Source organism: Acetobacter sp. A11-2 (assembly GCF_040208445.1).
Taxonomy (GTDB): domain Bacteria; phylum Pseudomonadota; class Alphaproteobacteria; order Acetobacterales; family Acetobacteraceae; genus Acetobacter; species Acetobacter oryzoeni.
Genome location: NZ_CP157843.1, coordinates 1,223,228 through 1,338,570, shown reverse-complemented (window position 1 = coordinate 1,338,570; position 115,343 = coordinate 1,223,228). Strand labels below are relative to the sequence as shown.

The window sequence follows — 115,343 nt, the reverse complement described above, 5'->3', positions numbered from 1 at the left end:
TTTCCATTTCACGCAGGAACCAGGGCTCAAACTTGCAGGCTTCGTGAATGTCATCCACGGAAAGGCCCGCACGCAGCGCCTGTGCAGCCATAAGGATGCGTTCCGGCTTGGGCTGGGAAAGAGCCGCGCGGAAGGCATCTTCTCCACCATCGCCGGGCTGTTCCACTGGGTCCAGCCCGTGCAGGCCGGTTTCCATGGAGCGCAGGCCCTTCTGCAAGGCTTCGGGGAAGGAGCGGCCAATAGCCATGGCTTCCCCAACCGATTTCATGGAGGTGGAAAGCAGGGCCGGTGCGCCGGGGAACTTTTCAAACGTAAAGCGCGGAATCTTCACCACCACGTAGTCAATGGTGGGTTCGAAAGAGGCCGGGGTGGTGCGCGTGATGTCGTTTTTCAGCTCATCCAGCGTGTAGCCAACGGCCAGCTTGGCCGCCACTTTGGCAATAGGGAAGCCCGTAGCCTTGGAAGCCAGCGCAGAGGAGCGGGACACGCGGGGGTTCATTTCAATAACCACCATGCGGCCATCTTTGGGGTTCACCCCAAACTGCACGTTGGAACCACCCGTTTCCACGCCAATGGCCCGCAGGCAGGCAATGGAGGCATCACGCATGCGCTGATATTCTTTATCTGTCAGCGTGAGTGCCGGGGCAACGGTGATGGAATCACCCGTATGCACACCCATGGGGTCAATATTTTCAATGGAGCAGATGATAATGCAGTTGTCCGCCTTATCGCGCACAACTTCCATTTCATACTCTTTCCAGCCCAGAACGGATTCTTCCACCAGCACTTCCGTGGTGGGGGAGGCATCTAGCCCGGAAAGCACGATCTGGTCGAACTCTTCACGGTTATAGGCAATGCCACCGCCGGAACCACCCATGGTGAAGGATGGGCGGATAATGGAGGGAAAGCCAATCTGCTTAAGCGCATCGTGTGCTTCTGCCAGCGTATGGGCAATAAAGCTGCGCGGGCTTTCAATGCCAATGGCATCCATGGTTTCGCGGAACTTCTGGCGGTCTTCCGCCCGGTCAATCACCTCGGCGTCTGCGCCAATCAGTTCCACGTTGTGCTTGGTTAAAAAGCCCGAGGCATGCAGCGCCATGGCGGTGTTCAGCGCTGTCTGGCCACCCATGGTAGGCAGCACGGCATCTGGCTTTTCCTTAAGGATAATGCGTTCCACCACTTCCGGCGTAATGGGTTCCACATAGGTGGCGTCCGCAAGGCCGGGGTCTGTCATAATGGTGGCCGGGTTGGAGTTTACCAGAATAACCCGGTAGCCTTCTTCCCGCAGGGCCTTACAGGCCTGTGCGCCAGAGTAATCGAACTCGCACGCCTGCCCGATAACAATGGGGCCAGCGCCGATGATGAGGATGGAGCGGATGTCTGTCCGTTTGGGCATGATACGTTCGTTCCCGTTATTTCTTGGCGCTGTTAAGGTCGATCAGGGTGACAAAGCGTTTGAACAGATAAAAGCTGTCAGACGGGCCGGGGCTGGCTTCGGGGTGATACTGCACGGAAAACGCCGGATACTTGTCTGATGCCAAGCCTTCGTTTGATCCATCAAACAGGCTGACATGCGTCACATGGGCATCGGCAGGCAGGGTATCGGCATCCACGGCAAAACCGTGGTTCTGGCTGGTAATTTCCACCCGTTTGGTGGCCAGATCCTGCACCGGCTGGTTGGCCCCGCGGTGGCCGCGTTCCATCTTGTAGGTTTTTGCACCCAGCGCACGGGCCAGAAGCTGATGGCCAAGGCAGATGCCAAACAGTGGCACGCCAGCATCCAGCACAGCTTTAATGGCGGGCACAGCATATGTAGCTGTTGCTGCCGGATCCCCCGGGCCATTGGAAAGGAAGACGCCTTCAGGCTTAAGGGCCAGAATTTCTTCACCCGTGGTGGTGGCGGGCACAACGGTTACGTCGCATCCAGCGGCCACAAGGCAGCGCAGGATGTTACGTTTTGCGCCGTAATCTACAGCCACAACCTTGCGGCGGTTTGTGGGGGCTTCCTTGCTGCCTTTGGGCCATTCCCACACGCTTTCTGTCCACGCATATGGGGCGGCGCAGGTAACTTCCTTGGCAAGATCCATGCCTTCAAGGCCGAGCCATGCTTTGGCTTCTGCCAAAACGGCATCCAGATCAAACTTGCCATCCTGCGGGAAAACCAGCGCGGCCGTTTGCGCACCCTTGTCACGGATTTTCAGGGTGAGGGAGCGGGTATCCACACCGGCAATGCCGGAAACGCCGCGTTCCTTCAGCCACGTATCAAGGCTTTCTGTTGCGCGCCAGTTGGCCGGTGCCGTGGGGTCTTCCTTCACCACAAGGCCGCGGGCAAACACTTTTGCGGCTTCATCATCTTCGGCATTCGCGCCCACATTTCCGATATGGGGGAAGGTAAAGGTAATGATCTGCCCGGCAAAAGATGGGTCTGTCAGTGTTTCCTGATACCCGGTCATGCCGGTTGAAAAGCAGATTTCGCCAATGGAGGGTTTGGAGGTAAAAGCGCCAAAGCCTTTCCCCCACAATACGGTTCCATCTGCGAGAACAAGCGCGGCGGTGGCGCCTTCGGGGCGGGCGTCGGGCATGGATGATCCTGTCTTGCTATCTCCCGCATGGGGGGAGGGTCGGTCTGTCGGAATGGGCTGGAGGTCTTCCAGGGAAAGGCCGGTGGCCTGCGCAATAACTGGCCAGTGGCGGGGCGGAATAGCCTGCGCCTGCCGCCATTTGCGGATGGCTTCTGTGCCAACGCCTGTCAGCTTGGCTGTGGCATCTGGGCCGCCAATCCGGGCGATAATGGTATCTATGGACAAGGGCATGTGCGTGCTTGTGCCTCCCGAAGCCGTCTTTTAGCACTCGATTTCCAAGGTGGGAAGAAATTTCCCACCCGCAAGATGGGGTGATGGAAGGGGGTGGGAAGTTTTTTCCCGTAGTGTTGCATACGTGCCGCGCAGGAGGAGATGAGGCTCTTTATTTTTCGCCAGATGTTTTTTGTGAGTCTGGGTGATAAGGTGCGCCCGATTGCAGCACAGAAAGAGCGGAGCATATGGAAATGACATTACGTGAACGCCTGATGGCAGACCTGAAAACAGCCATGAAAGCAGGCGAAAGCGCCCGTGTGGCCACAATCCGGATGATTACGGCCAAGCTGAAAGATGTGGAAATTGCAGGACGCGCCAAAGGGCAGGAAGGCCTGAATGAAAACGAAGCCATTGCCGCCCTGCGTGGAATGGTAAAGTCCCGCACGGAATCTGCTGGCATGTACCGTGATGGCGGCCGCCCTGAACTGGCGGAAAAGGAAGAGGCAGAAATTAATGTCATCCGTGGTTATCTGCCGCCAGAAATGGATGAAGCTTCCCTGAAGGCTGCGGTGGATGAAGCCGTTGCTGCCGTAAAGGCCGAAAGCCTGAAGGATATGGGTAAGGTGATGGCTGAACTGAAAAACAAGTTCGGCGTGGCGCTGGATATGGGTAAAGCCAGTGCTGCTGTCAAAGCGCGTCTGGGCTAAGCGTTTTTTAAACGTCATATTGCAGAAATAAGTATCGGCCCGATCTGGGGTGGCTTTGTGCCGCTCGGTCGGGTCGCTTGATGAAACGGACAGTCAATGGCGATTGATTCAGCTTTTCTGGATGAATTGCGGGCCCGCACGCCCATTGCGTCCGTTATCGGGCGCAGGGTCAAGCTGGCCCGCTCCGGGCGGAACTGGAAGGGGTGCTGCCCCTTTCACGGTGAAAAAACGCCTTCCTTTTACGTGTATGATGATCACTTCCACTGCTTTGGCTGCGGCGTGCATGGAGATGTCATCTCCTTTGTCATGCAGATGGAAGGCAAGAACTTCCCTGAAGCTGTAGAGGAATTAGCCTCCAGCGCAGGCATGGAAGTGCCAAAGGATACGCGCCGCACGCAGGAAGAAGTGGCGCATGTGCGCTCGCTGGAAGATGTGCTGGCAGCTACGCAGGAAATTTGGTCCCGCGCTTTATACAAGCCGGAAGGGCGCGCTGGGCTGGATTACCTGCTGGGGCGCGGCCTCACGCGGGAAACGCTGGAAACCTTTGGTTTGGGTTGGGCGAGCGAGCGGCGGGGAGAACTGGTTTCTGCCCTCGCGCCCAAAGGTATTACGCCCGAGATGATGGCTGAAGCCGGCCTGATGCGGGTGGATGAGCACGGCCACCCCAAGGGCGAGTTGTTCTGGGGGCGTGTCACTTTCCCCATTCGGGATCGCAAAGGGCGGCTGGTTTCCTTTGGTGGGCGTATTCTGGGTGATGGGCAGCCCAAATATCTTAATGGGCCGGAAACCCCTGTTTTTTCCAAACGGCGGCTGTTGTTCGGGCTGGATCGTGCCCGCGCTGCTGTGCGTGCGCCGCGGCCCAAAGGTGTATTGGCGCCGGATCTGGTGGTGGTGGAAGGGTATATGGATGTTATTGCCCTGCATCAGGCCGGTTTTACGGGGGCTGTGGCCCCGCTGGGCACAGCGTTAACGCCTGAACAGCTAGAGGCGCTCTGGCAGGTCGATCGTGCACCCATTCTGTGTTTTGATGGGGATGCAGCCGGGCGCAGGGCCGCAGTTAAAGCGGCGGAAACCGGGCTGCCGCTGCTCAAGCAGGATTACTCCCTGCGCATTTGCCTCCTGCCAGATGGAGAAGATCCAGATAGTCTGGTGCGCACACGCGGGCGGCAGGCTGTGGCGGAGATGTTTGCTGCAGCGCAGCCTTTATCTGAGGTACTGTTCGATCTGCTGAGCGCAGGCATCAACAATCCGGGGCCGGAAGAGCGCGCAGCCCTGCGGCGTAGGCTCACGGAAGTTGCCGCCCTTATTCCAGATAAAATGCTGGCGTCTGAATATCGCTCCACATTGCTGGATCGGTTTTTTACAACCTTCCGGCGTGGCGGTGGTGGCAAATGGAACGGGCCGCAGGGGCGTAAAGCCAATGTGCCAGCCTCGGTGCCCGGTGCCGTGCCAGTTAACATGGATCAAGCGCGAGAGCGCCAGCGCCTGATGCTGGAGTTGCTGCTGTTTCATCCTGTATTGGTGCCGGAGGTGGAGGAAGCTCTGTGCCGGCTGGATTTGCCAGAAGAATTTGCCGAGGTGCGTGCCCTGTTGCTGGACCTTTCTGCCGAGGGTGAGTTGCCAGACAATGCTGCGGCATTATATGCATGGTTACAGGCGGAAGGGGCGGAGGAAACCATTCGCGCTGTCATGCGTGAAAGCTACTCTGCGATGTCGGAAAGTGATGCAGAAGACCCGGCACACACTGTTGCGGCAAGAACACAGTGGTGGCATTTTTATGGTTTGCTCTACGGGCCGCAATTTATTCAGGAAGTAAATCGTGAGATTGCGCGTTTTGTTGAAAAAGGCGGAGATTCCGCTGAATGGCAACGGTTACAGGCGCGGCTAGAGGCAATGGAGCGCCTGAAACGCGGCGGTGTGGACGACACCGAGCTATAAGACAACAAATGTGTTCAGGGCGTGTTCCCCTTGACTTCACGCGCAGGATATCCCACGTCCTGCCCGCCCTGAAAAGAGAGCAGTACATAGTAAACTGGTCGTTCTGCATTCTGTTCGGATGCGGGCGGGGAGGAGCAGGTCTGGCATGGCGACAAAAACGGCATCAACCAACGCAGCGCAGGAACAGGATGGTGATACCACCCTGCTTGATACGCGGTCTTCTGCAGTCAAAAAACTGATTGCCAAAGGGCGTGAGCGCGGGTGCATCACGTTTGATGAGCTCAATGCCGTTCTCCCGCAGGACAAAATGTCTTCTGAACAGATTGAAGACATTATGGCTGTGCTGTCTGAAATGGGTATTCAGGTTGTCGAAAACGAAGATAACGACAACGAAGAGGCTGAACCCAAAAAAGCCGCCGCTGAAAGCGAAGATGCAGAGGAAGAAGCTGAGACCGAAGCCGAAGCAGAATCCGAAAGCCCAACCGGCAACGTAAATGCCGAAAGCGTAGGCCGTACGGATGACCCCGTGCGTATGTATCTGCGCGAAATGGGCACAGTGGAACTGCTCTCCCGCGAGGGCGAAATTGCCATTGCCAAACGGATTGAGGCTGGCCGGGATGAAATGATTGGCGGCTTGTGTGAAAGCCCGCTGACATTCCGCGCCATCATCTCCTGGCATGAGATGATCCGTAACAATGAAATGCTGCTGCGTGACATTGTGGATCTGGAAGCCATGCAAAGTGGCGGCAACCCGTTGGAAGAAGGCGGAGACGGCACGTTTAGCGAAGCCGAAGCTGATTCTGATGCGGAAGAAGCAGAAGAACCCGAAAATGAGGGCGAAGGCGATATTGAAAGCGAAGGCAGCGGCCTTTCCCTTTCTGCGCTGGAAGAAAAGCTCAAGCCCGAAATTCTGGCACATTTTGATGAAATTGAGCCGCTTTATGCCGAACTGCGCAAGTTGCAGGTGCAGCGGATTGAAGCCCTGACATCTGGTGAAGATGTTGATGGCAATTTTGAAGAAAACTACGTTGCCCTGCGCGAAAAACTGGTGGGCAAGGTAGAGCAGGTTCACCTGCATAATAACCGGATTGAAGATCTGGTAGCCCAGCTTAAGCAGATGTTCCAGAAGCTGAACATGCTGGAAGGGCGTATGCTGCGTCTGGCAGAAAGCTGCCGTGTCTCGCGTGAAGATTTCTTGCTGAAATACCGTGGTCGTGAGCTTGATCCGGGCTGGATGGACATGGTTTCCGGCCTGTCTGGTCGTTCATGGAAGAACTTTGTGGCCAAGCACGCCAATACGGTGGTGGGGCTGCGTGATCAGGTTGCACAGCTGGCGCAGGAAACGGGGTTGCCGATTGGTGAATTCCGCCGTGTATATGCAACGGTAGCCCGTGGCGAGCGTGATTCTGCTCGTGCTAAAAAGGAAATGATTGAAGCCAACCTGCGGCTGGTTATTTCCATTGCCAAAAAATATACCAACCGCGGCCTTCAGTTCCTTGATCTGATTCAGGAAGGCAATATCGGCCTGATGAAGGCGGTGGATAAGTTTGAATACCGCCGTGGCTACAAGTTCTCCACCTATGCAACGTGGTGGATCAGGCAGGCTATTACGCGCTCCATTGCGGATCAGGCCCGTACAATCCGTATTCCGGTGCATATGATCGAAACGATCAACAAGCTGGTGCGTACTTCCCGCCAGATGCTGCATGAAATCGGGCGTGAACCGGCACCGGAAGAACTGGCTGAAAAGCTGGGTATGCCGCTGGAAAAAGTGCGCAAGGTACTGAAAATTGCCAAGGAGCCCATCTCCCTCGAAACCCCGATCGGGGATGAGGAAGATAGCCACCTGGGTGATTTCATCGAAGATAAAACAGCTATTATCCCGCTGGATGCCGCTATTCAGACCAACCTGCGTGAAGCCACAACCCGTGTTCTGGCTTCTCTTACCCCGCGTGAAGAACGCGTGCTGCGTATGCGCTTTGGTATTGGTATGAACACCGACCATACGCTGGAAGAAGTTGGCCAGCAGTTTAACGTAACGCGTGAACGTATCCGCCAGATTGAAGCCAAGGCCCTGCGTAAGCTCAAACATCCAAGCCGTAGCCGTAAGCTGCGTTCCTTCCTGGATGATAACTGATCTAAACTTTAACGCCGAATCCACAACGCGCATGAAGGTGGTTGTGACCTTCATGCGCATGTTTTCTCCGCCGCCGCACGCACCTCTGGCGTTGCCAGAAGGGTGGCATGTGCAGGAGCATCTTCGGCCCGATGTGGCTGGGTATCGGCTTTTGCAGGATCGGGTTGGGCGAGACTATTGCTGGTGGATGCGGCAGGCGGCGTCAGATGCCACTTTGGCGCGTTTTTTGGAAACAGCGCCTGTAAACATTGGCCTGTTGCGGCAAAAGCAGCAGATCCGGGGTTTTTTCGAACTGGATCTGGCAGACCCGCAATCTGTAAACCTTTCTTATTTTGGCCTTTTTCCTGAGGCGATTGGCCAAGGGGTGGGGCGCGCTTTTCTGGATAACGTGCTGCGTTTGGCATGGCAGGGTGGCCCGCAATCTGTGCGCGTCAACACCTGCACGGCAGATCATCCACGGGCGTTGGCTTTGTATCAGCAGGCAGGCTTCAAGATTATGCGGCGCGTGCAAGAGGTATGGGATGTGCCAGATCGGCTGGGCATTCCCGTTCCTCAGCATCTGCGTGTATGAATCTCTCTTGCTTTTGCTGCGTAAATATGATTGAGACTGCTCTTTCCCTGCCGGGTTCATGGCATTGGCCCGGCTATACCCGCAGCTTCAGATTTTAAAACTCTGTGGCACCGTAGGCCGGAAGGGTTCGGCACGGGTGGGTTGATTGTATCCGAAGGGAGTCAACATGCCACTTTATGAAACCGTGCTGATTGCGCGGAATGATATTTCCCAGCAGCAGGTGGATGCCATTCTTGATGGTATTGCCGCCCAGATCGAAGCCGATGGCGGTGCCGTGCGCAAGCGCGAGTACTGGGGCCTGCGCAGCCTTGCCTATCGTATCAAAAAGAACCGCAAGGGCCACTACGCTCTTCTGGGTCTGGAAGCACGTTCTGAACTGGTGAAAGAAATTGAACGCCAGCTCGCTCTGAACGAAGACGTTCTGCGTCTGCTGACACTGCGCGTTGAAGAAATCGACGAAACTCCGTCTCCGGTTCTGTCCCGCAAGGGTGATGACCGTGGTGACCGTGGCGGCTTCCGTGGTCCTAAGCAGGCCGGTGGTCGTTTCGAAAGTGGCCGTGGCCGTCGCAGCGGTGGTGAAGACCGCAGCAACGCTGAACAGCCAGCTGACAACGCAGCAGCGGAGTAATCCAGAATGTCTGATACAATGGAAGTAAACCCCGCCGCCCGTCGCCCGGCCGTGGGTGCGCGTCGTCCGTTCTACCGTCGTCGCAAGTCTTGCCCGTTCTCCGGCCCCAACGCGCCGAAGATCGATTATAAAGACGTGCGTCTGCTCAGCCGCTTCCTGTCCGAACGTGGCAAGATCGTGCCGAGCCGCATCACGGCGGTTTCCGCAAAGAAGCAGCGTGAACTGGCACAGGCTATCAAGCGTGCCCGCTTCCTGGCTCTGCTTCCCTACGTTGTAAGCTGAGGGAGCGATCAATGGCTGCTACAGAAGTAATCCTGCTTCAGCGCGTCGAACATCTGGGTCAGATGGGCGATGTGGTGAAGGTACGTCCGGGTTTTGCCCGTAATTATCTGCTGCCACAGGGCAAGGCTATTCGTGCAAACGATGCCAACCGTGCCCGTTTTGAGCGTGAACGCGCTCAGCTGGAAGCACAGAACATCAAGCGTCGTGAAGAAGCTGAACGTCTGTCCGAACGGATGGAAGGTCTGGCTGTCATCCTGATCCGTCAGGCTGGTGATAGCGGCAGCCTGTATGGTTCCGTCAGCACGCGTGACGTTGCGCAGGCTGTTACGGAAGCAGGCTTCACCATTTCCCGCCAGCAGGTTTTCCTTGCACACCCCATTAAGTCTCTGGGGCTGTACGAAGTGAAAATCGCGCTGCACCCAGAAGTGGTTGTGCCGGTTATCGTTAACGTGGCGCGTTCTGAAGAAGAAGCAGAACGTCAGGCACGTGGCGAAGCAGCTTCTCCTGAAGAAGAAGCTGAAAGTGCTGGTGATGATGCCGTTGTTGAAGGCGAACTCATTACCGACCCAGCAGAAATTGCTGAAGCAGAAGCTGCACCGGCAGAAGCTAACGCTTAATTTGCCGTTTGCATTTTCATGCGGAAGAAGCCCGGAAAAGAATTTTCCGGGCTTTTTTTTGCGCGTATGCTGCAATCAATTTTCTGAAGGAGACGCGGCATGAAGCAAGTTCTTGATCGCATTCTGCAACACTTTATCGCAGATGGTCAGTTGCAGGTGCGCTGGCCGGATGGCACCACAAGCTTTTATAAAGGGCGTAATCCCGGCCCTTCAGCCGGTGTGGTTCTGCATAATCAGGCGGCCGTGCGGGCAATGGTGATCAATCCGGGGCTGGGTTTTGGTGAAGCCTATATGGACTCTCACCTCGATCCGCTGGATTGCACACTCTACAATCTGCTGGATGTGCTGATGCTGAACGCCATGCGCCCCGGTGGCCATGTGGCAGAACGTCTGGCATCGGCTCTGCGGTATGTGCGCCGTGGGTGGATTCAGTTTAACCCAATCAAGCGTGCGCAGCAGAATGTGGCGCATCATTATGATTTGGATAACCGCCTGTATTCTTTGTTTTTGGATAAAGACTGGCAATACTCCTGCGCTTATTTCCGCCATGGCACAGAAACGCTGGATGAGGCGCAAGAGGCCAAAAAGCACCATATTGCGGCCAAGCTGCTGCTAGATCGGCCGGGTTTGGAGGTGCTGGATATTGGGTGTGGTTGGGGCGGTATGGCCCTTACGCTGGCCAAGGATTACGGTGCGATTGTTACCGGCATTACCCTTTCCCAAGAACAGTTGGCTTTTGCCCGCCAACGCGCCAAGGATGAAGGGCTGGAAGGGCGCGTGCGGTTTGAGCTGCTGGATTACCGCAACCTGCATCGGCGGTTTGATCGCATTGTCTCGGTAGGTATGTTCGAGCATGTGGGCGTTGGGCATTACCGGCAGTTCTTTGATGTTATCAAAAACGCACTTGTGGAAGATGGCGTGGCCCTTGTGCATTCCATTGGCCGCAGTGATGGGCCGGGCACAACAAACCCGTGGGTGAACAAATATATCTTCCCCGGTGGGTATTCTCCAGCACTGAGCGAGGTTTTTGCCGCAGTTGAGCCAACTGGCCTGTGGGTAACGGATTGTGAAATCCTGCGGCTGCATTACGCAAAAACCATTGCCATCTGGCGTGAGCGGTTTGAGGCCAAGCGTGCAGAAGCTGTTGCGCTGTATGATGAACGCTTTGCGCGGATGTTTGAATTTTACCTTAACGCCGCTGAACTGGCTTTCCGTGTGCAGGGGCACATGAACTTCCAGCTCCAGCTTTCACGTTCTATTTCTGCCGTGTCGTTTACGCGGGATTATATTGCCGCAGCCGAAAAAGAATAAGGCGCTTTATTGAGCCGATAGGGCAAAATGCGCGCGCGCCAAGCGGTCAAACTCTGCAACATCCAGAGTTTCCGCGCGGCGCGTGCCATCTATCTCTGCAGCTGCCAAAAGCTTATCACCGTTCAGGCCTTTTAAGGCGCCGCGCAGCATTTTGCGCCGCTGTCCAAAGGCTGCTGCCGTTACCCGTTCCATTGCTTTAAAAAGAGCAGGCTCAGGTTGCTGGGCATGAGGTGTAATGCTGGCAACGGCAGACCATACAGCTGGAGGGGGTGAAAACGCACCCGGCGGCAGCTTCATAACAATCGCACAATCTGCACACCATTGGGCCAGCACCGCAAGGCGCCCGTAATGTTGGCTGTTGGGGGTGGCGCAAATGCGTTCTGCCACTTCCAACTGAAACATCAGTGTCAGCCGTTCCCACGCATTACCTTGGCGCAGCCAGCCAATAAGCAATGGTGTGGCCACATTGTAAGGCAGGTTGGCAATAATCTGCCGTGGTGCGGGGCACAGTTCTGTAAGGTCGCACTTTAGGGCATCGGCTTCTACCACCTTGAGGCGGTTAGGGTAAAAGCCTGCCAGTTCCTGAATAACCAGCACTGCGCGGCTATCAAGCTCCACCGCCGTTACGGATTCCGCTGGGCCGTGCAGCAGGGCACGCGTCAGCCCGCCGGGGCCGGGGCCAACTTCTACAACGTGGCGGCCTTTCAGGTTGCCTGCCAGTGTTGCAATGCGTTCTGTTACACCCGGATCAAGCAGAAAGTGCTGGCCAAGGGCTTTGCGTGCATCCAGCCCGTGCCGATGGATAACATCGCGCAGGCTTTCCAGAGGGGCAGACAGGGCCTTATACCCCCTTCAGCTTGATGTGCTTGTCAATAATGGCGCGGCGGTGCAGGTCACTATCCAACTGGCGGGCGGCCTGTTCCACACGTTCATTCATCAACTGGTCAGCAATTTCGCTGGGTGAGCGGTTGGAAAAGTTCTTTTCCTTTTTGGTGCAGACCATCAACAGATCGATCCCATCGCGCGAGACCAGAGGGCGCGATACCTTGCCTTCGGGCAGATCAGCCAGCAGAGACTGCATTTGTGGGTTCAGGCGTTCCAGCGGCATTTCACCCGGATCTGTGGGGCGCTTTTCGCCTTCGGCCTTGTTAAGGGCCTCCATTTCCGTGCAGCTATGGGTGTTCTGGATAACCTGCATGGCCTTTTGCAGCGTAGATTCCTGCTGCGGCGTAATGTGCTGCGGGTCTAGCGGGGTATCAAAGGAAAGGAACACCTGCCGAATGGTGATCAGGTGGCCCATTTCGTGCCCGATAACACGCTTGCCATTAAGGGTGATGATAACATACCCGCCCGGCACCTTGATGGGGTTAGAAATAGCCCCAACGCCCACGGGCATCTGCCGCACCACCTGAACCACTGCGGGGTCAAGCTCATCTTCCTGCACCCAGCCCATGGACCCACCATCCAGCGCTGTCTGACTTTGAGAAAACTGAGCCGCCACAATGGGGAAGGGTGCGCCCTTACGCAGTTCCTGAATAACGGTGTTGGTGAAATCCAGCTCTTCCTGATCGTGCCGGGGATCTTCCACTTTTACAAAAATTTCGGCCAGTTCGTATTCCGTACGGCCTTCCTCACGCTTGAGCGCGGCCTGACGCTGGGCAATATCCTGCGCAGATACGCGTGAGCGCGCGCCCAGTTCCTGCCGGAGCACCTGAATCCAGCCAATCTGCACCCGGATCTGGTCGATCAACGTGGTGAGGGATACGCCATCTTGCGCCAGATGCTCACGCAATGTGCCTTCGGGCATGCCGTTGCGCCGCTCAATATTGGTAATGGCGCCCGCAATCTGTTCGGGCGGCACGTTGATATGGCGGCTGAGAATTTCCTGCGTGCGCAGGCGTTCATCAATAAGCTGGCGGATAATCTGGGGCCGCAGCCGTGCCATCAGATCAGGCGTAAGGGGCAGGCCGGTAGAAAGGGCAAACAGTTTGCCGCGGTTATCAACATCGCGCTTGGTCAGCGGAATACTGTTGATAACCGCCAGAATCATATCATCTGGTTCTGGCTGGGCCGGTGTTGCTGTTTGCTGCGTTGCCGCGCTGGAGGTGTGCCGTGTTGCTGCCTGCGCGTACGGTGCGCCAGCAATGGCGGGAACAGTAAGCGCGGCAAGGGAACAACAGGCCAGTGCAAGGGAACGCAGGCGCATACGGAACAGTCTTTCAGCTTTCTGCCAGATCGGGAACTCTGTTCCCTGATACCGGAGCGCGAGGCATTTTTGAAGCAGTTCTTACTTAAGGCCGAAAGACCCAAGCGTTTTCAGGCTAAGGGTGAACAGGAAGGTGGAGTTACGCTGCTGCCCACCAATGGTGGTGTACTGCTTGAGATACATGAAATCGAGCCCGAAGCAGTCATTCGTATATCCGATATCTCCACCCAGAGAGACAAATTCACGACGGGAGAGGCTACGGCGCGCAAAGCCGGAAAGATGCCAGTTATCCCAGTCGGAAGAGAAGCCGCCACTGATTTCGTTTGTGCGTACAGTGTATAGCTGGTTCGGGTTGTAGGAACGATAGTTGGTGGCGAAATAGTAATAGGGTGTTACCGGTTCATATACATATCCGCCACGGATACGGAAATGCGGCACCCCGGCGCTGAACAGGGCATCACCAAAGTTGAATTTGCCGGTGTAGGGGTCAAGCCGCATACGGGCGTTGAAGTCAAAATATTCGTTGGGTGAAACACGGGCGCGCGCCACAATATCCGAAATATGATGGTCTAGGCCAGAATAGGGCAGGCGATCATGTTCGATATGTTCCTGGAAGCTTTCACCGGCCAGCAGGTCCACTTCATGGCCATCCCATGTCCAGTTGGCATGTACCCCAATGTTACCGCGCAGGCCGCCATCCAGCCTGTCTGTGCCCTGATAGCGGTTGAGCGAGAACAGCGTTGAATCCGTAAATTCATAGGACATACTGTCTTCGTTCGGAATCATGTCCGTTGCGCCCATGCCGGTATTGGGGGCGTAAATGGCCTGCACAATAGGTTCGATCAGCTGCGTGCCACGGCCATGTTCAAAGCTGCGTACAAACGGCCAGTTTGTTTTCAATGCAATGGTTGGCAGTACCTGTCCGCTTACAATCGTGCGTGAAGTTTTATAGTAGTTGGGCTGCTGGTACAGCTTGCGGGCGCGGTAGACCATGGAATCAAGCCGCAATGTCAGCAGGAATTGCTGCCCTTGGCGGGAGCGCCACAGCCTATCCCAATTCAGCTGCAATTCACCGCGCTGATCGGCAGTCCCGTTTTCACGATACACGTAAAAATCGGTGGTGTTTACACTGGTGCGTCCGCCCAATGCATCGGGCTGACCAACAAAGCTATAGGTATAACGTGGGAGTGCCCACGGCAGATCGGTGTTGTGAATGACACCTTTGTTCAGGCCCTGATAGTACTGCCCATCAATACGAGAGTAAGAACCCGTGCCAAAGCCTTCAATATAGGCGTTGGAGTTCAGGGTATCAGACCCGTAGCCCTGCACACGATAATCACGCATATAGTCAGCAGAGGTGGCCAGATTGATGTTGGCCCCGGCGCGCCAGTGCTTGTCTATAGAAAACTGGCCGCGGGCAAACAGATAGCCCTGCACACCATGGTTGCCGCCACGGCCCACATCATCACCAAAGCCGTTGGTATAGCTGTTACTGCGGTGCGTATCGTAAGCCAGACCGCCCTGAATGTTGATCTTGCCGAAGTTGAAGAAGTTTCGGTACTGCGCGCTGATCTGTGGTCCTGTTTTGGTGGAGAACAGGCCCTGCACAGTCAGATCAGACTGATCATCAATCACCCAGTAATACGGGATGGTGAAATACGTGCCCAAGTAACGGTCATGCGGTGTGATGCCGGGCATGAGGAACCCGCTGTGCCGCTTGGCGGAGGGGTCTGTCATGGAGAAATAGGGCAGGTAGATGACTGGAATGCCCAGAATATCCAGATAGGCATCACGGAAGTCGATCTTCTGATGTTCCAGATCCTGCGTGGCGTCATAGGCGCGGAACTGCCAGAAGGGCGCACGGGTTTTGTCTTTTTCGCAAATTTCGCAGGCCGTATAAACGGCGCGGCTCATCACGTTAATCTTGCCTGCCGTGCGTCGCAGGCCGTTGGCTGCCAGTTTGGCGTTGTCCTGCATGGTGGCATTCACGTGCATCATGATGCCATCCTTCATGCCGCCCGAAAGTTCGGCATAATGGGTGTACAGCACGGAACCATCTGGCTGGATGGTGGCTACATTGCCGCGTGCAGCTATAACGCCGGTATCGCGGTCATACACAATGCGGTCTGCTCGCAGCACATGGTCGCCCTGCCAGACCTGGACGTTGCCAGTCCAGGTAACGGTGTGCTCAACATCGTTGTAGTCAACCTTGTCGGCCTGAAAGGTTGCCGGTTCATCGGGAGATGTCGGGCGGCCGGTATTCAGGTGCATCACCTGCGGGCGGAACTGCGCATGCGCATGTTTGGGCGGGCTGAAAAAAAGGCACGCGGCCATGCTCCCCAATGCGGTGGCCGCACTGAGGGTGGAACGACGGCGCAGCAAAGGGCTGCGGAAAGGCCGGCGGGCCACGGTCAATCAGCCATCCTCCAAATGAAGCAGCAACGAAACAGCCAGACACAACCCAGCCAGCGTAGGGGCCCATGCAGCCAGCATTGGAGGAAGTGCCCCCGAATTACCGAACTGCTCTGCAACCTTGGATACGGTGAAAAGCAGAAAACCAGCCGCAACGCCAGACCCGATCATGCGGGCAACGCCTCCGCGCCGTGATGGACGCATGGAAAAACCCGCCGCAACCAGTGCCATTGTGCCCGCCAGCATAGGCAATGCCAGCAGTGATTGAAAATGAATACGATGCCGAATAGACGAAAAACCAGAGCGATCAAGCAGGGAAATAAAGCCCGGCAGCGCCCAGACGGAAAGCGTTTCGGGGGAAGAAAAACTTTCCTGCACACGGTTGACCGTTAAATCTGTGGGCAAATCAATCTGGCCAACGGGGTGCAGCAAATCATTCGGCCGCACGACCGAGGCATCACTTAAAATCCATTTCAATGTTCCCAGATAGCCTTCAGGAGCTTCGATTCGCATCATCAGCTTGTCCTGATGATCAAGACGGAACACGCTCACATTACGGATACGGAGCAAGCCATCCTTAAGCTGCACGCCACGTGCATGCAGCATGGCAACGCCGTGCGGATCATACTGACTATCTGATTGCCGCAGCCATAAGGAGCCGCTGGAGAGGCTGAGTGGCCCACCGCCGGTACGCAGATATTGCTGGTCCAGTTCTTCCGCCCGGCGATACATGGATGAAGAGACCGGAGAAACCAGAGTGGTAAAAACAGCGCCAATCAGCATGGCGCAGGCAACCGGGGCGGTTAAAAACTGCCATGCAGAAATACCAGCCGCACGCGCCACAATCAGTTCGGAAGAACGGGTTAGCCGCCAGAAGCACACAATCCCGCCCAGCAGCATGCCAAAAGGCAGAATTTCCGTGGCAAAATAGGGAACGTGAAGCGCTGCAATTTCTGTTACCACATTGGTGGAAACATCTGGTTTGGTGGCCACGCGGCGCAGCAGGTCAATAAAGTCAAACAGGCAGACAATGCCGGTAAGAGAGGCAATCATTGCCACAACAGAAAACACAAACTGCCGCGCGATATAGCGGGAGAGGGTAACGGCAACAATCATCAGGCCGGAAGCCCCTTCAGTTTTGTGTCAGACGGGCAGAGGCGCGATCTGCCAGCATTTCCGGAATGAACAGTATGCCTGCGCATATCAGCCCCGGCAGTAATGCCACAAGCGGAATAAGCGGGATAAGGGCCATGTTTCGGCTGGCCAGATTTTGCAGCAACAGGTTGATAGCCAATAGCCCCACAACTGTCAGCACCGCAGCAAGGGGCCGCTTGATATTGCCGTAGCGGGAAAAAGCCCCGCGCAGCACGGCAACCAGCCCCACCATGGCAAAGGAAAAGCAGGTAAGGGGGGATGTCAGGCGGCGCCAGCCTTCTACCTTGAACTTGCCTGTATCGCGCTCAGAAACCTGTTGGGGGTCTGGGTGCAGCAGTTCCCCCAAAGACATTTCAGCAGCATCCCTAAACCGGGCGTCTTCCTGATGTGCGGAAGACAAATCCATGGAATCCTGCTTAAAAACCAGCATGTTCAGGCGGCCTGTCTTATGGTCGATCACCTGTCTGGAGCCATCGTACAGGATCACGCGCGGGGTATCATTCACGATCATCATGGACCCATGATTGGCCAGAATTGTGGCCTGATTACCCGGTTGCCGATCATCTTCCACCATAATGCCGTGCAGCGTGCCATCGTGGCTGCGGGAGCGGATATAAACCGTCATGGCATCCGAAACCTTGGTGAACACCCCCTCTTGCAGCATGAAGGCGGCCATCTTGTTGCGGATATCAAATTCGTATTGCCGGAAGGCATGGTAGGATGTGGGCACAATCCACAGGTTGAGCAAAAAGCCCATAATGGTGGCCATAAGCGCGCAGCCAAGCCCCGCCCTTGCCAGTGCGAACTGTGAAAGCCCAGCCGCCTGCATAACCGTAAGTTCACGGTCTCCCGCTAGCCGTTGATATACAAACAGGCTCACCACAAAAGTGGTAATCGGCAGCACCACAGCCACAAAGGAGGGAATGAGCAGGCTGGTGAGTTCAATGAACACACGCAGTGAAAGCCCTCTGTCCACGACCAGAGAGACAAAGCGCAAAGACTGCATAAGCCAGATGAGCGCGGCCAACCCCCCGGTGGTTGCCAGCAGTGCCACCATAAGCTGGTGGAACACATACCTGTCCAGCGTGAGGAAACGCGATTTCAGCCAAGACTGAAGTGAACGGACGGTCATACGTCTGTTATCTACTTCACCTGTGCGGGAGGCAACAGCCTTATCATGCATAAAGCAGGTGGAGGCATGTTGCTCTGGCGCGGTTTTTCTTAAAAACTGACAGTTTTATTGGCGCAAACTCTCAAAAATCTGCGTTTTCTTTTTTCGGTTTCCGCAGAATTTCTAGAATAGAAGAATCACACCACCAGCAGCTGTGTTGTCGCTTTCCTTGTAAGGGCCATGGGCGGCAGAAGATGTATGTGTGTATTCGCCCACCAGATTCAGCCAGTCTGTCAGCTTGTAAAAGACAGCGCCAACTTCAGACTGGTTGCGCCGTACAAGGGTGGGGCTGTTTTCGCCCGGAGCCTGATACAGATTACTCACGCCGTAACTGCCCACCAGCTTAAGCCTTTTGGTTACGTGGTAGGCGCCCTGCACGTAATACCCTTCGGATGCGCGTTTGCGGCCATTTTGCCCAACGCCATCAAAGAACAGCCCGGTCGTGCCCAGCCCGCTGCCGCGATAGTAATAGGCCACACCTTCAAGCGGCCCATAGGTGACCTTGGTGCCGATATCGCCAGCTTCTGCCATGGCGCCCTTGCGGCTGTCCGTATTCAGCAACGTGCTTTGTAGGCCCTGCTGATGCTGGATCAGGAAGCTGGCCCAGATACGCGTTTGCACCTCACCCACTTTGAAATCATACGTAACCTTGCCCTGCACCATGGGGGAGGAATGATGCTCGGAAGAGGCAGACAGATTGCTTCCGGCAAAATTGAATTCATCCAGCGGCTGGAAGATACCAACGGTGCCCTGAAAGCCGTGAATTGTAGGTGAGGCATAGGAAATTTGCGGGATCCAGTCTGCATACACATAGCCTACGCCAATACGGCCCAGAGATGTGTTGCCCGGAGCAGCATTGTTGCCAGAAGCCCCCACGCTCAGCAGCGTAGCATCGTTCAGGATGGCATCGGAGCCAAACAGTGCCAGATCACGCCCGACCTTGAATGTGCCGATATTCTTGTTGCCAAACGTGACGTAAACCTGACGAAGATCGATACCAGCAGTGCCAAGACCAACGGGGCTACCGCCCGTGTTGGCATTAAAGGCCCCGTTCTTGGCGTTATCAATGCCCGGATACATGCCCAGAACGGCAGAAATATCCATGCCGCGCTGCACGGTGCTAAGCTTGAGCACAAAGCCGGCAGGCAGCAGGCCGTTACGTACGGCAGAAGAATCAAACCCACTGGAACCGGTGGAAACACCACCAGCCACAGCTTGCCCACCAGCAGGGCTGTTATAGGTGTAAAACCCGTTTACAAAGCCGGAAAGGTTGATGTTGATGGGGCCTGCCATAAAGGTAAGGCCTTTGCCGGCCACGTATTTTGCCACGCGCACCACATCGTTGCCTTTAAGAGATTTGGCTGCTTCTTCAGCAGAGCGTGCGCTGGCTTCTGCACGTTCTGCAGCACTTTCGGCCCGCATGCCGGAATCTTCTGCGCCGGGGTCAAACTTGATGCCGGGTTCGTATTCATCACTGCCCGCACCGTGTCCGGCATGAGCCACCATGCGGTGCCGTGTGCCCGAAGCCGCTGCCGTGCGGCCAGAGCCAGAACCACCTCTGCCACCTGAAGATGCACGCTCGGTTTGTGCTGGGGCAGAGTGGCGCACATGTTTGGCAAGCAGCGTGTCGTATTCATGCTTGGTCAGGCTACCTTTGGCGCGCAGCACGTCCAGCAGATCGCTATAATCATCAGCCAGAGCAGCTTTTGGCAGCATGGCAGGCGAACCAGCAACCGATGCGGCCATAACCGTGGCAACCAGCGCCTTTTTTCCCGATGCCATAAAACTGTGCTCCCCTAAAAACCTGCTCTCTCTTACTGTGGATCAGACTTCCTGCCGTCAATACGGCGTAAAAAGGCAGCAGATGTGTGAGCTGTGGGGGTAACGATGCAGCAAAACCGAATGCATTGGTAGAAAATTTCCGGCCGTGCGCTGCTGCGTGAGTGGCAAAATGTATTGGTTCCATAACGGAATGGAATAAATAATAATTTTTAATATCAAGGAATTATAAGTTGATTCTCTGCGTTGGAAACAGAGCGGAAAACAGTATGAATTAAAAATGACGTAAGCAGTTTTGGCTATAAAATGCTATACACACAGCACAAAAAGTGAAGAAAAGTGCACGCACAAAAGTTCCCATCATCACGGAATTTTTATTGTTATAACAATAATTTACATGTCCTTCAGGCCCTGTTTGTAAGTGGTGGCGCAAAAGGGCGCAGGAATTCTTCCGTAATTGCAGTACCTTGCAACACGGTTTGCCATTATGCCGCCGTGTTCGCGCTGCACAGCACATTTTGGTGTCCTGAATTCAAACTTGGCCGGGCGGGGCGTGTTGTTCTGCCAAATCAGTAACGAAAGCAAACACAGTGTCGGCGGAAAAAGAAAAACACAGTCAGGCTTTGGCTCAAGGCGCTCAGCAGCAGGTTGTTTCTGCTCAGCCCGTCGTAACTGTGCCGGATGAAGAATTGCCACACTATGCTGGGCGGCCTGTAGCCTTTCTGCTGCGTTATATGCGGCACCGGCCTGTGGGGCATGCGTTGGTATTTGGCTCCGTAGGGCTGGCCATTGGCTGCATTGTGCTATCATCCAACGGTATTCGCCGCTTGGTGGACCTTATGACAGGCACATCCCCCACGGGAGATGTTATGGCTGTGTGGTCTGCCGTTGGGGTGCTGATCGGCCTGATTGTGGCAGACAATATCTCCTGGCGTATTGCCGGGTGGTTTGCGGCCCGCACTTTTGTGGCGGTTACAGGGGATATCCGGCAGGATCTGTTCCGTTTTCTCACTGGCCATTCTCCCGCTTATTTTGCAGACCGCATGCCCACATCTCTTGCCGCGCGTATTGCGACCGCTGGCAATGTCAGCTTCACCATAGAAAACCTATTGGCATGGAGCGTGTTGCCACCCAGCCTGAACGTTCTGCTTTCTGTTGCGCTGATGTTGTCTGTCAGCACCATTATGGGCAGCGTAACTGTGGTTTTGGCTGTTGGCCTGTGTTTTCTCATGTTCCGTCTGGCCGTAAGGGGCCGCAAACTGCACGGAGATTACGCAGCCGCAGCCGCCGGGCTGGAAGGTGAAACACTGGATGTGATGGGCAACATCGCGCTGGTGCGGGCCTTTGGCATGCGCAACCGTGAGCGCGAGCGGTTTAATGCCCTGACGCAACGGGAAATGGGCGAACGCCTGAAGTCTCTGCGCTATATGGAAAAGCTGCGCATGATCCATGCGTTGTTAACGGCTGTGCTTACCACGGGTTTGCTTATCTGGGCTGTGTTGCTGTGGCAATGGCAGCAGGCCACCGTAGGGCAGGTGGTCATGATTATCACGCTGGGCTTTGCCATTCTGCACGGCACGCGGGATCTGGCTTTATCTATGGTAGAAACCATCCAGCATAATGCCCGGCTTTCAGAAGTGCTTTCCTCGCTGCTGGTGCCGCATGATATGCCAGATGCCGAAAACGCCGTGCCGATGAAGGGCCCTGTGTTGGGTGATGTGCAGTTTCGGGATGTGGTGTTTGCGTATCCGGGTGGCGCTGCGGTGCTGGACCATTTTAACCTGCATATTCAGGCAGGCACCCGCGTGGGGCTGGTGGGGCGTTCTGGTTCTGGCAAAAGCACAGTGCTGGCTCTGTTGCAGCGTATGCGTTTTGTGCAGTCTGGCAGTGTGTTGATAGACGGGCAGGATATTCGTGATCTTACAGAAGATGCGCTGCGGGCCTGCCTTTCCATTGTGCCGCAGGATGTTTCTCTGCTGCATCGCTCTGTAATGGAAAACATCCGCTACGGCAGGCCTGATGCTACGGATGCAGAAGTGCGTGCTGCTGCCGCGGCTGCAGGATGTGCTGCATTTATTGAGGAACTGTCTGAAGGGTTTGATACCATTGTAGGGGACAGAGGCGTGAAGCTGTCTGGCGGGCAGCGCCAGCGTATTGCCATTGCGCGTGCCTTTTTACGCAATGCCCCTATTCTTATTTTGGATGAAGCCACCAGCGCGCTGGATACAGAAAGCGAGCAACATGTGCAGCAAGCGCTGGACAGGCTGATGGTTGGGCGCACGGTTATTGCTGTAGCGCACAGACTTTCCACCTTACAAAACTTTGACAGAATCGTTGTGATGCAGGAAGGCAGGATTATTGAGGATGGTTCTCCTGCACAACTTGAACAGCAGGATGGCCCGTACAGGCAGTTTCTTAACAGGCAGATGACACACGCATAATGATAACGACACAAACACCACAGGCGTGGAAAAACCTGCGACCCGAAGGGCGTGGTGAAGCACGAGGTGCTCTTGCAGCCTACGCTTACCAGCAGATACGCGACAGGCTGATTTACTGTCATTATCAAGGTGGTGAGCGCCTGGTTCTACGCCCGCTTGCAGCTTCATTGGAGTTAAGCCCGACCCCGGTGCGTGAAGCATTGTTGCGCTTGGTTTCAGAGCAGGCGCTGGAACTGGATGAACGCAATACGGCCCGTGTACCCACCACCACGCGTACTCTGTTTTTGGAAATTCATGGCGTGCGGGGCGATCTGGAAGGCCGCATAACCCGAGATCTGGCTGCGCATATTACTCCTGAACAAATTGCGGTGCTGCGTGAAAAGCATCGGGATTTTATTGTGGCCTATGAAAAAGCAGATCCACACGCCACGGCTGTGGCCAATGCCATTTTCCATAGTACTGCAGCAGGTTTTTCCCGCCTGTTGTTTACGGTAGGGATTATCCGCGGGTTATGGGCACGTATGGGGCCAATTTATGCGGCAGCTAACAGCTTGCCCACACTTAGCCCGGCAGACCCCAACCACCCGCATCTGCAAATTCTGGCTGCGTTTGAAAAGCGCGATGTGGATGCTGCAACAGACGCATTGCAGCGTGACTTTCTGCAAGCCAGAGAATGGCTGGAGCCTTTGCTGCCCGAAGAGCAGCCGGTAACAGTTTGAATATGAAGTAAAATATACAAGCCTGCCACACCATGAAGATGAGGCAGGCTTGTATATTTATGTGTGGGCAAACACCCCTACACCAAAGCTAGACAATCAGGCCGGTTTGGTTTTGCCACCAGCCGAAGGTTTGCCTGATGCAGCATTTTTGGCCTTGTTGTCTGCCTTGTCAGACAGACCCGGCACTTCCACATCAATTTCCAGCATGGAGCAATGCGCACCACGGTCCAGCTTGATCTGAACCTTGTCCTGATCAACAGCAACGTGCCGCTTGATAACTTCCATGATCTCGCGGTGCAGCTGAGCCAACAAGTCATCCTTGCCGTCACCCACACTGATGCGTTCATGCGCCAGCAAAATCTGCAACCGGTCCCGCGCAACGGGAGCGGAGGAGCGGCGCTTAAAGAGGTTGGAGAGGAAGGTCATGAGACTCTCCGTTTGAACAGCCAGTCAAACAGGCCTTTGCGTTCAGTTGGAATGGTAACTTCCACTTTTTCACCCAACAGGCGGCGCGCTGCTTCTGCATAGGCGCGGGCCGGGGCGCTTTCCGGTTCAGCAATGGTAACAGGGGCGCCCACGTTGGATGCTTTCAGAACATCCGGGCTTTCTGGAATAATGCCAAGCAGTGGAATGGAAAGAATTTCAAGCACGTCATCCGTAGCCAGCATGTCACCGCGTGCGGCGCGCTGGGGGTCGTAACGTGTCAGCAGCAGGTGCTTTTCAATTTTTTTGCCGCTTTTGGCTTTTTCCGTTGTGCTGTCCAGCATGCCGATCATGCGGTCACTGTCTCGCACAGAGGAAACTTCCGGGTTGGTGACAATAACAGCCATATCTGCATGGTGCATGGCCATTTGCGCGCCGCGTTCAATACCTGCGGGGCTATCACAGATCACCCAGTCAAACTTTTTGCGGAGTTCTTCAATAACCTTGGCAACGCCCTCTGTTGTCAAGGCATCTTTATCCCGCGTCTGGGAGGCCGGGAGAAGGGAGAGGGTATCAATCCGCTTATCCTTGATAAGCGCCTGTGCCAGATTGGCGTCACCCTGAATAACGTTAATCAGGTCAAACACCACGCGGCGTTCTGCCCCCATAACCAGATCAAGATTACGCAGCCCGACGTCAAAATCTACCAGCACAACTTTCTGGCCGGTTTTGGCCAGTGCGGCTCCCAAGGCTGCGGAGGTTGTGGTTTTACCCACACCACCTTTGCCTGACGTGACGACCAGAACCTTTGCCATCAGTATTCCTTTTTATATCTCTGCGGGATCATCTGGATTGAAGCCATGATGACCTTGTATGGCGATAACATGACAAGCTGCATCTAAAAAGAAAACTGCCAATGTCTATTTGGTGTTAGTTTTCTTTTTCTTTACGTTTTTTAGGGCAGCGGACGGAACAAAAGGGCTTCCCCCGAAAGTAAAACCTGTGCGGGTTTTTCTGTGCAGGCGGGGTCCATTTCCTCCGCCGTGGCATAGAATCCATCTATGGCGACAAGCTCGGCAGCCAGATTGCGGGTGTAAATGCGGGCATTGCCGTGCCCGCCAATGCCTGCAATGGCCCGCCCGCGCAGGGCACCATAAACATGGATAGACCCGCCGGCAGAAACTTCCGCCCCAGAGGCCACAGCGCCCAGAATAACCACATCACCATCTGGCCAGACAATGTGCTGGCCAGAGCGCACCGGGTCTTCTATCAGCAGGGTTGTGGGTTCTGGCGGGCCTTCGGGTTCTTCTTCCGGCGCGGTAATGGGGCCGGAGGAACGGCCACCGACCGGGCTTTCTGGCCATTCCCAATCAGCTACGGCTGGCCATGAGCGATCACCGTTTTCTATGCCCAGCACGCGTATGCCGCGTTCTTTGAGCGCTGGCAGCAAAAAGGCAAGGTTGGGGGTGTCGGCCTGCATCATGCTCAGATCAAGAATGACAGGCTTGCCAGCAAAAAAGCCAACAGACCGTGTGATCTGATGATCCAGCGCCACCAGCCAATCTTCCAGCGGGGCTTCTGGCGTGAGGGTGAGCGCCAGAAAAGAGCGCCCGGACATACGGATACGGGGGAGTGGGGGATGTGTGCCGGACAAGAACAGCCGCTCTCGAAATAAAGATCAGGAATAACAGATGCACAGGATAATGGCGTTATAGTGCAGTTGGGAAGTGTCTGTTACGCATTGGATGCATGAAGGCAAGGGGATGGTGGGAATTTGATGTGCTTTCATGCTGTTTTCCCTCTGGCGCTGGGGCAGGCAATGGCATAAATCATCGGGTATGCGTACCCTCTTTCATTTTCCCCTCTCTCCTGCCAGCCGTACTGTTCGGCTTGTACTGGCGGAAAAGCGCCTGCCGTTTGAGGCCATTATTGAACGGGCATGGGAACACCGGCCCGAATTTCTGGCCATGAACCCAGCAGGTGATGTGCCGGTTCTGGTGGAAGATAACGGGCTGATTGTGCCGGATTCGTATGTGATCTGCGAATATCTGGAAGAAGCATATTCCGATACGCCGCTGCTGGGGCGTACGCTGGCAGAACGTGTGGAAGTGCGCCGTGTGATGGCGTGGTTTGATACGCTGTTTGCGCGCGAAGTTTCTGGCCGGTTTATTGATGAACGGGTGATGAAGCGCCTGAGCGGCCGCGGTAACCCCGATGGCACCGCACTGCGTGAGGCCTATGCCGCCATGCGCCCGCTGATGAAATACGTGAACGATCTGGCAGAAAACCGGAACTGGCTTGCAGGTAATTTTCTGTCTCTGGCAGATTTTACGGCCGCCGGGCATCTGTCCTGCCTAGATTTTATTGGCGATATTGACTGGAGCAAGGTGCCTGCCGTGCGCGATTGGTACGCACGCATGAAGTCTCGCCCCTGTTTCCGTCCGCTTCTGGCCGATCGGGTTTCTGGCATAACGCCGCCTGAATATTACACCAACCTGGATTTCTGATCTTTTGAAACACCAAACGGCGTGGCACGCGCCAGATGTGCTGGTTATTGGCGGCGGTGCCGCAGGGCTTATGGCCGCCATAACGGCAGGCCAGCGCGGGTGCAGCGTTGTTGTGGTGGAACACGGGCCGGAGGTAGGGCGCAAAATCCTTATTTCCGGTGGTGGGCGTTGTAATTTCACCAATACGGAAATGCGGGCAGATCGGTTTTTGTCTGCCAACCGGCATTTCGTAAAATCAGCGCTCAGCCGCTATAAGCCAGAAGATTTTCTGGCGCTTTTGGCCAAACATTCCATTGCATGGCACGAAAAAAAGCTGGGCCAGCTTTTTTGCGATCATTCAGCGCGGGATATTGTGTCCATGCTGCTGGCAGAATGTGCTGCAGCGGGTGTGCGTATTCTTACAGATACACGTATTCGCCACGTCAGCCGCTCTGGTGATGCTTTTCGGGTCGAGAGTTCTGCAGGTGAGTTTCAGCCAAAGGCCGTTATTTTGGCCTCCGGTGGGCTTTCCATTCCCAAATTGGGGGCCAGCAGCTTTGCGTATGATGTGGCCCGGCAATTTGATGTGCCCGTTATCAAACCAGAACCCGCGCTTGTGCCACTGGTGTTTGATCAGCCTCAGGATGGCTGGCTGAAAACACTGGCGGGTGTTTCTCTGCCCGTGCGTGTAAGCTGTGGCAAAACAGCGTTTGATGAGGCCTTGCTGTTTACGCATCGGGGGCTTTCTGGCCCAGCCTTGTTGCAGATTTCCTCCTATTGGCAGGCAGGGCAGGCCGTAAAGGTGGATATGCTGCCGGGGCAGGATTTGGCAGCATTGCTGATGGGGCTGAAAAAAGCTGGCTCCAAAGCCAAGGCTCCTGCAGCTTTGGCCCGATGGTTGCCCCAGCGTTTGGCTGCGGCCTTGGCGGCGCAAAAGGCGTCTGACCGCCCTATGGCGGAATGGGCAGATAAAGATATTCAGGCCTTGGCGCAGCGGGCTCAGAACATGCAGCTTTTCCCCACAGGTACAGAAGGCTTTGCCAAAGCAGAGGTGACGCGTGGTGGAGTAGATACACGCGCCCTGTCTTCCCGCACCATGCAGGTAGAAGCTGTGCCCTGCCTGTTTATGGTGGGTGAGGCTGTGGACGTTACGGGCTGGCTGGGTGGCTATAACTTCCACTGGGCATGGGCCAGCGGCCACGCTGCGGGGGAAGCCGCAGCGCAGTTTCGCGCCGTATAGGTTTTAGCTTTTTGCAGCCTTAATTTCGGCAGCCAGTTCCAGAGCGCGTGTGTAAACAGTGCGCTTTGGCAAGCCCGCTGCCGTTGCCGCCAGTGCTGCGGCATCTTTAACAGAATGTGTTTCCAGCAGGCTGCGCAGGGTGGTGTCCAGATCATCTTCAGATGTCTGTTCCGGCTCGGCTGGGCCAAGCAATACGGTTATTTCTCCGCGCGGCGGGGTGGTGGCGTAAAAAGTAGCCAGCTCACCTACGGTATCACGCCGTACTTCTTCAAACTTCTTGGTCAATTCCCGCGCTACGGCACAGGGGCGTGTGGGGCCAAAAATTTCCGCCATATCGGCCAGAGTTTCAGCCAGCCTGTGCGGGGCTTCGTGCCAGATCAGGGTGGCGCTCAGGCCAGCACGTTCGGCCGCATGCAGCTTGGCAAAACTTTCCTTGCGGGCTGATGAGCGCGGGGGCGGAAAGCCAATAAACATGAACGGATGCGGCGGCAGGCCAGAAAGCACAAGCGCTGTAAGTGCTGCGTTAGGGCCGGGCACGACCGTAACCGGCACGTTGGCTTCTATGGCTGCCCGCACAAGGCGAAAGCCGGGGTCGGACAACAGAGGCATCCCTGCATCAGAAACCAGCGCAATATTGGCCCCATCCTGCAAGCGGGCAATCAGGCCGGGAATACGCTGGCGCTCATTGTGTTCATGCAGGGCTTCTGTGCGGGCAGAAATACTGCGTTCTGTCAGCAGCCGGGCTGTGGTGCGCGTATCTTCGCACAGAATCAGATCCGCACTTGCAAGAGCTTGAGCACCACGTGGGCTGAAGTCCCCCAGATTGCCAATGGGTGTGGCAACCAGCGTAAGGCCGGGGGAAGAAGGCGCATGACTTGGCGGCTTTCCTTCGCTATGCAGGGGGAAAGTCCGGTCGCGGTGTTCATCAGGCCGGTTGTTTGTGGAGGACGATCTTGATGATGACGCGTGCATGTTCGCTCCTGTCTGGACTTGCCAGCCAAGGTCTGGCGGGAAAACAGACATGGCGCAAGGCCGGTCTGGCTGCGTTGGGCATAACAGGCATGGCTTTGGCTGGCTGTGCAGACCAATCTCCCTCTGCTGGCGGTGGGGTTTCCAAGCCTGTTGCCAGCCATAAAATTGGGGTTTTGTTGCCTCTGAGCGGCCCAAATGCCGGGTTGGGGCATGAATTGCTGGCAGGCGCACAGCTTGCAGTCGGCACCACGGCCTCGACAGCTTCCACAGGTCTGCAGTTGGATGTGCATGACACAGCCGCAGCCGGTGGCGCATCTGGTGCAGCAACCGCCGCAGTAAGTGCTGGAGATGGCCTGCTGCTTGGCCCGCTCACCAGTGGTGATACCGCAGTGGCAGCACCGGCTGCACAATCTGCCGGTATTCCGGTGCTGGCTTTTACCAGTGATATTTCTCAGGCCCGTTCTGGTGTGTGGATTATGGGTATCACGCCGGAAGATCAGGTGCAGCGGCTGGTAGAACAGGCGCGGCAGGATGGGCGGCGCAAGTTTGCAGCTCTTCTGCCTAACAACCCGCTGGGTCACGCTTTGGGTAATGGGTTGCAGTCTGCTTGCCATGATCAAGGCCTGCCAGCGCCCACCATTGTGTATCACTCCGGTACGGCGGCCAGCATTTCGCAGAGCCTGCGTGATATTTCCAATTACGATACGCGCCTGCAGGCTGCTAAAGGCAGCAGCAGTGAGCCTGCTCCTTACACGCCAGAAGCTACCTCGGCAGATGCAGATGCTGCTAAAACGGCAGACAAACTGCCTTCTAATCTGGCGGCAGCATTGGGCACGGATGGCAATTCTGCTGCGCCAACAGATGCCCCCAAGGCAGAAACTCCCAAGCTGGAGGCGCCACCTTTTGATGCGCTGCTGCTGGGTGATACTGGCCTGAACCTGAAAAACGTGATTGTGGCGCTGAATGAAACCCAGATCAGCCTGCCATCCGTGCGGATTATGGGGCCGGGCCTGTGGGCCGCGTTTGCCACCAAGTTGGGTGCCATTAAAGGTGCATGGTATGCTGCGCCAGATCCTTCATCCCGCCAAGCTTTTGTAACGCGCTTTATGGCGGTTAATCACCATATGCCCAAGCCCTTGGCAGATTTGTCTTACGATGCTGCCAATGTGGCCAAAACCGTGGCGCAGAGTGGTGTTGCTGGCTATCCGGCAAGTGCACTTACACGGCCAGATGGGTTTTCTGGCGTAAATGGCCCGTTCACGCTGTTGCCCGATGGGCGCGTGCGCCGCGCCTTGGGTGTGTTTGAAGTGATTGGGGGCGGTAGCCCTGCCAAAATGCAGAGCGCTCCAGCAAAGGCCAGTGCAATATCTGGCTGATCTGAGTGTATTTGTAATAAATGCTTAAAAGGGCTGCCTGATGTATTTTCAGGCAGCCCTTTTTATTTACAGTGCATAAAAGAAATTATTTTTTGTGCTGTGCCAGAATGGTTAAAACCTCGGCAACGCGTTCTATCACATCATCCCACTTTCGCGGGGTGGTTTGACGGATAATCTGCAAGGTCGGGTACCACGGACTATCTGTGCGCCCACTGAGCCAGCGCCAGCAGTTATCGTACCGATCCATCAGCAAAACCGGTTTGCCCAAACCACCAGCCAGATGCACCACAGATGTATCTACCGTAACCACAACATCAAGAGACATGATGAAGGCCGCGGTGTCATCCATATTATGGAAGTGGTGTGTGGGATCATACAACACCATGTTGGGTGGTGGATCATTCATCTGCTCGGCATAGGGGCCTTTTTGCAAGCTGATGAGATTGATGCCCTCTATATCCCCTAGAGGCGAGAGGGTGTGCAGGTTTAAAGAACGTCTGCGATCAACGATATGGGCGGAAATGGTATTGGGCCGTGGTGCACCGCCCCATACTAACCCGACATTCAGATTATCATTTTCAGGCAGGAATTGTGCCAGTTCGCGCACCTTTAGGGTATCTGCACGCAAATAGGGCACAGGGGCCCCCATGGCATCTGATGTGGCAGCAAAAACGCGGGGCAGGCTGATAAACGGGCAGTGCCAATCAAAGGGTGGCGTGGTGCCGCCAACCTGCACAATATGTGCGCCAACAACCCGGTTACAGAGTTCTCCCAGTGTTTCAGGCACCCACAAATGCGGAATAGCCCCCCGATCTGAAAGTGGCTTGATGTAACGCAGATACATTAAAGTATCGCCAAGCCCTTCTTCCTGCGTAATCAGAATGCGCTTGCCCCGAATATCCGTATTTGGCCCAAGCGAAGGCATAAGAGTGTTTGGCGGCAGGCTGGTATGGCCGGGCAGGCGTAAGCGCCATTCATGTTCTGCCCAACCCTGTGCATAACGCCCGGCTTTAAGCAGCGTAATGGAGTGGTTCAGCCGGATTTGTGGTTCTGTAGGGCGGAGGGAAATGGCGCGGCGGTAATAATCCAGCGCTTCATCCAACCGCCCTTTGCCTGCCAGCATACATCCGATGTTGGAAAGTGTGCCGGCATGATCTGGCTGCGTTTTGAGAACATCTTGCAGATGAGCCAAGGCTTCATCAAAACAGCCTTTTTCAAGCAGTGCCATGGCCAGTAGGTTGTGGGAGTGCATGCTGTTAGGCCGTAGCTCAATGGCATGGCGTAACAGGCTGATGGCTTCATCAAGCTGCCCGCACTGCACCAGTAGGTTGCCCAGAATATCATAGATACGGGCATCCTGTGGCGTGCATTCAAGGGCGGCGCGGCATGTGGCTTCCGCCAGAGGGCGTTTGTCCAGTTCTGCTATAAGATCACTCAGTGCCTGTAGCGGATGTTCTGTGCCAGCATGACGGGAGGCAATATCACACAGAATTTCTGCAGCTTTTTGCGGCTGATCTGTGCCCGCAAGGCAATATGCATACAAGGTTTTAGCCAGATCATTGTCGCTTGCGCTCAATGGCTCCAGAACGGCAAGCATTTCATTGAAATGGCCCGCAGCAATTTCTGCACGCGCGCGCCGGAACGTCAGTTGATCGGGCAGGGGAGAGGCAGAAGCAGCAGGAGTGTTCATGATGGCATTAGGTATCGTTCAAAACAGAAGAATGAATAACACGAGCGAGATAATGTGTAGGCAATAAAAAACCCGACACGATAGTGTATCATGCCGGGCGATGAACCTGAATAAATAAAGTAACGGAATGTAAAAGGTTCAGGCAGCTTTCATAACTGCAGTCAGGGATTCCAGAACTTCAGTTGGGTCTTTATTTTCCAAAACGGCCACCTCGGCCACAAAACGTTCCTGCGCAGCTTCAAACAGTTTGCGTTCGCTAAAGCTGCCATCCAAGCTATCAACATTGCGGCGCAGATCACGCAGCACTTCGGCAATCTGAACCAGATCACCCGAGTTGATTTTTTCCTGATACGCAACGGCGCGGCGGGCCCACATGCCTTTGCTGACATGCGGCTTGCCCTTGATAATGGCCATGGCCTTATCCACAATCTCGCGCGAGACAATTTTGCGCAGGCCAGCCTTACGGGCCTTGCTGAGCGGGATGCGCAGTGTCATCTGGTTGCCGGGGAAGGAAATCTGGATGACTTCCAGCTTCGTTCCGGCAATTTCATCAACCCCTATCCGGTCTACCCGCCCCACGCCATGGGCGGCATAGACAATGGCATCGCCTTCCTCAAAAGGATCTTCATCCTTTACTTTTGTTTTTGCCTGGGCTGCCGTAGCAGCTGCAGCGGTGCGTGCCATGGCGTCTGTCACGCCGCCTTTAGGAGGTGCTCTGAACGTGTTCATAGCGATAGCTTATAGCATAAAACCGCAGCGTTGTCTTGTAAAAGAGAAAACTGCGGTTCTGCTATTCAGTATTGTACGCCGTTTACAGCACTAAGGGGCGGTGCTGTTGGGTCTCCGGTTGGTTGGGTAACGTCAATTTCAATATTGCGTGCCATTGTTGCCATAGGCAGCGCGTGCGGTGTGCCAGAAAAAGGTTCCTGCAGATCGTTCGCACTTTTGTCCAGCACCAAAAACAGGCACCCCACCAGAGATGAGCCCAGCGGTGTAATCCATTCCAGCGTCTGCACCATGGAAAGAGGCAGTACGATGCAAAAGATGTTCACCAATGTGCGTGGCAAAGCCGAAAACTGCATGGGCAAAGGTGTGTTGCGAATACGCTCCAGCCCGCCTTGGGCGTTGGCGATATCGGACAAAATGCGGTCTATCTGCCCATGTACTGCGCCATCAATGCCCTTTTTGTTCACTTCCTCCGTCACACCCAGCCCAATCTGATACAAAATGGCGTTGGGCTTGTTCCGGTAATTAACAATGGCATCCTGCATATAAGGTGGCAGCAGGCGTTGAATATCGGCCGAAGCATCTTCTTTCCCCAAAGCCATGCGCAGGGCATGGGGGTAGGCGGCAATGGCGTACATCAGATCATGCCGGTCTCCCAGCAATGTTCCGGCCTGTCGGCCAAAGGAGCGGCAGTTGTTGGTAATGGCACCCCACAATGTGCGGGCTTCCCACCAGCGTGCATAGGCGCTGTTGCTGCGGAACCCCATAAACAATGCCAGTGCAGACCCAATAAGAGAAACCGGCAGGCTGGGCTGTTCCATCCATTCCTGATGGAACACCTGAAAAAGCACAACTACAATTAAATCCCACCCTGCCATTAGCAGGATAACACCTAGAATTTCTTTCCCGATAATGCGTAGCCCGACCCTTTGGTCAACAATCATTCACAAATCTCCGCGTGTCAGAAAAGCGTTCTTGCCTGAACCTATATCAACATGGCACGAAAAAGGGAGTTTCTTAACAATACATATATTTATTTCATATTTTTCAGCACGATTGCGGATTTTTGAAGGATCAGGAGGGGAGAAATGGCAACACAACCAACCGGCTTGAAACTGCGTGAAGAGCATCTGTGCCATGGTGGCAAGATACAGTTTTACGAGCACTTTTCTCATACTCTGGGGCTTTCTGCCCGGTTTGGTGTGTTCCTGCCACCAACAGCCTGTGCCGGGCAAAAGGTGCCTGTTGTGTATGCGCTGGCCGGCCTTACCTGCACGGAAGAAACATTCCTTATCAAATCCACGGCATTGGCGGAGGCCGCACGGTTGGGGCTGGCATTGGTGGCGCCAGATACATCGCCACGCGGCGCAGGTGTGCCGGAAGAAGATAAGGATTGGGATTTAGGCACAGGTGCCGGTTTTTATCTGGATGCCACGCAGCAGCCTTGGTGCAAACACTACCGCATGGGCAGTTATATCGCGCAAGAACTGCCAGAAATTGTGGAGCAGACCTTGCCGTTGGATAGCGCACGGCGTGGCATTATGGGCCATTCCATGGGCGGGCATGGGGCGCTGATACATGGCTTGCGTGCGCCAACATTCTGGAAATCCATATCTGCTTTTGCGCCTATTGTGCATCCGGTCGCAGTACCGTGGGGGCAAAAGGCATTTACCGCGTATCTGGGGCCAGATCAGGCTACTTGGCGCGCGTATGATGCGGTGTGCTTGTTAGAAGATGGTTACAAACACCCCAACACCATTCTGGTTGATCAGGGTGAGGCTGACCAGTTTTTGCAACGCGAGCTTCAGCCATGGCACTTGCAACACGCAGCGGAGCAGGCTGGGCAAAAGCTGAACCTACGCCAGCACGCGGGGTATGATCATTCCTACTGGTTTGTGCAAAGCTTTGTGGCCGACCATTTGCGCCACCATGCGGCGAACCTAAAGGCAGGCTGAACTTTTTTAGGAGTGCAGGGCGCGGCTGAGGCTGGGAGAGGTCAATCCCCCGAGCGCGCCCAGCCATTTAAGATACTCCAAAGCCAGAAGCCGCAAAGAGGAACGGTGCAAAGGATGTTCCATGGCGGGTGGTAACACCGGATAAGGATATAGGGTTACATCCGGCAATGTGCGGCTGAGTTCCAGCAAGGCACGGCGCATGTGGTAACTGGCCGTTACAACGATAAGCGATGTTATGTGGTTATCTGCAACCCAAACGGCTGTTTCTGTCGCGTTGCCAATGGTGGAGCGAGCCTGATAGCCAAGGGTAATGCGCTCCGCCAAAGCCGGAGGGGCGGTGGGCGGTAAAATCTCACCCAATGTGGTTTGGGTATCCACCCCCGAAATCAGCAGTTTTTCACCTTGATTGCGTGCGAGCAGATTAAGTGATGTGTCAATGCGGCCTGCGCCACCTGTAAGGGCAACAATGCCATCTGCATGGGGCAAGTAGCCCGGTGGGCGCAGGGCATCGTTTACAAACCAGCCAAACCCGCCGGTAAAGGCAAGGCAGGCCAATAAGATCAGCCGGAATGAAAGCCGAATGAAAAGCATGATCGGGCCAGAAGGACGCGGCCCGGATGGCTTGCGCTGAGGGATTATGGGAGCCGCCGCAGCCATAGGCGCACCATGCTCTGTGTTGTAATCCAGCAAATAAAGGCAGCAACAAATGGCAGTGCTGCAAAGGCAACCAGCATATCTGTTGGAATAATGTTTTGCAGGGTTTGCCAATCGGGCAGCAACAGCGTGTCAGACTGGAGCGAGATATTGGCAAAAGGCGCTGCCATTCTGAACAGCACCAGCAAAGGCACCATGGCCAGAACAGTGCCAGCCAAGCTGCCGCCTAGCCCCAGCATGGCCGTGCGCCATGCAAAACGGCCTGCAATATAGCCATCGGATGCCCCCAGCCCGTGCAGAATTTCAATAATATCGCGCCGGGTTGAAAGGCCCGCACGTGTGGCAAGGCCGGTTACAAGTGTGGCAATGCCGCCAACGGTCAGCAAAGCCAAACCTGCGCAGGCCAAAAGGCTGTTGGCCAGTGCTTTCAGGCGTTCTCCCCAGCTTGCATTATGCTCCACAATGGTGCCGGGCACATGCGCGGTAAGGGTTTGTTCCAGATCGTTGGGCACCTGCGCGTTATCTGGCAAACGAATGCGGATAATGGCTGGCAGGGGGAGGGCGGAGTTATCGGCCTCACCCAGCCATGGCTCCAAGAGCCGTGCCAGTTCCTCTTTATCCAAACGGTGCATCACCGAGCCGGGAGGCAGGGTGTTGAGGTCTGCCAAAACAGCTTCCGCACGGGTGGGGCCTGTGGGCTCTTTTTTGCTGGCAGGGGTAAGGGGCTGATCAGGGTCTGGCACCTGCACGGTTACAAGCTGGGCTGCACCTCCGGCCCAGCGGGCAGAAAGTGCGCGCGCACCTGTTGCCCCGGCAAGCGTTAAGGCAGCCAGAAAGCTCATCATGGCCACAAGCGTAAACAGGCTGCGGTCGGGCAGCGCTTCAGAAACAGAAAGACCGTCCTTACGGCCAGAAAAGGGCATCATCATACCGTTGCCCCTTCATCCTGCACTAGTCGGCCACGCTCCAGATACAGGGCCGGGCGTTCCAACCTGCGGATCAGGGCCTCATTATGTGTTGCCACAACCATGGTGGTGCCCATGTCGCTCAGTTCGGCAAACATATCCAGCAGCCGGTGGGCTTGGCTTTCTTCCAGCGCGTTGGTGGGTTCATCCGCCAAAATCAGGCCGGGGCGGTGGATAATGGCGCGCGCAATGGCTGTACGCTGCTGCTCCCCACCAGAAAGGCTGGCCGCGGGGGCATTCAGGCGCTCACCCAAACCGACCCATTTTAGAATGGCGTGAATTTCATCCTGAATTTCATCTTCAGGGCGTTTTTGCAGGCGCAAAGGCAGGGCCACGTTATCCGCCACACTCAGGCCGGGAATAAGTTTGTAATCCTGATGCACCATGCCGATTCTCTGCCGCAGGCGCACAAAATGTGCACGCTTTTCTGCCTTGGAAACAGGCTTGCCCAAAAGCAGCATGCGCCCTTCTGTGGGGAGTGTTTCAAGGTGCAGCAGGCTTAACAGGCTGCTTTTGCCAGCGCCCGATGGGCCAAGAAGCCAGCGGAACCCCCCTTGCGGAATAGAGAAGGAAAGATCGGACAATACCTGCGTATTCTGCTTTTTGCCCCGCCGCCATGAAACGTTTTCCAGACGGATCATGCTGGAACCATAAGGAACGGAAGTGGCATAAAGCGGAACAATTGTTGCATATATGTAGTGTAACCGAGAGGCAGGGGGAGTGTCGATTGAAAGACACAACATACTGCCTAATAAACGGCATGTTCCATCTTTTTGGCGCGATGTCTGGCGCGAACGGGTGTTACCTGTGCTAAGGGAGATGCCAAATCTGTTCTTCCGTTCGATGCCTTAGCCTCGCATCTGCGTGCAGCAGGCGCAGGGAGGAAGGCAGCCTTGTATCAAGAGAGTGTTCATGAAGATCGTCTGTCCTTCCTGCGGTGTGGCCTATCAGGTTCCAGAGGCTCTTCTTGCCAAAAGGCAAATGCTCAAATGCTCTGCCTGTGGCGTTAAATGGCGGGTTCAGCTCCCGCAGCCGCAGCCAGAACCCGTTGCGGAGCCTGTGCCGCATGAACACGCTCAACCGCAATCTGCTCCACCAGAAGCAACAGCACCACACAGCGCGCCGGAAGAAAAAGTAGCCCCCGCTCCGGAACCTTCGGAAGCTCCTCCTGCTGATGAACCGGATTCGGAGCACCCGCCTGTAACGGAACCTCCGGCGCCGCAAGAGCCTGCTCCAGAACACGTTGCCGAGGAAACACCAAAAGAACCAGCGCCGGTTGAACCCCAAGCACCAGAAGCCCCCGTTCAGCCGCAGGCAGAGCCTCAGCCTGTTCCAGAAGAACCATCACCGGAACCAGAACCGGAAGTTCCCAGCGCGCCTGTGGTTGAACCGGAACCTGTCGTCGAGCCGGAACACACACCTGCGCCAGAGCCAGAAGAACCAGTTGCACCGCAGCCCGTGCCGGAAGTGCCGCAACCAACAACAGTGCGACAGGTGCATGTTACGCAAACACCTCCGCCATATGTGCCGCCGCATGTTGAACCAACGCTGCCATCGGCTACAAAATCTGCCGCGCCATCTGGCCCCATAACTGCACCAGAGCCGCCGCAGCCAAAAGAAACTGCTGCGCAAACGGGCCAACGCTCTGAGCCTTTGCGCAGGGCCTCACCCCCGGCAGAACCTTCTGCACCACAAGTGGGGGCTGCAAGTACGCCTCGGCCTATGGGGCTACCCAAAGTGCGGCCGGAAGTGGCGCAAGCCTATGCTCAAAGTGCAGCGGCGCACGTTGCCCAACCCAAAGCGCCATCTGCGCGCAAGCTTGATGTGCGCGGGCTGATTTTAACGGAAAAATTCTGGAAAATAGCCTGGATTATCAGCGTAGTGCTGGCTGTTATCGGCTTTGTGGCTATCTGGCATTGGTGGAATGCCATTGTGCACGCATGGCCTGCGGCGGCGCGTCTGCATCGGGCCGGTTAAGGCCTGATATAAAAAGACGCGCCTAACGTGTACGCACGGCAGTGCGCAGCTTTTACATGCTGCGCCCGGCCAGTGTTGCCAGTGTGGCACCTGCGGCTGCCAAGGCCATAAGCATAATACCATCCCAGATCAGGCCGCTTGCTGTAAGATCATGCCCGGCAATGGCAAGATGATGCGGAATAGCGGAAGCCACATTGGCAATGGCATCACGCGCTTGCGGGTCTGCCGATGCAGCAGATTTGGAAAGAGCGCCAACCAGCGCGGGCAGCGCGGCCCATGCCACACCTGCAATCAGCAGCAATGGGGCAAACAGCTCGGCAATCTGTTGCACAAAATAGAACGCAAAATAACAGACAGACCAAATGGCTGTGCGCACAAGGGCAAAGCCAGAAGCGCCAGATCGGTAAGCAGCAGAAGACTGGGAAGAAAGAGGCATGCGCGGGTCCATAGGTATTGGTTCCTTGCCGGCAGTAAATGGGCCGAGTGGTTGTGTTGTATCCAACCCACAGAGCGCGCAGGCGGACTATTCTTGCCCTATATATACAGGCACAGGGTAAAGCATGCCAATGGATAGCCATATGACGGATGCAAGACATGTTTTCATATGGGTAACGCATTCGCGATGAGGGTGTGAGGGCAGAGTTTTGTTATGGTGCATTTTTTACACTGACCTCTCGGAAGGGCACGTCAGCGGATTTTATGCCGGTGGCCGGTAAAATTATGGATTTTCTTTCCTGCTCCATCCTGTTTGTCGGGGTGGACGCGGCTTGGCAGGTGCATCTTGAAACCTTGCTGCAGGCGCGTGGGTTGCGTGTAAAAAGCGTGGCAGATGGTCGTTCTGCCTTTGCCGGGTTTGATGAAGATCTGCCTGATCTTCTGGTTGTGCCCGCACGGTTGCCAGATATGCCCGCAACCCAGCTTTGCCAGCGTTTGCGGTTAAATGCGGCCACGCGCGGTATCCCGGTTGTTGTGCTGTTGCCAGAGGCCAACAGCAGGCAGGAAGCCGAAATTCTGGAACGTGGGGCAGATTGTTGCTTCAGCATGGCGGATAATCCGCTTTTGCTGGTTTTCCGTATCTGCGCGCTACTGCGTGAATATGATGAAGACCTGGCCGGGCGCGAGGGTGTGGTGTTTCGTCAGCCGCGCATCGTGATCATGACAGCACCGGGCGGTGTATTATGGGCGTGGTCTGATAGGCAGAAACCCGCAGATTTTGAACCGATCAGAGGCGGCCAGCCTTATCTGGTGGAACTTCTGCAACAGAATGGGGAAGATGCCCTGCTGGTGGAAGACCCGGAAAAACTGGATCTTTCCGGTATTGCCAGTAGCCGCGCCTGCCCGGATTGTGTGGTGGTGGATCTGGCTTGCCCTGCGTTTGATGGTTTGGCGCTTGCGCGCACCATAGCGGCTTTTCGCAGGCGTAGCCGCCAGTGCACCCGCATTATGGGCATGGTGGAACACGGCGGTCTTTCTGGTGAACAGGTGGCACGCGCATTTCATGCCGGAATAGATGATCTGCTGGATGCCGACACACCTGTAGTTTTGCTGGTAAGCCGTATTGGCAGCCTTGTGCGGCGCAAGACATTGCAGGACGAAGCCCGGCGCGAGGAAGCACATATAGAAAGTGCCCGCGCACGTATGGCGCTGGCCGATGCTCTGCGGCGCGTGAATGCAGATCTGGCAGCTGCTAATCGTAAATTGATAGAGGCGCAGGCCAAACTGGTGCAGTCCGCCAAAATGGCATCATTAGGGGAACTGGCTGCCGGAATCGCGCACGAATTCAACAATCCACTGGCGTTTGTTCTGGCGCATGAAAACACGGTTAAGCGCAGCATGGTCAAGGCGCTGCATGCCGTTAGATCGCAAGATCTGGTTACAGCGGAAACCGCATTGCAAAAGGGGAGTGAGCGTCTTTCAGCCTCCCTTATCGGTCTTTCACGCATGCGGGATCTGGTGGCCAGTCTGCGCCGTTTTTCCCGGCTGGAAGAAGGTGAGTTCCGCCGTCTGGATGTGCCCGAAGCCATAGGCATGGTGCTTACACTGCTTGCCCCCAAGCTGGGGCAGGATATTGAAGTTACCTGCAAGTTGGAGGCCCCGCCGGAACTGGTGTGTCAGGCAGCGCTGGTCAATCAGGTGGTCATGAATATCGTAAGCAATGCCGCAGATGCCATTTTGGACAAACGGCGCGAGACGATTCAAAGCGCCGAACCCACGATTTCTCACGCAGATCGTATCCTTATCACCTCGTTTTTGGAGCAAGCTGAAAGCGGTAAAGGTGAAGAATACGTGATCCAGATAAGCGATACCGGGCCGGGCGTGCCCAAAGAGCTGCAGGAACGTGTTTTTGAACCGTTTTTTACCACAAAACCTGTAGGGTCTGGTACGGGGCTTGGGCTGGCCACCGCATATGGTGTTGTGCAGGCCCACGGCGGCAATGTTGTTGTAACCAATGCAAGCACGTTGGGGGGCGCCTGTTTCACCCTCCGCGTGCCATACAGAGCAGGAGAGGAGAGGCGCGGTGATAACGTTGCCTGACCTGAAACAGCGTCCCATCGTGCTTGTGGTGGATGACGAACCGGAGATTCTGGTTGCGCTGACAGACCTGCTAGAAGGTGCCTACCATGTTCTTTCTGCTTCATCAGGAGAACAGGGTTTGGCGTTGCTGCGTGAAAACCCGGATGTAGCGGTTATTATCTCGGACCAGCGTATGCCCGGCATGACGGGTGATGTCTTTTTGGCGCAGGCGCGGGATATTTCCGGCGCAGGGGCCATTTTGCTAACGGGATATGCCGATATCTCCGCCGTAGAAGCCGCGCTGAACCGGGGGCAGATTTCCTTTTTTGCGTACAAACCGTGGGATGATGAAACACTTCTTTCCATGGTGGGGCAGGCTGCCGCGCGCTATTTTTTGGAAAAAGAACTGGAGTGCGAACAGCTTTTGCTACGCGGGCTATTGGAAAACCTGCCATTTGGGCTGGCGTTCAAAGATCAGGATGGCTGCTTTATCCGCCTGAACCAGCAGATGGCGCGGGAGTTTGGCCGCAGCGTTGCTGAATGCCTGGGCCAGAAAGAAGAGGACCTGGTAAACGGCCCACGGCAGGAAAGTCTGGAAGAAGCGCGGCAGGCGCTGGAAACATCCGGGCGGGATCAGCAGGTCTTGCAACTGCCGGGGCCTGATGGACAAAACCGCTGGCATGATCTGACCCGCGTGCGGCTTGATAGCCTGCGTAATGCTCCTGTGCGTTCGGGCTTGTTGTCTGATTATTCCATCCTGATTGATCGGGACGTAACAGATCTGCTGGGGCTGGAGCAGCGTTTGCGGCAGGCCCAGAAAATGCAGGCCATTGGCACATTGGCTGGCGGCATTGCGCATGATTTTAACAATCTGCTCACCGCTATTCAGGGCTCTTTGGAGCTGGTGCAGGATCTGGAACCCCCGCGAGAGCCGGGCGTGGCACGGCTATATCAAAACGCCATGGAAGCGGCCCGCCGAGGGGGCACCCTTACGCGCAAACTGCTAGACTTCAGCCGCCCGCGCCACTTGGTGTGCCAGAGGGTGGAAGTGCAGGAGGTGATGCAAAACCTTCAGGGCTTCATGAAGCAGGGCAAGGTGCCAGAAGATATCCGTGATGCACTGGATTCCGCCTCGGTAGAAGGTAGTGGGCGCTTCAGCAGCGTGCAGTTTGTACTGCCCGAAGAACCTCTGCCACCTGTATGGACAGACCCCGTGCAACTTGAACTGGCGGTGTTCAGCCTGTGCATTAATGCCATAGACGCACAGCCGGAGGGCGGCAGCACTAGTGTTTCTGTGCGGCAGGTTGCGCGGTTGTTAGGCCGCCATGTGGGCAAGGATCATGCCGGGGCATGGGTGGTTGTGCAGGTTTCGGACAGAGGCGTGGGCATGACGGAAGAAATGCGTGCCCGCATTTTTGATCCGTTCTTTACCACCAAGGATATGGGGCAGGGCACAGGGCTGGGCCTGTCCATGATTTACGGCTTTATCAGCCATTGCGGCGGCGAAGTGCGTGTGGAAAGCACACCGGGGGGTGGCACCTCCGTAGAATTGTGGTTCCCGGCCATGGATGCGCAGCTTTCAGCATCCATTCCACCCGCGGCAGGTGTTTCTGGCAATGCCACCGCCAATATGCGCACGCTGGCAGCCACGCCGCAGGGCCGCGCTATTCTGGTTGTGGATGATGAACCGGGCGTGCGCGCAGTAACGGCAGGTTTTCTGAGCCGTGCAGGATATGAGGTGTTGGAATCGGCTAGTGGCGCAGAGGCCGTGGAAACCGTGCGCAACAGGCCGGATATCGCCCTTGTGGTGATGGATGTGATGATGCCCGGCATGAACGGGGGCGAAGCCGCACAACGTATCCATGCCGAACGGGCAGAGCTGCCCGTGCTGTTTGTAACAGGCTACGCAGATCTGGGTATTTTGCCCCAAGGCGTGGCCGTGCTGCACAAACCTTACACGCGTGATGCGCTTTTAGGAGATGTAAAGGCCATGCTGGCTGCATAGGCCAACCCCTTGTTCTGGGCGGAATAAGGCTTATCTGAGGAAGATCATGCATACTTTTCACACAGCTTCCTCATCTCATGATCCCGTCGGCTGGCACGGGACAACCATTCTCTGCGTGCGGCGCGGGGCCGAAGTTGCCATGGCGGGCGATGGTCAGGTCACGCTGGGCAGCACGGTTGTTAAGGGCAATGCCCGTAAGGTGCGCCGCATAGGCCCGCAGGATAATATTCTGGCGGGCTTTGCGGGCGCCACGGCAGATGCCTTTACCCTGCTTGAGCGGCTGGAAGCCAAGCTGGAACGTTACCCCAACCAGCTTGAGCGCGCCTGTGTGGAACTGGCAAAGGATTGGCGGACAGACCGTTACCTGCGCCGGTTGGAGGCCATGATGGCCGTGGCAGATGCCGAACATTCCTTTACCCTTACAGGTAATGGTGATGTGCTGGAGCCAGAAGATGGCATTATCGCTATTGGGTCAGGCGGCAATTATGCTCTTTCCGCTGCCCGTGCGCTGCTGACGGTTGATGGGCTTGGGGCAGAGGAAATTGTGCGGCGGTCCATGAAGATTGCTGGTGATATCTGCGTTTACACCAATCATTCTGTCCGGGTGGAAACGCTCAAGGCAGCCTCAGATCAGGAGAGCCGGTAATGGATGCTCCTAACTTTTCTCCGCGTGAAATTGTAAGCGAACTGGACCGGTTTATTGTCGGTCAGCAGGATGCCAAGCGGGCCGTGGCCATTGCCATGCGCAACCGCTGGCGGCGTGCGCAGCTTTCTGAAGGTATGCGTGAGGAGGTTGTGCCCAAAAACATCCTCATGATCGGCCCTACCGGCTGCGGTAAAACGGAAATTGCCCGTAGGCTGGCAAAACTTGCGCAAGCCCCTTTTCTGAAGGTGGAAGCCACCAAGTTTACCGAAGTGGGGTACGTGGGCCGTGATGTAGACAGCATTGTGCGCGATCTGGTGGAAGTCTCCATCACCATGCTGAAAACATCGCGCCGCAAGGATGTTGAAGAAAAAGCCCAACAGGCAGCTGAAGAACGCATTGTGGATGCGCTGGCGGGGGAAGGATCTTCTGCTGATACAAAAAGCAAATTCCGCAGCATGCTGCGCAGCGGCCAGCTTGAAGATAAAGAAATTGATATTGCCGTAACCGAGCAGGCCCCTGCCGGAAGCAGTGATATGCCCGGAGCCGTGCCGGGGCAGGCCATTAATGTAGGCGATATGATGAAAGCCTTCATGAACCGTGGCCCCAAGCAGAAAAAGCTCAAGGTTTCTGTGGCACGCGAATATCTGAAGCGTGAAGAAGCAGACCGTCTGCTGGATGGTGAGGCCCTTACGCGGGAAGCCGTGGCCAATGCGCAGGAAAACGGCATTGTCTTTTTAGATGAGATAGACAAGGTATGTGCCCGTGCATCAGAAAGCGGGGCAAAGGGTGGTGATGTCTCCCGCGAAGGCGTGCAGCGTGACCTTCTGCCGCTGATTGAAGGCACAACCGTTTCCACCAAACATGGCCCGGTGAATACAGACCATATTCTGTTTATTGCCTCTGGCGCGTTCCATTTGGCCAAGCCGTCTGACCTGTTGCCAGAACTTCAGGGGCGTTTGCCTATTCGGGTGGAATTGCAGCCGCTCAGCCGTGAAGACTTGCGCCGTATTTTAACAGACCCGGAGCATTCTTTGCTCAAGCAGTACATCGCGCTGATGGGCACAGAAGGCGTAACCCTGAACTTTACGGATGATGCCATAGATGCGCTGGCTGAACTGGCAGCAGATATTAACGACCGCGTAGAAAATATTGGGGCGCGGCGTCTTGCCACAGTGCTGGAAAGATTGTTGGAAGATGTCTCTTTCACGGCATCGGACCGTAAGGGCGAAACCGTGGAAGTAAATGCTGCAATGGTGCAGGAAAAAGTCGCGCCACTGGCGCGCAAGGGAGATCTGAGCAGGTTTATTCTGTAATGGAAGCACCATTTGTAACGCCGCAGGAAGATACGGCAGAAGAAGCTATTGAAGCCATCCGTGATGAGCTGGAAATCTTTGATGATTGGATGGAACGGTATCAGTACATCATAGAAATGGGGCGCAAGCTGCCCCCATTCCCCAAAGAATGGTGTGATGATGCCCACCGCGTGCCTGGCTGCCAAAGCCAGGTATGGCTGGAAGAAAAGGAAGAGGGCGGCAAACTGTATTTTGCAGGCTTGTCTGACGCCGCCATAGTGTGCGGGCTGGTGGCCCTGTTATTGCGCGTATATTCCGGCCGATCCAAGGAAGAAATTCAGGCAACAGACCCCAAGTTCCTGCGTGATCTGGGGCTTGTGCAGGCTCTTTCCACCAACCGAGGCAACGGGGTGGAAGCTATGGCGCGGGCTATTCGTTCCGTTGCAGCTTCTGCTGTGGCCTGAATTGAATGTGAATTGCGCCGCCTTTATGTAGGTGGTGCAATTTCAAATAAAAAACCGGCGTGCTGGAAAAATCCAGCCGCCGGTTTTTTTATGCCTGCTTTACAGAAAAGCGGGTGCCTGAAAAATCAGGCGTTCCCTTTTTCTTTCAGCGCTTTCAAGATGTCAGCCGGGCGTACGGGCAGATGCCGCATACGCACACCAACAGCATTGAAAATGGCGTTGCCAATAGCGGGTGCAATGGTGGTTACACCCGGTTCACCAAGCCCCATGGGTTTTTCTGTGCTGGGCAGGAATTCAATATCCATATCCGGCACATCTGTAATACGCAGGGGCGTATAGGTGTTCAGGTTGCGGTCACGCACGTTGCCGTTTTCAATTTCCGTACCTTCAAACAGCGCCATGCTCAGGCCCCACAGCGCACCGCCTTCGGTCTGGGCCAAGGCGCCGTCTGGGTCGATAATCGTGCCAGCATCCAGCACCAGCCAGATTTTCTGGCAGGTGACAACGCCTGTTTCGCGGTCAACATGCACCTGTGCGGCGCCTGCTGTCCATGTTGGCATGTTGCGTTCCTGCCCGAAGGTGGTGGCAATGCCAATGGCTGTATCTTTAGGCAGGCTAACCTTGCCGTAACCGCACTTTTCTACCAGCTTTTTAAGCACATTGGCCTGACGGGATGCCCCACCAACAGAGTTGGGAGCACTGCCCGCATTACGGCCCTTGCACGTGAGCAGCCCAAGACGGAAATCAACCGGGTCTTTCCCATAATCATGGGCCAGTTCATCCAAAAAGCTTTCATGCGCCCAAGGTGTCCAGCCGGAGCTGACCGAACGCAGCCAACCGGGGCGGAAGGTGGCATCGGCCAGATCATTATCCAGTGCGCGCACCAGAATGGGGCCGACATCGTACCAGTGGTCAGCGCCTGCAATGGCGAACTGATCGTATGGTTTGCCGTCTTCACCTTTTTCCATAAAGGCAGCAGCCATCACGCCTGTTGGCCAGCCGGCAGAGGCATGATGTTCCCACCCGTTGATGGAACCATCCTTGTTCACACCAGCGCGTACTGTCTGGATGGACGGTGAGCGGATGGAATCAAACAGCACGTCATCAGACCGGGTAAACACCAGTTTAACAGGCTTGCCACCCAGTGCCTTGGAAATGAGCGCGGCGGGAACTGCGTAATCTCCGTTCAGGCGGCGGCCAAAACCACCACCCAGCAGGTAGCTGCGCATCACTACATCGGATTCAGGAACCTGAAGCGCCTTGGCAATAACGGGCAGGAACAGGGTCTGCCACTGGTTACCGCAATGCACTTCCCACTTGCCTTCATGCAGGCGGGCAAGAGCGTTCATGGGTTCCAGCTGATAATGCAGCACGGATGAGCACGTATAGGTGCGTTCCACCACCTTATCGGCTTTGCCCAGAGCTTCATCCACTCCGGCATCATTAAAGATGCGCGAACCGCCGGTTTTTTCGGCAATCTGCTTGCGGCCGTGCTCAATAATGTCCTGTTCGGTCACGTTGGCGGTTTTACCCGGTGTCCACGTTACTTTCAGGGCATCTGTTGCACGGATGGCCGCAGGGTAGGAGGAAGCCAGAACCGCAACCCAGCCCGGCACTGTGTTGGAAGGATCATCCAGCACAATGTAGCGGATATAGCCCTTCACCTTTTTGGCTTCCGTATCATCAACAGAAACCACTTTGGAGCCATACCGCGTGGGCGGCATTTTGGGGCGAGCATACACCATGCCTTCCAACTTGGCATCAATGCCATAAATGGCCGTGCCATCTGTTTTGGAAGGAATATCCAGCGCTTTAACTTCACGCCCGATCAGCCGGTGTTCGGATGAAGGTTTGAGCGGCAGCTTGGCCATTTCATCTGGCGTAAAGGTGCGGGTGGGGTGCGCACGGCTTACAATTTCGCCGTAGGAAATAGAGCGCTTGCCCGCAATAACCTGCCCATTACGTGCAATACAGGCAGAAGGCGCCACACCCAGCAGGCGCGCACCTTCTTCCACCATTACGGTGCGGGCTGCTGCACCAGCTTGGCGGAACTGATCCCACGTCAGCCAGACAGACCAAGAACCACCTGTAATCATCAGGCCCCATTTGGGGTCTGTATCCACGTAGGTGATCTTAACCTTGTTCCAGTCCGCTTCCATTTCATCGGCAATAATCCGGGCAAGGGCGGTACCAACATGCTGGCCCATTTCTGCACGAATAACGTTTACGTTCACCCAGCCATCCGGCGCAATGGAGCACCAGATTGTGGGTTCAAACACACCACCGGCGGGCAGATTACCTGCGGCCTGCGGGTAAACCTGCGCAGCGTTACCCTGCCGCGCAAAGCCGAACATAAAGGCCGAGCCCATGGCCGTAAGCAGAAAACCGCGGCGCGTGGGCCCACGGCCTGCTGCCCGATCCTGCCGGGCTGCAATGCGTTCCAGCTTACCCATGAGATGCCTCCTCCTTCTGCATGGCGGCGGCTGCTTTCTTGATTGCCTTGCGGATGCGCACATACGTCATGCAGCGGCACAGGCTGCCGCCCATTACGCCATCAATCTGCTCATCCGTTGGGTCGGGATAATCTTTCAGAAGGCTGACAGCCTGCATGATCTGGCCGGACTGACAGTACCCACACTGCGGAACCTGAATATCCTTCCAGGCTTCCTGCACAGGGTGTTTGCCTTCTGGGTGCAGGCCTTCAATGGTGGTTACATCAGCGCCTTCAATGGAGCTGATGGGCGTAATGCAGGAGCGGGTGGCACGCCCACCCACCAGCACGGTGCATGCACCGCACTGGCCTACGCCACAACCAAACTTTGTGCCTGTCTGGTCCAGATCATCACGCAGGGCCCACAACAGGGGGGTATCTTCTGGCACATCGACGGAAACGTCACGGCCATTGAGTTTGAACTTTATCATCTCTTGCTCCGTGTTCCGTCTTAGTGCGAAGAATTGACTGGAACTGGCTGGACGGTCTTGCGCACTTCGGCGGCCTTTTTCTCAAGGTTTGTCCACGGTGGCAGTGTGGTGCGGGTGCGGCGCAGATAGGCGGCAATGCGAGCCATATCCTTGTCGGACAGCGCATTGTAGAAGCTGGGCATGGCTACGCCAGATTGCCCTTCTTCCGCCGTAAGCCCACGTAGCATGACCTGATACAGGTTTGTGGGTTCATCCAGCCACAGTGCGTTATTCAGCGCCAGATCCGGGCGGCCAAGAACAGGCGTGGGCGCTGCATTGTAATGGCAGGCCGCACAGGCACCCTGATACAGCTTTGCGTCCGGGTCCACATTCGGGCCGATCAGATCGGTTTTGGAAGCTTCCATGGCGCGGGCCAAGGCGGCCTTGTCGTTCTTTTCACGCTCGGCAGCGTGGTCCACATCCGCAAAGTAATGCGCAATGGCGTGCACATCTTCTTCCGGCACGGTGGAAAGGAAGCGATGCGGCACGGGGGACATAGGCCCACCAGCCGGGCCGTGCAGCGGTGCTACGCCAAAGCGCAGATACTGGAACAGCTCATCTTCCGTCCATGTGGTGGGGGTTGGGTTGTGCTCGTTAAGGGCGGGCGCAATCCAGTTATCCACCACGGCACCTTCGTAGGCAGAGCCTTTCTTTTCGGCTCCCATAAGGTCACGCGGGGTATGGCACGCGCCGCAGTGGGCGTTGCCTTCGGCCAGATAGGCACCGCGGTTCCACAATGCATCATGCCGTGGGTCGGGCTTGTACACGCCGGGGCGCAGATACAGCAGTTTCCAGCCAGCCTGAAGAATACGCAGGCTGAGCGGGAAGGGCAGCTCGTTCGGGCGGCGAGACATGTGCACGGCCGGGCGTGTCATGATGTAGGCATACAGATCGGAAATATCCTGATCCGTCATCTTGGTGAAATGATCGTACGGGAAAGCCGGGATCAGATGCACGCCCTTGCGGGACACACCAAGGTGCATGGCGCGGCGGAAAGCTTCTTCCGACCAAGCGCCAATGCCCATTTCAACATCTGGTGTGATGTTGGAAGAATAGATGGCCCCAAACGGGGTATCCATTTTATAGTCACCCGCCAGTTCCGGCCCGCCGCCGTTATCTGTGCGGGTGTGACATTCTGCGCAATACCCTTCAGCCGCCACAATCCGCCCGCGCTCTATCTGCTCGGCAGAAAAGCTGGCGGGGTTTGGCCGCTCAATCGGGGCAATTGGTGGATACCATGCATAATATAAGAACCCGAGCCCCCCAAGGACCCCGGCCGCGGCTACTCCCGCTAGAAGACGTTTGATCACTCTACCCCCAATCCCGTGAAAAACGTACCATCTGGCGGGCAACACGTAAGCCTACGCGCCATGAGCCGATGGATCAGCGTCTGAGGTTCGTTTCTTGATTCAGGACGATTCTTATCTGGAATTGCGATGTAAATAAACGCATAGGTTCCACTGTATTACAGTGAAATCTGAATAAGATTTATTTGTCTGCCGAGAATATTGCAGAAAAACAGGGGTTTCGTCTTTATCTATATTTTATCGTATATAGTTAAGCGTTGATTTTGCATGTATGCCATGCGTTCAGTTCTTGAAAGAAATCATATTTTTGCGATGGAAAAGGCCGCTGCGCCTCTCTGCTATGGCCGTATTCGGTTTATCAGAGAGAGCGCAACGGGAAGGCGGCACAATGGCCTAAGGCAGATTAGCCAGCGTGCTGGGCAAGGGTTTTGTGTGTGCCCTGTGCACGAATGCTTTGGCGAATTTTCACAACGTCAGTTGCAAAGTTGGGATGATCTTTCAGGTTCCAGCCCGCAAAAACAGTCATCTGCAACCCTGTGGCCAGATCTTCTGCACGCGCCAGCGCAAGTTGTTCTGCGTTAATGGCCGGTTCTGTAATGGTATAGGGCGTGCCTTTATCTGTAGTGCCACGCAGATATTCCAGAAAACACGCCGTGCCAAACGCCAGTCGCCAATGATCGCGTCCGGAGCCTAGAACGCCATTGACAGTATCTGTCAGGAACACGGGCAGTTTGGAGCCGCTATCGGAAGCAATGCGCAAAAGCTGATCACCCACCGCAGGGTTGCGGAAGCGGTGCAATACCTGCTGGGCATATTGTGCCAGAGAAACACCTTTGGGTGGCGTAATGAAGGGTGAGGCGTCTTCTGCCAGAAAACGTTCCAGATGGCCCAGCAGCAAGGTGTCTTCTATGGCGTGTGGCACAGTGTCATACCCCATCAGCACGCCGGGCAGTGCCAGCATGGAGTGGGAGGCATTGAGCATCCGCAGTTTTACCTGCTCATAAGGCCCAACATCATCTGTAAACTGCACGCCCACAGTTTCCAGTTCTGGCCGACCATCGCAGAAATTGTCTTCAATTACCCATTGCGTAAAATCTTCCGCAAAAATGGGCATCTGGTCAGCAACGCCCGTCAGGGCATCCAGGCGCGTAATGTCTGCTTCACCAACAGAAGGTGTAATCCGGTCCACCATGCTGGATGGGAAGGTGACGTTTTCTTTTATCCACGCACCCAAAATAGGGTCACGCGCAGTAGCATAGGTGCAAAAAGCCGTGCGGGCAGCTTTGCCGTTATGGCGCAGGTTATCGCAGCTGAGCACCGTAAAGGGGCCGGTGCCGCTTTCGCGCCGCTGGCGCAGGGCTTCACATACCAACCCGAATGCCGTTTCGGGCACATCACGCGCTAAATCTGCTTTAATATCAGGGTGATCGAGCGTGAAGTTGCCTTCAGCATCCAGGTAGTAGCCACCTTCTGTAATGGTGAGGGTGACAATTTTAATATCCGGGTCTGTCAGGCGCTTAATGGCGGCAGCGCGATCTTTGGCTGCGTGCACATATTCTATAATGCTGCCGATAACATTGGTTTCATGCGTGCCATCGGGCGCAAAGGCGGTGAGTGTGTACAGGTTGTCCTGTTCTGCCATAATGGCAGCGCGCTTATCTTCACGCGGTGTATTGCGCAGGCCTACGCCAACAATGGCCCAACCTTGCTGGCCCGCACGCTCCAGAACTTTGTTGATATACATGGCCTGATGGGCGCGATGAAAATTGCCCACGCCAAGATGTGCAATGCCTGCCGTGGTTTTCTGCCGATCATAACGCGGCGTTGTAACCTGAACAGGAAGCTGATGCAGTGTGGCGTTGGAAAGAGGGATCATGAAAACCGTGTACCTCGCTTTAAAAATATCTGTTGGGCATAATGTTGGGGCAAAACGCAGCATAAGCAAGAAAGCTGCGTATGTGAGGCTTGAAAGTGATGGGGCTTTCCGTTAAGGGAGCGCATTCGCACACGCGTCCGGGCTTGTAGGGCATGCCCGGCCGTGGTTGGTTGCCTTAATTATTTTAAGGTGACGTTATCCAGATTTGTTCAGGAGTGTTGAAATGCCCAAGATGAAGACCAAGTCGTCGGTCAAAAAGCGGTTTAAAATCACCGCAACCGGCAAGGTGCTCTCTGGTCCGTGCGGTAAGCGCCACGGCCTTATCAAGCGCCCCCAGAAAATGAAGCGCTCCGCACGCGGCACGCAGACCATGACCCCGCAGGACGGTCGTGCCGTCAAGCAGTGGGCCCCCTACGGGCTATAAGGAGCATCTGATTCATGGCACGTGTAAAACGGGGTGTTACCACCCTTGCTCGTCATAAAAAGGTTCTGGAACTGGCTAAGGGTTATCGCGGCCGCTCCTCCACCAACTATCGCATTGCGCTGGAACGTGTTGAAAAGGCACTGCGCTATGCTTACCGTGACCGCCGCAATAAAAAGCGTGAATTCCGCGCTCTGTGGATTCAGCGTATCAACGCTGCGGTGCGCGAACATGGCCTGACCTACAGCCGTTTCATCAACGGTCTGGACAAGGCTGGTATCGAAATCGACCGTAAGGTGCTGGCCGCCATTGCGTTTGATGATGCCGCAACCTTTGCTGAAATCGTAAAGAAGGCTCAGGCTGCTCTGGCTGCCTGATCTGCCTGTCTGATACGATAAGGTTGAAGAAAAGGCCGTCCCACGTGGGCGGCCTTTTTGCTTGGTGCCGGTGAGGGAAGATGTGGTTTTCCCTCTTGGGGCTTTTCTCCCGCTGCGGGAGATTGTATCCGCCCGGTAAGCATTTTCTCCTCGCGTGAGGTTTCATGAGCAACGATCTTGAGATTCTGCGGCAGGAAGTCCTGTCCGAACTGGCTGGCGCCACAGACCTGAAAGCATGGGATGCCGTGCGTGTCAGCATACTGGGAAAATCCGGCAGGCTGACGGCTTTGCTCAAAGCGCTGGGGAAAATGCAGCCCGATGAACGCAAAGCCCGCGGTGTGGCGCTGAACCGCCTGCGTGATGAACTAACCCGCGCGATTGAAGCGCGCGGCAAAGAACTGGAAGCCGCAGAGCTGGAAGCCCGTCTGGTTGCCGAGCGGGTAGATGTGACCCTGCCACCACCACCGGTGGAACGTGGCTACCTGCACCCCATCAGCCGCACGATTGAAGAAATGACCGCCATTTTTGGCGCCATGGGCTTTAAGGTGGCAGAAGGGCCGGATATCGAAACCGACTGGCACAACTTCTCCGCCCTCAACACGCCTGATCATCATCCTGCCCGCACGGATCATGATACGTTTTATCTGCCGCCACAGCCGGGGCTGGATGTAACGCGCGTGCTGCGTACCCAAACATCTGGCGTGCAAATCCGCACCATGCTGGCGCAACAGCCGCCTATCCGCGTAATTGTGCCGGGCCGCACTTACCGGGCGGATCATGATGCCACGCATTCCCCCATGTTCCACCAGTGCGAAGGCCTGGTTGTGGGCAAGGGCATTACACTGGGGCACCTTAAGGGCTGCCTGATTGAATTTTTGCGGGCGTTTTTTGGTAAGCCGGAACTGCCGGTGCGCTTCCGTTCTTCCTACTTCCCGTTTACCGAGCCTTCTTTGGAAGTGGATATTGGCTGGTCTCGCAAAACCGGTGAGATTGGTGGAGGGGAAGACTGGCTGGAAGTGCTGGGTGCAGGCATGATTCACGCCCGTGTGCTGGCCAACTGTGGGCTGGACCCGCGTGAATGGCAGGGCTTTGCCTTTGGTATGGGCATTGAGCGGCTGGCCATGCTGAAGAACGGTATTCCCGATCTGCGTTCGTTTTATGAAAGTGATATCCGCTGGCTGCGCTATTATGGGTCGGACCCACTTGCGCCCGCGCTACTGCATGAGGGGGTGTGAGGAATGAAGTTCACGCTATCTTGGTTGTATGACCATCTGGATACGCAGGCCACGCTGGAAGAAATCTGCGCGAAGCTGAACCAGATCGGGCTTGAAGTTGAAAGTGTAGAAAACCGCGGTGCGGCAATTGAGCCATTTTTAACCGCCCGTATTCTGGATGCCCAGCCGCACCCCAATGCAGACCGCCTACAGGTATGCCGGGTAGATGCAGGCCCCGGTTTTCAGGATGTGCAGGTGGTGTGTGGTGCCCCCAACGCACGCAAGGGGCTAGCCGTTATTTTTGCCAAGCCGGGCACCTATGTGCCGGGGCTTGATATTACCATCAAGGAAGGCAAGATCCGTGGTGAAGCCAGCGGCGGTATGCTGTGCTCCCTGCGTGAACTGGGCCTTGGTGAAGAAAGCAACGGCATTGCAGAACTGCCGGAAGATACGCTTCCCGGCCAGTCCTATGCTGATTTTGCCGGCCTTGATGATGTGGTGATCGACATTGCCATTACTCCCAATCGTGGTGATGCACTGGGTGTGCGTGGCATTGCGCGGGATCTGGCTGCTGCTGGGCTGGGCACGTTGCGCCCGTGGCTGGCAGAAACGGTGGAAGGCAAGTTTGATTCCCCCGTGGTGTGGGATATTTCCTACCCGGACGCCTGCCCGTGGGTGCTGGGCCGCACTATTCGTGGTGTAAAAAATGGCCCCAGCCCGGAATGGTTGCAGCGCAAGTTGGAAAGCATTGGCCTGCGCCCGATTTCTGCACTGGTGGATATCACCAACTATTTCTGTTTCGATCTCGGCCGCCCGCTGCACGTGTTTGATGCCGCCAAAATTTCTGGTGGCAAGCTGACAATTTGCCGTGGCGAAGGGGAGCAGTTTCGTGCGCTGGATGGACAGGACTACACAGTTGGCCCGGAAGACTGCGTGATTGCAGATCAGGCTGGCGTGCAGTCTCTGGCCGGGATTATGGGCGGTGAGGCCACAGGTGCCACAGCAGAAACCACAGATGTATTCGTGGAATGTGCACTGTTTGACCCCGTGAAAATTGCTCTGAGCGCCCGCCGCGTGGGTGTTTCTTCAGATTCCAGCTATCGGTTTGAACGCGGGGTAGATCAGGCGCTGCCGGTTTCGGCTTTGGAAGCTGCAACACGCCTGATTATTGATCTGTGCGGTGGTGAGGCCAGCGAAGTTGTTTCTGCAGGTGAACAGCCTGCATGGCAGCGCGATGCCACGCTGCGCTTTGCCCGTGTGCGTGATCTGGGTGGGCTGGATGTGCCTGCTGATGAAAGCGTGGATCTGCTGGAAAAGCTGGGCTTTGAGGTGCAGGAACGCAACGATGCACAGGTGCGTGTGAGCGTGCCATCATGGCGGAACGATATTGCCCAAAAGCCAGTTCTGGCTCAGGGCGAAGGTATTCCGGCTGATGTGGCAGCCAAGGCTGCGGAAGGCGTTGCGGCCATAGAATCAGAAAGTGATCTGGTTGAAGAAGTGCTGCGCCTGAAAGGGCTGGATGCTGTGCCTGCAGTGCCGCTGCCATCTGTGGTGGTTGTGCCAGAAGCAGCACTCACACCGCGGCAGGCGCGTCTGGCACTGGCACGGCGCTTTCTGGCTGCACGTGGGTTAACAGAAACAGTTGGTTTCTCCTTCGTTTCGCACGAGGCAGCTGAGCGCTTTGGTGGTGCGCCGGAATCCCTGCGTCTGCTTAACCCTATTGCGTCTGATCTGGACCAGATGCGCCCCACACCCATGATCAACCTGTTGGCTGCGGTTAAGCATAACAGTGCACGCGGATGGGGTGATCTGGGGCTGTTTGAAGTTGGTCCGGCGTTTGCAGAAAACGGCCAGCAGCCAGTGGTGGCTGGTGTGCGCTCTGGCCATACACCGCGTTATCCGGGGCAGGCGGGGCAGGCTGTTTCTCTCTGGGCGGTCAAGGCAGATGCGCTGGAACTGCTCCAGCAGCTTGGGGTTAACCCAGATGCCATCAGCACCACCACAGATGCACCGGGTTGGTACCACCCCGGCCGTTCTGGCGTGCTGCGGCAGGGACCTAAAAACGTTCTGGCCTATTTTGGTGAGTTGCATCCATCTCTGCTTCAGGCCGAAGGTATTGATGTGCCGGTTGTCGGGTTTGAGCTGATGCCGGATGTGGTGCCAGACCCCAAACGTAAAAAGAAAGCCGCACCGCGTCTTTCTGCGTTCCAGCCCGTGCGGCGTGATTTTGCATTTGTTGTGGCGCGCGATGTGCCGGGTGAAAAACTGCTGCGGGCCGTGCGCGGGGCAGAGCGCCAGCTTGTGGCAGATGTAAGCCTGTTTGATGTGTATGAAGGCCCGCATGTGCCAGAAGGTCATCGCTCCATCGGTGTGGAAGTGACCCTTCAGCCCATGGATAAAAGCCTGACAGATGCGGAACTGGAAGCTGTGTCTGAAAAAATTGTTGCTGCTGTTACCAAGGCAACAGGCGCAACCCTGCGTTAAGTAGGAAGGAGCAGGGCTGTATGAAGGAAAAGCGCATCATGGCGGGTAGGGCAAAAATTATGAGTTGGAAGAAAACTGCTGCCCTCTCTGCCTTGTTGTGTGGCTTGGCGGGCGCTGTTTTGCCACAGGCGCAGGCCGAGCAGATTACAGGGGCCGGTTCCAGCTTTGCCGCGCCCTTGTATCAGTCATGGTCGGCGCATTCTGCGGCGCAAACCGGTGTGCAGCTGAATTATCAGACCATTGGCTCCGGCGCTGGGCAAAATCAGGTTCTGGCTGGCACGGTAGATTTTGGGGCATCTGATGCTCCTATGTCTCATGCGCGGTTGGAGGCGGGGCATTTGCTCCAGTTTCCCACCGCTATTGGTGGCATTGTTGTTATTGCCAATGTGCCGGGCGTGCCTGAAGGTGCCTTACGCCTGACCGGCCCCGTTCTGGCAGCGATTTATGATGGTTCCATCACGCAGTGGAATGATCCACGCATTGTAGCGCTCAACCCCGGTGTTACATTGCCGGATCTGCCCGTGGCTCCGCTGCATCGGGCAGATGGGTCTGGCACAACCTACGTGTTTACAGAATATCTTGGCCGGGTTTCTCCCACGTGGGAGAAACAGGTAGGGCGTGGCACATCTGTTGCATGGCCAGTTGGCGCAGGTGCCCGTGGGAATGATGGCATTGCCTCTTACGTTAAAAATACGGAAGGCAGTGTGGGGTATGCGGAATATGCCTATGCAGAACGCAACCACCTTTCCACCGTTGTTCTGCAAAATCGGGCCGGGGAATTTGTGGTGCCGTCTGTTACCAGTTTTACACGGGCTGCGGAAAATGCCACGTGGGACCATGCAGACATGACAGCCTCGCTTTGTGATGCAGATGGCGCCGGAAGCTGGCCGATTGTTACCACCACCTATGCGCTCGTGCCGCGTGAGGCGAATGAGGCAAACCACGGAAACGCTGTAAGAACATTCTTCCGTTGGGGCGTAAAGGATGGAGAAGCCGCCAGCCGGGAGCTGGACTACGTGCCATTGCCTCCAGTTGTGCGGGATGCCGTTTTGGAGCGGCTGAAATAGGCGGATAATTGGGTTATCCGGTTCTTCCCGCGTTCATCCTGCGGTTGTCCCACGTTTCATCCACAGATTCTGTGGATAACGCGCTACGCGGGATAAGCTACTGAACCCATGCCTGAGAAAACAAAAGCTGGTTTACGGTTGTAAACAGCAGGTTTTTCAGGCGTGGGGATGTTAAAATTACAGCATCTTTTTCAATGGCCGGGGCTACGGGGGCTTGCTCCATAACTCGCCTGTCTGCCTCCTGCCACAAGGCGTTTTGTGCCTGTGCGCTCAGGCTTACATCCGTTTTGGCTTTATCCATCAGGCTTTGCACATCCCGGTTACAAAACCCGGGAATATTGATGGAACTGTCTGAACTGGGGTGAATATTTTCACATCCCAATAAAGCATCCAAAAAGTTGGAAGCCGATGGATAATCGGCAGACCAAGATGCTACGCCAATCTGCACATGGTTATCCGAATTCTGCATGTAGGAAAAAGCCAGTGCGCTGCTAAGTGGGCGCAGGTTGGCACGGTAACCAAGGTTTTGCAGCATGTCCCGCACCCATGCGCCCATGGCCAGATCAACACTGGTGTTGGCGGCAATCACGGTCACTTTCTGGCCGTATGTTCCGCTTTCACGCACCAGATTGCGCGCTTTTTCCATATCTGTGCCACGCCACATGGGGGCAGGAGATTCAGGAGAGGCATCCTTGGTGTAAAAACATTGCGTAGAGGATGCCGACAAAGTGGAAGGCAACATGCCGCATAGCGGGCGGGCAATGCCGGGGCCACCATATAAAATGGCCATGGCCTTGCGGTTTAGTGCGTAATTGACGGCCTGTCGTGCCTTGAGGGAAGAAAAAGGGGCTTCGCGCATGTTCATGGGCAGAAAATACATGGCCGGATGGCGCAATACATGCGTCTGGCCAGTAAAGCGGCTGCCCAATTCTCCCAATCGGTCTAGGGGAATAGGGTCTGCCATCCAGTCATACTGTCCGTTTTCTACGGCGGTTACTGCAGCTTCATCCGGTATGCCAAAAGTATAGTCTATCCGATCCGGGTAACCAAAAGGCTGCGCCTGTGCGTTCCATTCCTTGAAATACGGATTGCGCTCCAGCTTCAAAAACCGGTTTGGGTCATAGGCAGTAAGCTGGTAGGGGCCGGTGCTGGGCAAAGGCACATTGCCGGTATCATGGTCTGGCGCGTTGGCTGGTAAAATAACGGCGTGGGTAAATGCCAGCTTATGCAGGAATTCTGTATCAGGCGTTGTAAGATGAAACGTGATGCTGCGGGTAGCGGGGTTTTCTATAACCCCTTCAAGTTTGCAGTCTGTTGGGCTGCGCAGGCAGGCATCAGCACCTTTGATGGCACCGTAAAAAGCCCCGGCCGTTGGGCTACCTACACGAAAGATGCGGCGGAAGGATGCCACAACATCAGCCGTGGTAACGGGCTGACCGTTGGAAAAGGTAATGCCTTTACGCAGGCGGAAGGTATAGGTCAGGCCGCCATCTTCAGGGTGCGGGAGTTCTTCTGCCAAATCTGGCACCACATCTGCCCCGGCCAGACCATCGGCTTTGCGGAAGGTGGTTAATCCATCATACACATTGGCAAACAGATTGATGTATTTGCCGGAGTAATTGATCTGGGGGTCCAGCGTGCCGCCGGAAGAAGCCGCAACCAGACGCAAAGTGCCCCCCATATGTGGGGAGGATGGAGCATCTGAAATATCTGCGGCCATGCCTGCTTTTGTTGTGCCAGCTGCAAGCAGCACACAAAAACAGGCAGAGCGAAACAGCTTGCCAGATTTACTGGCCAGCATTCTGCTCCATTGCCGCTTCAGGGGATGGGGATGTCATCAACGCGCTAAGGTTTTTGTAAAGGGACGACACCATCATGATCCCCACAACTATCGTGGCGATAATGATGCAGATTCGTACAAACTTACTGGTCATAGCGCATTGCGCCGCCACCATAATTGGTGGTGGAGTGCTTATACGGGTTGGATCCCTGCTGGGGCGTAAGAGGGGGACGGTACCAGCCAGGCGCCGCGCGCCCGTGGTTTGAGCCGGGGTGGTAATAGTGCCGGTGTGGATCATGCGCACAGGCGGCAAGCCCAAACCCGACCAGTAACATAAGGGCGGCCTTATGGGCGCGCCGCAATGAAGAAAACTGTTTCATCATACCTCCAGCATAGCGTTGTTTGGGTGTGTTCGCCAAGAACAAAGCAGGTAGATGCTCATATGTGGCGTACAGGCCCGATACGTTCACATAATGGCAAGAAAATGCGTGAATAATGAGGCCAATGCCGTGGGCAATATGGCTAGTGCAGGGCATGCCATGTTAGGGATAACGCGTATATGGCACAGAAGCTGCCATGTCCTTGCCTTATCATGATGATAACGGCGGGAGCAGGATGGATGTTGGTGTTGGATATAGGGAATAGCGTGGCATGGCGGTAACGGGTCTGGCAGCGGTACTGCTTGTTATTGCATTGCTTTTGGTGGTGGTCAGCACCGTGCAGCCCATTGCGCGCAAGCTGGAACTGTCTGAAACGGTTTTGCTGGCTATTGTGGGCATTATCATCGGTTCCTTGGCTGATGTTGCGTTACGCAGTTCTCACACCTCGGCCTTCAATGGCATTGCAGAAGCGCTGCTTGATTTTCCGCTGAATAGTGAAGAGTTTCTGCTTATCTTTTTGCCTGCGCTGGTGTTTCAGGGGGCGTTGGCTATTGATGTACGGCGCTTGGCGCATGAAACAGGCACCGTTTTGCTGCTGGCTGTGGTGGCGGTTGTTATTGCCACAGCCACTATTGGTTTTGCGCTTTACCCCTTTGCCCAGATGCCGCTTGTGGTCTGCCTGCTGCTTGGATCCATTGTGGCGACGACGGACCCTTCCGCTGTGGCCGGGATTTTCCGGGATATCGGGGCTGCAACACGATTGACGCGGTTGGTGGAAGGTGAGGCGCTGCTGAATGATGCTGCGGCCATTTCCATCTTCTCTATCCTTCTGCCCTCCGTCACGCTGCACAAAGCCATTCATCTGGGTGATGCGCTGATCTCGTTTGTGGTCTCTTTCGTGGGGGCGCTGATTGTCGGGGTGGTTGTCGGGCGTCTCACGCTGGTCATGATGTCCGCCATCGCCAGTTCGGCAGCAGAAATCACGCTAACTGTGGCGCTGCCTTACGTGGTGTACATCCTTTCAGATGAAATTCTGGGGGTTTCCGGTGTGGTGGCTACGGCGGCGGCTGGGCTTACGCTCTCTGTTTACGGACCATCCACCATTCGGCCTCAAACGTGGCTGTTTCTCAATCAGCTTTGGCAACAGCTGGTGTTCTGGGCGGGGTCCTTGGTGTTTGTGCTGGCCTCCATGCTGGTGCCGCGTCTGCTGGTGGGCATGACGCGGTGGGACTGGGTGCTTATCCTTATTGCCAGCGTGGCGGGGCTGGCTGCACGTGCGGCTGTGGTGTTTGGCATGTTGCCGCTCTTGGCATGGACACGTCTTTCCCCACCCGTGCCCACACCGTTCAAGGTGACAATGGTATGGGGCGGTTTGCGCGGGGCCATTACGCTGGCTCTGGCGCTGGCCGTTACGGAAAACGAGCACGTTTCCACGCCTGTTGCGCATTTTATCGGTATTATTGCCACTGGCTTTGTGTTGATCACGCTGCTTGTTAACGGCACCACGCTGCGTTCACTCGTGCTGTTTCTCAAGCTGGATCGGCTTTCCCCCATTGATGAGGCCATGCGCCATCAGGTGCTCAGCATCGGGCTAGGTAATGTGTGCGCCCGCGCCAAGGAATTGGGGGATGCACTGGGTTTCAGTGCCGATGCCACGCGCTCGGTTGTTGATCATCTGGCGCGTCGGGCAGAGGAAGAGCAGGCCGCTAACGAGTTTGACCGCGCACTGTCTGATATCCAACGCGTTAATCTGGCACTGATCACCATTGCCAGTCAGGAACGTTCCATGCTGCTGGACCTGTTCCGCATGCAGGGGCTTTCCCGCCGTGTGATGGAAACACTGTTGCGGTCTTCCGAAGCAGCTATTGATGGTGCACGGCTGGAAGGGCGCTTGGGCTATGTGCGGGCGTTGCGCAAACGGCTTAGCCCCTCCTTACGCTTTAAGGCCGCACAGTGGGTGCATAATCATTTACGTCTGGATCGGCCACTGATGCTGTGCATGGCGGAGCGGTTTGAAATGCTGATGGTGGCGCATTTTATTTCCATCTCGCTCACACGTTTCATGCACGAACGGCTGGAACCCACATTGGGCAGCCGTATTGGGGAAATTGTGGCCGAGGTGCTTTCCCGCCAGCGCAAGCTGCTGGATGAGGCGCTGGAAACCTTGCGCCTGCATTATCACGGCTATGCCGAGGCGCTGGAAAACCGGATTTTCCGTCAAATCGCCCTGCGTCTGGAAAGCGAAGAATACACAACCCTGCTTTCAGAATCCCTTATCAGTGATGAACTCAGCCGCGAATTGTTGAAAGAGCTGGAACGCCGCAGACACCGTCTGGTCAAGCGGATGAGCTTTGATCTGCGCAGCGGTATAGAAGACCGCCTGAAGCATGCTGCTATCTTCAAGGGCCTGCCGGGGGCAGAGCTGCATGATCTGGCTACCACGACATCGCTACGCTTTGTGGCCCCGCAGGAGGTTATCTGCCGCAAGGGGCGGAAAATGCGCGCCATCTACTTTATCAGCGCGGGTTTGGCAGAAAGCCACGTGGCCGGGGCCGATGTGCTGTATGGCGCAGGGGATCTGATAGGCGCGCAGGAGGCATTGCATGGCTGGCGCTGCCCCGGCACCATCCGCGCCGTGCAGTTTGGGCATTTTATGGTGATTACAGCCAGCCGCTTCCAACGCCTGATTGAAGATTACCCCGTGGTGCTGGAAAATATTCAGAACATCTTGCGCAAGCGTGAAGCCGGAGAGCGGCCTATTGCGCTTTTGCCCGGTGCAAACCGTAAGGTGGATGAGGATGCAGGCAAGGATGCGCTGATGCTGTTGGCACCTAAAAGCCAGCTACCGCCTTCATCCGAAACAAAGGAATAAATGGCCTTATCATGCGGGCATAAAAAACGGCGCGGAGCCAATAGGCCCGCGCCGTTTTTGTAGAATACGCCGTAAGTTTTACAGGCGGGTAATGGGCGGCGGCAGGGAATTGCTCTGGCGCAGGGCAAGACCAATTTGCAGCCAGCTTATGCCGCTTACAATCAGTTCTGCCCCAACAAATGTGCCAATCAGCCACAGGCCAGACCACGGCAGGGTAAAGTACAGGCACAGGCCCACAAGCAGGCTGATAAGCCCGCTACCCAGAATGATCACCCAGCCGGGCATACCTCGTGCCTGCAGGGCCAGAACGCAACGCAGCACACCCACAACCACAAAGCAGGCAGATACAAAAATGGTAATGGCAACAGAGCCTGTGGCTGGTTCTTCTATAAGAAGGTAACCACCAGCGGCGTAAAGCAGCCCGCATAGCAGGGAGAAAATAAAGCCGCCCCAATCCCGCACGGCAAAGGCATGTATCACCTGCATAATGCCTGCCACAATCAGCAGCGCGCCAATAAAGATGGTGCTGGCAAGGGTGACGGAAACCGCATCAATACAGGCAATAAAGCCCAATACAATCAGGGCGAGACCCAACGCCACAAATAGCCCCCATTTTTTAGCAAATGGCATGCTGAGCAATCCTTTCTTTTCAATTTTATGTGCCGATGGCACGACTATGCACTGCAGAATGGCAGAAAGCGCAACGGAAAAAGTTGACACTGCGCCCGGGGTTTCGTAATTCCTGCCTCCATTGCCGGGAATGTGGACAAATCGGCCAGCAGGGCAACATGCCGCGCTGGTAATACGGTTTGCGCCCGCTCCGATCCGTGGTGGACGGAGACTACCGGTGTAACGACGGACATCTGCCCGATGTTCCGCCTGTTAAGAGAGAAGAGCGCACTATGAGCAAGCGCCTTGAGAGCAAGTATAAAATTAACCGTCGCCTTGGTGTAAACCTGTGGGGTCGCGCCAAATCTCCGGTTAACCGTCGCGAATATGGCCCGGGCCAGCATGGCCAGCGCCGTAAGGGCAAGCCGTCTGACTTCTCCGTTCAGCTGATGGCCAAGCAGAAGCTGAAGGGTTACTACGGCAACATTACAGAAAAGCAGTTCCACCGCTATTATCAGGAAGCCGTGCGCCGCAAGGGTGATACGTCTGAAAACCTGATCAACCTGCTGGAACGCCGTCTGGATGCCGTTGTGTACCGGATGAAGTTTGCTATCACGCCGTTCGCTTCCCGTCAGTTCATCAGCCACGGCCACATTCTGGTTAACGGCAAGAAGATGAACATTCCTTCCTACCTCGTGAAGGATGGTGACGTTATCGAAGTGCGTGAAAAGTCCAAGCAGCTGGCTATCGTTCTGGATGCCGCTCAGTCTTCCGAACGCGATGTGCCGGAATACATGGAAGTAGATCATCGCCAGATGAAGGGCACGTATCTGCGTGGCCCGCAGCTTTCCGATGTGCCGTATCCGGTGCAGATGGAACCGAATCTGGTGGTCGAATACTACTCCCGTTAATCGGCGTTTAGGTTCGTTTTATGCCGCGCCGGGTGGAGGGGTTTCTCTCCATCCGGCGTTTGCCGTTTTTACTCATGTTTGTTTCGGAACAGAGCCCTTATGTCTGATACCGCATCCGCCCCTCTTAGCAGTGACATTACCCGCCGCCGGACCTTTGCTATTATCTCGCACCCGGATGCCGGTAAAACCACGCTGACAGAACGGATATTGCGGGCAGGTGGGGCTATTCAGATGGCGGGCAACGTGCGCGCCAAGGGTGAACGCCGCCGCACACGGTCTGACTGGATGGGCATTGAGCGGGACCGCGGGATTTCCGTTGTCAGTTCAGTGATGACGTTCGATTACGGCGGCTGTGTGTTCAACCTGCTTGATACGCCCGGACATGAAGACTTCTCCGAAGATACCTATCGTACCCTAACAGCCGTTGATTCCGCCGTAATGGTGATTGACGCCGCCAAGGGTATTGAAGATCGTACACGCAAGCTGTTCGAGATTTGCCGCCTGCGCGATATTCCGATTGTGACCTTTATCAACAAGATGGACCGTGAGGCGCAGGATCCGTTTGCCCTGCTGGATGAAATTGCATCCTCCCTCGCGCTGGATACATCACCCGCCACATGGCCGGTTGGGCGTGCGGCCACGTTTGTTGGTACGTACGATATTCTCACCAAAAAGCTGCACACAACGGTTGATCTGCCAGAAGATGATGCCCGCCTTGTGCAGATGCGTGAGGAACTGGAACTGGTAGAAGCCGCGCTGCCAGAGTTTGATAAAGAATCCTTCGATGCCGGGCACCTGACCCCCGTATTCTTCGGGAGTGCGATCAAGGAAATCGGGGTGACCGATCTACTGGACGCATTGGTGGCCTTTGGCCCACCACCGCGTGACCAAGCAGCAGAAACCCGCGTGGTAAAGGCCACGGAGCCAAACATGACGGCGCTGGTGTTCAAAATTCAGGCGAATATGGACCCCAACCACCGTGACCGTATTGCCTTTGCCCGTATCTGTTCCGGCAAGCTCAGCCGTGGCATGCGCCTTAAGCACACGCGTACGGGCAAAAGCTTTGCCGTGCATACGCCCCAGTTCTTTTTTGCGCAGGATCGGCATCTGGCAGAAGAAGCCTTTGCGGGAGATGTGGTGGGTATTCCCAACCACGGCACCTTGCGTATTGGCGATACACTGACAGAAGGTGAAGACATCCAGTTTACCGGCGTGCCACACTTTGCCCCGGAAATTCTGCGCCGCGTGCGGCTGGATGATGCCATGAAGGCCAAAAAGCTCAAGCAGGCGCTGGTGCAACTGGCAGAAGAAGGCGTGGTGCAGTTGTTCCGCCCACAAGATGGCGCGCAGCCAATTGTGGGCGTTGTGGGCACCTTGCAGCTTGATGTGCTGCAATCTCGCCTGAAGGCGGAATATGGCGTGGCCATTGGTTTTGATTCCACGCCTTATTCTCTGGCACGCTGGATTACCGGCCCGCGTGAGAAAATTGAGGCCTTTGCCGCAGCACATCGCTCCGCCATGGCGGATGATCTGGATGATGATCCGGTATTTCTGGCTACTTCAGCGTTTATGATGCGCCGTACAGAAGAGCAGAACCCGGATATCAGCTTCCATGATATCAAGCAGATTGGTGTGGAAATTAAATAAGTTATGCAATGCCGCGTATCATAAGGTGCGCGGCATTTTGCTTTTTACATCATGCTGCAAAAGATACTGGCTGGTTGGTAAAATGGCGTTTTGCCCCAGCCATGTTGTGACATCTTGGGCAGGCACGCAGGCCAGCATGTCGTATTCTTTATTGGCATGTTGTTTCCAGCTTTCTTCCACTTTTGTAAAAGCAAGCTGCGTTTCCAACACAAGCCCAATATCCAACACGCGGGTATGAGGGTGCCGCACCGCCATAAGTGGCGGCCCAACCTGTAGGCTTTTGGCATTCAGCCCCAATTCTTCTGTGGCCTCTGCTAAAATCTGCTCGGCCAAATTGACGTTTTGCGTATCAGTGCGTTTTTCAATGCTGCCAGCAGGCGGGCTTTGCCAGAAATTTCCCTGATAAATGGAAGATGGGTTGCGCCTGCCCAACACGTATCCATCTGGCGTGTGTACCAGTCCCACCACGGCTAATGGTTGCAGGCGCAAAAATGGAAAAAGTGCGGGGTTCTTCATTTGCGCAAATACGCGGCGATACTCTGTCCAATAGCCTTTAATGGCTGTGCGCGTTACGCAGGATGCAGAAAATACGCAGCCATTAAACAGGGCAGGCGTTGTGGCACAGGCTTGCTGCCATAGATGTGTGATTTCCTGCTCAATATCTGCCGGAGCCGCCGGAGGTGGGGCCACCACATCAATGCGGAAGGAAGCAGAAAGGGGCAGGGCAGGCCACGGGCCACCAAAAGAACGGATCATGCCTTACCCTAATGCGATGTGTGGCCAAAAGAAAAGGGAGCCACTGGGGCTCCCTTTCCATCGCAATCGGTTTTTTTGAACAGCCAGACTGCTCAATATCAGGCAACGGCCTGTTTCAGAGCTGCCGTCAGATCCTTTGTGGAGGCATTGCCGCCCAGATCTTTCGTGCGCACTGTACCGTTGGTGATAACCTTTTTGATACCGGCATCAATACGGTCAGCCAGATCATTACGGTTTACATGGCGCAGCATCATAACGGCTGCCAGCAGCAGAGCCAGCGGGTTGGCAATGCCTTTGCCTGCGATATCTGGCGCAGAACCGTGCACGGCTTCAAACACAGCGGCTTTTTCACCAATGTTTGCACCCGGTGCCATACCCAAGCCACCAACCAGACCGGCCGTAAGGTCGGAAAGGATGTCACCAAACAGGTTGGTGGTCACAATCACATCAAACTGCCACGGGTTGATAACAAGCTGCATGGCGCAGGCATCTACAATCCGTTCATTGAATTCAATGCGACCCTTGTATTCTTCTGCAACCTTGCGGCCTTCTTCAAGGAACAGGCCTGTCAGCAGTTTGAGGATATTGGCCTTGTGAACAATGGTTACCGTTTTACGGTTGTTCTTTACCGCATATTCAAAGGCAAACTTTACAATCCGGCGGCATTCTGCGCGGGAGTTAAAGCCGGAGCTTAGCGCAATGCCCTTGGGGTCATCCCCCACCGGAATGTAATGTTCCATTGCTGCGTAATAACCTTCAAGGTTTTCACGGAACAGAACAAGGTCGATATCATCAAACCGACCACCGGGAATGATGGTTTTGGTTGGGCGCAGGTTGGCAAACAGGCCAAATTCCTGACGCAGGGTTACGTTGATGGATTTGAACCCACCACCAACTGGAGTTGTCAGCGGGCCTTTCAGGGCCAGGCCCGTGCGTCGGATGCTTTCAATTGTCTGCTTGGGCAGCGGGTCATTTACCGCGTCCACACCCGCCATACCGGCCAGCTGGCGGTCCCATACAAATGGGGCCCCAACGGTATCCAGAATTTCGGTAACTGATTCAACAATTTCAGGGCCGATGCCATCACCTGCAATAAGAGTGGCTGGAATGGTCTTGCTGTCTGTCGTCATTCTGAGAAGCTCCCTTCAACTTCGTAGCCTGTTTTGCGCCCGTTTTACGGTGCATGCGATTCTCAATTTCGTGACCAGAGGGGAAAGACTCCGCCTCTCACGCCCTCTTGAGAGGCGCACATGCCGTTTTCAGCCATTTCTGTGCATCAGATGGCAGGTGAGGGCCTACCTGATCCAAGATTTGAGCATGGTACGCGTCCAGCACGGCGGTATCTTCCGGGCCTAACAGGGTGAGGTCAATCAACCGTCTGTCAAAAGGTGCCAGTGTAAGGGTTTCAAATTCCAGAAAAGCCCGGTCCGAATGCGGCATGTTGCCGGGGCGGATCATCACTAGTGTTTCCAGCCGGATGCCGTAGGCGCCGGGTTTGTAAAAGCCCGGCTCGTTGGAAATCACCATGCCTTCTTCAAGCGTAATGGGAGAAGGCATTTTGGAAATACGGACTGGCCCTTCATGCACGGAAAGAAAGCTGCCCACACCGTGGCCAGTGCCGTGGTCATAATCCAGCCCAGCCTGCCACAGGTCAAACCGTGCCAGTGCATCTAGCGCATGGCCTTTGGTGCCCACCGGAAAACGCGCGCGACCAAGGCGCAAGTTCCCCTTGAGCACACGGGTAAATACGTCTTTCAGGCTGGCAGATGGCGCATCGGGGCCTGTCCAGATTGTGCGGGTAACATCTGTTGTGCCTTCAGGGTACTGGCCACCGCTATCAATCAGGTAAACTTCGTTATCCTGTAATTTCCGGTCACTTTCCGGCGTAACGCGGTAATGAATAATGGCCCCGTTGGGGCCGGAACCGGAAATGGCCGGAAAGGATTCTTCTTTGTAATCCTTCCCTTCGGCACGGAAGGCATCAAGCTGTGTGGCGGCTTCAAGTTCTGTGCAGTTGCGGCCTTTTGTATCCAGCCAATGCAGAAAGCGGCAAAGCGCTACGCCATCACGCAGATGGGCTGTGCGCATGCCCATCTGTTCCGCCTTGTTTTTGCGGGCTTTGGGCAGCAGGCAGGGGTCTGGTGCTTCCTGCAGCGTGGCGCCATGGCGGGTGAGGGTTTGCCCAAACCAGACAGCATTGCTGGCAGGGTCCACACCAACGGTTTTGCCTTTCAGGGTTGCCAGAACCTGCTCCATCTCTTGCGGCGCATGCACGTGCACGGAAGAGCCAAGCCATTCCTTAACGTTAGCCGAAACTTTTTCTGGTTCTATAAACAGGTCCACCGAACTGTTTGCATGCACCAACGCAAAGGCCAACACCACAGGTGTGCAGGGGATATCGGAGCCACGAATATTCAGTAGCCATGCAATAGAGGCTGAATCACTCAGAACAGCGGCATCCTGACCATTCTGTGTCAGAATTGCAGAAATTTCCTGCCGCTTTTCAGCAGAACTTCGGCCAGCAAAAGCAAGCGGATGTATGCAGGCTGGGGCCGAGGGGAAAGCTGGGCGATCGGTCCAGATATCATCCACCAGATTGCGGGATGTGGGCACCAGAGTTACCCCGCTTTGGGCTGCAAACGGGCGCAGCTCCGCCACACTCATCACACGCGGGTCATACCCCACGCGGGTTTCTGGTTTGGCTTGTTCCTTCAGCCATGTGGCTGGAGGTGTCTGGCTAATATGTAGCCGTTGCCAGCATGTGCCATCCACCTGTTGATCCATCTGGGTAATGTAACGACCATCAGAAAACACGGCGGCAGTATGGGGCAGCACAATGGCCGTGCCTGCGCTGCCTGTAAAACCTGTTAACCATGCCAGACGTTCTGCACAGGCTGGTGTGTATTCCCCCAAAAACTCATCGCTATGGGGCACAATCAGGCCATCCAGCCCCTCGTTTTGCAAAAGGGTGCGCAATGCGGCAAGACGGGTAGAGGATGCAGACGCCATGGAAACCGTGTCCTGAAAATATAGGAAAAGAAAAGGCCGATCAGGCCGTTTTTCGAATAGGAAGAACCGGGCGGCGTAGGATCAGAGTAGCCCATTCGCCTTCATGCAGTTCCTGCTCAAGCACCAGCCCCTGCCGCCGATGCGCGGCCAGCACCATACGCACCTGTGTGCGCAACAGACCGGCCAGAATAACCGTGCCGCCGGGGGCCAGATACCGCACCAGGTCCTTGGCCATCAGGCACAAGGGGCGGGCCAGAATATTGGCAAAAACCAGATCAAACGGCGCGGCCTTCCAGATGGCGGGGGTTTGCCACCCATTGCCCAGGCGGCATGTCATGGCGCGGTTAAGCTGGTTGCGTTTGGCGTTTTGTGCTGCCACACGCACAGACCACGGCTCAATATCCACGGCCAGCACCTTTTGGTGCAGCAATGCTGCTGCGGCCATGGCCAGAATACCGGTGCCGCAACCCAAATCCAGAATACGGCGGGGGCGGCGGTAAGCCACACGTTCCAGCGCGCGCAGGCAGCCGCGGGTGGAACCATGCTCGCCCGAGCCAAAGGCCACGCCAGCATCCAGCGTGAGCACAATGCGGGTGGCATTTTTGGAATCGGGCAAATGCGTGCCGCGCACCACAAAACGGCGGCCCACTTCCTGTTCAGGAAAAGCCTCATACGTGCGGGCCAGCCAGCCTTCGGCTTCTGTGCTGATGCGTTCCAGAGGGGCGCTTACGCCTGTTGTCAGTTCAGCCAGCACAAGGGCGGCTGCCAATTCATCCTCACGGTGCCCGGTGTCTTTTACGCCTTCTACCCGCCACTGGGTGCCTTCCGGGTTGGCTTCAAAAATACCTACCGTGGCGCATACGCTGCCAATGGCGTTTTCGTAAGCTTCCACCGCCGCTTCCGGCACAGTGACAGAAATGGTTTCAAGGCTGGTGGCATGACGGCGGGTAGGAGGGGCCATTAGATTTTCTCGATAAAGGATGAAAGAAGACGTTTGGTACCGACAGATTCAAAAGACACTTCAACATGGTGCCGATCTGCCGAAATAACGATGCCCTCGCCAAAACGGGGGTGGCGCACATGGTCACCCAGTTGCAGGGCCGGTGCGGCCTCCAGCATGGGGTCTTTTCTGCGGCGGGCAATAATGGGGCCGTTATCAAACACGGATTCGGAAAGGTTCAGGCCCTGCCGCTGGAACCCGCCGCCTTCATCATGGCGGACCACGTGTTCATCTGGCAGCTCGTCCAGAAAACGGCTGGGCATGGAGGGCTGCCAGTTGGCGTAAATGCGCCTGCGGCCTGCATGAAAGATAATGACTTCCTGCCGTGCGCGCGTAATGCCCACGTAAGCCAGCCTGCGTTCTTCCTCCAGCCCTTTCAGGCCCCCTTCATCCAGCGTGCGCTGGGAGGGAAAAACGCCTTCCTCCCAACCGGGCAGGAATACCGTATCAAACTCCAGCCCCTTGGCGCCGTGCAGCGTCATGATGGACAGGTAATCATCCTGCCCGTTTTCATCATGATCCATAACAAGGGCAACGTGCTCCAGAAACTCGCCCAGAGTTCCAAAATCGGCTAGTGCGCGCGTTAGTTCTTTCAGGTTTTCCAACCGCCCCGGCGCATCGGGGGAGCGATCCTGCCGCCACATGTCCAGATACCCGCTTTCTTCCAGCAGGTGTTCTACGGCCACCACATGGCCTTCACGCGCCAGAATATCGCGCGTGCTGGCAAAGGCTTCCATCAACTGGCGTAAATGGGCGGCAGATTTTCCTTTAAGGGCGTTATCTTCCAGCAGTTTTTCCGTACCACCTGTAAGGGGCAGGTTATTGGCGCGGGCTGCTGCATGTAGCTTTTGCAGCCCGGCCGGGCCAACACCACGTTTGGGCACGTTGATAATGCGTTCAAAAGCCAGATCATCTGCTGGTTGGCTCAGCACGCGCATATAGGCCAGTGCATCACGTATTTCTGCGCGTTCATAAAAACGCAGGCCGCCCACAATGCGGTAAGGCAGGCCGGTTTGCATCAGGCGTTCTTCAAATGCGCGGGTTTGAAAGCCCGCACGCACCAGAATGGCAATTTCCTTTAGGGCGTGGCCTTGTGCGCGCAGTTTTTCGGCCTGCTCGCACACCATGCGGGCTTCTGTATCCGAATCCCATACTCCTAGAACGCTAACCTTTTTACCTTCTGCATCTTCTCGACCGGGGCGGAGTGTTTTGCCCAATCGTTCGCTATTATGGGCAATAAGCCCAGCTGCTGCCCCCAGAATATGCCGGGTGGAGCGATAATTGCGTTCCAGCCGTACAACCTTGGCGGAGGGGAAATCTTTTTCAAACCGCAGGATGTTTTCAACTTCTGCGCCGCGCCATGAGTAGATGGATTGGTCATCATCCCCCACGCAGCAGATGTTGGCCGGGCCTTCTGCATGTTTGGCCAGCAGACGCAGCCAGAGGTACTGAATGGTGTTGGTATCCTGATACTCGTCCACCAGAATGTAGCGGAACAGGCGGTGATACTGGGCCAATACATCAGGCCGTGTGCGCAAAATTTCGGTCACATGCAGCATGAGGTCACCAAAATCGCAGGCGTTCAGCTGCTTCAGGCGGGCCTGATACGCGGTGTAAATGGCGCGGGCATGGCCATTGGCAAAGTCCGAATCCTCGGTGGGGGTAATGCGTTCCGGTGTAAGTCCTCGGTCTTTCCAACGCTGGATCACGCCCAAAAGGCCCGGAGCAGGCCAGCGTTTAATGTCAATCTGCCACGGCGCCATAACCTGCTTGAGCAGGCGCAACTGGTCATCCGTATCCAGAATGGTAAAGCTTTGGGTCAGCCCCACATACTCAGCATGGCGGCGGAGCATACGCGCGCAAAGGGCATGAAATGTGCCTAACCATAACCCTTCTGCCGGGCTGCCCAAAAGCAGGCCGATACGCTCCCGCATTTCTCGCGCAGCTTTATTGGTAAAGGTTACTGTCAGGATCTGCCACGGCTTGGCGCGGCCTGTTAGCAGGATATGCGCAAAGCGGGTGGTTAAAACCCGTGTTTTGCCTGTGCCAGCACCAGCCAGTACCAGCAAAGGGCCATCCGTTGTTTCAATAGCTGCGCGCTGTTCGGGGTTGAGACGAGCCAGATAACTGTCACCCGAGGCAGACGGAGATGAAAAAAGCGGGGCGGAGGGGTGTTCGGACGTATTCACCATGCCTTTATATAAGCATGTGCGCTTCAGGCCAAACGGAGCAATGGAATGGGGAGACAGTCAGCAGAGCAGAAAAGGCAAAAAAAGCCTGGCTGCTTTGCAGTAAAGACCGACACAACCCACGGTTGTTTAAATGTGCAACAAGGTGCCATGCCTGTTTTTGAAAGCACCGGCCCGACAGGGCATCGCAAACGTATGCGCCAACGCGTGTTGGCACAGGGCGCGGCTTCCTTGGCGGATTACGAATTGTTGGAAATGCTGCTCTATGTCGGGATTCCACGTAAAGATACAAAGCCGCTGGCCAAAAACCTTATCAATGTCTTTGGGTCTTTGGGTCTTTGCCGGCTGTGCTGGAAGCGGGGGAAGAAAATCTGCGCCAGATCAGCGGCGTTACGCGCGCAAGTGCGGCAGTTTTGCAGGATGTCGCCTATGTGGCAGACAGATTGCCAGAAAATGGTGAGGAAACACGCCAGTTTTTGGGAAACTGGGACAGTATTTTAGAATATGCAGATGTATACTTGGCAAATGCCCCCAGAGGGCAGGTGCGCGCTTTATTTCTGGATAGCCGTAACCAGTTAATTGCCGATGAAGCTGTGCCAGCTTTTTTGCATGAGGGTAGCAGCCATGAGACCATGGCCTGTATTCGGCAAGCGGTCGCGCTGGTCTTGCAACGTGCGTTGGCTTTGCATGCCTGTGCGTTGGTAACGGTGGATTGGGTGGCGGAAGATCAGACGCAGGATCAAACCCTTGCGCAAAACGCACCTTTTGTAAGGGAATTACAGCGCAGTGCACCATTATTGGCCGTAGAGGTGCACGACCATATTGCCATTGGATGTGGCGAATGGCGCAGCTTCAACCACCATACAGGGCCGAAATCTTGAAGCGCCCATCTGCAAAATCTGAAAAAAAGCCCACAAGTCAATTTGCTGATGCCACACATTTTCGGCTGAATGTTTCAACTGCGGAAGCCATTGCCCTTCCAGCAGAAATGTATGGTGGCGCTGCGCCGGAACTCGCTGCAGCAGAAGAAACAGACCTCGCTCTATTATGCAGGTTGATAGCACAAGCGCAGCCACGCAATGGCAAAGCACAGGAACAAGCACGTAATTTATTACATGAGTACGGAAGCATTTCCGCAGTTATGGCAGCTATAAGCTGGCATGAGCCAAGTAAAAGCATAAAGGCCCTGCCAGAAGCCGTGCGTGTTTTGCTTATGCTTGTGCGTGAGGCTGGGTTACGCATTCAGCGTGCAAGATTGCGCCGTTCTGGCATATTGGCCGATAGCGCACAGCTTTATGCGTATTTGCGGGCTGTTATGGGGCCGGAAAAGCGCGAACAAGTGCGCGTATTGTTTTTGAATGACAAGTACGAGCTACTGGCTGATGATGTTATGGGGCAGGGCACGGTAGACCATACACCTGTTTACCCGCGGGAAATTGTAGCGCGTGCTTTGCAGCTTAACGCCACTATGCTGGTGTTGGTGCATAATCACCCAAGTGGAGACCCAACGCCTTCAGCCGATGATGTGGTGATGACAACCCAAATTTGTGGTGCGGCAAAAATTATGAATATCCATGTATGGGATCATATTATTGTTGCCGGAGAAAAACTGTTGAGCATGCGTGAAGCTGGGCTGTTGTAAGCCCTTGGCTTCACGCAATGCTGTAACTGGCGGCTCAGTCTTCTTCAGGTTCCGGGGCGGCTGTTTTGGTGGCCAGTGGCCCCAAGGCATCCTGAATACCCAAATTGCCGGGCAGTGCACCGTAGGGGAACAGGATATTTACGTGACCCATTTTGCGGCCAACGCGGGCTTCTGCCTTGCCATATAAATGCGGAATAAAGCCTTGTGTGGCCATAATCTGCGGCAACAGAGCCATATCCTCCGGCCCAACCAGATTTTTCATGATTGCATCAGAATGGCGCACAGCATGAGGCAGAGGTAAGCCCGCAACCGCACGGATATGCATGTCAAACTGATCCTGCGGGCAGGCATTCATGGTCCAATGGCCCGAATTATGGGGGCGCGGGGCCATTTCGTTCACCAGCAGGTTGCCGGTGCGATCAACAAACATTTCAACGCCCAGAATGCCCACCAATTCCAGCTTTTCGGCAATGGTGGTGGCCAGTTTTACAGCCTGCGCGGCAATGTTGGGATCAATAGGGGCTGGAGCCAGCGTAAGGTCCAGAATACCGTTCCAGTGCCGGTTCAGGGCTGGATCAAAGCACCGTACCGTACCCTCTGCACTGCGCACCACCATAACGCTGATCTCGCAGGCAAAATCCACCATACCTTCTGCAACCAGAGGATGTGGTGCCAGCGCGTTAAAAGCTTCTTCCAGATCATGGATATGATGCACACGGCGCTGGCCTTTGCCATCATATCCATTGCGGGTGGTTTTGAGAATCAGCGGCAAGCCAACTTTTTCTGCGGCTTCGTGCAGCGTTTTTACGTCTGTAACGGCATGCCACGGCGCTAATGGAATGCCAGCCGAAGCAAAAAAAGTTTTTTCAGCCAATCTGTCCTGGCTGATGCGTAAAATATGGCCGGAAGGATGCACAGGGCAGTGTTTGGCCAAAAGGTCTAACGCATCAGCGCTGATGTTTTCAAACTCAAAGGTGACAACATCAACAGCACTGGCAAACGCATCCAGTGCTGCCGGATCATTATACTTGCCGCATGTTACGGCGTGAGAAACCTGAGCCGCCGGGCCATCGGCCTCGGTTGTCAGAATATGCGTCCGAAACCCAAGGCGCGCAGCAGCAATGGCAGACATGCGGCCAAGCTGGCCACCACCCACAATGCCGATAACTGCATTGGGCTTAAGCGGAGAATGTGAGGAGGTCATTTATCTTCGGTGATAGGGGAGTTGGGGACAGAGGCTGTCTGTAGTGCGCGCCATGTTTCAAGGCGTGCGGCAAGGGCGGGGTTATGCAGTGCCAGAATAGAGGCCGCCAGCAAGGCTGCGTTTTTAGCCCCGGATGCACCAATAGCCAACGTGCCTACGGGCACACCGCCGGGCATCTGCACAATGGAAAGCAGGCTGTCCATGCCTTTAAGCGCGCGAGATTCTACCGGAACCCCCAGCACGGGCAGGCGTGTCCATGCCGCGCACATGCCCGGCAGATGGGCAGCCCCGCCAGCCCCGGCGATAATCACATTCAGCCCGCGTTCGGCTGCCGTGCGTGCGTAATCCGCCAGCCGATCTGGCGTGCGATGTGCTGAAACAATGAGAGTTTCGTGCGGGATTTCCAGCTCTGTCAGCAATGCATCTGCATGGCGCATGGTTTCCCAGTCTGACTGGCTGCCCATGATAATCCCCACAACTGGGGCAGAGGCTGCTTTATCTTCTAAAGCATCGGAAGCGGAGGGCAGGGGGGCAGTTTCGCTCACGGTAGGTATCTATCCGGGTTTTCTAAAGACTGAAACGGAATGGTTTAGGCGATATCATCAGGGATCAGAAGGCTTTCAACCTTGGTGATCTGATCTTTCAACAGGAGTTTACGCTTTTTAAGCCGCTGGAGATACAGTTGGTCAATAAAGGTGGTTTCATGCGCCATCCGGCTGATAACTGTATCCAGATCTCTGTGTTCACTACGCAGTTCATGCAGTTGGGCAAGCAGTAAATCGCGATCTCGCAGCATGATGTCCTGTCTCCTTCACCACTAATGCGGAATCGCGCGCCGGGTCTGGCCGCCCGCAGAGTGAATAGCATGCCCGAAGCAGTGTTTACCATGTAAGAGCCGGACGCCAGCCAGGATTACAAAAAAACTTCCATGCTCAGGCTGCATGCCAGCAGGGCACGATATATGAAATTAACATGAACTTTCTTATTCTCGGTACGCTAGCGTTTATGGGTCATCAATCGAGTGGAGGCACCCAAATGACACGCCTTTCAAGGATCGAGAGTCTTAAATCCCGCCATTTCCGTATTGATCAGAAAATTATGAGCGAAGGCGGACGCCCCAGACCGGACGAGCGCGTGCTGATGTGCCTGAAATTACAAAAGCTACGAATAAAGGAAGAAATAGAGCGCCTTTCGGCCTGATGCCGTATTTGGCAGCTTAAATGTTTCTGAGGCAGAAAGATCAATCCTTCTGCCTCAGGCATCATTCAATCAGTTTTCGGAAGCGCTAAAGCTTTCGGTATCTGTTACAGGCGCAGGAATTTCCTGGCCTTCGCGTTCCAGACGCATATTGGCTTCATGCACGGCAGCATTCAGATCTGTCTGGCTGCACAGCCCCACGGTTACCGGATCACGCGGTTTGATGTTGGGGGTGTTCCAGTGCTGCTTGTTGCGTACTTTGGCAATGGTATCCTTGGTGGTGCCAAGCAGCTTAACAACCTGCTGGTCGCTCAGTTGCGGATAGTTGCGCAGCAGGAATGCAATGCCATCTGGACGATCATGACGTTTGGCAACAGGCGTATAACGCGCCCCTTTGGAGCGACGGCGTACAGGGTTGTTGGAAGGCAGAATTTTCAGCCGTGCGTTGGGGTCTTTTTCACAACGCTGGATTTCTTCCTGCTTCAGCTGGTGATTCGCAACCGGGTCATAACCCACAATACCATGTGCCACTTCACCATCAGCAATGGCCTGCACTTCCAGCGGATGCATACCGCAAAAAGCGGCAATCTGTTCAAAACTGAGAGCGGTTTTTTCAATCAGCCACACAGCAGTTGCTTTGGGCATTAACGGTAGGGTCGTCATGGTTTTGTATTCCTGTCGTCGGGCGGCGCTTGCGCAGGCACCGGGAACTTGACGGCCCGGAACGTGTTCCGCAGGCCTGCGTGCCTGCCGGCGCGCATCTGTGCCACGATATGGGGGGAGTGGCTGCTTCAGGTCAAGCCGCAATACACATAACGGATCAATATTCTACACAATTAAATAAGGGGAAACCGCAGTTTCCCCCTTGCTAAGCCCATATGGAACGTATTGGTAAAACTTCAGCAATCAGGCTGCTGTGGCAATGGAATGCTGGGGCTGTTGCGGTGCCTGATTTTTCTGCTCGGTTGCTACCGCACGTTCTGCCGGTGTGGTGCTTACAGTCTTAACAGGAATACGCCGCGGCTTGAGTGCTTCGGGAATAATCTGTTGCACTGTAATGCGCAGGAGCCCGTTATTCATTTCCGCGCCGGTCACTTCAACGTGGTCGGCCAAGGCAAAGCGGCGCTCAAACGCACGCCGCGCAATTCCACGATGCAGGATTTCGCCTTCATCTTGCGGGGCATTCACGCGGCCAGAAACAACAAGCGTGTTATCCTGCACCACCAGTTCTATATCTTCCGGCCCAAAACCAGCCACAGCCATAGTAAGCGTGTAGCTATCATTTCCCGTTTTAGCGATATCATACGGCGGAAAACTGGAATTACCCGGTGAGCGGGCTGCAGAATCCATCACCTGTGCAAGGCGGTCAAAGCCAATTGCAGTGCGAAATAGCGGTGTAAAATCGTAACTCATGTAAGAACCTCCTCGTTCAGCAAGGTTCTGCCGGTTTTGCCAAGACCCCCGAAGGCAATCTGCCCGGCAGCGTTTTTTGGCGGAAACCCCATATGCGGGCATTTCCATATCCCTGAACGTGGAAAGCCCCGCGCTCTTTTTCAAGAGGCGGGGCTTTTCTGCATACGCAAAGAACTGAAAAATCAGCCTTTTTTGCGGGTGCCAATACCAGCAAAACGCTTGTTGAACTTGGCAACCTGGCCCCCGGTATCCAGCATGCGCTGCACGCCTGTCCAAGCCGGGTGAGACTTGGTGTCAACGTCCAGACGGAGCGTGTCGCCAGCCTTGCCATAGCAGGAGTTCGTTTTGAATTCCGTGCCGTCAGTCATGACAACAGTGATTTCGTGATAATCGGGGTGAATGCCGGGTTTCATGAAACTGGTTCTTTCGTTACAGCAGAAAGGGCCCGATACCGACCGGGCCAAGATTGCCGTGCATATAAACGAAATGCGTATGCTGGATCAACCGTTCATTTTGCCTTGGTGGGCATGATAATGAAGTGAAGCATATAATAGGCAAATAACAGCGTTTGTGCAGCTTTTGTGCTACAGAATACCTCAAATATTAAGAAAAATGTGTCAATTCTGATACAAGGGCTTGAGGAAAAAGCGGTAAAACGGCTACTTCTGAGCGGATTTCCCAGTATTTCACAGGAATTTTTGTATGGCTGATCTTAAATCTCACGTCCATGCCCCAGGTTGGGTGGGCGAGTTCCGGGCATTTATCATGCGCGGCAATGTTGTTGACCTGGCAGTTGGTGTTATTATTGGTGCTGCATTTACATCAATTGTAAACAGTTTGGTAAAAGATATCTTCAACCCCTTGATTGGTCTGCTTATCGGCGGGATTGATTTTTCCAACCTGTTCATCACCCTTAAGGGCCCGCATCTGGCTACTCTGGAAGAAGCCCAGAAAGCTGGCGCGGTTACATTGAACGTTGGCCTGTTCCTGAACGCTGTTATCCAGTTCCTGATTGTGGCTATGGCCATTTTCTGGATGGTGAAGGCCCTGACACGCCTGCATGTACGTGAAGATGAACAGCCCAAGGCACCGCCGCCGCCTTCCAAAACCGAAGTTCTGCTTGAGCAGATTCGTGATGAACTGGCCGCTAACAATAAAGATCAGGCACCGCATCAGGGCTAATTAAGCCTTGCGCCTGCCGCCATGGGTCTAAAATGGCGGCTGTGTGATCTGTTCCCGGAAAGTGGGATATGGGATATGCTTCTTATATGAAGCGCTCCCGATCCGGCTTTCCGGTTTTTTTTCGTTCAGCAGTTGGCGTGCTGGCCATTTTAGGGCTGGCAGGGTGCCAAAGCTCACGCGGGCTGAAGGTGCAGGAAACACCGCGCACGTTGCTATACAGTTACGTAATAGCCAATGGCATGGCGCGCGGGCGGATGATGACAGAAGATATGCCACCGGACCAAGTGTTCAATATCATTAAAACAGATAGAAATGCGCTTGTGGCCATTCTGGCGTTTCGGGATAAACCAACCCGGCGTACGCTGCGGCAGGCAGGGCATAAGGTGGAAGATTTTATTGGCGCGGTGGAGCAGCCCACGCAGCCTCTTTCTCCCGCTTTGTCTGACCCCATTCTTTTACCGCCGCCATCAACCCCCGGTTTCATGCGCTAGGCACAAAAAAACGGAGCAAGGTGTAAAACCTGCTCCGTTTTTTTGTTGGCTTGATACCAAGAAGAAAGACGTATCAGCTTTTCTGCTGTACCGCGGCTGGGCCTGCCTTGGCACCACGTTTCAATCTGCCTTCCCCCATAAACAGCAGCAACGGCGCTGCAATGAAGATGGAGGAGGAGGTGCCCACCACAATGCCGAACAGCATTGTCCAAGCAAAACCGGAAAGCGTAGCGCCACCCCATAGTGCCAGCGGAAGGGCCGCCAAAAACACGGTGGAGGATGTACCCAAGGTACGGTTCAGTGTTTCGTTGATGGAGAGGTTGATCAAGTCCATCAGCGGCATGGTGCGATATTTGCGCAGGTTTTCACGCACGCGGTCATACACCACCACCTTATCATTGGTGGAATAGCCCAGAATGGTTAGAATGGCGGCCACCATCACAAGGTCGAACTCAAAACCGGTGATCACCAGAAAGCCCATGGTTTTGGTAAGGTCCAAAACCAGTGTGATCACGGCGCTAAGGGCGAATTCCCATTCAAAGCGGAACCAGATGTAAACCAGAATCATGGCCAAGCTGAGCCCAAGCGCCAGCATGCCATTGCGGAACAGCTCGGCAGAAACAGAAGCGCCAACCGCATCTGCCCGCAAAATGGTGGTGCCCGGCTGTGCTTCCGTAACGGCACGGCGCACAGTATCCACCACGGCATCGGTATTCTGGTCATCACCAGCATCAAGGCGAATCAGCACATCATCAGGCGCCCCAAAAGCCTGAAGCGATGCGTGAGAGATATGCTGTGCCGCCAATGCCGAACGCAGCTTGGCAAAATCTGCCGGGCCGCTGGTTTTGGCTTCCACCACAATGCCGCCTCTAAAATCCAGCCCCAGCGTGAGGCCGGGATGGAAGAACAGAATAATAGAGGCAACGGAAAGCACGGCCGAGACAATAAGCCCCATGTACCGGCCACGCATGAAGTTGATCTGCGTGTCTTTGCGTACAAAACGCAGAAGAGGACGTCCGAACATAATGGCCTCGCTTCAGACAGGCAGGCTGGCAGGGCGCGTACGCGCATACCAGCGGGCCATAAGCATGCGGGAAAGCAGCAGGGTGGTGAACAGCGTGGTGGCAATACCAATGGTAATGGTTAGCGCAAAACCACGTACCGGCCCCGTGCCAAAAACAAACAGCATGACATGGGCCAAAAAGGCCGTGGCATTACTATCTACAATGGTGGAAGTGGCGCGTTCAAACCCGGTTTGCATGGCGGCCAGAGGCGTACGGCCACGGGCCACTTCTTCGCGTATGCGTTCGTTAATCAGGATATTGGCATCCACCGCCATGCCCAAGGTCAGCAGCATACCCGCCATACCCGGCAGCGTAAGGGTGGCTTCAAACAGTGAGAGAATAGCCACCATCAGCACAAGGTTGGCCAGCAGGGCGATATCTGCGTACCAGCCAAAGCGGCCATAAAACAGCACCATAAAGACCACAACCAGCAGGAAGCCAACGCCAAGGCTGAGAATGCCAGCCCGGATGGAATCGGCCCCAAGGGATGGCCCAATGCTGCGCTGTTCTACCACGCTCAAAGGTGCGGGCAGCGCGCCAGCACGCAGCATAAGGGCCAGATCCGTGGCTTTCTGGGCATCAAACCCACCCGTAATCTGCCCGTTGCCGCCTGTAATGGGGGTGCGGATAACGGGGGCTTCAATCACCTTGTTATCCAGAACAATGGCAAAGCGTTTGCCAACATTGGTTTGCGTAACCGATGAGAAAGCCCGCGTGCCAACTGAATCAAACGAGAAGCTGACAGCCCATTCGCCCGTCTGCTGGTCAATCACAGCGCCTGCGTTTGTCAGGTCTGTGCCGTCCACATCCACGTGGTCAAAAACGGGCAGGGGGCCGCCTTCAGCCGGGTTGGCCATGGGCACAAGGCTGACACCCGGCGGCGGATATGTGGCGTGCAGCGGGTTGGAATCTACCAGCCGGAAGGTCATTTTGGCTGTGGTGCCCAGCAGCGCCTTGATTCGCTCCGGATCACTGATTCCCGGCAGTTCCACCACAATCCGATCATCACCCTGGCGGGTAATTTCGGGGTCAACCGCACCTGTGCCATCAATACGCCGGCGCACAATCTCAATAGACTGTGTCACTGCTTCCCGCGCGCGGGCCTTAATGGCATCAGCAGAAAGCATGAGGGCGATTGTGCCATCATCCTGCTTTTTTACGCTGAATTCATTGGGCACAACGCGGGGCAGCTTGTCCAGCGTGGCAACATCCGCATCTGCCTCAGCCGCATCACGCGGTTGGAAGGAGACGGTGTTTTTGTCGGCATCCACGTTGATGTTCTGATAGCCGAGCTGAGATTTCAGCAGGGTATCACGCGTGTTTTCCGCCAGTGTCTGGAGCCTGTCATGCGTAAGGCTTTTAAGGTCAACCTGCATCAGCAGGTAAGACCCGCCCCGCAAATCCAACCCCAGATGGATCTGACGCCATGGTATGGAAGGGAAAGGCTTGCGCATACCGTTGGGTAGGCACAGCAGCAGGCCCAACAGGCACACGCCCAGCACCGAGGCCAGTTTGAGGCGGCTGTAATACATTCTCACCTGATCGCTTGCAGTTTTCTTGCCGGGAACATGCCGCCCCGGCTGGCGGGATGCAACCGTTGTGCTGCATTATTCGCGTTTCATACCTGTTGTATGGTCGCCACACCAAGATGTACGTGGCCAAACTGCATCAGTTTGCGGCAAGGCTGCCTGTTGTTGGGGGCGGCTTGCATTCGGCTGCGGGGGTGCTACGCCTGCATGCAGTCTTGTAGGGCATAAAAAGAAGGCGGATTTCATGGCTGAAACACTTAAGGTTGGCGTAATTGGAGCCGGACATTTCGGACGTTTTCATGCCTTGAAAGTGCGCCACGTTGCGCGGGAAACACTGGTGGGGCTGTTTGACCCCGACAGCAAGCGCGCCGCCTTGGTAGCGAAGGAAGCCGGATGCCCCGTTATGCAGGATGTAGATACCCTGCTGGCGGCGTGCGATGCCGTAGTGGTGGCTGCGCCTGCAGAATTTCATTTTGAACTGGCAGTGCAGGCCCTACGGGCTGGCAAGCATGTGCTGGTGGAAAAACCCATAGCCGCCACGCTGGAGCAGGCCGACTTTTTGGTAACTCTGGCGCAGGAAAGTGGATTGGTCTGTCAGGTTGGGCACCTGCTGCGTTATTCTGCCGAGCACGATGCCATTACCCAGCGCATCACCCGCCCGCTTTATATAGAGGCCACACGCATTGCCCCCTACAAGCCGCGCGGCACGGATGTATCGGTTATTCTGGATCTGATGATCCATGATCTGGATCTGGTTCTGGCTATTGTAGATAGCCCCATTGCGCAGGTGGATGCCTTGGGTGCGGCTGTAAGCTCGGCGCATGAAGATATTGCCAATGCGCGGGTGCGGTTTGAAAACGGCTGTGTGGCCACCATTACCGCCAGCCGCATTTCACTTAAAACAGAACGGCGCATGCGCCTGTTTTCTGAGGAAGGTTACCTGTCTGCCGATTTCGTAAAGCGGGAACTGACGATGATTGGCCGTGATCGCGGCTTGCCATTGCCGGGCACGGGGGGATTCCGGCGCGAGCACATCACATGGAAAGAGCATGATTCGCTCTTGGCCGAACACGAAGCTTTTGTTGCTGCGTGCCTGGATGGCGCCCCTGTGGTGGTGGACGCAAATGCTGGTCGGCGCGCTCTGGCGGCGGCTCTGGCCGTGGCAGATGGTATTGCCGAATCTCGCCGCCGGATGGAGCTTTCCGGACTGATTCGGGCCGAATAAAACCGAACAGGAAACCGCGCCACAGAAGCGGGAGAAAACCGCCAGTTTCAAAATATCAAGCCCCTTTTTCTGGCTTTGTGTGTAAAATTTCACTAGATATAGGGGGCAAGATAGAGCACAAGCACGAGATATGGTGCGGAGGCAAAGCCTCCCCATCCGACCCCAAAATTGACGCAGAAAATAGCGGAGTAACCCAGCCATGACCCTGATTGACGTACAGGAAAATGACATTCGTCGTTCCTCGTCCGGGGGCGCAGAAGCTGGGGAGCCCGATCTGTTCAACGCTGGTGAGATGGAAGATATGGTGCAGCTGCCCGGCCACCATCAGGTGCGGGTAGATCGCTCTCGTGATGCGCTGCTGACACCTTTTGGCAAGGCCACGCTGGATAACCGTTACCTGCTGCCAGATGAAGGGTATCAGGATCTGTTCGGCCGTGTGGCCTCCTATTACGGGGCAGATGCAGCCCACGCCCAACGTATTTATGATTACATCAGCAAGCACTGGTTCATGCCGGCAACGCCAGTTCTGTCTAACGGCGGAACATCACGTGGCCTGCCGATTTCCTGCTTCCTGAACGAGGCCAGCGATAGCCTGAAAGGCATTGTTGACCTGTGGAACGAGAACGTCTGGCTGGCCAGTAAGGGCGGTGGCATTGGGTCCTACTGGGGCAACCTGCGCTCCATTGGTGAAAATGTTGGCCGCAATGGCAAAACATCTGGCGTTATTCCGTTCATCCGCGTGATGGATAGCCTCACGCTGGCGATTTCTCAGGGCTCTTTGCGCCGTGGGTCTGCTGCGGTCTATCTGCCGGTCTGGCACCCGGAAATTGAAGAATTTATCGAACTGCGTCGCCCCACCGGGGGGGATCCCAACCGTAAGGCGCTGAACCTGCATCATGGTGTGCTGGTGTCAGATGCCTTTATGCGGGCGGTGGAAAGCGATGATGAATGGGCGCTGATATCTCCCAAGGATGGCAGCGTTATCCGCAAGATTTCTGCCCGTGCATTGTGGATCCGTATTCTGACGGCCCGCATGGAGCAGGGCGAGCCCTACATTGTGTATTCTGACCACGTGAACAACGCGCGGCCGGAGCATCACAAGCTGGCCGGGTTGGAAGTCAAAACCTCCAATCTGTGTTCCGAAATTACGCTGCCAACCGGGATCGATCATCACGGTAAGGCGCGTACGGCGGTGTGCTGTCTTTCTTCCCTCAATCTGGAAACGTGGGACCAGTGGAAAGATAATCCGCAGTTTATTGAGGACGTCATGCTCTTCCTCGATAACGTGTTGCAGGATTTCATTGACCGTGCGCCAGAAGACATGCACCGCGCCAAATATGCGGCCATGCGTGAACGTTCTGTTGGGCTGGGTGTTATGGGGTTCCATAGCTTCCTGCAAAGCCGCAACGTGCCGTTTGAAAGCGTGATAGCAAAAGTCTGGAACCGTAAGATTTTCAAGCATATTCGTGAGCAGGCGGATGCAGCATCCCGCAAGTTGGCGGAACTGCGCGGCCCATGCCCGGATGCTGAAGAATACGGTATTATGGAGCGCTTTTCTAACAAGATAGCCATTGCGCCCACGGCGTCCATTTCCATTATTGCTGGTAATGCCAGCCCCGGAATTGAGCCGATTGCGGCCAATGTGTTCTTGCAGAAAACGCTTTCCGGTTCCTTCACGGTGCGTAACCGCCACCTGCAGAAACTTCTGGAAGAAAAAGGGCAGGATACGCCGGAGGTGTGGTCTTCCATTACCACCAGCAAGGGCAGCGTGCAGCATCTGGATTTTCTGACCCAGCAGGAAAAGGACGTGTTTAAAACCGCGTTTGAGCTGGATCAGCGTTGGGTGGTGGAACATGCGGCAGACCGCCAGCCGTTTATCTGCCAGGCGCAGTCCGTTAACCTGTTCCTGCCTGCTGACGTGCATAAGCGGGATCTGCACCAGATCCACTACATGGCTTGGAAAAAGGGCCTGAAATCTCTGTATTATTGCCGCAGCCTGTCTATCCAGCGTGCAGATACAGTCAGCAATGTTCTGGCCAAGAATGACGTGATGAATGTGGATTCATCTCAAGCATCGTCAGGTTCCGCATCAAGCGGGAATGACTATGAAGAATGCTTGGCCTGCCAGTAAGCATTGGCTACTAACAAACTGTTTATAAAAGAAATATGACGGCCTCACGCGTGTTGCCGTCAAGGGAGGCAGCATGAGCGAGCATATGTCTGGTCAGGAGCCGCAGCAGGAACAGAAGTTTGACCTGCTGACAGCCAACCCGGTTTACAAGCCGTTCCGCTATCCGTGGGCGTATGATGCGTGGCTGACGCAGCAGCGCCTGCACTGGCTGCCGGAAGAAGTGCCTCTGGCTGATGACGTGAAGGACTGGCACCGCGTTTTAAACGAAGGTGAGCAGCATCTGGTAACGCAGATTTTCCGCTTCTTCACCCAGTCCGATGTGGAAGTGAACAACTGCTACATGAAGCACTACAGCCGTGTGTTTAAACCCACGGAAGTGCTGATGATGCTTTCAGCGTTCTCCAACATCGAAACCATCCATATTGCAGCTTACAGCTACCTTCTGGATACGCTCGGTATGCCCGAAACCGAGTATTCTGCTTTCCTTAAATATAAGGAAATGAAGGATAAATATGATTACATGCAGACGTTCACTGTGGACAGTAAGCATGAAATCGCCAAAACGCTGGCAGCCTTTGGGGCCTTTACGGAAGGGCTTCAGCTTTTTGCATCTTTTGCAATTCTGCTGAACTTCCCGCGCTTCAACAAGCTCAAGGGCATGGGGCAGATTGTGTCATGGTCTGTGCGTGATGAAACACTGCACTGCCTCTCCATTATCCGCCTGTTCCGCGTGTTCATTCAGGAAAATCCTGAACTGTGGACCGAGCAGCTGCGTACGGAACTGACTGATATCTGCCGCACCATTGTGGAGCATGAAGAGGCCTTTATTGATCTGGCCTTTGAAATGGGTGCTGTAGAAGGGCTGAATGCGGAGCAGGTAAAAACCTACATCCACTTTATTGCAGACCGCCGCCTGACCCAGCTTGGGCTGGAGCCGATTTACAACACCACAACCAACCCGCTGCCTTGGCTGGATGATATGTTGAATGCGGTAGAACACACCAACTTCTTCGAAAACCGCGCTACGGAATACAGCCGAGCCTCCACCTCTGGCACGTGGGAAGAAGCCTTCGAAAACTCAGTTTTCGAATAAGCAGGTTACAGCCCTGGCAACGGGGCACCTTCTTCCAGCACTGTGCGGGCCGTAGGGGTAAAAGCTCCATCTGCTTCGTGCAGCACCAGCCCTGCCAGAACACGGGCAGGGCTTTTTACGCCCTTACGGGCCTGCACCAACACAATGCGCGATTCCCGCCCAGCCTTGGGCCAGAAGGGATACAGCGTAACGCCACCAAACCCAGCTTTGCTTAGGCAGAAAATGGCTTGGTCAGCCAAAGCTGCGGGCAGGGCGAGTGTAAGGCTGCCTTTATGGCGCAGGATTCGGGCCGCTCCCGCAATCCATGTAGGTAAAGTATCTGCCCCCATACGCCGGGCCAGATCACGCCGCGGATGCGCCGAAGCCGTGCCTAAAGGGGCATGCCACGGCGGATTCGCCATGCAGTGGTCAAAATATTGTTCGGGCTGTGGCGTATCTGCCAGAAAAACATCGGGAAATGTGGCGTTCAGAATCCTGATATTCTGCTGCTGGTTAGCGGCCATGTTTTGCTGGGCCAAGGCTGCTGTATCGCTTTCTTTTTCCACACCCGTGCCATGAATGGTGGGAATGCGGTGGAGCAGGCAAAGTAGCCCAGCCCCAGCGCCACAGCCAATTTCCAGCACATGCTGGCCTGTGCGGGCCGGTACGGCGGCGGCCATAAGCACGGGTTCCAGCCCGGTGCGGTAGCCTTGCAGAAACTGACTATAGGAGATACGGCCACGCAAAAGCGTTCCGGGAGTGATGGCAAAACGAGCTGGCATGGTTTCCGATGGGAGCTATGTGTCTGGCTGGCTTGAATTCGTAGGCGCTTGACCGTTTTTCAGGTGCCTCGCATATAGAAGAACGTCAACTCATCCCATGGCTGGGGGATAAAACGTTTGGGTGTTGCAATCAGTCTGTCAGAAACAGGCAGAACCACAAGCCAGGATGGATCTGGAGTTTCAGTGAGTAAACCAGGAGAAGCAGGCCTGAAAGCGCTGGCCGATTATCTTGCGTCGGACATGCTTGCCTGCAATCAGGTCATTGTAGACCGTATGCAAAGCCCCGTGGCACTTATACCGCAGCTTGCGGCCCATTTGGTGGCGGCTGGTGGTAAGCGGCTGCGGCCGTTGCTTACTCTGGCTGCGGCCAGAATGTGCGGCTACAACAATCAGGATGGGCGCATGCGGCATGTAGAAATTGCCGCGTGTGTGGAGTTCATTCACACAGCCACGCTGCTGCATGATGATGTGGTGGATGACAGCCAGCTTCGGCGTGGGCTGGCAAGTGCCAATGCCATTTTTGGCAACAAGGCTTCCGTGCTGGTGGGGGATTTCCTGTTTGCGCGGTCTTTCCAGATTCTGACAGCCGATGCCTCGCTGGGTGTGATGGCGATTCTGTCTGCGGCTTCTGCCACGCTGGCGGAAGGTGAGGTCATGCAGATGACCACGCAGAACGATCTCTCCACATCGGTAGATCAGTATTTGCAGGTCATTTACGGCAAAACCGCTGCGCTTTTTGCGGCTGCGTGCGAATCTGGCGCTGTCATTGGTGAAGCTACACCAGAACAGCGTGAAGCATTGCGCATGTATGGCGCCAATTTGGGCATGGCTTTCCAGCTTGTAGATGATGCGCTGGACTATGCGGCAGATCAGGCTACTCTGGGCAAGGAAGTGGGGGATGATTTCCGTGAAGGGAAAGTCACCCTACCTGTCTTGGCAGCTTACGAAGCAGGGAATGAGGAAGACCGCATTTTCTGGCGCCGGGTGATTGAGGAATGTGACCAGCACCCCGGAGATCTGGAAGCAGCGCTGGACCGTATTGCAAAAACAAATGCAATTGGGATTACCCTGAAATGTGCGGAAGATTACGCAGCCAAGGCGCGTGAAAATCTTTCCATGTTCCCGGATGACACATTGAAGAACTTGCTGCTGGAAACCGCCAGCTATTCTGCCAGCCGCGAACGTTAAGGGCGGCTGTATATTAGGGGCTGGCTATTACGGGTGAGTAATAGCTGGCTTCTACTTCATTCACATCTTCCCATAATGCGGCAGCACTAAACCTGTAAGGTTTTAAGTGCGTGAATAGGGCTTGATCATCCGGCAAAGCCGTAAACCATGCGCAGGGGTGTGCGTGAGTTTTCTGTGGCAAATAAGCCAGCAGGTTACAGGTATGCTGCGCCACGGCGGGGGCGGGGTCTAGCCACGTTAAACCGGGTGGAGAGAGCGCACGCAGGCGGTCCAGCACGAAGGTATAATGCGTGCAGCCAAGGCCTACGACATCCAGCCGGTTAGAATCCGGGTGGACAAATAGCCCTTCAATCTCTCGCAAAAGCGTAGAATCAGACACATCTTGCCCACGGAAGGTCAATTCCGCACATCCAGCCAAACCGGGTGCGGCGTGGGCAATAAGTGTGCATTCTGGCGCATAAAGTGTATGGAGGCGAGAAAGGTAAGGCCGGCGCACAGTTGCACGCGTAGCAAGCAGACCGATCACTTTGGTTTGGGTGATGCGTGCTGCCCAGCGTATGGGCGGAACACACCCTACAAAAGGCATATCAGGCCACGCAGCGCGCAGGGCTTCCAGCGCCAATGTGCTGGCCGTGTTGCAGGCCACCACGACAACTTGGGGCTGAAGCCGCCGAATAGCTTGGGAAAGTAAGGAGACGATTCGCTCAATCAGAAAATCGTCGTCCTGTTCGCCATATGGAAAAATGGCGGTGTCGGCCAGATAATCTATGCAGATATCTGGTGCCAGCGCTTGAATGGCCCTGACAATACCCAGCCCCCCAATTCCGGAATCAAACGCCAGAATATGCCGGGGGCCGGACAGGGCAGGGCCATCTATCTGCACCGTTTTATTTATCCTTGTTGGCTTTAAATGCAGCCGCTTCTTCCAAGGTGCCAACACCACCGTGGCGGGCAGACCAAGCACAAGGATCTTCCAGAAAACGCCGTACTTCAGATGCAGCTTCTTCAGAGAAGTATGGCCGTGTGGAGCATGCTTCTAGCACATCCCACCATGTGCACAGGGCGTGCAGAGAGACGTTCATTTCTGCCAGCGTGTTCTGTGCGCCGGGGAAAACGCCGTAATAGAACACAACAAATGCGTGGTTGATAATGGCGCCCGCATTGCGCAGAGCGTTGGCAAACTGCACTTTGGAGCCACCATCGGTTGTCAGATCTTCTACCAGCAGGGTGCGCATGTTTTCGGGCACATCGCCTTCAATCTGGGCGTTGCGGCCAAAACCTTTTGGCTTTTTGCGCACATAAGCCATTGGCAGCATCATGCGGTCTGCCATCCATGCGGCAAACGGAATACCTGCGGTTTCACCACCCACAACGGCATCCAGGCTTTCATACCCAACGTGGCGGCCGATTTTTTCCACCCCAAGTTCCATAATTTTGGCACGGGCGCGGGGGAAGAAGATAATGCGGCGGCAATCAATATAGACGGGGGATTTCCAGCCAGAAGTCAGGGTGTAGGGGTCTTCTGGGCGGAAATTTACGGCTTTGATTTCCAGCAGCAGGCGTGCGGTGGTCAGGGCCGCGTCGCGGTCCCAGTCGCTGGTCTCAGCGGGGTGGGCAGAGGCCACGCCTGAGGGTGATGTCATGTGCGCATGTCCTTGAATTTGGCGGTTGTCTATATATGTTTGGAATAACGCCGCAGGCTTGGAAAATCCATGCCTGATATGGCAGTTTTCCTGCATATGCATGCCAGATAAAGACGTGAGCAGCATATGGGTGAAAAACTTGTGATGTTCAAAAGCCCCGGAATTGATTTTTGCACCTTGCTTATATGGCAGATGTAGCGTTTAATCATCTCCAGTTAAGATTGATTATCAGTTAAGGAATATGCCGTGGCCGCCGAAGCTAATCGTATCGCGCGCAAGTGTGAGCGGGCCGTTATAACGGCTTACAAGGAACTGCGCGAAGTGGGGACAGCAGATGTTACGGCATTTAATGCCTGCACCACCCTGTACCGCATTCATCATCCTGAAGCATCAGTGAATGAGGCACGCCGCCTTGTGTCCGAATGGATTGATCATCATGTTGTCCGCATGGATTCCGGGCCAACCAAAGGGTGTGATTGCAACTAACGCACCAAGGGCATAGCCCGATGTAATCAGACGCATGTCCCGCAAGGGCATGCGTTTTTTTATGCCCGCATGTTTTATGTGTGTTTTGTGCCTGTTGAAAAGCAGAGCAAACAAAAAGCCGGTCTCCCTTAAGGAAAACCGGCTTTTTGGAGTTTAGGCGCTTTTAGCGTTTGGCAAGCGGCACATAGTCACGCTGCGGTGCGCCAATATAAAGCTGGCGGGGGCGGCTGATACGCTGGCCCGGTTCTTCAATCATTTCCTTCCACTGGCTAACCCAGCCGGTGGTACGGGCTACGGCAAACAGCACGGTGAACATGCTGGTGGGGATGCCCATAGCCTTGAGAATGATGCCGGAGTAGAAATCCACATTCGGGTAGAGCTTGCGCTGCACGAAGTAATCATCACTCAGGGCAATTCTTTCCAGCTCAACAGCAAGATCCAGCAGCGGATCATCCTTAATGCCCAGTTCTGTCAGAACTTCGTGGCAGGTCTGCTGCATGATCTTCGCGCGCGGGTCGAAGTTTTTGTAAACGCGGTGGCCAAAGCCCATCAGCTTCACGCCGCTGTTCTTGTCTTTTACCTGCGCAATAAAGGCGGGGATGTTTTCCTTTTTGCCAATATGCGCCAGCATTTTCAGTACGGCTTCATTGGCGCCACCGTGAGCAGGTCCCCACAGGGCGGCAATGCCCGCAGCAATACATGCAAATGGATTGGCACCCGTAGAACCGGCAAGGCGCACGGTGGAGGTAGAAGCATTCTGTTCATGATCGGCATGCAGGATCAGAATCCGGTTCATGGCACGGGCCAGAACAGGGTTGACCTTGTAAGGTTCGGACATGCGCGCGAACATCATGGACAGGAAGTTTTCTGCGTAGTTCAGATCATTCCGCGGATAGATAAAGGCTTCGCCCTGCGTGTATTTGTAAGCCCATGCCGCAATGGTTGGGATTTTGGCAATCAGCCGCATGGCTGCCAGATCCCGGTTGGCGGGAATGGCAATATCGTTGGCATCTGGGTAGAAGGCGGACAAAGCCCCAACCGTGCCGCACAGAATGGCCATTGGGTGGGCATCACGCCGGAAGCCGTTAAAGAAGTTACGGATCTGCTCGTGCAGCAGCGTATGGTTTGTAAGAGTGTTGGTGAAGGTGTCGTACTGTGCCTTGTTAGGCAGTTCACCATTCAGAAGCAGGTAGATAACTTCTTCATAGGAAGCATTTTCCGCCAGCTGGGCAATGGGGTAACCACGGTGCAGCAGAACGCCCTTGTCACCATCAATAAAGGTAATTTTGCTGTTGCAGGCGGCGGTTTCCCCGTAACCTGGGTCAAACGTGAAAACGCCCAGTTGCGCAGGAAGTTTGCGGATGTCGACAACATCCGGTCCCAGAGTGCCTGAAAGCACAGGCATTTCGGCGGACTTCCCACCAACCGAAATGGTAGCGGTAGATAGCTTACCTTCTTTCTGCGACGCGCTCATTAGTGTTTCCTTTTGCATGTTTGGGCCACGGTCGCTGCTGCGGCCTGCTCGTTCCACTTTGTCACCTATTCAAAAGGAAACCGGAAGATTGCCGGCGATAAACGAAGCGTTATCGGAACGGAGTATGCTTGGAAAACCACAGTTTTTTGGGATTAGGGTCGCGCGAATGTGTGCAAATGCATGCTTTGGCCATCGCACATTTGCCAGCGTGTCATATCCGGCAATGTGTCGCTTCCATACATTTCAAAAATAGCAACGGCTCCTGGCGCGAATCCCTGGTCCAGTTCACTGGCCTGCATGTCTAAGTGGTGGGCTAATAAGGAAATACCCGGATTATGCCCCACCATCAGCACGGTAAAAGCTGAATCGGGCACTTGCTGAATACGTGCCAACAAAGCCTCGGGCGTGGCTTCGTAAATATCTGCACAGTAATCTGGAGCGGGAAGCGTAGCAGGTAGAGCCGCCAGGGCACCTGCCAAGGTCTGCCGCGTGCGTAAGGCCGGGCTACATATAATGCTATCAGGAACAATACTATGCGCTGCCAGCCACTGCCCGCAGCGGCGTGCCGCCTCTTGCCCCACAGGTGTAAGGGGGCGGTTCATATCAGCTTCGGCGCTGAAATCTCCTAACAGGGCGGAAGCCGCTTCAGCATGGCGAAGCAGAACAAGGCGGCGCATGCGTGGGCCTTACGCTTTGGGGGCTGCGGCTGTTTGCCGTGCAATGGCTTCATGATGCCGGATAACTTCATGGATAATGAAGTTCAGAAACTTTTCAGCAAAGTCCGGGGCCAGATGTGCATCTTCTGCCAGTTTGCGCAGGCGGGCAATCTGCTGGGCCTCACGCGCAGGGTCTGCCGGCGGCATGTTGTAGCGTGCTTTAAGCGCCCCCACGGCCTTGGTGCAGCGGAAACGTTCCGCGAGCATGGAAACTAGGGCGGAATCGATATTATCAATGCTGCGGCGCAGGTCCTGAAGGGCCTGAGTGGGGGAGATGGACTGGTCGTCTGTCACGGTCATGCTGTTCCGGTTCTGTCAGAATATGCACCAGCGCCTGTAAAATGCGCTGTGGTTGGTAAAGTCTGTTCAGGCTTTTTCCACAAAAGGTGGGGGCAGGTCTAGCCATGCCAGATGTCCCCCTTTACCCGCACCCGTATCTACAAAAATAGCCTGCCCGCCAGAACGGCCAGGAATGGCCAGCGGGCAACCATTGGTGGAGCGCTGATCATGCCCGCAATAGATGGTGTATCCGGCTGGAATAGTGTTTACCCAGTTAAGTGTGCGTTCGGGGTATCCATCTGGCTGCATGCGGTTTGTGGTTTCCCCAAACAATGCGCGGGAAAGCAGGTAGGTCACGCGGCCCAACGGTGGTGGAGGTGGCTCCATCAACATACGTGGGTCAAACGCGCCGTGTACAAAAACGGTCTGGCCCATTACCAGCCACGCGGGGGCGTTTTCCAGCACAGGTAAAAGGGCATGCAGCACATCTGTGTTTTCTGGCCGGTAAAGCTGCGCCAGCGTGTCTTCCAGATGAGGGGTAGAGCGCAAACGCTTGCCCATAAGGGCGCGGCCAAGTTTGCGGTCATGGTTGCCAATTAAGAACAGGCCACGTCTTTCGTGCATCACCTGCAACATCAGCCGCAAGACACCTGCGCTGTCTGGCCCGTAATCTACCAGATCACCTAGCTGAATCACAAAGCGGTCTGTGGCAACGGCGTGGCGGAAAGCGTCCAGATCTCCATGCACGTCCCCCACAATGCGGAGTCCGTTTCGCATTGCATCTTTCACGTTTCCGTCAGGGGGAAGCAGCTCAAGCATGGTGTTTTAATCCGTTATTTCCTTACTTCCATGTAGGCTTTTCGAGATCAAACAGGAACTGGAACAGCAAGTTTTTTTTCATTTACCTCCAGATCATGCACAAGTATGTGACGCGCCAGCACGATCTGTTTGCGCTTACGTTATACGGGCAATCGGGTTTTTGAAAAAACAGCCTGAAACGGAAGGATAACATGCCACAGGTAGAAGAATGTGTTGGAGCAGCTTCAAACAGTTGCAGCGGTGTCTTCTTGGTGGTCTGTGCTTTCGGGAATTCGGAACAGTTTGAAAAAGAACAGGAAGCCCTCTCATGACAGAGCGCATTCGGAACGTCGCGCTGCGCAGTAAAGTATGTCCGGCAGAAACCGCATCCGAGTTGATCAAACACGGTGATGTGGTGGGCACCAGTGGTTTTACTGGTGCAGGCTACCCCAAGGAAGTACCCAAGGCGCTGGCCCGCCGGATGGAGGCTGCGCATGATCGGGGTGAGAAATACCAGATCAGCCTGATTACGGGTGCCTCTACCGGCCCGCAGCTGGATGGTGAGCTGGCAAAGGCCAACGGGGTTTATTTCCGTTCACCATTCAATACGGATGCCACCATGCGCAACCGTATCAATGCGGGTGAAACAGAATATTTTGATAACCATCTGGGGCAGGTGGCTGGCCGTGCCATTCAGGGCAATTACGGCAAGTTCAACATTGCTCTGGTGGAAGCGACAGCCATTACGGAAGATGGCGGCATTGTGCCCACATCTTCTGTTGGTAACTCCCAGACATTCCTCAATCTGGCTGACAAGGTCATTATTGAAGTGAATGAATGGCAGAACCCGGCGCTGGAAGGCATTCATGATATTTGGGATGGCAACGTAAGTGGTGCGCCAACGCGTGATATTGTGCCAATTGTGCGGGCAGACCAGCGTGTGGGCGGCACGGTTTTACGTGTAAACCCGGACAAGATTGCCGCCATTGTGCGCACGAATGATCGGGACAGAAATGCCCCCTTTGCTGCGCCGGATGATACAGCCAAGGCCATTGCGGGCTATCTGCTTGATTTTTTTGGGCATGAAGTCAAACAGAACCGTCTGCCGCCATCACTTCTGCCGCTTCAGTCTGGCGTAGGCAACGTGGCCAACGCCGTACTGGAAGGGCTGAAGGAAGGCCCGTTTGAAAATCTGGTAGGGTATAGTGAGGTTATTCAGGATGGCATGTTGGCCATGCTGGATTCTGGCCGCATGCGCATTGCCTCTGCCACGTCTTTCTCACTCAGCCCGGAAGCGGCGGAAGAAATTAACAACCGTATGGATTTCTTCCGGAGCAAGATCATTCTGCGCCAGCAGGATGTCAGCAACAGCCCCGGTATTATCCGCCGTTTAGGGTGCATTGCCATGAACGGCATGATTGAGGCGGATATTTACGGCAACGTAAACTCCACCCGCGTGATGGGCTCCAAGATGATGAATGGTATTGGCGGTTCGGGTGACTTTGCCCGGAGTTCCTACCTCTCCATCTTCCTGTCTCCCTCCACGGCCAAAGGTGGCAAAATTTCTGCCATTGTGCCTATGGCCGCGCATGTGGACCACATCATGCAGGATGCGCAGATTTTCGTAACCGAGCAGGGTCTGGCAGATTTGCGTGGGCTTTCACCCGTGCAGCGTGCGCGTGAAATTATTTCCAAATGTGCACACCCGGATTACCGGCCAATGCTGCAGGATTACTTTGACCGCGCGCTCAAGAACTCCTTTGGCAAGCATACGCCACACCTGCTGACGGAAGCTCTTTCCTGGCATCAGCGGTTTATTGAAACAGGCTCCATGATGCCTGCTTAAAATGAAGGAGAGGGGCAGGTTTTCTGCCTCTTTTTTTCAGGCTTCTTCCTGCATCTTCTCATGTGAGGTGGGAAGAAGCCTTTTTATGCTCAGCTCTTGTTGGCTGTTGTATCGGCCAGCTGCGTAGGCTGCTGCGTAATCATGATATCTACGGGCCGTTCAGCTAGAAACTCGCTGGTGGAGCCTTTGGGAGCACCCGGATTATCCGTAATAATGGCTTCGGCATCGCGGTGCGTTAGCGCAAACAGGTGCGGGGTGGCGGAGGGTGAAAGATACGCGGCATAAGGGTGGCGGCCAGCCAGCTTATGGGCAGCATAGGCATCCCGCTCGGAATTGACGGGAATGGCAACCATAATTTTGGAATCGGCATGCAGAACGGTTTCTGTGTCCTTATGGTCTGAAGGCACCAGAATAACTCTGTCCCGCATCCGGGTTTTGCGCACCAGTTTCACCACATTATCTGCACTGGCACTGTTGATATCCAGCATGAGCAATGTGTTGGAGTGGTGGGCAGAGGCCAGCACGCCTTCCAGCTCGTTAGAGCCGGGTTCCACCATAACGCGCCCATCTGGCCCATTGGCAAGTTCCAGCCGCAGCATGGAAGGCACGCCATCATGCGGGGAGGAGGTGGAAACCGGGGTGGTTACAAGCCCTGTGCCCGGCGTGCAAACAATCAGCCCGTGGTGGATGCGTGCCATAATGCCATAGGCCTTGGAGTGTTGCACAACCAGCGTTGTACCCACTGCCACGCACAGCCCAACAGCCAGAGCGATCTTTTTAAAGCAGCCACGAGAAGACTTGCTGCTCTGTTGCACAGAGATGTCAGCCGCCTTTTCAGGATGCGACATTCGGTTCTTCCTTAATCATTCTGGCCAGCCATGGAAGCAGCCCGTGCCAGATCAACTGAAAGCACGCGGCTTACGCCTCGCTCCTGCATGGTGACACCAAACAGGTGGTCCATATGGGCCATAGTTAACTGATGGTGGGTTACCACCAGAAAACGGGTTCCCGCTTCGGTTACCATATCACCAAGTAGGGCGCTAAAGCGGCCCACATTGGCATCATCCAGCGGTGCGTCCACTTCATCAAGAACGCATACTGGTGCAGGGTTACAGCGGAAAACCGCGAAAATCAATGACAATGCGGTTAAAGCTTGTTCACCCCCCGAAAGCAGAGAAAGTGTAGCAAGCTTTTTGCCTGGCGGCTGGGCGTAAATTTCCAGCCCGGCTTCCAGCGGATCATCACTCCCCACCAGCCCCAGATGTGCCCGCCCGCCGCCAAACATGCGGGTGAACAAAGATTGGAAGTGGTGATCTACCTGCGTGAACACAGCCATCAGCCGTTCACGCCCTTCTTTATTTAGTGTGCCGATGGAGCCACGCAAGCGGCTGATGGCCGCTTCAAGGTCAGCAATCTCATCTGCCAGCGTGCGCGCTTGGGTAGAGGCTTCTTCTGCTTCAATTTCTGCACGCAGGTTAACCGGCCCCATATCTTCGCGTTCACGCGTGAGGCGAGAGATCTTACGGCGCAGGGAGCTTTCGGCAGCTTCTGTCAGATCCCCCGTGGGTTGGCGCGGCGGGGTGGGGGTATCTGCCAAAAGCTGATCCAGAATAGCCTGTGCCTGTTCACTTTTGGCATCGGCTTTCAGCAGGTTTTCACGTGCTGTGTTTAGCTCGGCTTCTGTGCGGCGGCGCTGTTCATTGGCGGCATTTAAGGCAGATTCGGCTTCAGCGCGTATTTTATCGGCCTGTGCGTAGGCTTCTTCAGCCTCTTCCAATGCTGAAAGGGTTTGCTGCTTCTGGCGTTGCGCTTCGGCCGGAAGTTCTGAAACCTTGGTGTGTTCATTGCGTGCCGCTTCCACGCGCTGGGCTGCATTTTCAGCTTCTGCGTTAGCTGTGGCGGCGCGTTGGCTCCATTCTTCTTCTGCAGCCACAAGAGATGTCAGGCGTGTTTCCAGCGTTGAGGCTTCAGCCTGCAGCGTGGCGCGCAGTTCTCGCGTGGCTTCTAGCTGGCTTGTAAGGGCCGCGCGTTGCGTGTGCAGATGGGCAAGCGTTTCTTCGGCATCTTGCGGCAGGGCGATTGCTGTTTGGGCTTCTGTTTGTGTGGCGGTTGAGAGTTTGTCTTGTGCGTCCTGCTGCTCTTGCTGCAATTCTTCTAGCCGAGGGGTCAGAGCGGCAATGCGGCTGCGCAGCGTAAGGGCCTGCTCCTGCATTTTTTGCTGCTGCTGTGTGCTGGCTTGGGCCGCCTGTTCAGCTTGGGCAAAGGCGGATGAGGCCGCTTGAAAAGCCTGTTGCGCCTGTTCCAGATTATCTTGTGCGTCTTTCAGGGCCGCGGCTGTGGCATTTTCTGTTTGAGCAGATGTTAAGCGTTGCTCAAGTTCAAGAACATTGGCTTCTTCCGCTTCCAGATTCTGGCGTAGGCGCTGGCGTTCTGGAGCAAGCGTTTCCAGTCGCGTTGTGGCGGCTGTGTGCTGGTTTTCTGTTTGGGTCTGTTTTTGCTGGACGCGTTGGAAGGTCTGTTCCGCCAGTTTAAGGGCTGTGCGGCAGTCCTGCTCCGTTTTTTGCGCGGCTGTATGCTGTTCCCGCGCAGTGGTGAGAGCTTGCTGAAAGTTTTGCGCCGGAGGTAAGGCCTGTTGTGCTGCCGTAGCGGTAGCCAAGGCCGATTCAGCCTCGGTTTTAGCAGCAAGCGCGCGCTCCTGTTGGGGGCGGAGCGCATCTAACCTTGCCCGGAAAGACGTGTGTTGGCGTTCTAGCTCGGATTCCTGCGTGCGGGCTTTTTGCAGGCTCTGTTCCAGCTTGCTGCGCTCTATGCGTTGTTCCTGAGCCTGTTTTTCTCCGGCGTGCACGTTGGTGCGGGCGGCTACGGCTTTTTCTTCGGCTTGCGGAACGTGCTGTTCCATTTCTGCAATACGGGCCGAGGTTTCACGCAGAATACGGCGTTGGGCCAACCTGCGGGCAGAGGAATCGGGTTCACCCGCGCGGGTGTAAAAGCCATCCCACCGCCATAAATCCCCTGCGCGAGAGACCAGGCATTGCCCCGGCAGAAGGTGTGCCTGCAAACTGGCACCATCTGTGCCATCGGGTACAACGCCAGTATATGCCAGCACCCTGTTCAGTTCTGGCGGTGCGGTAATAACGGATTTAAGGGCAACAGCTTTGCCGGGCAGAGGTGCGGCAGTTGCATCTTTTAGCAAATGCCAGCCACGGGGGGCATTGTCTGCTGCGGGGGCATCCAGCTCATCTGTGAGTGCTACAGCCAGCGCAACTTCATATTCCTCGGGAACGGTGATCTGCGCGGATATGGGTTCAGCCGAGGCTTCTTTCTCATTCCCCAACGCTTCGGCCAAGCCTTCAGCTTGCGCGCGTAGGCGGGTAAGTTCGGCATGCAGGGTGGTAAGCTGCTGCTGTGTTTGTGTTTGTTCCTGCCGGTGTTGTTGCAGGTTATGTTCGGTTGTTTCCAGCGCCTGCACAACTTTTTGCAGGGCCTGTTCTTGCGTGGTGCGTTGTTCCCGCGCTTGCTTCAGCGCATCTTCTGGCGGGGCTTCTGCCAGTGTTTTTTCCAGCGCCTGCGTGAGGGTCTGGGCTTCCTGCGTTGCGCGTTTAAGAGAGGATTCGGCGGCCCGCAGGGTGTTTTCTGCATTGCGGCGCTGGGCTTCGGCTTCCTGCGCGGCGCGGCTGGCATCTGTTAGGGCTGTGTTGGTGTTCAGCCGTTCTGTTTCGGCTTTTTCCAGTGCGTCACGCGCAGCCTGCACGGCTTGGGCGGCAGCATCGGTTTCCTGCTTGAGTTGAAGCCGGATGCTTTCATCAACCAAAGCGGCAAGTGTATCGGCATGGCGTTTTTCCGCTTGGGCCAGATCAGCCTTGAGGGAAACAAGCCGCGTGCGCGCCTGTTCCAGCGTGCGGCGGAGTTCGGTTAGCGCTTGCTCCGCAGCCTGCGCGTTATTGCGCGCAACGGAAAGTGCGACATTGCATTCAGACCGTGTGCGTTCTGCCGTATCCAGTGTGGTTTTGGCGTTCTGGAAAGCGGCTTGGGCATCTTCTACAGCTTTTTGTGTAGCCTGAATGGCCTCTGCATCCGGCAGTTGCTGCTCTAGCGATGCAAGCTCAGCCTGTAATGCTGTGTATGCTGCCGCAATACGGGCATGGTGGTTTTGTGCTACCGTCAGATTTTCGGCTGCGCGATCATGTGCCGCGCGCGCTGTGTTGAGTTCGGCGGTAAGCTGGGCAAGTTTCTGCTCTGTTTCTGCCAGCTCTTTGGCCAATGCCTGCTGCTTTGCCTCTGCTTCTGCCGTGCGCGTAGGCAGTGAGGTAATGGCGGCTTCTGTTTCTGCTTTTTCGGCCTTCAGGCGTTCAAGCGTTGCTGTGGCATCATCTAGACGGGTTTTGGCTGCGTCTGCATCGGCCTCATGCTGTTTTAGGCGTTCTGCGGCATCATTGGCCTGTGTGGCGGCGCGTTCTTCTTCCCGTGCAACGCCTTCGGCCAATACGCGGCACCGTTCCAGCGCGGTGCGGGCAGCATCGGCTTTTTCTCTGGCGCCGGGTAAAACCTTGTTGGCTTCAAATTCGGCAACCACAGCACTTTCTGCGGCTTCTTCATGCTCGGTCAGGGCCTTGCGGGCGCGGGCGGCGTTATCAATGGTGCGCTCTACAGCCAGCCGAGCGCGGGCATGCAGCACGGCCAGAAGTTCTGTTTCGGCTTCTCGCAACGCGGCGGAAAGTTCACGGTAACGGCTGGCATCGCGGGATTGTTCGGCCAGTCCATCCAACCTGTCTGAAAGTTGCTGGCGGCGGTCTTCTGCGCGTGTCAGGTTGGATTCTGTGGCACGCAGTTTGAGTTCCGCTTCATGCCTGCGGGCATGCAGGCCGGTAATGCCTGCGGCTTCTTCCAAAATGGTGCGGCGTTCTTCTGGCCGCGCGCCAACCAGCATGGCCACGCGGCCTTGGCTGACCATGGCAGAAGAGCGTGCGCCAGATGCCAGATCGGCAAACAGGGTTTGCACATCTCGCGCACGTACGGGGCGGCCATTTATGCGGTAATCACTGCCAGACCCGCGTTCTGCCCGACGGGTAATCTGCAGTTCGTCCATATCTGCAAAGGCAGCGGGGCCAAAGCCCTTGGTGCCTTCCAGCGTAACAGTAACTTCGGCTAAAGATCGGGCAGGGCGGCCCGTGGTGCCTGCAAAAATAAGATCATCCATTTCCCCCCCACGGAGGGAACGTGCGGACGATTCACCCATCACCCAGCGCAGGGCTTCTACCACATTGGATTTGCCACACCCATTGGGGCCGACAATGCCTGTCAGCCCGGGCAGGATTTCCACCGTTACCGGATCCGCAAAACTTTTGAATCCGACAATGCGCAGACGAACGAAACGAACTGTCATGCAGGTATAGGGCGCGGGCTCAGGACAACATGCGTAGGCTTAGCTGGCTTTAGCCAAATATTTGGTGAAGTCCTCATAAGTCAGCGCGCTGGACACCTGCTCCTTGTTATTGAAGCGGAAGGTGGGGGTGGAATCAAAATGGAATTTGTCCTGCGCTTCCGTCTGCTGGTTCAGGATGAACTGCATGAGCTGCTGATCAGCAATGGCTTTTTCAAACGTATCGCCCGGCATGCCGGCAAAGGCCGCCATTTTCTTCAGCTCATCCTTCGGGCTGCCTTCCTTGATGTAGGCCCAGCGATCGAGGCTGGAAAGCAGGGAGGAGCAGAAAGGCTCGTACCGTTCTGGCGGTAGGGTGCGGGCTACCATGGCAGCAACCGTTGCAAGCTGATCTGTGGGGAAATCATGAAAAACGTAGCGGATTTTCCCGGTATCAATCAGCTCTTTTTGCACTTGCGGGAAGGTGTTTTCTGCAAAGTGCGCGCAATGAATGCAGGTAAGGGAGAACCATTCTTCCACCACAATCTTGGCGTTGGGGTTGCCCAGTTCACGCGGGGTAAAGCGTGTATCCGTGGCATCTGCCGCCAGAGAAATACCGCGCAGGGCAGTGGAGGCAACGGCCAGACTTCCGGCAGCGAGAATGGAACGGCGGGTGAAAGACATGGAAATCCGGTCTCCCTTGGTGGGTGCAAATCAATAAGCGGTTAAAGGCATGACGGCAGATTTGCTCTGCCGTCAACCCACAGATTTATCCGTGGCAGCAGATGTTTCGGCCGGAGTGGGTGTTGCAGACTGCTCGGCCAGCTTGCGCACGCGCACACGGCGGATATGCCGGGCATCTGCATCCAGCACGCGGAAGAGATAGCCATTTTCATGCGTTAGCACTTCACCACGGGTGGGCACATGCCCAGCCATGCGGAACACAAGGCCGCCAACGGTTTCAATTTCGGCCTCTCTCTCACTGTCTGTCAGAATGGGGCCGATGGCTTTTTCAAATTCTTCAATCGGGCAGCGCGCATCTATATCGAAAGATCCATCGGGGCGCGGGGTGATCATGACAATAGCGGGCTCATCATGCTCATCCGAAATGTCACCCACAATGGTTTCAATCAGATCTTCAATGGTTACCAAACCATCAATGCCGCCGTATTCATCAATTACCAGCGCCATGTGGGTCTGGCGCTGGCGCATCTGCAACAGCAGGTCCAGCACCGGAATTTGCGGCGCAATCATCAGTGGTTGGCGCAAAAGCACTTCCAGATTAAAGGCCTCGCTGGTGCCAACATAGGCAATCAGATCCTTCACATGGATCATGCCAACGATATCATCCAACTGATCGCGATACACCGGCATGCGGGAATGGTTTTCCCGCCGCATCATGGCCAGCGCTTCATCCAGACTGATGGAAACCGGCATGGCCACAATATCGGCGCGGGGCACCATTACATCATCTGCCGAAATGTTGCGCAGGCGCAGCACGTTGGCAATAAGCGCGCGTTCCTGCCTGTCTAGCTCCGGTTTTTCACCCGTGGCAGATTCTTCAGGCTCATCCGCAGCCTGCTGCACAAGTGCAGCAATGGAGCTGCGCAGATCGGTCTGATGTTTTTTGCGGTGGAAAAAGGAAAACAGGCCGCGACTGCTGGCTTCCTGTTTGTCTGAGGAGGAATCGTGTTCGCTCATGATCGGGGCTTCCAAGGGTTGGGAACCCTGAGCCGCGAAAGCAGGCGGGATTCCAGCATTTCCATTTCGCGCGCTTCACCGGGGTGGTGGTGGTCATACCCGGCCAGATGCAGGCTGCCGTGAATGACCAGATGCGCAAGATGGTCTGCAACAGGTTTGCCGGCTTTGCGGGCTTCGCGCACCACGGTTTCCAGCGCCAGAATAATGTCTCCACCGGTAATGCCGGGCGGAGGTTCAAACGTCAGCACATTGGTGGGGCGGTGCTTGCCACGGTGGCGGCCGTTCAGTTCGCGCACCTCCCGATCTGTTGCAAGCACAACAGTATCGGGCAGGCCGCCATATTCTGAACAAGCTGCCAAGGCGCGCCAAACCAGCTGTTCCGGGTTGTGCACATAAGAGCGCCAGCGCCTATCCCGGATAAGGATTTCAGGGCCTTCGTTCTGCTCATCGGAAAAAACAGCCTGAAAAGGCAGGCTTTTTTCTGGGGCATCCATATCCTGCATAGGGATATGGGCGGGGCTACTTGGCGGTTCCATTTTTCTCCTGACGGCCCTTGCTACGGGAGGGTTCCCTTACAGCCGTCGCCTTTGCATCATAGGCTTCAATAATGCGGGCGACTAGCTTATGCCGCACCACATCTGTTGAATCAAAGCGGGAAATGGTAATTCCCTTGACGTTTTCAAGCGTTTCCACCGCATCACGCAGGCCGGAGGTGGTGCCTGCTGGCAGGTCGATCTGTGTGAGATCACCCGTCACCACCATGCGGGAGCCGGGGCCAAGGCGGGTCAGAAACATTTTCATCTGCGCGATGGTGGTGTTCTGGGCTTCATCCAGAATAACAAATGCATGAGAAAGCGTGCGCCCACGCATAAAGGCTAGCGGCGCAACCTCAATATCCCCCGATGCCATGCGCCGCACGACCTGATCCCCCGGCAGCATATCATAAAGGGCATCGTATAGCGGGCGCAGGTAGGGGTCGATCTTGTCTTTCATATCTCCGGGCAAAAAGCCCAAGCGCTCACCGGCTTCTACTGCAGGGCGGGAGAGAATAATCCGATCAATGGAGCCAGCCTGCATCATGGCCACAGCCTGCGCTACGGCCAGATAGGTTTTGCCCGTGCCGGCAGGGCCAATACCAAACACCAGCTCCTTTTTGGCCAGTGCTTTCATATACGCGGCCTGACCGGGGGAGCGGGGCTCGATATTGCCATGCCGCATACGGATAACGGGCAGATCGCCTTCTATTTCCGGGGCAGCCTGCGGGGCGTTGGAAAGAATGCTGGTGGTGTTCTGGGGCGGGCGGGACATGCGTATGGCGGCCTCTATGCTGCTGATATCCACGTTTTCGCCTGCTGCCAGTTTTTGGTACAGCACGCTCAGCACCGCACGTGTGCGGGCCGTTTGTTCAGGCACACCTTGGATGGAAATGCGGTTGCCGCGCCGGGCAACCTCCACTTCCAAACCTTCTTCCAGGCAGCGCAGGTGCTTGTCGTGGTCTCCCACAAGGCGCGCCAGAAGGGTGTTATCTTCAAACTGCAGGGTAGCAGAGGCATGGGGCATTTCTGCAGCCATGCGGGGTGAGGCGGAAATACGCGTGCTACTCAAGCGGACACACACTCCTCTTCTAAAACGCCGGACAGGGAGTTGGTCAGGCGTTCAACAATACGCACGGGCAGTTCCTTGCCAATCAGATGCTTGGGCCCAGAAACATGCACAGGCTGCAACCACGGAGAACGTCCGGCAATCTGCCCCGGTTTCCGTCCTTCTGAGGTAAACAGAACAGGAATGGTTTTACCCACAAGTGTTGCATTAAAGGCATCCTGCTGTTCACGCAGCAGGGCCTGCAAGGCTTGCAGGCGGGCGTCCTTCATATCCTCAGGCACCTGCATGCCAGCACCTGCGGCGGGGGTGCCGGGGCGAGGGGAGTATTTGAAGGAATAAGCCAGCGCAAAGCCAACATCACGCACAAGCTGCATGGTGGCTTCAAAGTCCTCATCCGTTTCACCGGGGTGGCCCACAATAAAGTCGGATGAAAGAGCAAGATCAGGCCGGACTTCACGCAGGCGGCGCACGATATCCCGATACTCATCTGCCGTATGGCCACGGTTCATGGCACGCAGGATACGGTCAGACCCAGCCTGAACCGGCAGATGTAGGAAGGGCATAAGCTGCGGCAGATCACGGTGGGCGGCTATCAGCGCATCATCCATATCTCGCGGGTGGGATGTCATGTAACGGATGCGCGAAAGGCCGGGCAGTTTGGCAAGCTCATAGGCCAGTTGGGCCAAACCCCATGTGGAGCCATCCGGCCCTTCACCATGATAGGCATTCACGTTCTGCCCCAGCAGGCTGATGTCCTTTACACCGCTTTCCACCATCCGGCGTGCTTCTGCCAGCACGGAAAGCACTGGGCGACTGCTTTCTGCCCCGCGCGTGTAAGGCACCACGCAGAAGGAGCAGAATTTATCGCACCCTTCCTGAATGGTCAGGAAAGCCGTGTAATTGCCTGCGGTTTGTGGGGCTTCTGCTTCTGGCAGAAAATCGAATTTCTGTTCTGCGGGAAAATCCGTTTCAATAACGGCGCCACCGGCACGCGCTGCACGGGCCACCATTTCTGGCAGGCGGTGATAGGTTTGCGGCCCCAGCACAATATCTACATACGGTGCACGGGCAAGAATTTCCTGCCCCTCGGCCTGCGCCACGCATCCGGCCACGGCAATAATGGTTTGCTGCCCGGCTGTTTCGCGCGCTTCCTTGATTTTGCGTAGGCGGCCGAGTTCTGAAAATACTTTTTCTGCCGCTTTGTCCCGAATGTGGCAGGTGTTCAGGATAATCATGTCTGCCGCATCTGGTGTGGCAACTGGCTGATAGCCGAGTGGCCGCAGAACATCCCCCATACGTGCACTATCATACACATTCATCTGGCAACCCCACGTAATAACGTGCAGGCCACGGGCAGGGGATGTGTTGGCTGGGGTTCCGGTCATGATGGCAGGCGCTCCGCTATGCCGCTGGCCCATTCCATGCGGCAGGTGGAGGAAATCGGGCCAGAGCGCGTGCAGGTCAAGCCTCTTTTCTCACCAAGGCGAGAATAGTGGAGATGTCAGAACGGCCAAAAAGTATTCTGGCGCTTAACAGACCGAATGTTCCTTATGGGTTTGGTGGCCTGCAATAGCCACCCGTTTTGCTGCCTAAAGTCTTATACGTATTGAAGCAAAAAAGGAGGCGGTTCTGTCAAGTATCCTTTTGGCTTTCTTGACAGAAGGCGGCAGAAAATTGGCGGGCAGGGTGGCGGGGTTAAACCGGCCTTTTATAACCGTAGGCTTGCGGTTCTGGCGCAGTTCTGCCGCACCTATGGAAACGGCCTTCCATGCAGCCTGTGCCAAAGCCTTGCGGCTGGGGAACATATCTGGGTCCAGCGGTTCGTGTAGCAACACGGTTGCGCGGGAGCGCTTCCACTTCAGCAAGGCCCATACATGGGGGCCAAGGTCCATATCACCGTACCATGAAAACACAGGGCGGCGGAGGCGGGAAATAGGCAGATCTTCCAACCGGTCATACACAAGGGATACGGGCTGGATAAGAGGCGTCATGCCCGGTTCAAACGTGATGGGCAGAAGGCTTTTATCCATGCCTTCCTTCAGCCGTGGCAGTTTTGCGATGGCAAAAAAGGCGGACATGAACGGCAACACGCGCGAACCATCGGACGATGTGCCTTCCGGGAACAGGACAAGATTATCCCCTTCCACCATGCGGCGGATCATTTCATCACGCTCACGCCCGGTGGTGCTGCGCTGACGGCTGACAAAAATGGTACGCCCGATTTGGGAGACCAAGCCCATGATGGGCCATTTTTCAATATCACCCTTGGCCACAAACACGGAGGGCAGAATGGTGCCCAGCACCGGCACATCCAACCAAGACATATGGTTGCAAATATAGATAACGGGCCGTTCACCCCGCTGGCGGGCCTTTAGGCCACCCACCGTGCCCACGCGTTGGCCCACAACATGGATCTGCAACCCGATAATACGGCACAGCACGCCCCAGATCACACGTGTCCAGCGGATTTTGGGCGTACCGGGCACAAGCAGCAAGCACGCTTCAAAACCAACAGAAAGTGGCACCCAGACAACCAGCGCACCAAGGCGCAGGGCCGCCCTTAAATCTGCCGTACGGCGGAAATAGGCTTCCACCCACGCAGGTAAAGGGGAAAGGCCATTGGGCTTCTTTTTGGGGGAAGCATAGGGGGGGCGGGTTTGGTCAGACGGGCGTGGTGTCATCGTTTCATTTCTGCCAGACACAGCTCTGTCGGACAAACGCGCCCGGCAGCGGCGCAGATGGAATGAAAAAGCATGCGCTCTCTTACCGCGATTTTAGGCGGCTGGACAATCCATCAGCCAATTTAAGCGTAACAGAAGCTGTTTTCGGCTTCGGCACCGCATTTTTGTCATGGTATGTGCATAAAAGGGTTTGTAAGCAGAACTTTGGCAAATAGGTGCAGGCAGATTTTAGTGAGGACACGCAAGAACAACATGCTGAACAGGCTTGCTCTCACTGCGAATCGTGTTCTGGCTGGTGCCGCCTTGTGGGGTGCATCGTCCTGCCTGTCTTGGTCCTGGGCGGCAGACCCACAGCCTTACACCACCAAGCTGGTGCCTACGGGAGAGGCTGATCTGGATACGGCTATCAAAAGCTCGTCCGATCTCCAGTCTCTCCAGTCCACGCATGCGGTGGGGCCGTTTGCGTTGGCCGGGCGTGTGCGGAATGAGTATGACCGCCTGCGCACCGCGCTGGAAAGTTGCGGCTATTACGCAGGCACGGTGCATATCACCCTCAGCCGGAATGGCGGCAAGGATGCCGTGAAGATGGACGGGATGTCTCCCGCTCTTTCACAATGGATCGAATCCGTGCCATCGGGTGAGAAAATTCAGGCCGAGGTGAAGGTGGATAAAGGCCCACTGTTTCATCTGGGCACCGTTACACTGGTGGATGATAAAACTGGCAAACCGCCTGTTTTGACAGATGCTCAGAAAAAAGCCTTTGGCCTTGCGCCGGGCCAGCCTGCGGTTGCCAAAACGGTGCTGGATGGTGGCAGTAACCTGATGGACGCCCTGCGTGAAGATGGGCACGCTCTTGCCACGGTGGAAAAACCCAAAGCCTATCTGGAGCCCACCACACATACGCTGAACATTACCTACCCCGTAACGCCGGGCCCGGTGCTAAATATTGGCAAGATAGACACAACCGGCCTGAAGCAGGTGCATGAAAAGTTCGTGCACCGCCGTATGACAGTACAGGAAGGGCAGCTTTATCAGCCCTCTAAAATTGAAAACGCACGGCAGGATCTGGCCTCCGTTGGGGTGTTTTCCAACGTAACGGTGCAGGATGCCTCCACCTACGCAGTGGATGGCACCATGCCGCTTGATTTCAGCTTTAAGGAAGCCAAGCGCCATTCCGTAGCGGCGGAAGGGGGGTATTCCACAGATTTGGGTGCCCGTGCTGGTGGATCATGGACACATTATAACCTGCTGGGCAATGCAGAGCGCCTGCGCCTTACCGCACTGATTACCGGCCTTGGCGGCTCTGCCCAGCAAGGGTTGGGGTATGATGTGTATGCAGATTTCTTCAAACCCGATTTTCTGCAACGCAATCAGAATTTGAGCGCACGTATTGAAGGGCTGCGGCAGTTGTTCTGGTCTTACCGGCAGACGGCGTTTTTGATCCGCGGTGGTATTACGCGCCCGTTGGCCAAAAACTGGAATGGCAGTTTTGGATTGATGGCCGAGCAGGAAAAGATCGAACAGTTTGATGTAACGCGTGATTACACCATTATTTCTGCCCCGCTTTCCGTCATGTTTGATAATACCGGCGTGGGTAACCCTATTGAGCCTGCAACGCACGGCGTACGCGCCAGCATGAGCATTACGCCTTCTGTTTCCTTGGGCAACAAAGGCAGTGGCACCTCGTTTTTTGCCATCCTGAACGGCACGGCCTCTACCTATTTTGACCTGCACCATCTGGGCATTAGCAAGCCGGGCAACAGTGTTCTGGCTTTCCGCGGCATGGTTGGCAGTATTCAGGGCGCCAGCACGTGGGATATTCCGCCAGATCAGCGCCTGTATGCAGGGGGGAGTTCCACGGTGCGCGGCTTCCGCTGGCAGGGCGTGGGGCCACAGTATAAAAACACACGCTATGCTATTGGTGGAACCTCTCTGGATGCCGGGAGCGCCGAGTTCCGCCAAAGGATTATAGGCAATGTGGGTATGGCCGGATTTATAGATGCCGGTCAGGTTGGCAGCAGCAGTTTGCCATTTACGGGCAAGCTGCGTGTGGGCACCGGTGGTGGCGTGCGGTATTATACGCCTATTGGCCCCATTCGGCTGGATGTTGCCGTACCCCTTAACCGCGCCCCACGTGGGGATAAGTGGGATCTGTATATCGGCCTTGGGGAGACATTCTAATGGCCGATACGCCAGAACCCATTCTGCCGCGCACACCAGATAAACCTGCCCGCCCACTCTGGCGGCGTGTGGGGCGTATTGCCCTTATAACCGGCGGTTCTCTGGTTGGGATTACCGGCCTTGCCGTGGCTGTTTTGCTGGTGGGGGCCAATACCGGCCCGGGGCGCAAGATGCTCATGCATCAGACATCCTCTCTTACGGGGGGGATGATCGGGCTTACGGGTATGTCTGGGCGCTTTCCAGATAACTTTCGGCTGAATACGCTGGAAATTCGCGATAAGCAGGGTGCTTGGCTTACACTGCATAACGTGGCGCTTAACTGGTCACCTCTGGCTATAATCGGGCGTACGGCACGTATTTACGCTGTTACGGCAGATGAGCTGGATATTCCGCGTCTGCCAGTGTCTGATCCGGCCAAGCCCGCGACACCTTCTAAAAGCTCACCTTCTGCGCTGCATCTGGGCGTGGATATTCGTAAGCTTGCGGTGGGGCGTATTAATGTGGGGGCGGCGCTTGCGGGCTCTCCTGCCAGTTTTGCTTTGGCCGGGCGTGGCAGAATTTCGAATATTGATCCGGTTATCAATGGGCTAAGCCTGCCTTCTCTGCCGGGGGCGGATATTGCCCTGCACCTGAAAAGGCTGGATGCTGCCGGACAGATTGATCTGGCAACCACCACAGGCAAAGGCAAGCTGGGCCTGCATCTGGATGCCAGCGAGGGCACGGATGGTTTTGCCGCCACGCGCCTGAAAATGCCGCAATTGGTGCCGTTGGCGCTCAAGCTGGATATCAATGGCCCACCATCTGCCGCTGTGCTGGGGTTTGCTGCATCTGCGGGGGATATAAAAGCCCATGCAGATGGCGTGCTGGACCTGCTGGCCGAAAAGCTGGGCAACCTGAATGCCGGGGTGGATGCGCCAGCCATGTCCCTTTCGCCCGATCTGGCATGGGGGGGCATTCATTTAGGGGCGCAGTTGCACGGTAAAATGGCCGCACCGCTGGGCACAGCGCAGGTGCAGGTGGATCAGCTCGCCGCATCCGGGGCAGGTGTGGGCACGCTGAAAGTGCAGTTCTCGGGTGAGAACGGCAGTGCCGATATGGCAAATTTGCTGCATGTGGTGGCAACGGCAGATGGCGTGCGCCTGCCGGGTAAGGCTCCAACGCTGCTGGCCTCTGCGCCGTTGCAGCTTGATGCGCAGTTGGAGCCACAAAAACCGGGAAAACCGCTGGCCTTTACGCTTTCTCACCCTTTATTAAATCTCTCTGGCAATGTGCAGTCTGCCGCTCCGCAGCGCGGCACGGTGGCGTTAAAGCTGCCAGATTTGCTGCCGTTTGGTGAAATGGCGGGCACGCCTTTGCGCGGCAGTGCAGGCATGAACGCGCAGTTTGACCTTCCCGCAAAGCCGGAGGGAGATACACATCTTACAGCAGATGGCACGCTGGCCATTACGGGTGGACAGCCCCAGGCAGCGGGGTTGATTGGGCCGGATGGCAAATTTGCCCTTACGGCCACCATGCGGCCCTTGGCTGCGCAGGATAAACAGCCAGCGGCCAAGCAGATTGACCTGCAAAATCTGAGTGTAGATGGCCGCGCCCTGAACCTTAAAGGTGGCGGGCAGGTGAATACAGGCCGGGATATGGATCTGGCGTTTGACCTGGGCCTAACAGATCTGGCGCGGGCGTTACCTTCCCTGCGTGGGGCGCTTACGCTGGCCTTGCAGGCCAAAGGCCCGATGCAGGATTTTGCCGCCACTCTCCATGCGAAGGGAGACCCCGGTACCGCCACCATGCCGCGCGGCCCAATAGAGCTGGACGCCAATGTACAACATTTGCCCACAGCGCCAGAAGGCACAGTGCAGGCACATGGCACGCTTAACCGCGCGCCATTGCTATTGGATGTGGCTTTGGCCCAAAGCGCACAGGGTGACAGGCAGGTTGATATTCGCAAACTGTCATGGAATAGCGTGGCCGGGCAGGGGCAGCTTTCTCTCCCCACAGGGGAGGTGGTGCCGCTGGGCACGCTGGACCTCAAGGTGGGGCGCTTGGCAGATTTTCGCCCGCTTATCGGGCAGGCTATTTCTGGCGCGCTGGCGGCCTCGGTTAAAACCACGCAGGTGGCGGATAAACCTCAAGTTGCCCTTAAGCTGGATGGCAACGTGGCCATGCCCAGCGTAAAAATTGGCTCTCTGGCTCTGGCAGGCACGGTAAAAGACCCGGCGGCTCATCCCAATGCTGATCTTACGCTTAAACTGGGTGGTCTTTCTGCTTCTGGCGTAACCGGGCAGGCGCGCTTGAGCGCCAAGGGGCCGGATAACGCTATGGCGCTAACAGCGCAGGTGGGCCCAGCAAGCTGGTCTGGCAGCCCGTTGATGCTGGATACTGCAGCCCTGTTGAACCTGCCTGCCAAGCAGGTGAAAGTGCAGCGGCTGAATGCTACCGCCAAGCAGGAAACACTGCGCCTTTTGGCGCCTGCGCTGGTCTCATTCGGGGATACTATGGGGGTTGATCGGCTGCGGGCCACGTTGGTAACCGCTGGCAGCCAGCCTGCCACCATTGATGTTGCTGGCAAGATCAAACCCTCTTTGGCCGTTACGGCGGACATTCGCAATGTAACGCCCGCGCTGGCACATCCATTTGCGCCAGATTTCAAGGCATCTGGCACGGTTTCTGTTCAGGCCAAGGTGGCGGGAACGCTAAATGCCCCCCAAGGGCAGGTGAAGCTGACCGGGCGAGATTTGCGCATGGCTGGCAGTTCTGCAGCGGCTTCCATTCCGCCGTTGCATGTAGATGCGGCTGCCAATCTGGCAGGTAGTTCTGCCAAAGTGCAGGTGGCAGCCGGTGCAGGCCCCAAGCTGAACATGAATGTGGCTGGCACGGCCCCGCTGAACAAAACCGGGCCAATGAACCTGCGCGTGAATGGCAATCTGGATTTAAGTATTGCCAATGGCATTCTAGGGGCACAGGCGCGGCAGGCGTTGGGGCAAGCCCAAATGGCGCTGCTGGTTGCAGGCACTATGTCCTCCCCCCGCGTAACTGGCACGGTGGATCTGCGCGATGCCGATGTGCAGGATTTTGCCCAAGGCTTCCATTTGGCCAATATCAATGGCCGCGTGGTGGGGGAGAACGATAGGGTTGTTATTCAGAACCTTACGGCCAAGGCAGGTGATGGCAGCTTGGGCGTAACCGGATTTGTGGGCATAGGCTCCCCCGGCATGCCACTGGATATTCACTTGCAGGCCCATGATGCCCGGCCCATTTCCAGTGACCTGTTAACCGCGGTGATGAACGCGGATATTGCCGTAAAGGGGCAGGTGCAAACCCGTATGGATGTTGATGGCACGGTGGATTTGCGGCGTGTGGAAATTAACATTCCCAATTCCTTGCCATCTTCCGTAGCGCGGTTGGATGTTGTGCGCCCCGGTGATGAGCAAAAACAGGCGGAAGCAGCCAAAGCGGAAAGCACAAAGTCTGCCGTGATAGGGTTGAACCTGAATGTCACATCACCGGGCAAATTCTTTGTGCGCGGGCATGGCCTTGATGCAGAAATGGCCGGTAGGCTGAAAGTAGGCGGCACAACGCAGGCCCCACTTGTAAGCGGCGGGTTTGACCTCAAGCGCGGCAATTTTGATCTGGCCGGTATTTCGCTCAACTTCACCAAGGGGCGGGTAGCCTTTAATGGCTCTGGCGTTGGCCATAAACTGGACCCTACGTTGGACTTTGAAGCCGACCGTGCCGTGCAGGGCCAAACGGCCATGCTCAAGGTGGGCGGTTATGCCAGTGCACCCAAGATTACATTTGAATCCATGCCGCCCCTGCCGCAGGATCAGGTTCTGGCTATGCTGCTATTTGGCACAGATGCGCACTCCCTTTCCTCCACGCAGATGGTGGAACTTGGCACAGCACTGGCCACACTTACAGGGCTTACGCCGTTTGACCCCATGGGCACCATCCGCAAAACCCTGCATCTGGACCGCTTGGCCATTGGCGGCGGTTCCGGCGTGGGGAATGGTGGCACCAGCGTTGAAGCCGGCAAATACGTGATGAAAGGCGTTTACGTAGGTGCCAAGCAGGCCACATCTGGTTCTGGCACGCAGGCGCAGGTGCAGGTTGATCTAACAAAGCACCTCAAGCTGAACACAACAGTGGGCACAGGCGGTACAGTCACCGGCTTTACTACCCCGGAAAATGATCCGGGCAGTAGTGTTGGGCTGTTGTGGCAGTATCGTTATTAAACGGTGAGACGAGAGTTTGAGGCGCTCGTGAAAAAGAGCGCCTCAAACCGTGCGTTAGTCTGAAAGGCTGAAATCCACCACGACCGGCACATGGTCGGAGGGGCTTTCCCAATCTCGCGCCTCACGCACAACCGTCATGCCGTGTAGGTTGGGCAGAAGGTCAGGCGTCATCCATACGTGGTCCAGACGGCGGCCGCGGTTGGATTTTTTCCAGTCCCGGTTGCGGTAAGACCACCACGTATAAAGTTTTTCGTCTGCTGGTACAAAATGGCGCATGGCGTCCACAAAGCCGGTTTGCAGCCAGCGGTTTAGGCGCTCTGTTTCCGGTGGGGTGTGGCTGACAATTTTAAGAAGCTGCTTGTGGCTCCATACATCGTGCTCAAGTGGTGCGATGTTGAAGTCTCCCACCAGCACTGTGCGGTTGAGAGGGCGAGACTGAAACCACTCGGTCACTTCCTCAACAAACGCCAGTTTGTGGGCAAATTTGGGGTTGGTTTCCGGGTCTGGCTCATCCCCACCTGCAGGAATGTAAAAATCGTGCAGTTCCACTTCGCCTTCTGGCGCACATACGGTGGCGGCCACGTGGCGGCAATCTTCCTTGCCATACCATACTGGCGTTTGCGTGACGGGCTTTAACGGATGGCGAGAAAGAATGGCCACACCATTATAGCCTTTCATGCCCCGATAATGCAGGTGCTCAAAACCCAGAGCCTTTACGCCATCTTCGGGAAACAAAGGGTCTGGCACCTTGGTTTCCTGTAGGCACACAACATCTGGGGCGAGATGCCGCACCAGCTTTTCAAGCAGAGGCAGGCGCAGGCGGAGGGAATTGATGTTCCATGTTACTAATCGCATGTGCCGTGGCATGACGGATTGCAGTTTGCAGGGCAAGCAAAAACAGGCGCATAAGTGGGGCAGATGGAACCCGGCTGTTCCCTTGTAATTTCATGTAACAGGGCCATTTTTTAGATTATGACAACCCAACCTTCTTCCGTATCTGCGGATGCAGTTGCGCTGCACCGTGCCTTGTTCACTCTGGATAGCCATATCGATATTCCGTGGCCTGATCGGAATGATGCGTTTGAGAATACGGCAGACAGGCGAGTAGATCTGCCAAAAATGCAGCAGGGCGGCATGTCTGCCGGGTGCTTTGTGGCATATATTGCTCAGGCAGCTATAGACCGCGAAGGGCATACACAGGCGCAGCAGCAGTGCTTGGCCATGCTGGATGCCATAGGCCGCATGCAGGGCACTCATCATGGCATAAGCGTACGTGTATGCTCCACTGTGGCGGATATGCGTGCTGCGTTTGAGGAAGGTGTGCTGGTTGTTGTTCCGGCAGTGGAAAATGGCTACGGCATGGGGGATGACCCCGCATTGCTCAAGCGGTTTCGGGCCAAAGGCGCGCGGTATGTTACCTTAACTCATAATGGCCATAACGCTCTGGCAGATGCGGCCATTCATCGCCCAAGTCTGGGGGATACACTACAGCGCCACCACGGCCTTTCCGCCCTTGGGCGTGAAGCGATTGCTGAAATGAACCGCCTTGGCATTGTGGTGGATGTATCTCACTCATCCAAACAAACCATGCTTCAGGCTGTTCAGGTTTCTGCCACCCCTGTTGTGGCCAGTCACTCCTGCGTGCGCACGCTTTGTGATCACCCGCGCAATCTGGATGATGAGCAGTTAGATGCGCTGAAGGAAAGTGGTGGTGTTATCCAGATTACAGCCATGCCCGCATTTTTGAAGCCCAAGCCGGAGGAAGGCAAACGGCAGGGTTTTGTAGCCGATCTGGTGGACCATATTGATTACGTGGTGCGCAGGCTGGGTCCAGAATACGTAGGTATTTCCTCAGATTTTGATGGTGGTGGCGCGCTGGAAGACTGGCAGAATGCCACGCAGGGTGTGAACATCACTGCCGAGTTGATGCGCCGTGGTTATGACAAAAGTGAAATTGCGGCCTTCTGGGGAGAAAACTTCCTACGTGTGTTGGAAAAGGCGGAACAGGTGGCAGAACAAAGCAGGATTGCATGAGAACAAAAAACTGCAAAAATTGTCCACTTCCTGTCTTGACATCGCGTATTTTCAACAAAAAGTTCAAAAACCGCAGGGTGTCAAAAAACCGCAACACATTAAATCTTTTGAAATCAGTGAGTTGGCGGGAATGACCAAAAACTGTGCAATCTGTTGAAAGGGCCGACTTTCTGCGGTTTATGATGAGTCAGCCCCAGCTGTTCCACAGAGTTATCCACAAAAACGGTGGATGAAATTTCCCTTTCGACCAAGAGCGTATGATGACAGCTGATTCTACCCCTTCAGACACCCTGCCTGTGGCGCAGGAACAGGCAGCCCCTGCTGTAAAAGGGGTGGAGGCCATTCGGCATGCGCTTAAAACCATGCCGCTTTCACCCGGCGTGTACCGTATGCTCGGGGCTAAGGGAGAGGTGCTGTACGTTGGCAAGGCTTTAGCGCTTAAAAAGCGGGTAACATCGTACACCCTTATCAACCGCCTGTCCGAACGGCTGCGGCGTATGGTTTCCGAAACGGTGGCAATGGAAATTGTGACCACCCACACGGAAGCGGAAGCGCTGCTGCTGGAGGCCAACTACATCAAGCGCATGAAGCCGCGCTTCAACATTCTGCTGCGGGATGACAAAAGCTACCCGTGGCTGATGCTGACAGATGCACATGCGTTCCCGCAAATTGCCAAGCACCGCGGCAAGGCCGTTAAAGGGGCCAGCCTGTGGGGGCCGTTTGCTTCGGCTTGGGCTGTTAACCAGACGCTCAACCTGATCCAGCGTGTTTTTCTGCTGCGCTCCTGCACAGATGCGGTTTTTAACGCCCGCACCCGTCCATGCCTGCTTTATCAAATCAAACGCTGTTCTGGCCCATGTGTGGACCGGATAGATCAGCAATCCTATGGGCAACTGGTAGAACAGGCGCGGGATTTCCTGTCTGGCAAGGATACGGCGCTGCGCGAAACCTTGGGGCAGGAAATGAATGCCGCCGCAGAAGCGCTGGATTTTGAGCGTGCGGCCGTGCTGCGAGATCGTATTCGTGCGCTGGCACAGATGCAGGAATCCAGCGTGATCAACCCGGCATCTCTGCAGGATG

The 115,343-nt window shown here is 55.6% G+C and carries 98 protein-coding genes and 1 pseudogene (2 of these 99 running past the window's edge); 44 read left to right on the top strand and 55 right to left on the bottom strand.

What is annotated here, in order from left to right:
- Both carB and carA read right to left on the bottom strand, forming a co-directional pair.
- Nucleotides 1–1,396: the start of a carbamoyl-phosphate synthase large subunit gene (gene carB / locus ABNV41_RS06425; RefSeq protein ID WP_050819592.1), read on the bottom strand. It extends 1,859 nt beyond the left edge of the window; only the first 1,396 of its 3,255 coding nucleotides appear in the window; the start codon lies at nucleotides 1,394–1,396; its stop codon lies beyond the left edge, outside the window.
- 16 nt (nucleotides 1,397–1,412) lie between these two features.
- Nucleotides 1,413–2,813 (bottom strand): glutamine-hydrolyzing carbamoyl-phosphate synthase small subunit, encoded by a 1,401-nt coding sequence (gene carA / locus ABNV41_RS06420; RefSeq protein WP_050819593.1) that lies wholly within the window; start codon nucleotides 2,811–2,813, stop codon nucleotides 1,413–1,415.
- Nucleotides 2,814–3,046: 233 nt separating this feature from the next.
- On the opposite strand from carA, the gene ABNV41_RS06415 reads away from it, so the two are divergent.
- The 8 genes from ABNV41_RS06415 (at nucleotide 3,047) to ABNV41_RS06380 (ending at nucleotide 10,986) form a co-directional block, all read left to right on the top strand.
- Nucleotides 3,047–3,502, top strand: a complete 456-nt coding sequence (locus ABNV41_RS06415; protein ID WP_050820375.1) for a GatB/YqeY domain-containing protein — start codon at nucleotides 3,047–3,049, stop codon at nucleotides 3,500–3,502.
- A 96-nt stretch (nucleotides 3,503–3,598) separates the two neighbouring features.
- A complete protein-coding gene (gene dnaG, locus ABNV41_RS06410; RefSeq protein WP_050819594.1) occupies nucleotides 3,599–5,440 on the top strand; it encodes a DNA primase in 1,842 nt (613 codons plus the stop codon).
- Between the two features lie 145 nt (nucleotides 5,441–5,585).
- Nucleotides 5,586–7,577 (top strand): RNA polymerase sigma factor RpoD, encoded by a 1,992-nt coding sequence (rpoD, locus tag ABNV41_RS06405; protein ID WP_050819595.1) that lies wholly within the window; start codon nucleotides 5,586–5,588, stop codon nucleotides 7,575–7,577.
- On the top strand, nucleotides 7,567–8,148 hold the full coding sequence (locus ABNV41_RS06400) for an N-acetyltransferase (RefSeq protein WP_050819596.1): 582 nt from the start codon (nucleotides 7,567–7,569) through the stop codon (nucleotides 8,146–8,148). The genes rpoD and ABNV41_RS06400 overlap by 11 nt, the downstream gene beginning before the upstream one ends.
- A gap of 166 nt (nucleotides 8,149–8,314) precedes the next feature.
- Nucleotides 8,315–8,776, top strand: a complete 462-nt coding sequence (rpsF, locus tag ABNV41_RS06395; protein WP_050819597.1) for a 30S ribosomal protein S6 — start codon at nucleotides 8,315–8,317, stop codon at nucleotides 8,774–8,776.
- A 6-nt stretch (nucleotides 8,777–8,782) separates the two neighbouring features.
- Nucleotides 8,783–9,058, top strand: a complete 276-nt coding sequence (rpsR, locus tag ABNV41_RS06390; protein WP_003622836.1) for a 30S ribosomal protein S18 — start codon at nucleotides 8,783–8,785, stop codon at nucleotides 9,056–9,058.
- Between the two features lie 11 nt (nucleotides 9,059–9,069).
- Complete coding sequence (gene rplI, locus ABNV41_RS06385) at nucleotides 9,070–9,675, top strand: 50S ribosomal protein L9 (RefSeq protein WP_050819598.1); 606 nt, start codon at nucleotides 9,070–9,072, stop codon at nucleotides 9,673–9,675.
- A gap of 99 nt (nucleotides 9,676–9,774) precedes the next feature.
- Entirely contained in the window at nucleotides 9,775–10,986 is a 1,212-nt protein-coding gene (locus ABNV41_RS06380) for a cyclopropane-fatty-acyl-phospholipid synthase family protein (RefSeq protein WP_050819599.1), read from the top strand.
- Between the two features lie 6 nt (nucleotides 10,987–10,992).
- Here ABNV41_RS06380 and rsmA read toward each other — a convergent pair whose 3' ends face one another.
- The 6 genes from rsmA to ABNV41_RS06350 all read right to left on the bottom strand — a co-directional run bounded on the left by rsmA (nucleotide 10,993) and on the right by ABNV41_RS06350 (nucleotide 19,712).
- Nucleotides 10,993–11,823, bottom strand: coding sequence for a 16S rRNA (adenine(1518)-N(6)/adenine(1519)-N(6))-dimethyltransferase RsmA (rsmA, locus tag ABNV41_RS06375; RefSeq protein WP_050819600.1), 831 nt, complete (start codon nucleotides 11,821–11,823; stop codon nucleotides 10,993–10,995).
- Nucleotides 11,824–11,827: 4 nt separating this feature from the next.
- Entirely contained in the window at nucleotides 11,828–13,192 is a 1,365-nt protein-coding gene (locus ABNV41_RS06370) for a peptidylprolyl isomerase (protein WP_003622844.1), read from the bottom strand.
- 81 nt (nucleotides 13,193–13,273) lie between these two features.
- Nucleotides 13,274–15,601: an LPS assembly protein LptD gene (locus ABNV41_RS06365; protein WP_349935097.1), complete on the bottom strand. Its 2,328-nt coding sequence runs from the start codon at nucleotides 15,599–15,601 to the stop codon at nucleotides 13,274–13,276.
- A 6-nt stretch (nucleotides 15,602–15,607) separates the two neighbouring features.
- Nucleotides 15,608–16,720, bottom strand: a complete 1,113-nt coding sequence (gene lptG / locus ABNV41_RS06360; RefSeq protein ID WP_050819603.1) for an LPS export ABC transporter permease LptG — start codon at nucleotides 16,718–16,720, stop codon at nucleotides 15,608–15,610.
- 16 nt (nucleotides 16,721–16,736) lie between these two features.
- Entirely contained in the window at nucleotides 16,737–17,942 is a 1,206-nt protein-coding gene (lptF, locus tag ABNV41_RS06355) for an LPS export ABC transporter permease LptF (protein ID WP_080986777.1), read from the bottom strand.
- 111 nt (nucleotides 17,943–18,053) lie between these two features.
- Nucleotides 18,054–19,712, bottom strand: a complete 1,659-nt coding sequence (locus ABNV41_RS06350) for a porin (RefSeq protein ID WP_349935071.1) — start codon at nucleotides 19,710–19,712, stop codon at nucleotides 18,054–18,056.
- Nucleotides 19,713–20,299: 587 nt separating this feature from the next.
- Between ABNV41_RS06350 and ABNV41_RS06345 the strand changes: the two genes are divergently transcribed.
- The gene (locus ABNV41_RS06345; RefSeq protein ID WP_050819605.1) at nucleotides 20,300–22,150 is read left to right on the top strand and encodes an ABC transporter ATP-binding protein; all 1,851 of its coding nucleotides are present in this window, start codon (nucleotides 20,300–20,302) and stop codon (nucleotides 22,148–22,150) included.
- Nucleotides 22,150–22,869 carry a GntR family transcriptional regulator gene (locus ABNV41_RS06340; RefSeq protein ID WP_050819606.1) on the top strand — a complete coding sequence of 240 codons (720 nt, stop codon included), beginning with the start codon at nucleotides 22,150–22,152 and terminating at the stop codon, nucleotides 22,867–22,869. Before ABNV41_RS06345 ends, ABNV41_RS06340 begins: the two co-directional genes overlap by 1 nt.
- A 96-nt stretch (nucleotides 22,870–22,965) precedes the next feature.
- Here the strand turns inward: ABNV41_RS06340 and minE are convergent, their stop codons facing one another.
- The 3 genes from minE to minC all read right to left on the bottom strand — a co-directional run bounded on the left by minE (nucleotide 22,966) and on the right by minC (nucleotide 24,946).
- Nucleotides 22,966–23,295, bottom strand: coding sequence for a cell division topological specificity factor MinE (minE, locus tag ABNV41_RS06335; RefSeq protein ID WP_050819607.1), 330 nt, complete (start codon nucleotides 23,293–23,295; stop codon nucleotides 22,966–22,968).
- Nucleotides 23,292–24,107 carry a septum site-determining protein MinD gene (minD, locus tag ABNV41_RS06330; protein ID WP_003622855.1) on the bottom strand — a complete coding sequence of 272 codons (816 nt, stop codon included), beginning with the start codon at nucleotides 24,105–24,107 and terminating at the stop codon, nucleotides 23,292–23,294. Before minD ends, minE begins: the two co-directional genes overlap by 4 nt.
- A 140-nt stretch (nucleotides 24,108–24,247) precedes the next feature.
- Nucleotides 24,248–24,946: a septum site-determining protein MinC gene (gene minC, locus ABNV41_RS06325; protein ID WP_012812794.1), complete on the bottom strand. Its 699-nt coding sequence runs from the start codon at nucleotides 24,944–24,946 to the stop codon at nucleotides 24,248–24,250.
- Nucleotides 24,947–25,130: 184 nt separating this feature from the next.
- Between minC and ABNV41_RS06320 the strand changes: the two genes are divergently transcribed.
- Both ABNV41_RS06320 and ABNV41_RS06315 read left to right on the top strand, forming a co-directional pair.
- Nucleotides 25,131–25,799 (top strand): glutathione S-transferase family protein, encoded by a 669-nt coding sequence (locus tag ABNV41_RS06320; RefSeq protein WP_003628165.1) that lies wholly within the window; start codon nucleotides 25,131–25,133, stop codon nucleotides 25,797–25,799.
- 4 nt (nucleotides 25,800–25,803) lie between these two features.
- A complete protein-coding gene (locus tag ABNV41_RS06315; protein ID WP_050819608.1) occupies nucleotides 25,804–27,018 on the top strand; it encodes an NAD(P)/FAD-dependent oxidoreductase in 1,215 nt (404 codons plus the stop codon).
- A gap of 3 nt (nucleotides 27,019–27,021) precedes the next feature.
- On the opposite strand, the gene rsmI is transcribed toward ABNV41_RS06315, so the two are convergent.
- Nucleotides 27,022–27,990 carry a 16S rRNA (cytidine(1402)-2'-O)-methyltransferase gene (rsmI, locus tag ABNV41_RS06310; protein ID WP_050819609.1) on the bottom strand — a complete coding sequence of 323 codons (969 nt, stop codon included), beginning with the start codon at nucleotides 27,988–27,990 and terminating at the stop codon, nucleotides 27,022–27,024.
- Here rsmI and ABNV41_RS06305 point away from each other — a divergent pair.
- On the top strand, nucleotides 27,978–29,366 hold the full coding sequence (locus ABNV41_RS06305) for a penicillin-binding protein activator (RefSeq protein WP_050819610.1): 1,389 nt from the start codon (nucleotides 27,978–27,980) through the stop codon (nucleotides 29,364–29,366). The two genes, rsmI and ABNV41_RS06305, sit on opposite strands and share 13 nt — an antisense overlap.
- 85 nt (nucleotides 29,367–29,451) lie before the next feature.
- Here ABNV41_RS06305 and ABNV41_RS06300 read toward each other — a convergent pair whose 3' ends face one another.
- The 3 genes from ABNV41_RS06300 to ABNV41_RS06290 form a co-directional block, all read right to left on the bottom strand.
- On the bottom strand, nucleotides 29,452–31,056 hold the full coding sequence (locus ABNV41_RS06300) for a tetratricopeptide repeat protein (RefSeq protein WP_050819611.1): 1,605 nt from the start codon (nucleotides 31,054–31,056) through the stop codon (nucleotides 29,452–29,454).
- 138 nt (nucleotides 31,057–31,194) lie between these two features.
- Nucleotides 31,195–31,785, bottom strand: coding sequence for a CarD family transcriptional regulator (locus tag ABNV41_RS06295; RefSeq protein ID WP_003622862.1), 591 nt, complete (start codon nucleotides 31,783–31,785; stop codon nucleotides 31,195–31,197).
- A 65-nt stretch (nucleotides 31,786–31,850) separates the two neighbouring features.
- The gene (locus ABNV41_RS06290; RefSeq protein ID WP_050819612.1) at nucleotides 31,851–32,726 is read right to left on the bottom strand and encodes a bestrophin family protein; all 876 of its coding nucleotides are present in this window, start codon (nucleotides 32,724–32,726) and stop codon (nucleotides 31,851–31,853) included.
- A gap of 144 nt (nucleotides 32,727–32,870) precedes the next feature.
- Here ABNV41_RS06290 and fghA point away from each other — a divergent pair, with 144 nt between their 5' ends.
- Nucleotides 32,871–33,737, top strand: coding sequence for an S-formylglutathione hydrolase (gene fghA / locus ABNV41_RS06285; protein WP_050819613.1), 867 nt, complete (start codon nucleotides 32,871–32,873; stop codon nucleotides 33,735–33,737).
- Nucleotides 33,738–33,743: 6 nt separating this feature from the next.
- On the opposite strand, the gene ABNV41_RS06280 is transcribed toward fghA, so the two are convergent.
- The 3 genes from ABNV41_RS06280 to ABNV41_RS06270 are packed head-to-tail and all read right to left on the bottom strand — an operon-like array spanning nucleotide 33,744 to nucleotide 36,099.
- Nucleotides 33,744–34,328, bottom strand: a complete 585-nt coding sequence (locus ABNV41_RS06280; protein WP_050820378.1) for a YdcF family protein — start codon at nucleotides 34,326–34,328, stop codon at nucleotides 33,744–33,746.
- A 44-nt stretch (nucleotides 34,329–34,372) separates the two neighbouring features.
- Entirely contained in the window at nucleotides 34,373–35,320 is a 948-nt protein-coding gene (locus ABNV41_RS06275; RefSeq protein ID WP_050819614.1) for an ABC transporter permease, read from the bottom strand.
- Nucleotides 35,317–36,099, bottom strand: coding sequence for a cell division ATP-binding protein FtsE (locus ABNV41_RS06270; RefSeq protein ID WP_080986778.1), 783 nt, complete (start codon nucleotides 36,097–36,099; stop codon nucleotides 35,317–35,319). Before ABNV41_RS06270 ends, ABNV41_RS06275 begins: the two co-directional genes overlap by 4 nt.
- A gap of 121 nt (nucleotides 36,100–36,220) precedes the next feature.
- Between ABNV41_RS06270 and ABNV41_RS06265 the strand changes: the two genes are divergently transcribed.
- Nucleotides 36,221–37,333 carry a zinc-ribbon domain-containing protein gene (locus tag ABNV41_RS06265; RefSeq protein WP_050819615.1) on the top strand — a complete coding sequence of 371 codons (1,113 nt, stop codon included), beginning with the start codon at nucleotides 36,221–36,223 and terminating at the stop codon, nucleotides 37,331–37,333.
- A 52-nt stretch (nucleotides 37,334–37,385) separates the two neighbouring features.
- Here the strand turns inward: ABNV41_RS06265 and ABNV41_RS06260 are convergent, their stop codons facing one another.
- Nucleotides 37,386–37,781, bottom strand: a complete 396-nt coding sequence (locus tag ABNV41_RS06260; RefSeq protein WP_050819616.1) for a hypothetical protein — start codon at nucleotides 37,779–37,781, stop codon at nucleotides 37,386–37,388.
- A gap of 251 nt (nucleotides 37,782–38,032) precedes the next feature.
- Between ABNV41_RS06260 and ABNV41_RS06255 the strand changes: the two genes are divergently transcribed.
- Genes ABNV41_RS06255 through ABNV41_RS06235 form a run of 5 tightly spaced genes read left to right on the top strand, consistent with a single transcriptional unit; the run spans nucleotide 38,033 to nucleotide 44,254 of the window.
- Nucleotides 38,033–39,868, top strand: a complete 1,836-nt coding sequence (locus ABNV41_RS06255; RefSeq protein WP_050819617.1) for an ATP-binding protein — start codon at nucleotides 38,033–38,035, stop codon at nucleotides 39,866–39,868.
- Nucleotides 39,852–41,852, top strand: a complete 2,001-nt coding sequence (locus tag ABNV41_RS06250) for a response regulator (RefSeq protein ID WP_050819618.1) — start codon at nucleotides 39,852–39,854, stop codon at nucleotides 41,850–41,852. The genes ABNV41_RS06255 and ABNV41_RS06250 overlap by 17 nt, the downstream gene beginning before the upstream one ends.
- Nucleotides 41,853–41,898: 46 nt before the next feature.
- Entirely contained in the window at nucleotides 41,899–42,498 is a 600-nt protein-coding gene (gene hslV, locus ABNV41_RS06245) for an ATP-dependent protease subunit HslV (protein WP_012812804.1), read from the top strand.
- Nucleotides 42,498–43,811: an ATP-dependent protease ATPase subunit HslU gene (gene hslU / locus ABNV41_RS06240; RefSeq protein WP_050819619.1), complete on the top strand. Its 1,314-nt coding sequence runs from the start codon at nucleotides 42,498–42,500 to the stop codon at nucleotides 43,809–43,811. Before hslV ends, hslU begins: the two co-directional genes overlap by 1 nt.
- Nucleotides 43,811–44,254: a SufE family protein gene (locus tag ABNV41_RS06235; RefSeq protein ID WP_050819620.1), complete on the top strand. Its 444-nt coding sequence runs from the start codon at nucleotides 43,811–43,813 to the stop codon at nucleotides 44,252–44,254. Before hslU ends, ABNV41_RS06235 begins: the two co-directional genes overlap by 1 nt.
- Nucleotides 44,255–44,379: 125 nt before the next feature.
- Here the strand turns inward: ABNV41_RS06235 and ABNV41_RS06230 are convergent, their stop codons facing one another.
- From ABNV41_RS06230 to ABNV41_RS06215, 4 genes are all read right to left on the bottom strand, one after another.
- Nucleotides 44,380–46,707, bottom strand: coding sequence for a xanthine dehydrogenase family protein molybdopterin-binding subunit (locus tag ABNV41_RS06230; RefSeq protein ID WP_050819621.1), 2,328 nt, complete (start codon nucleotides 46,705–46,707; stop codon nucleotides 44,380–44,382).
- A complete protein-coding gene (locus tag ABNV41_RS06225) occupies nucleotides 46,700–47,176 on the bottom strand; it encodes a (2Fe-2S)-binding protein (protein WP_003622889.1) in 477 nt (158 codons plus the stop codon). Before ABNV41_RS06225 ends, ABNV41_RS06230 begins: the two co-directional genes overlap by 8 nt.
- Before the next feature lie 20 nt (nucleotides 47,177–47,196).
- Nucleotides 47,197–48,525 (bottom strand): cytochrome c, encoded by a 1,329-nt coding sequence (locus ABNV41_RS06220; protein ID WP_050819622.1) that lies wholly within the window; start codon nucleotides 48,523–48,525, stop codon nucleotides 47,197–47,199.
- A 400-nt stretch (nucleotides 48,526–48,925) separates the two neighbouring features.
- Nucleotides 48,926–50,398 carry a mannitol dehydrogenase family protein gene (locus tag ABNV41_RS06215; RefSeq protein ID WP_050820379.1) on the bottom strand — a complete coding sequence of 491 codons (1,473 nt, stop codon included), beginning with the start codon at nucleotides 50,396–50,398 and terminating at the stop codon, nucleotides 48,926–48,928.
- Nucleotides 50,399–50,621: 223 nt separating this feature from the next.
- Between ABNV41_RS06215 and rpmI the strand changes: the two genes are divergently transcribed.
- The 5 genes from rpmI (at nucleotide 50,622) to pstS (ending at nucleotide 55,961) form a co-directional block, all read left to right on the top strand.
- Entirely contained in the window at nucleotides 50,622–50,822 is a 201-nt protein-coding gene (gene rpmI, locus ABNV41_RS06210; RefSeq protein ID WP_050819623.1) for a 50S ribosomal protein L35, read from the top strand.
- A gap of 14 nt (nucleotides 50,823–50,836) precedes the next feature.
- On the top strand, nucleotides 50,837–51,196 hold the full coding sequence (rplT, locus tag ABNV41_RS06205; protein ID WP_003622900.1) for a 50S ribosomal protein L20: 360 nt from the start codon (nucleotides 50,837–50,839) through the stop codon (nucleotides 51,194–51,196).
- A gap of 164 nt (nucleotides 51,197–51,360) precedes the next feature.
- A complete protein-coding gene (gene pheS, locus ABNV41_RS06200; RefSeq protein ID WP_050819624.1) occupies nucleotides 51,361–52,431 on the top strand; it encodes a phenylalanine--tRNA ligase subunit alpha in 1,071 nt (356 codons plus the stop codon).
- A 3-nt stretch (nucleotides 52,432–52,434) separates the two neighbouring features.
- Complete coding sequence (pheT, locus tag ABNV41_RS06195) at nucleotides 52,435–54,894, top strand: phenylalanine--tRNA ligase subunit beta (protein ID WP_050819625.1); 2,460 nt, start codon at nucleotides 52,435–52,437, stop codon at nucleotides 54,892–54,894.
- Between the two features lie 20 nt (nucleotides 54,895–54,914).
- On the top strand, nucleotides 54,915–55,961 hold the full coding sequence (gene pstS / locus ABNV41_RS06190; protein WP_080986779.1) for a phosphate ABC transporter substrate-binding protein PstS: 1,047 nt from the start codon (nucleotides 54,915–54,917) through the stop codon (nucleotides 55,959–55,961).
- Nucleotides 55,962–56,058: 97 nt separating this feature from the next.
- Here pstS and ABNV41_RS06185 read toward each other — a convergent pair whose 3' ends face one another.
- The gene (locus ABNV41_RS06185; RefSeq protein ID WP_050819626.1) at nucleotides 56,059–57,762 is read right to left on the bottom strand and encodes an ABC transporter substrate-binding protein; all 1,704 of its coding nucleotides are present in this window, start codon (nucleotides 57,760–57,762) and stop codon (nucleotides 56,059–56,061) included.
- Between the two features lie 122 nt (nucleotides 57,763–57,884).
- Nucleotides 57,885–58,124 carry a hypothetical protein gene (locus ABNV41_RS06180; protein WP_349935070.1) on the bottom strand — a complete coding sequence of 80 codons (240 nt, stop codon included), beginning with the start codon at nucleotides 58,122–58,124 and terminating at the stop codon, nucleotides 57,885–57,887.
- Nucleotides 58,125–58,392: 268 nt separating this feature from the next.
- On the opposite strand from ABNV41_RS06180, the gene ABNV41_RS06175 reads away from it, so the two are divergent.
- Entirely contained in the window at nucleotides 58,393–60,993 is a 2,601-nt protein-coding gene (locus ABNV41_RS06175) for a cation:proton antiporter (RefSeq protein ID WP_349935069.1), read from the top strand.
- Between the two features lie 78 nt (nucleotides 60,994–61,071).
- Here ABNV41_RS06175 and ABNV41_RS06170 read toward each other — a convergent pair whose 3' ends face one another.
- Nucleotides 61,072–61,623, bottom strand: a complete 552-nt coding sequence (locus ABNV41_RS06170) for an HdeD family acid-resistance protein (protein ID WP_050820381.1) — start codon at nucleotides 61,621–61,623, stop codon at nucleotides 61,072–61,074.
- Between the two features lie 272 nt (nucleotides 61,624–61,895).
- Between ABNV41_RS06170 and rpsD the strand changes: the two genes are divergently transcribed.
- Entirely contained in the window at nucleotides 61,896–62,513 is a 618-nt protein-coding gene (gene rpsD / locus ABNV41_RS06165; protein WP_050819629.1) for a 30S ribosomal protein S4, read from the top strand.
- A 99-nt stretch (nucleotides 62,514–62,612) separates the two neighbouring features.
- Nucleotides 62,613–64,160: a peptide chain release factor 3 gene (locus ABNV41_RS06160; RefSeq protein ID WP_050819630.1), complete on the top strand. Its 1,548-nt coding sequence runs from the start codon at nucleotides 62,613–62,615 to the stop codon at nucleotides 64,158–64,160.
- A gap of 18 nt (nucleotides 64,161–64,178) precedes the next feature.
- Here the strand turns inward: ABNV41_RS06160 and ABNV41_RS06155 are convergent, their stop codons facing one another.
- The 5 genes from ABNV41_RS06155 to ABNV41_RS06135 form a co-directional block, all read right to left on the bottom strand.
- The gene (locus ABNV41_RS06155) at nucleotides 64,179–64,916 is read right to left on the bottom strand and encodes a hypothetical protein (protein ID WP_050819631.1); all 738 of its coding nucleotides are present in this window, start codon (nucleotides 64,914–64,916) and stop codon (nucleotides 64,179–64,181) included.
- Nucleotides 64,917–65,014: 98 nt separating this feature from the next.
- Entirely contained in the window at nucleotides 65,015–66,046 is a 1,032-nt protein-coding gene (locus ABNV41_RS06150; protein ID WP_019090131.1) for an isocitrate/isopropylmalate dehydrogenase family protein, read from the bottom strand.
- A 97-nt stretch (nucleotides 66,047–66,143) separates the two neighbouring features.
- Nucleotides 66,144–67,925: an aminopeptidase P family protein gene (locus ABNV41_RS06145; protein ID WP_050819632.1), complete on the bottom strand. Its 1,782-nt coding sequence runs from the start codon at nucleotides 67,923–67,925 to the stop codon at nucleotides 66,144–66,146.
- A 40-nt stretch (nucleotides 67,926–67,965) separates the two neighbouring features.
- Nucleotides 67,966–68,886, bottom strand: a complete 921-nt coding sequence (locus ABNV41_RS06140; RefSeq protein ID WP_050819633.1) for a 50S ribosomal protein L11 methyltransferase — start codon at nucleotides 68,884–68,886, stop codon at nucleotides 67,966–67,968.
- Nucleotides 68,886–71,117 (bottom strand): UvrD-helicase domain-containing protein, encoded by a 2,232-nt coding sequence (locus tag ABNV41_RS06135; protein WP_349935068.1) that lies wholly within the window; start codon nucleotides 71,115–71,117, stop codon nucleotides 68,886–68,888. Before ABNV41_RS06135 ends, ABNV41_RS06140 begins: the two co-directional genes overlap by 1 nt.
- Before the next feature lie 45 nt (nucleotides 71,118–71,162).
- On the opposite strand from ABNV41_RS06135, the pseudogene ABNV41_RS06130 reads away from it, so the two are divergent.
- The 3 genes and pseudogenes from ABNV41_RS06130 to ABNV41_RS06120 form a co-directional block, all read left to right on the top strand.
- Nucleotides 71,163–71,387: pseudogene (locus ABNV41_RS06130) on the top strand (DNA repair protein RadC); the annotation flags it as partial.
- Nucleotides 71,388–71,461: 74 nt separating this feature from the next.
- On the top strand, nucleotides 71,462–71,995 hold the full coding sequence (locus ABNV41_RS06125; protein ID WP_349935067.1) for a JAB domain-containing protein: 534 nt from the start codon (nucleotides 71,462–71,464) through the stop codon (nucleotides 71,993–71,995).
- Nucleotides 71,992–72,756, top strand: coding sequence for a RadC family protein (locus ABNV41_RS06120; protein WP_230844497.1), 765 nt, complete (start codon nucleotides 71,992–71,994; stop codon nucleotides 72,754–72,756). Before ABNV41_RS06125 ends, ABNV41_RS06120 begins: the two co-directional genes overlap by 4 nt.
- 34 nt (nucleotides 72,757–72,790) lie before the next feature.
- Here the strand turns inward: ABNV41_RS06120 and ABNV41_RS06115 are convergent, their stop codons facing one another.
- Genes ABNV41_RS06115 through ABNV41_RS06105 form a run of 3 tightly spaced genes read right to left on the bottom strand, consistent with a single transcriptional unit; the run spans nucleotide 72,791 to nucleotide 74,756 of the window.
- Entirely contained in the window at nucleotides 72,791–73,960 is a 1,170-nt protein-coding gene (locus ABNV41_RS06115; protein WP_087651376.1) for a 5-(carboxyamino)imidazole ribonucleotide synthase, read from the bottom strand.
- Nucleotides 73,957–74,505, bottom strand: coding sequence for a 5-(carboxyamino)imidazole ribonucleotide mutase (gene purE, locus ABNV41_RS06110; RefSeq protein ID WP_003622939.1), 549 nt, complete (start codon nucleotides 74,503–74,505; stop codon nucleotides 73,957–73,959). The genes ABNV41_RS06115 and purE overlap by 4 nt, the downstream gene beginning before the upstream one ends.
- A 44-nt stretch (nucleotides 74,506–74,549) precedes the next feature.
- Nucleotides 74,550–74,756 (bottom strand): YdcH family protein, encoded by a 207-nt coding sequence (locus tag ABNV41_RS06105; protein ID WP_003622940.1) that lies wholly within the window; start codon nucleotides 74,754–74,756, stop codon nucleotides 74,550–74,552.
- A gap of 239 nt (nucleotides 74,757–74,995) precedes the next feature.
- Here ABNV41_RS06105 and ABNV41_RS06100 point away from each other — a divergent pair, with 239 nt between their 5' ends.
- A complete protein-coding gene (locus ABNV41_RS06100; protein ID WP_080986859.1) occupies nucleotides 74,996–75,160 on the top strand; it encodes a YdcH family protein in 165 nt (54 codons plus the stop codon).
- Between the two features lie 69 nt (nucleotides 75,161–75,229).
- Here the strand turns inward: ABNV41_RS06100 and ABNV41_RS06095 are convergent, their stop codons facing one another.
- The 3 genes from ABNV41_RS06095 to rpmE form a co-directional block, all read right to left on the bottom strand.
- Nucleotides 75,230–75,820, bottom strand: a complete 591-nt coding sequence (locus ABNV41_RS06095; protein WP_050819637.1) for a DUF1013 domain-containing protein — start codon at nucleotides 75,818–75,820, stop codon at nucleotides 75,230–75,232.
- Nucleotides 75,821–76,063: 243 nt separating this feature from the next.
- Nucleotides 76,064–76,570 carry an Hsp20 family protein gene (locus tag ABNV41_RS06090; RefSeq protein WP_012812820.1) on the bottom strand — a complete coding sequence of 169 codons (507 nt, stop codon included), beginning with the start codon at nucleotides 76,568–76,570 and terminating at the stop codon, nucleotides 76,064–76,066.
- 182 nt (nucleotides 76,571–76,752) lie between these two features.
- Complete coding sequence (gene rpmE / locus ABNV41_RS06085) at nucleotides 76,753–76,983, bottom strand: 50S ribosomal protein L31 (RefSeq protein WP_050819638.1); 231 nt, start codon at nucleotides 76,981–76,983, stop codon at nucleotides 76,753–76,755.
- Nucleotides 76,984–77,272: 289 nt separating this feature from the next.
- Here rpmE and mscL point away from each other — a divergent pair, with 289 nt between their 5' ends.
- Both mscL and ABNV41_RS06075 read left to right on the top strand, forming a co-directional pair.
- Entirely contained in the window at nucleotides 77,273–77,752 is a 480-nt protein-coding gene (mscL, locus tag ABNV41_RS06080) for a large conductance mechanosensitive channel protein MscL (RefSeq protein WP_012812821.1), read from the top strand.
- Between the two features lie 86 nt (nucleotides 77,753–77,838).
- On the top strand, nucleotides 77,839–78,243 hold the full coding sequence (locus ABNV41_RS06075) for a hypothetical protein (RefSeq protein ID WP_230844498.1): 405 nt from the start codon (nucleotides 77,839–77,841) through the stop codon (nucleotides 78,241–78,243).
- Nucleotides 78,244–78,316: 73 nt separating this feature from the next.
- On the opposite strand, the gene secF is transcribed toward ABNV41_RS06075, so the two are convergent.
- Together secF and secD are read right to left on the bottom strand one after the other, a co-directional pair.
- Nucleotides 78,317–79,267, bottom strand: a complete 951-nt coding sequence (gene secF / locus ABNV41_RS06070) for a protein translocase subunit SecF (protein WP_050819640.1) — start codon at nucleotides 79,265–79,267, stop codon at nucleotides 78,317–78,319.
- 12 nt (nucleotides 79,268–79,279) lie between these two features.
- Nucleotides 79,280–80,845 carry a protein translocase subunit SecD gene (secD, locus tag ABNV41_RS06065; RefSeq protein WP_196332543.1) on the bottom strand — a complete coding sequence of 522 codons (1,566 nt, stop codon included), beginning with the start codon at nucleotides 80,843–80,845 and terminating at the stop codon, nucleotides 79,280–79,282.
- A gap of 235 nt (nucleotides 80,846–81,080) precedes the next feature.
- On the opposite strand from secD, the gene ABNV41_RS06060 reads away from it, so the two are divergent.
- The 3 genes from ABNV41_RS06060 (at nucleotide 81,081) to ABNV41_RS06050 (ending at nucleotide 85,285) form a co-directional block, all read left to right on the top strand.
- The gene (locus tag ABNV41_RS06060; protein WP_050819642.1) at nucleotides 81,081–82,061 is read left to right on the top strand and encodes a Gfo/Idh/MocA family protein; all 981 of its coding nucleotides are present in this window, start codon (nucleotides 81,081–81,083) and stop codon (nucleotides 82,059–82,061) included.
- A 199-nt stretch (nucleotides 82,062–82,260) separates the two neighbouring features.
- Nucleotides 82,261–84,192: a ribonucleoside-diphosphate reductase subunit alpha gene (locus ABNV41_RS06055; RefSeq protein ID WP_349935066.1), complete on the top strand. Its 1,932-nt coding sequence runs from the start codon at nucleotides 82,261–82,263 to the stop codon at nucleotides 84,190–84,192.
- A gap of 73 nt (nucleotides 84,193–84,265) precedes the next feature.
- Nucleotides 84,266–85,285, top strand: a complete 1,020-nt coding sequence (locus tag ABNV41_RS06050) for a ribonucleotide-diphosphate reductase subunit beta (RefSeq protein ID WP_012812824.1) — start codon at nucleotides 84,266–84,268, stop codon at nucleotides 85,283–85,285.
- 5 nt (nucleotides 85,286–85,290) lie between these two features.
- Here the strand turns inward: ABNV41_RS06050 and ABNV41_RS06045 are convergent, their stop codons facing one another.
- Nucleotides 85,291–86,046, bottom strand: a complete 756-nt coding sequence (locus ABNV41_RS06045; RefSeq protein WP_050819644.1) for a tRNA1(Val) (adenine(37)-N6)-methyltransferase — start codon at nucleotides 86,044–86,046, stop codon at nucleotides 85,291–85,293.
- A 117-nt stretch (nucleotides 86,047–86,163) separates the two neighbouring features.
- Between ABNV41_RS06045 and ABNV41_RS06040 the strand changes: the two genes are divergently transcribed.
- Nucleotides 86,164–87,234, top strand: coding sequence for a polyprenyl synthetase family protein (locus ABNV41_RS06040; RefSeq protein ID WP_050819645.1), 1,071 nt, complete (start codon nucleotides 86,164–86,166; stop codon nucleotides 87,232–87,234).
- A 13-nt stretch (nucleotides 87,235–87,247) separates the two neighbouring features.
- On the opposite strand, the gene ABNV41_RS06035 is transcribed toward ABNV41_RS06040, so the two are convergent.
- Both ABNV41_RS06035 and ABNV41_RS06030 read right to left on the bottom strand, forming a co-directional pair.
- Complete coding sequence (locus ABNV41_RS06035; protein WP_050819646.1) at nucleotides 87,248–88,117, bottom strand: glutamate racemase; 870 nt, start codon at nucleotides 88,115–88,117, stop codon at nucleotides 87,248–87,250.
- 4 nt (nucleotides 88,118–88,121) lie between these two features.
- Nucleotides 88,122–88,877 carry an orotate phosphoribosyltransferase gene (locus ABNV41_RS06030; RefSeq protein WP_012812827.1) on the bottom strand — a complete coding sequence of 252 codons (756 nt, stop codon included), beginning with the start codon at nucleotides 88,875–88,877 and terminating at the stop codon, nucleotides 88,122–88,124.
- Between the two features lie 246 nt (nucleotides 88,878–89,123).
- Here ABNV41_RS06030 and ABNV41_RS06025 point away from each other — a divergent pair, with 246 nt between their 5' ends.
- Nucleotides 89,124–89,363 (top strand): hypothetical protein, encoded by a 240-nt coding sequence (locus ABNV41_RS06025; RefSeq protein WP_003622965.1) that lies wholly within the window; start codon nucleotides 89,124–89,126, stop codon nucleotides 89,361–89,363.
- Nucleotides 89,364–89,526: 163 nt separating this feature from the next.
- On the opposite strand, the gene gltA is transcribed toward ABNV41_RS06025, so the two are convergent.
- From gltA to ABNV41_RS06005, 4 genes are all read right to left on the bottom strand, one after another.
- Complete coding sequence (gene gltA / locus ABNV41_RS06020) at nucleotides 89,527–90,837, bottom strand: citrate synthase (protein WP_012812828.1); 1,311 nt, start codon at nucleotides 90,835–90,837, stop codon at nucleotides 89,527–89,529.
- A 152-nt stretch (nucleotides 90,838–90,989) separates the two neighbouring features.
- Nucleotides 90,990–91,514, bottom strand: a complete 525-nt coding sequence (locus ABNV41_RS06015) for a histidine phosphatase family protein (protein ID WP_050819647.1) — start codon at nucleotides 91,512–91,514, stop codon at nucleotides 90,990–90,992.
- Nucleotides 91,515–91,523: 9 nt separating this feature from the next.
- Nucleotides 91,524–91,853: a chorismate mutase gene (locus tag ABNV41_RS06010; RefSeq protein WP_349935065.1), complete on the bottom strand. Its 330-nt coding sequence runs from the start codon at nucleotides 91,851–91,853 to the stop codon at nucleotides 91,524–91,526.
- Nucleotides 91,854–91,919: 66 nt separating this feature from the next.
- Nucleotides 91,920–92,651 carry a metallophosphoesterase gene (locus ABNV41_RS06005; RefSeq protein WP_050819649.1) on the bottom strand — a complete coding sequence of 244 codons (732 nt, stop codon included), beginning with the start codon at nucleotides 92,649–92,651 and terminating at the stop codon, nucleotides 91,920–91,922.
- Between the two features lie 307 nt (nucleotides 92,652–92,958).
- On the opposite strand from ABNV41_RS06005, the gene ABNV41_RS06000 reads away from it, so the two are divergent.
- A complete protein-coding gene (locus tag ABNV41_RS06000) occupies nucleotides 92,959–94,476 on the top strand; it encodes an acetyl-CoA hydrolase/transferase family protein (protein ID WP_003628680.1) in 1,518 nt (505 codons plus the stop codon).
- Between the two features lie 89 nt (nucleotides 94,477–94,565).
- Here ABNV41_RS06000 and ABNV41_RS05995 read toward each other — a convergent pair whose 3' ends face one another.
- The 8 genes from ABNV41_RS05995 to ABNV41_RS05960 all read right to left on the bottom strand — a co-directional run bounded on the left by ABNV41_RS05995 (nucleotide 94,566) and on the right by ABNV41_RS05960 (nucleotide 105,819).
- Entirely contained in the window at nucleotides 94,566–95,324 is a 759-nt protein-coding gene (locus ABNV41_RS05995) for a hypothetical protein (protein ID WP_050819650.1), read from the bottom strand.
- Nucleotides 95,325–95,335: 11 nt separating this feature from the next.
- Entirely contained in the window at nucleotides 95,336–99,859 is a 4,524-nt protein-coding gene (locus ABNV41_RS05990; RefSeq protein WP_050819651.1) for an AAA family ATPase, read from the bottom strand.
- Between the two features lie 39 nt (nucleotides 99,860–99,898).
- A complete protein-coding gene (locus tag ABNV41_RS05985) occupies nucleotides 99,899–100,519 on the bottom strand; it encodes a thioredoxin domain-containing protein (protein ID WP_050819652.1) in 621 nt (206 codons plus the stop codon).
- A gap of 72 nt (nucleotides 100,520–100,591) precedes the next feature.
- Entirely contained in the window at nucleotides 100,592–101,536 is a 945-nt protein-coding gene (locus tag ABNV41_RS05980) for a hemolysin family protein (protein ID WP_050819653.1), read from the bottom strand.
- Nucleotides 101,533–102,039 (bottom strand): rRNA maturation RNase YbeY, encoded by a 507-nt coding sequence (ybeY, locus tag ABNV41_RS05975; protein WP_003622984.1) that lies wholly within the window; start codon nucleotides 102,037–102,039, stop codon nucleotides 101,533–101,535. The genes ABNV41_RS05980 and ybeY overlap by 4 nt, the downstream gene beginning before the upstream one ends.
- Nucleotides 102,040–102,055: 16 nt before the next feature.
- Nucleotides 102,056–103,153, bottom strand: coding sequence for a PhoH family protein (locus ABNV41_RS05970; protein WP_196332544.1), 1,098 nt, complete (start codon nucleotides 103,151–103,153; stop codon nucleotides 102,056–102,058).
- Nucleotides 103,138–104,556, bottom strand: a complete 1,419-nt coding sequence (gene miaB, locus ABNV41_RS05965; protein ID WP_050819654.1) for a tRNA (N6-isopentenyl adenosine(37)-C2)-methylthiotransferase MiaB — start codon at nucleotides 104,554–104,556, stop codon at nucleotides 103,138–103,140. The genes ABNV41_RS05970 and miaB overlap by 16 nt, the downstream gene beginning before the upstream one ends.
- A 171-nt stretch (nucleotides 104,557–104,727) precedes the next feature.
- Entirely contained in the window at nucleotides 104,728–105,819 is a 1,092-nt protein-coding gene (locus tag ABNV41_RS05960) for a 1-acyl-sn-glycerol-3-phosphate acyltransferase (RefSeq protein ID WP_050819655.1), read from the bottom strand.
- Between the two features lie 252 nt (nucleotides 105,820–106,071).
- Here ABNV41_RS05960 and ABNV41_RS05955 point away from each other — a divergent pair, with 252 nt between their 5' ends.
- Both ABNV41_RS05955 and ABNV41_RS05950 read left to right on the top strand, forming a co-directional pair.
- Entirely contained in the window at nucleotides 106,072–108,000 is a 1,929-nt protein-coding gene (locus ABNV41_RS05955) for an autotransporter assembly complex family protein (RefSeq protein WP_050819656.1), read from the top strand.
- A complete protein-coding gene (locus ABNV41_RS05950) occupies nucleotides 108,000–112,229 on the top strand; it encodes a translocation/assembly module TamB domain-containing protein (protein ID WP_349935064.1) in 4,230 nt (1,409 codons plus the stop codon). Before ABNV41_RS05955 ends, ABNV41_RS05950 begins: the two co-directional genes overlap by 1 nt.
- 54 nt (nucleotides 112,230–112,283) lie before the next feature.
- On the opposite strand, the gene ABNV41_RS05945 is transcribed toward ABNV41_RS05950, so the two are convergent.
- Nucleotides 112,284–113,096, bottom strand: coding sequence for an exodeoxyribonuclease III (locus ABNV41_RS05945; protein ID WP_050819658.1), 813 nt, complete (start codon nucleotides 113,094–113,096; stop codon nucleotides 112,284–112,286).
- A gap of 105 nt (nucleotides 113,097–113,201) precedes the next feature.
- On the opposite strand from ABNV41_RS05945, the gene ABNV41_RS05940 reads away from it, so the two are divergent.
- Together ABNV41_RS05940 and uvrC are read left to right on the top strand one after the other, a co-directional pair.
- On the top strand, nucleotides 113,202–114,263 hold the full coding sequence (locus ABNV41_RS05940; protein ID WP_050819659.1) for a dipeptidase: 1,062 nt from the start codon (nucleotides 113,202–113,204) through the stop codon (nucleotides 114,261–114,263).
- 257 nt (nucleotides 114,264–114,520) lie between these two features.
- Nucleotides 114,521–115,343: the 5' portion of an excinuclease ABC subunit UvrC gene (uvrC, locus tag ABNV41_RS05935; RefSeq protein WP_349935063.1), read on the top strand. Its footprint extends 1,091 nt past the window's final position; 823 of the gene's 1,914 nt are visible here — the first part of the coding sequence; the start codon lies at nucleotides 114,521–114,523; its stop codon lies off the right edge, out of view.

Bases quoted from the DNA above. Each gene is read 5' to 3' on its own strand.
- carA (WP_050819593.1), bottom strand. From the start codon at position 2,813: ATGCCCTTGTCCATAGATACCATTATCGCCCGGATTGGCGGCCCAGAT.
- ABNV41_RS06415 (WP_050820375.1), top strand. From the start codon at position 3,047: ATGACATTACGTGAACGCCTGATGGCAGACCTGAAAACAGCCATGAAA.
- dnaG (WP_050819594.1), top strand. From the start codon at position 3,599: ATGGCGATTGATTCAGCTTTTCTGGATGAATTGCGGGCCCGCACGCCC.
- rpoD (WP_050819595.1), top strand. From the start codon at position 5,586: ATGGCGACAAAAACGGCATCAACCAACGCAGCGCAGGAACAGGATGGT.
- ABNV41_RS06400 (WP_050819596.1), top strand. From the start codon at position 7,567: ATGATAACTGATCTAAACTTTAACGCCGAATCCACAACGCGCATGAAG.
- rpsF (WP_050819597.1), top strand. From the start codon at position 8,315: ATGCCACTTTATGAAACCGTGCTGATTGCGCGGAATGATATTTCCCAG.
- rpsR (WP_003622836.1), top strand. From the start codon at position 8,783: ATGTCTGATACAATGGAAGTAAACCCCGCCGCCCGTCGCCCGGCCGTG.
- rplI (WP_050819598.1), top strand. From the start codon at position 9,070: ATGGCTGCTACAGAAGTAATCCTGCTTCAGCGCGTCGAACATCTGGGT.
- ABNV41_RS06380 (WP_050819599.1), top strand. From the start codon at position 9,775: ATGAAGCAAGTTCTTGATCGCATTCTGCAACACTTTATCGCAGATGGT.
- ABNV41_RS06370 (WP_003622844.1), bottom strand. From the start codon at position 13,192: ATGCGCCTGCGTTCCCTTGCACTGGCCTGTTGTTCCCTTGCCGCGCTT.
- lptG (WP_050819603.1), bottom strand. From the start codon at position 16,720: ATGATTGTTGCCGTTACCCTCTCCCGCTATATCGCGCGGCAGTTTGTG.
- lptF (WP_080986777.1), bottom strand. From the start codon at position 17,942: ATGCATGATAAGGCTGTTGCCTCCCGCACAGGTGAAGTAGATAACAGA.
- ABNV41_RS06350 (WP_349935071.1), bottom strand. From the start codon at position 19,712: ATGGCATCGGGAAAAAAGGCGCTGGTTGCCACGGTTATGGCCGCATCG.
- ABNV41_RS06340 (WP_050819606.1), top strand. From the start codon at position 22,150: ATGATAACGACACAAACACCACAGGCGTGGAAAAACCTGCGACCCGAA.
- minE (WP_050819607.1), bottom strand. From the start codon at position 23,295: ATGACCTTCCTCTCCAACCTCTTTAAGCGCCGCTCCTCCGCTCCCGTT.
- minD (WP_003622855.1), bottom strand. From the start codon at position 24,107: ATGGCAAAGGTTCTGGTCGTCACGTCAGGCAAAGGTGGTGTGGGTAAA.
- ABNV41_RS06320 (WP_003628165.1), top strand. From the start codon at position 25,131: ATGCGTACCCTCTTTCATTTTCCCCTCTCTCCTGCCAGCCGTACTGTT.
- ABNV41_RS06305 (WP_050819610.1), top strand. From the start codon at position 27,978: ATGACGCGTGCATGTTCGCTCCTGTCTGGACTTGCCAGCCAAGGTCTG.
- rsmI (WP_050819609.1), bottom strand. From the start codon at position 27,990: ATGCACGCGTCATCATCAAGATCGTCCTCCACAAACAACCGGCCTGAT.
- ABNV41_RS06300 (WP_050819611.1), bottom strand. From the start codon at position 31,056: ATGAACACTCCTGCTGCTTCTGCCTCTCCCCTGCCCGATCAACTGACG.
- ABNV41_RS06295 (WP_003622862.1), bottom strand. From the start codon at position 31,785: ATGAACACGTTCAGAGCACCTCCTAAAGGCGGCGTGACAGACGCCATG.
- ABNV41_RS06290 (WP_050819612.1), bottom strand. From the start codon at position 32,726: ATGATTGTTGACCAAAGGGTCGGGCTACGCATTATCGGGAAAGAAATT.
- fghA (WP_050819613.1), top strand. From the start codon at position 32,871: ATGGCAACACAACCAACCGGCTTGAAACTGCGTGAAGAGCATCTGTGC.
- ABNV41_RS06280 (WP_050820378.1), bottom strand. From the start codon at position 34,328: ATGCTTTTCATTCGGCTTTCATTCCGGCTGATCTTATTGGCCTGCCTT.
- ABNV41_RS06275 (WP_050819614.1), bottom strand. From the start codon at position 35,320: ATGATGATGCCCTTTTCTGGCCGTAAGGACGGTCTTTCTGTTTCTGAA.
- ABNV41_RS06270 (WP_080986778.1), bottom strand. From the start codon at position 36,099: ATGTTGTGTCTTTCAATCGACACTCCCCCTGCCTCTCGGTTACACTAC.
- ABNV41_RS06260 (WP_050819616.1), bottom strand. From the start codon at position 37,781: ATGGACCCGCGCATGCCTCTTTCTTCCCAGTCTTCTGCTGCTTACCGA.
- ABNV41_RS06255 (WP_050819617.1), top strand. From the start codon at position 38,033: ATGCCGGTGGCCGGTAAAATTATGGATTTTCTTTCCTGCTCCATCCTG.
- hslV (WP_012812804.1), top strand. From the start codon at position 41,899: ATGCATACTTTTCACACAGCTTCCTCATCTCATGATCCCGTCGGCTGG.
- hslU (WP_050819619.1), top strand. From the start codon at position 42,498: ATGGATGCTCCTAACTTTTCTCCGCGTGAAATTGTAAGCGAACTGGAC.
- ABNV41_RS06235 (WP_050819620.1), top strand. From the start codon at position 43,811: ATGGAAGCACCATTTGTAACGCCGCAGGAAGATACGGCAGAAGAAGCT.
- ABNV41_RS06230 (WP_050819621.1), bottom strand. From the start codon at position 46,707: ATGGGTAAGCTGGAACGCATTGCAGCCCGGCAGGATCGGGCAGCAGGC.
- ABNV41_RS06225 (WP_003622889.1), bottom strand. From the start codon at position 47,176: ATGATAAAGTTCAAACTCAATGGCCGTGACGTTTCCGTCGATGTGCCA.
- ABNV41_RS06215 (WP_050820379.1), bottom strand. From the start codon at position 50,398: ATGATCCCTCTTTCCAACGCCACACTGCATCAGCTTCCTGTTCAGGTT.
- rpmI (WP_050819623.1), top strand. From the start codon at position 50,622: ATGCCCAAGATGAAGACCAAGTCGTCGGTCAAAAAGCGGTTTAAAATC.
- rplT (WP_003622900.1), top strand. From the start codon at position 50,837: ATGGCACGTGTAAAACGGGGTGTTACCACCCTTGCTCGTCATAAAAAG.
- pheS (WP_050819624.1), top strand. From the start codon at position 51,361: ATGAGCAACGATCTTGAGATTCTGCGGCAGGAAGTCCTGTCCGAACTG.
- pheT (WP_050819625.1), top strand. From the start codon at position 52,435: ATGAAGTTCACGCTATCTTGGTTGTATGACCATCTGGATACGCAGGCC.
- pstS (WP_080986779.1), top strand. From the start codon at position 54,915: ATGAAGGAAAAGCGCATCATGGCGGGTAGGGCAAAAATTATGAGTTGG.
- ABNV41_RS06185 (WP_050819626.1), bottom strand. From the start codon at position 57,762: ATGCTGGCCAGTAAATCTGGCAAGCTGTTTCGCTCTGCCTGTTTTTGT.
- ABNV41_RS06180 (WP_349935070.1), bottom strand. From the start codon at position 58,124: ATGATGAAACAGTTTTCTTCATTGCGGCGCGCCCATAAGGCCGCCCTT.
- ABNV41_RS06175 (WP_349935069.1), top strand. From the start codon at position 58,393: ATGGCGGTAACGGGTCTGGCAGCGGTACTGCTTGTTATTGCATTGCTT.
- ABNV41_RS06170 (WP_050820381.1), bottom strand. From the start codon at position 61,623: ATGCCATTTGCTAAAAAATGGGGGCTATTTGTGGCGTTGGGTCTCGCC.
- rpsD (WP_050819629.1), top strand. From the start codon at position 61,896: ATGAGCAAGCGCCTTGAGAGCAAGTATAAAATTAACCGTCGCCTTGGT.
- ABNV41_RS06160 (WP_050819630.1), top strand. From the start codon at position 62,613: ATGTCTGATACCGCATCCGCCCCTCTTAGCAGTGACATTACCCGCCGC.
- ABNV41_RS06155 (WP_050819631.1), bottom strand. From the start codon at position 64,916: ATGATCCGTTCTTTTGGTGGCCCGTGGCCTGCCCTGCCCCTTTCTGCT.
- ABNV41_RS06150 (WP_019090131.1), bottom strand. From the start codon at position 66,046: ATGACGACAGACAGCAAGACCATTCCAGCCACTCTTATTGCAGGTGAT.
- ABNV41_RS06145 (WP_050819632.1), bottom strand. From the start codon at position 67,925: ATGGCGTCTGCATCCTCTACCCGTCTTGCCGCATTGCGCACCCTTTTG.
- ABNV41_RS06140 (WP_050819633.1), bottom strand. From the start codon at position 68,886: ATGGCCCCTCCTACCCGCCGTCATGCCACCAGCCTTGAAACCATTTCT.
- ABNV41_RS06135 (WP_349935068.1), bottom strand. From the start codon at position 71,117: ATGGTGAATACGTCCGAACACCCCTCCGCCCCGCTTTTTTCATCTCCG.
- ABNV41_RS06115 (WP_087651376.1), bottom strand. From the start codon at position 73,960: ATGACCTCCTCACATTCTCCGCTTAAGCCCAATGCAGTTATCGGCATT.
- ABNV41_RS06105 (WP_003622940.1), bottom strand. From the start codon at position 74,756: ATGCTGCGAGATCGCGATTTACTGCTTGCCCAACTGCATGAACTGCGT.
- ABNV41_RS06100 (WP_080986859.1), top strand. From the start codon at position 74,996: ATGACACGCCTTTCAAGGATCGAGAGTCTTAAATCCCGCCATTTCCGT.
- ABNV41_RS06095 (WP_050819637.1), bottom strand. From the start codon at position 75,820: ATGACGACCCTACCGTTAATGCCCAAAGCAACTGCTGTGTGGCTGATT.
- ABNV41_RS06090 (WP_012812820.1), bottom strand. From the start codon at position 76,570: ATGAGTTACGATTTTACACCGCTATTTCGCACTGCAATTGGCTTTGAC.
- rpmE (WP_050819638.1), bottom strand. From the start codon at position 76,983: ATGAAACCCGGCATTCACCCCGATTATCACGAAATCACTGTTGTCATG.
- mscL (WP_012812821.1), top strand. From the start codon at position 77,273: ATGGCTGATCTTAAATCTCACGTCCATGCCCCAGGTTGGGTGGGCGAG.
- ABNV41_RS06075 (WP_230844498.1), top strand. From the start codon at position 77,839: ATGAAGCGCTCCCGATCCGGCTTTCCGGTTTTTTTTCGTTCAGCAGTT.
- secF (WP_050819640.1), bottom strand. From the start codon at position 79,267: ATGTTCGGACGTCCTCTTCTGCGTTTTGTACGCAAAGACACGCAGATC.
- ABNV41_RS06060 (WP_050819642.1), top strand. From the start codon at position 81,081: ATGGCTGAAACACTTAAGGTTGGCGTAATTGGAGCCGGACATTTCGGA.
- ABNV41_RS06055 (WP_349935066.1), top strand. From the start codon at position 82,261: ATGACCCTGATTGACGTACAGGAAAATGACATTCGTCGTTCCTCGTCC.
- ABNV41_RS06050 (WP_012812824.1), top strand. From the start codon at position 84,266: ATGAGCGAGCATATGTCTGGTCAGGAGCCGCAGCAGGAACAGAAGTTT.
- ABNV41_RS06045 (WP_050819644.1), bottom strand. From the start codon at position 86,046: ATGCCAGCTCGTTTTGCCATCACTCCCGGAACGCTTTTGCGTGGCCGT.
- ABNV41_RS06030 (WP_012812827.1), bottom strand. From the start codon at position 88,877: ATGACATCACCCTCAGGCGTGGCCTCTGCCCACCCCGCTGAGACCAGC.
- gltA (WP_012812828.1), bottom strand. From the start codon at position 90,837: ATGAGCGCGTCGCAGAAAGAAGGTAAGCTATCTACCGCTACCATTTCG.
- ABNV41_RS06015 (WP_050819647.1), bottom strand. From the start codon at position 91,514: ATGCGCCGCCTTGTTCTGCTTCGCCATGCTGAAGCGGCTTCCGCCCTG.
- ABNV41_RS06010 (WP_349935065.1), bottom strand. From the start codon at position 91,853: ATGACCGTGACAGACGACCAGTCCATCTCCCCCACTCAGGCCCTTCAG.
- ABNV41_RS06005 (WP_050819649.1), bottom strand. From the start codon at position 92,651: ATGCTTGAGCTGCTTCCCCCTGACGGAAACGTGAAAGATGCAATGCGA.
- ABNV41_RS06000 (WP_003628680.1), top strand. From the start codon at position 92,959: ATGACAGAGCGCATTCGGAACGTCGCGCTGCGCAGTAAAGTATGTCCG.
- ABNV41_RS05995 (WP_050819650.1), bottom strand. From the start codon at position 95,324: ATGTCGCATCCTGAAAAGGCGGCTGACATCTCTGTGCAACAGAGCAGC.
- ABNV41_RS05990 (WP_050819651.1), bottom strand. From the start codon at position 99,859: ATGACAGTTCGTTTCGTTCGTCTGCGCATTGTCGGATTCAAAAGTTTT.
- ABNV41_RS05985 (WP_050819652.1), bottom strand. From the start codon at position 100,519: ATGTCTTTCACCCGCCGTTCCATTCTCGCTGCCGGAAGTCTGGCCGTT.
- ABNV41_RS05980 (WP_050819653.1), bottom strand. From the start codon at position 101,536: ATGAGCGAACACGATTCCTCCTCAGACAAACAGGAAGCCAGCAGTCGC.
- ybeY (WP_003622984.1), bottom strand. From the start codon at position 102,039: ATGCAGGATATGGATGCCCCAGAAAAAAGCCTGCCTTTTCAGGCTGTT.
- miaB (WP_050819654.1), bottom strand. From the start codon at position 104,556: ATGGGCCAGCGGCATAGCGGAGCGCCTGCCATCATGACCGGAACCCCA.
- ABNV41_RS05960 (WP_050819655.1), bottom strand. From the start codon at position 105,819: ATGACACCACGCCCGTCTGACCAAACCCGCCCCCCCTATGCTTCCCCC.
- ABNV41_RS05955 (WP_050819656.1), top strand. From the start codon at position 106,072: ATGCTGAACAGGCTTGCTCTCACTGCGAATCGTGTTCTGGCTGGTGCC.
- ABNV41_RS05950 (WP_349935064.1), top strand. From the start codon at position 108,000: ATGGCCGATACGCCAGAACCCATTCTGCCGCGCACACCAGATAAACCT.
- ABNV41_RS05945 (WP_050819658.1), bottom strand. From the start codon at position 113,096: ATGCCACGGCACATGCGATTAGTAACATGGAACATCAATTCCCTCCGC.
- ABNV41_RS05940 (WP_050819659.1), top strand. From the start codon at position 113,202: ATGACAACCCAACCTTCTTCCGTATCTGCGGATGCAGTTGCGCTGCAC.